94 protein-coding genes (2 of these 94 running past the window's edge) are annotated in these 115,343 nt (G+C 64.9%); 32 read left to right on the top strand and 62 right to left on the bottom strand.

Going from position 1 to position 115,343, the window contains the following annotated elements; all coding sequences use genetic code 11:
• From KGR00_RS12925 to KGR00_RS12905, 5 genes are all read right to left on the bottom strand, one after another.
• A protein-coding gene (locus KGR00_RS12925; RefSeq protein WP_224418356.1) for an FAD-binding protein crosses the window boundary here: on the bottom strand, positions 1 to 398 show its 5' end (the start). Its footprint begins 538 nt before the window's first position; 398 of the gene's 936 nt are visible here — the first part of the coding sequence; the start codon lies at positions 396 to 398; its stop codon lies off the left edge, out of view.
• Positions 398 to 1,156 carry an electron transfer flavoprotein subunit beta/FixA family protein gene (locus KGR00_RS12920; protein ID WP_224418357.1) on the bottom strand — a complete coding sequence of 253 codons (759 nt, stop codon included), beginning with the start codon at positions 1,154 to 1,156 and terminating at the stop codon, positions 398 to 400. The genes KGR00_RS12925 and KGR00_RS12920 overlap by 1 nt, the downstream gene beginning before the upstream one ends.
• Positions 1,157 to 1,634: 478 nt before the next feature.
• Positions 1,635 to 2,942 carry a TRAP transporter large permease subunit gene (locus tag KGR00_RS12915; protein WP_224418358.1) on the bottom strand — a complete coding sequence of 436 codons (1,308 nt, stop codon included), beginning with the start codon at positions 2,940 to 2,942 and terminating at the stop codon, positions 1,635 to 1,637.
• A gap of 62 nt (positions 2,943 to 3,004) precedes the next feature.
• Complete coding sequence (locus KGR00_RS12910; RefSeq protein WP_224418359.1) at positions 3,005 to 3,511, bottom strand: TRAP transporter small permease; 507 nt, start codon at positions 3,509 to 3,511, stop codon at positions 3,005 to 3,007.
• 42 nt (positions 3,512 to 3,553) lie between these two features.
• Complete coding sequence (locus tag KGR00_RS12905) at positions 3,554 to 4,621, bottom strand: TRAP transporter substrate-binding protein (RefSeq protein WP_224424442.1); 1,068 nt, start codon at positions 4,619 to 4,621, stop codon at positions 3,554 to 3,556.
• Positions 4,622 to 5,396: 775 nt separating this feature from the next.
• On the opposite strand from KGR00_RS12905, the gene KGR00_RS12900 reads away from it, so the two are divergent.
• Positions 5,397 to 6,080 (top strand): GntR family transcriptional regulator, encoded by a 684-nt coding sequence (locus KGR00_RS12900; RefSeq protein ID WP_224418361.1) that lies wholly within the window; start codon positions 5,397 to 5,399, stop codon positions 6,078 to 6,080.
• Between the two features lie 55 nt (positions 6,081 to 6,135).
• On the opposite strand, the gene KGR00_RS12895 is transcribed toward KGR00_RS12900, so the two are convergent.
• From KGR00_RS12895 to KGR00_RS12885, 3 genes are all read right to left on the bottom strand, one after another.
• Entirely contained in the window at positions 6,136 to 7,677 is a 1,542-nt protein-coding gene (locus KGR00_RS12895) for a tripartite tricarboxylate transporter permease (protein WP_224418362.1), read from the bottom strand.
• Positions 7,678 to 7,680: 3 nt separating this feature from the next.
• The gene (locus tag KGR00_RS12890; protein ID WP_224418363.1) at positions 7,681 to 8,142 is read right to left on the bottom strand and encodes a tripartite tricarboxylate transporter TctB family protein; all 462 of its coding nucleotides are present in this window, start codon (positions 8,140 to 8,142) and stop codon (positions 7,681 to 7,683) included.
• A 93-nt stretch (positions 8,143 to 8,235) separates the two neighbouring features.
• Positions 8,236 to 9,195, bottom strand: coding sequence for a tripartite tricarboxylate transporter substrate binding protein (locus tag KGR00_RS12885; protein ID WP_224418364.1), 960 nt, complete (start codon positions 9,193 to 9,195; stop codon positions 8,236 to 8,238).
• A 390-nt stretch (positions 9,196 to 9,585) separates the two neighbouring features.
• Between KGR00_RS12885 and KGR00_RS12880 the strand changes: the two genes are divergently transcribed.
• From KGR00_RS12880 to KGR00_RS12870, 3 genes are read left to right on the top strand one after another with little or no spacing between them, the layout of a single operon-like run.
• Positions 9,586 to 10,224, top strand: a complete 639-nt coding sequence (locus tag KGR00_RS12880) for a 4-carboxy-4-hydroxy-2-oxoadipate aldolase/oxaloacetate decarboxylase (protein WP_224418365.1) — start codon at positions 9,586 to 9,588, stop codon at positions 10,222 to 10,224.
• Positions 10,225 to 10,259: 35 nt separating this feature from the next.
• Positions 10,260 to 11,555: an alpha-hydroxy acid oxidase gene (locus tag KGR00_RS12875; RefSeq protein WP_224418366.1), complete on the top strand. Its 1,296-nt coding sequence runs from the start codon at positions 10,260 to 10,262 to the stop codon at positions 11,553 to 11,555.
• On the top strand, positions 11,552 to 12,634 hold the full coding sequence (locus tag KGR00_RS12870) for a hydroxyacid dehydrogenase (RefSeq protein ID WP_224424441.1): 1,083 nt from the start codon (positions 11,552 to 11,554) through the stop codon (positions 12,632 to 12,634). The genes KGR00_RS12875 and KGR00_RS12870 overlap by 4 nt, the downstream gene beginning before the upstream one ends.
• A 474-nt stretch (positions 12,635 to 13,108) precedes the next feature.
• On the opposite strand, the gene KGR00_RS12865 is transcribed toward KGR00_RS12870, so the two are convergent.
• From KGR00_RS12865 to KGR00_RS12840, 6 genes are all read right to left on the bottom strand, one after another.
• Positions 13,109 to 16,651 carry an AAA domain-containing protein gene (locus KGR00_RS12865; protein WP_224418368.1) on the bottom strand — a complete coding sequence of 1,181 codons (3,543 nt, stop codon included), beginning with the start codon at positions 16,649 to 16,651 and terminating at the stop codon, positions 13,109 to 13,111.
• Entirely contained in the window at positions 16,648 to 18,021 is a 1,374-nt protein-coding gene (locus KGR00_RS12860) for a restriction endonuclease subunit S (RefSeq protein WP_224418369.1), read from the bottom strand. Before KGR00_RS12860 ends, KGR00_RS12865 begins: the two co-directional genes overlap by 4 nt.
• A complete protein-coding gene (locus KGR00_RS12855; protein WP_224418370.1) occupies positions 18,018 to 19,658 on the bottom strand; it encodes an N-6 DNA methylase in 1,641 nt (546 codons plus the stop codon). The genes KGR00_RS12860 and KGR00_RS12855 overlap by 4 nt, the downstream gene beginning before the upstream one ends.
• Positions 19,659 to 19,675: 17 nt before the next feature.
• Entirely contained in the window at positions 19,676 to 20,746 is a 1,071-nt protein-coding gene (locus KGR00_RS12850; RefSeq protein WP_224418371.1) for a Fic family protein, read from the bottom strand.
• Between the two features lie 296 nt (positions 20,747 to 21,042).
• Positions 21,043 to 24,558 carry a type I restriction-modification system endonuclease gene (hsdR, locus tag KGR00_RS12845; protein WP_224418372.1) on the bottom strand — a complete coding sequence of 1,172 codons (3,516 nt, stop codon included), beginning with the start codon at positions 24,556 to 24,558 and terminating at the stop codon, positions 21,043 to 21,045.
• A 182-nt stretch (positions 24,559 to 24,740) separates the two neighbouring features.
• Positions 24,741 to 25,637 (bottom strand): LysR family transcriptional regulator, encoded by an 897-nt coding sequence (locus tag KGR00_RS12840; protein WP_224418373.1) that lies wholly within the window; start codon positions 25,635 to 25,637, stop codon positions 24,741 to 24,743.
• Between the two features lie 110 nt (positions 25,638 to 25,747).
• Between KGR00_RS12840 and KGR00_RS12835 the strand changes: the two genes are divergently transcribed.
• Entirely contained in the window at positions 25,748 to 26,191 is a 444-nt protein-coding gene (locus tag KGR00_RS12835) for a cupin domain-containing protein (RefSeq protein ID WP_224418374.1), read from the top strand.
• A gap of 198 nt (positions 26,192 to 26,389) precedes the next feature.
• Here KGR00_RS12835 and KGR00_RS12830 read toward each other — a convergent pair whose 3' ends face one another.
• Positions 26,390 to 27,421, bottom strand: coding sequence for a methyltransferase (locus KGR00_RS12830; RefSeq protein ID WP_224418375.1), 1,032 nt, complete (start codon positions 27,419 to 27,421; stop codon positions 26,390 to 26,392).
• Between the two features lie 239 nt (positions 27,422 to 27,660).
• Here KGR00_RS12830 and KGR00_RS12825 point away from each other — a divergent pair, with 239 nt between their 5' ends.
• Genes KGR00_RS12825 through KGR00_RS12810 form a run of 4 tightly spaced genes read left to right on the top strand, consistent with a single transcriptional unit; the run spans position 27,661 to position 31,523 of the window.
• Complete coding sequence (locus KGR00_RS12825; protein WP_224418376.1) at positions 27,661 to 28,434, top strand: ABC transporter ATP-binding protein; 774 nt, start codon at positions 27,661 to 27,663, stop codon at positions 28,432 to 28,434.
• A gap of 8 nt (positions 28,435 to 28,442) precedes the next feature.
• The gene (locus KGR00_RS12820; RefSeq protein WP_224418377.1) at positions 28,443 to 29,459 is read left to right on the top strand and encodes an iron ABC transporter permease; all 1,017 of its coding nucleotides are present in this window, start codon (positions 28,443 to 28,445) and stop codon (positions 29,457 to 29,459) included.
• On the top strand, positions 29,456 to 30,523 hold the full coding sequence (locus KGR00_RS12815) for an iron ABC transporter permease (RefSeq protein ID WP_224418378.1): 1,068 nt from the start codon (positions 29,456 to 29,458) through the stop codon (positions 30,521 to 30,523). The genes KGR00_RS12820 and KGR00_RS12815 overlap by 4 nt, the downstream gene beginning before the upstream one ends.
• A gap of 10 nt (positions 30,524 to 30,533) precedes the next feature.
• Positions 30,534 to 31,523: an ABC transporter substrate-binding protein gene (locus KGR00_RS12810; protein ID WP_224418379.1), complete on the top strand. Its 990-nt coding sequence runs from the start codon at positions 30,534 to 30,536 to the stop codon at positions 31,521 to 31,523.
• 153 nt (positions 31,524 to 31,676) lie between these two features.
• Here the strand turns inward: KGR00_RS12810 and KGR00_RS12805 are convergent, their stop codons facing one another.
• From KGR00_RS12805 to KGR00_RS12770, 8 genes are all read right to left on the bottom strand, one after another.
• Positions 31,677 to 33,719, bottom strand: coding sequence for a TonB-dependent receptor (locus KGR00_RS12805; protein WP_224418380.1), 2,043 nt, complete (start codon positions 33,717 to 33,719; stop codon positions 31,677 to 31,679).
• Positions 33,720 to 33,932: 213 nt separating this feature from the next.
• Positions 33,933 to 35,750 carry an ABC transporter ATP-binding protein gene (locus KGR00_RS12800; RefSeq protein ID WP_224418381.1) on the bottom strand — a complete coding sequence of 606 codons (1,818 nt, stop codon included), beginning with the start codon at positions 35,748 to 35,750 and terminating at the stop codon, positions 33,933 to 33,935.
• A 2-nt stretch (positions 35,751 to 35,752) separates the two neighbouring features.
• Positions 35,753 to 37,588 carry an ABC transporter ATP-binding protein gene (locus tag KGR00_RS12795; RefSeq protein WP_224418382.1) on the bottom strand — a complete coding sequence of 612 codons (1,836 nt, stop codon included), beginning with the start codon at positions 37,586 to 37,588 and terminating at the stop codon, positions 35,753 to 35,755.
• A gap of 70 nt (positions 37,589 to 37,658) precedes the next feature.
• Complete coding sequence (locus KGR00_RS12790) at positions 37,659 to 38,447, bottom strand: 4'-phosphopantetheinyl transferase superfamily protein (RefSeq protein WP_224419835.1); 789 nt, start codon at positions 38,445 to 38,447, stop codon at positions 37,659 to 37,661.
• Positions 38,448 to 38,454: 7 nt separating this feature from the next.
• Positions 38,455 to 39,225, bottom strand: a complete 771-nt coding sequence (dhbA, locus tag KGR00_RS12785; protein WP_224418383.1) for a 2,3-dihydro-2,3-dihydroxybenzoate dehydrogenase — start codon at positions 39,223 to 39,225, stop codon at positions 38,455 to 38,457.
• Positions 39,222 to 40,076, bottom strand: coding sequence for an isochorismatase family protein (locus tag KGR00_RS12780; protein WP_275423169.1), 855 nt, complete (start codon positions 40,074 to 40,076; stop codon positions 39,222 to 39,224). The genes dhbA and KGR00_RS12780 overlap by 4 nt, the downstream gene beginning before the upstream one ends.
• Before the next feature lie 26 nt (positions 40,077 to 40,102).
• Positions 40,103 to 41,752: a (2,3-dihydroxybenzoyl)adenylate synthase gene (locus KGR00_RS12775; protein WP_224418385.1), complete on the bottom strand. Its 1,650-nt coding sequence runs from the start codon at positions 41,750 to 41,752 to the stop codon at positions 40,103 to 40,105.
• Complete coding sequence (locus tag KGR00_RS12770; RefSeq protein WP_224418386.1) at positions 41,749 to 42,975, bottom strand: isochorismate synthase; 1,227 nt, start codon at positions 42,973 to 42,975, stop codon at positions 41,749 to 41,751. Before KGR00_RS12770 ends, KGR00_RS12775 begins: the two co-directional genes overlap by 4 nt.
• 92 nt (positions 42,976 to 43,067) lie before the next feature.
• On the opposite strand from KGR00_RS12770, the gene KGR00_RS12765 reads away from it, so the two are divergent.
• The 3 genes from KGR00_RS12765 (at position 43,068) to KGR00_RS12755 (ending at position 51,199) form a co-directional block, all read left to right on the top strand.
• On the top strand, positions 43,068 to 47,561 hold the full coding sequence (locus KGR00_RS12765) for an amino acid adenylation domain-containing protein (RefSeq protein ID WP_224418387.1): 4,494 nt from the start codon (positions 43,068 to 43,070) through the stop codon (positions 47,559 to 47,561).
• Between the two features lie 11 nt (positions 47,562 to 47,572).
• A complete protein-coding gene (locus KGR00_RS12760; protein ID WP_224418388.1) occupies positions 47,573 to 48,907 on the top strand; it encodes a condensation domain-containing protein in 1,335 nt (444 codons plus the stop codon).
• 84 nt (positions 48,908 to 48,991) lie between these two features.
• On the top strand, positions 48,992 to 51,199 hold the full coding sequence (locus KGR00_RS12755) for a condensation domain-containing protein (protein WP_224418389.1): 2,208 nt from the start codon (positions 48,992 to 48,994) through the stop codon (positions 51,197 to 51,199).
• A gap of 68 nt (positions 51,200 to 51,267) precedes the next feature.
• On the opposite strand, the gene KGR00_RS12750 is transcribed toward KGR00_RS12755, so the two are convergent.
• The 21 genes from KGR00_RS12750 to KGR00_RS12650 all read right to left on the bottom strand — a co-directional run bounded on the left by KGR00_RS12750 (position 51,268) and on the right by KGR00_RS12650 (position 70,840).
• Positions 51,268 to 51,348 carry a hypothetical protein gene (locus KGR00_RS12750; protein WP_239031504.1) on the bottom strand — a complete coding sequence of 27 codons (81 nt, stop codon included), beginning with the start codon at positions 51,346 to 51,348 and terminating at the stop codon, positions 51,268 to 51,270.
• Positions 51,349 to 51,682: 334 nt separating this feature from the next.
• The gene (locus KGR00_RS12745; RefSeq protein WP_129139665.1) at positions 51,683 to 52,159 is read right to left on the bottom strand and encodes a MarR family transcriptional regulator; all 477 of its coding nucleotides are present in this window, start codon (positions 52,157 to 52,159) and stop codon (positions 51,683 to 51,685) included.
• A 137-nt stretch (positions 52,160 to 52,296) separates the two neighbouring features.
• A complete protein-coding gene (locus KGR00_RS12740) occupies positions 52,297 to 53,229 on the bottom strand; it encodes a helix-turn-helix domain-containing protein (RefSeq protein WP_224418390.1) in 933 nt (310 codons plus the stop codon).
• Between the two features lie 84 nt (positions 53,230 to 53,313).
• Positions 53,314 to 54,651 carry an alginate export family protein gene (locus tag KGR00_RS12735; protein ID WP_224418391.1) on the bottom strand — a complete coding sequence of 446 codons (1,338 nt, stop codon included), beginning with the start codon at positions 54,649 to 54,651 and terminating at the stop codon, positions 53,314 to 53,316.
• A gap of 93 nt (positions 54,652 to 54,744) precedes the next feature.
• Complete coding sequence (locus KGR00_RS12730; protein WP_224418392.1) at positions 54,745 to 56,166, bottom strand: aldehyde dehydrogenase family protein; 1,422 nt, start codon at positions 56,164 to 56,166, stop codon at positions 54,745 to 54,747.
• A 39-nt stretch (positions 56,167 to 56,205) separates the two neighbouring features.
• Positions 56,206 to 57,657 (bottom strand): APC family permease, encoded by a 1,452-nt coding sequence (locus KGR00_RS12725; RefSeq protein ID WP_129139669.1) that lies wholly within the window; start codon positions 57,655 to 57,657, stop codon positions 56,206 to 56,208.
• Positions 57,658 to 57,885: 228 nt separating this feature from the next.
• On the bottom strand, positions 57,886 to 58,740 hold the full coding sequence (locus KGR00_RS12720) for an intradiol ring-cleavage dioxygenase (RefSeq protein WP_224418393.1): 855 nt from the start codon (positions 58,738 to 58,740) through the stop codon (positions 57,886 to 57,888).
• A 53-nt stretch (positions 58,741 to 58,793) separates the two neighbouring features.
• A complete protein-coding gene (locus KGR00_RS12715) occupies positions 58,794 to 59,852 on the bottom strand; it encodes a maleylacetate reductase (protein ID WP_224418394.1) in 1,059 nt (352 codons plus the stop codon).
• A gap of 9 nt (positions 59,853 to 59,861) precedes the next feature.
• Positions 59,862 to 60,428 (bottom strand): nuclear transport factor 2 family protein, encoded by a 567-nt coding sequence (locus KGR00_RS12710; protein WP_224418395.1) that lies wholly within the window; start codon positions 60,426 to 60,428, stop codon positions 59,862 to 59,864.
• 66 nt (positions 60,429 to 60,494) lie between these two features.
• Positions 60,495 to 61,421, bottom strand: a complete 927-nt coding sequence (locus KGR00_RS12705) for a flavin reductase (protein ID WP_224418396.1) — start codon at positions 61,419 to 61,421, stop codon at positions 60,495 to 60,497.
• A gap of 33 nt (positions 61,422 to 61,454) precedes the next feature.
• On the bottom strand, positions 61,455 to 61,646 hold the full coding sequence (locus KGR00_RS12700) for a 2-hydroxymuconate tautomerase (RefSeq protein ID WP_129139674.1): 192 nt from the start codon (positions 61,644 to 61,646) through the stop codon (positions 61,455 to 61,457).
• Positions 61,647 to 61,666: 20 nt separating this feature from the next.
• Complete coding sequence (locus tag KGR00_RS12695; RefSeq protein WP_224418397.1) at positions 61,667 to 62,638, bottom strand: PDR/VanB family oxidoreductase; 972 nt, start codon at positions 62,636 to 62,638, stop codon at positions 61,667 to 61,669.
• Between the two features lie 5 nt (positions 62,639 to 62,643).
• Positions 62,644 to 63,402 carry an SDR family oxidoreductase gene (locus KGR00_RS12690; RefSeq protein WP_224418398.1) on the bottom strand — a complete coding sequence of 253 codons (759 nt, stop codon included), beginning with the start codon at positions 63,400 to 63,402 and terminating at the stop codon, positions 62,644 to 62,646.
• Positions 63,402 to 63,896: an aromatic-ring-hydroxylating dioxygenase subunit beta gene (locus KGR00_RS12685; protein ID WP_224418399.1), complete on the bottom strand. Its 495-nt coding sequence runs from the start codon at positions 63,894 to 63,896 to the stop codon at positions 63,402 to 63,404. The genes KGR00_RS12690 and KGR00_RS12685 overlap by 1 nt, the downstream gene beginning before the upstream one ends.
• A complete protein-coding gene (locus tag KGR00_RS12680) occupies positions 63,893 to 65,167 on the bottom strand; it encodes an aromatic ring-hydroxylating dioxygenase subunit alpha (RefSeq protein WP_224418400.1) in 1,275 nt (424 codons plus the stop codon). Before KGR00_RS12680 ends, KGR00_RS12685 begins: the two co-directional genes overlap by 4 nt.
• A gap of 85 nt (positions 65,168 to 65,252) precedes the next feature.
• A complete protein-coding gene (locus KGR00_RS12675) occupies positions 65,253 to 65,600 on the bottom strand; it encodes an IacB protein (protein WP_224418401.1) in 348 nt (115 codons plus the stop codon).
• Positions 65,601 to 65,635: 35 nt separating this feature from the next.
• Complete coding sequence (locus KGR00_RS12670; protein WP_224418402.1) at positions 65,636 to 66,781, bottom strand: acyl-CoA dehydrogenase family protein; 1,146 nt, start codon at positions 66,779 to 66,781, stop codon at positions 65,636 to 65,638.
• The gene (locus KGR00_RS12665; protein WP_224424440.1) at positions 66,762 to 67,934 is read right to left on the bottom strand and encodes an amidase; all 1,173 of its coding nucleotides are present in this window, start codon (positions 67,932 to 67,934) and stop codon (positions 66,762 to 66,764) included. The genes KGR00_RS12670 and KGR00_RS12665 overlap by 20 nt, the downstream gene beginning before the upstream one ends.
• 56 nt (positions 67,935 to 67,990) lie before the next feature.
• Positions 67,991 to 69,280 (bottom strand): TRAP transporter large permease, encoded by a 1,290-nt coding sequence (locus KGR00_RS12660; protein WP_224418404.1) that lies wholly within the window; start codon positions 69,278 to 69,280, stop codon positions 67,991 to 67,993.
• Complete coding sequence (locus KGR00_RS12655) at positions 69,277 to 69,753, bottom strand: TRAP transporter small permease (RefSeq protein WP_129139812.1); 477 nt, start codon at positions 69,751 to 69,753, stop codon at positions 69,277 to 69,279. Before KGR00_RS12655 ends, KGR00_RS12660 begins: the two co-directional genes overlap by 4 nt.
• A gap of 34 nt (positions 69,754 to 69,787) precedes the next feature.
• Positions 69,788 to 70,840 carry a TRAP transporter substrate-binding protein gene (locus tag KGR00_RS12650; protein WP_129139683.1) on the bottom strand — a complete coding sequence of 351 codons (1,053 nt, stop codon included), beginning with the start codon at positions 70,838 to 70,840 and terminating at the stop codon, positions 69,788 to 69,790.
• Positions 70,841 to 71,036: 196 nt separating this feature from the next.
• Between KGR00_RS12650 and chrA the strand changes: the two genes are divergently transcribed.
• Positions 71,037 to 72,233, top strand: a complete 1,197-nt coding sequence (gene chrA, locus KGR00_RS12645; protein WP_224418405.1) for a chromate efflux transporter — start codon at positions 71,037 to 71,039, stop codon at positions 72,231 to 72,233.
• Between the two features lie 70 nt (positions 72,234 to 72,303).
• On the opposite strand, the gene KGR00_RS12640 is transcribed toward chrA, so the two are convergent.
• Positions 72,304 to 73,191: a GNAT family N-acetyltransferase gene (locus tag KGR00_RS12640; protein ID WP_224418406.1), complete on the bottom strand. Its 888-nt coding sequence runs from the start codon at positions 73,189 to 73,191 to the stop codon at positions 72,304 to 72,306.
• Between the two features lie 318 nt (positions 73,192 to 73,509).
• Here KGR00_RS12640 and KGR00_RS12635 point away from each other — a divergent pair, with 318 nt between their 5' ends.
• On the top strand, positions 73,510 to 74,436 hold the full coding sequence (locus tag KGR00_RS12635) for a glyoxylate/hydroxypyruvate reductase A (protein WP_224418407.1): 927 nt from the start codon (positions 73,510 to 73,512) through the stop codon (positions 74,434 to 74,436).
• Between the two features lie 25 nt (positions 74,437 to 74,461).
• Here KGR00_RS12635 and KGR00_RS12630 read toward each other — a convergent pair whose 3' ends face one another.
• The 7 genes from KGR00_RS12630 to KGR00_RS12600 all read right to left on the bottom strand — a co-directional run bounded on the left by KGR00_RS12630 (position 74,462) and on the right by KGR00_RS12600 (position 83,284).
• On the bottom strand, positions 74,462 to 76,111 hold the full coding sequence (locus KGR00_RS12630; RefSeq protein WP_224418408.1) for an ABC transporter ATP-binding protein: 1,650 nt from the start codon (positions 76,109 to 76,111) through the stop codon (positions 74,462 to 74,464).
• 3 nt (positions 76,112 to 76,114) lie between these two features.
• Positions 76,115 to 77,023, bottom strand: a complete 909-nt coding sequence (locus KGR00_RS12625) for an ABC transporter permease (protein ID WP_224418409.1) — start codon at positions 77,021 to 77,023, stop codon at positions 76,115 to 76,117.
• Positions 77,020 to 77,976 carry an ABC transporter permease gene (locus KGR00_RS12620; protein WP_224418410.1) on the bottom strand — a complete coding sequence of 319 codons (957 nt, stop codon included), beginning with the start codon at positions 77,974 to 77,976 and terminating at the stop codon, positions 77,020 to 77,022. The genes KGR00_RS12625 and KGR00_RS12620 overlap by 4 nt, the downstream gene beginning before the upstream one ends.
• Before the next feature lie 78 nt (positions 77,977 to 78,054).
• Positions 78,055 to 79,689 (bottom strand): ABC transporter substrate-binding protein, encoded by a 1,635-nt coding sequence (locus KGR00_RS12615; RefSeq protein WP_224418411.1) that lies wholly within the window; start codon positions 79,687 to 79,689, stop codon positions 78,055 to 78,057.
• 86 nt (positions 79,690 to 79,775) lie between these two features.
• Positions 79,776 to 81,050: an FAD-binding oxidoreductase gene (locus KGR00_RS12610; RefSeq protein ID WP_224418412.1), complete on the bottom strand. Its 1,275-nt coding sequence runs from the start codon at positions 81,048 to 81,050 to the stop codon at positions 79,776 to 79,778.
• 48 nt (positions 81,051 to 81,098) lie between these two features.
• Complete coding sequence (locus KGR00_RS12605; protein WP_035472881.1) at positions 81,099 to 81,773, bottom strand: haloacid dehalogenase type II; 675 nt, start codon at positions 81,771 to 81,773, stop codon at positions 81,099 to 81,101.
• A gap of 179 nt (positions 81,774 to 81,952) precedes the next feature.
• Positions 81,953 to 83,284 (bottom strand): FAD-binding oxidoreductase, encoded by a 1,332-nt coding sequence (locus tag KGR00_RS12600; RefSeq protein ID WP_224418413.1) that lies wholly within the window; start codon positions 83,282 to 83,284, stop codon positions 81,953 to 81,955.
• 317 nt (positions 83,285 to 83,601) lie between these two features.
• Here KGR00_RS12600 and KGR00_RS12595 point away from each other — a divergent pair, with 317 nt between their 5' ends.
• The 7 genes from KGR00_RS12595 to KGR00_RS12565 all read left to right on the top strand — a co-directional run bounded on the left by KGR00_RS12595 (position 83,602) and on the right by KGR00_RS12565 (position 92,176).
• On the top strand, positions 83,602 to 84,459 hold the full coding sequence (locus tag KGR00_RS12595; RefSeq protein WP_224418414.1) for a GNAT family N-acetyltransferase: 858 nt from the start codon (positions 83,602 to 83,604) through the stop codon (positions 84,457 to 84,459).
• Between the two features lie 291 nt (positions 84,460 to 84,750).
• A complete protein-coding gene (locus tag KGR00_RS12590) occupies positions 84,751 to 85,587 on the top strand; it encodes a GNAT family N-acetyltransferase (protein ID WP_224418415.1) in 837 nt (278 codons plus the stop codon).
• A gap of 76 nt (positions 85,588 to 85,663) precedes the next feature.
• A complete protein-coding gene (locus KGR00_RS12585) occupies positions 85,664 to 86,989 on the top strand; it encodes an FAD-binding oxidoreductase (protein ID WP_224418416.1) in 1,326 nt (441 codons plus the stop codon).
• Between the two features lie 72 nt (positions 86,990 to 87,061).
• Positions 87,062 to 88,189, top strand: coding sequence for an acetylornithine deacetylase (gene argE, locus KGR00_RS12580; protein ID WP_224424439.1), 1,128 nt, complete (start codon positions 87,062 to 87,064; stop codon positions 88,187 to 88,189).
• Between the two features lie 548 nt (positions 88,190 to 88,737).
• Positions 88,738 to 89,223 carry an Lrp/AsnC family transcriptional regulator gene (locus KGR00_RS12575; protein WP_224418417.1) on the top strand — a complete coding sequence of 162 codons (486 nt, stop codon included), beginning with the start codon at positions 88,738 to 88,740 and terminating at the stop codon, positions 89,221 to 89,223.
• Between the two features lie 204 nt (positions 89,224 to 89,427).
• Positions 89,428 to 90,855, top strand: a complete 1,428-nt coding sequence (locus tag KGR00_RS12570; RefSeq protein WP_224418418.1) for an aldehyde dehydrogenase family protein — start codon at positions 89,428 to 89,430, stop codon at positions 90,853 to 90,855.
• 118 nt (positions 90,856 to 90,973) lie between these two features.
• Positions 90,974 to 92,176, top strand: a complete 1,203-nt coding sequence (locus KGR00_RS12565; protein WP_224418419.1) for an MFS transporter — start codon at positions 90,974 to 90,976, stop codon at positions 92,174 to 92,176.
• 22 nt (positions 92,177 to 92,198) lie between these two features.
• On the opposite strand, the gene KGR00_RS12560 is transcribed toward KGR00_RS12565, so the two are convergent.
• Positions 92,199 to 93,407, bottom strand: a complete 1,209-nt coding sequence (locus tag KGR00_RS12560) for an MFS transporter (RefSeq protein ID WP_224418420.1) — start codon at positions 93,405 to 93,407, stop codon at positions 92,199 to 92,201.
• 260 nt (positions 93,408 to 93,667) lie between these two features.
• On the opposite strand from KGR00_RS12560, the gene KGR00_RS12555 reads away from it, so the two are divergent.
• From KGR00_RS12555 to KGR00_RS12545, 3 genes are all read left to right on the top strand, one after another.
• Positions 93,668 to 94,237, top strand: a complete 570-nt coding sequence (locus KGR00_RS12555; protein ID WP_224418421.1) for a histidine phosphatase family protein — start codon at positions 93,668 to 93,670, stop codon at positions 94,235 to 94,237.
• A 122-nt stretch (positions 94,238 to 94,359) separates the two neighbouring features.
• Positions 94,360 to 94,785, top strand: coding sequence for a hypothetical protein (locus tag KGR00_RS12550; RefSeq protein WP_224418422.1), 426 nt, complete (start codon positions 94,360 to 94,362; stop codon positions 94,783 to 94,785).
• Positions 94,786 to 94,879: 94 nt separating this feature from the next.
• Positions 94,880 to 97,009, top strand: coding sequence for a TonB-dependent siderophore receptor (locus tag KGR00_RS12545; protein WP_224418423.1), 2,130 nt, complete (start codon positions 94,880 to 94,882; stop codon positions 97,007 to 97,009).
• Positions 97,010 to 97,198: 189 nt separating this feature from the next.
• Here the strand turns inward: KGR00_RS12545 and KGR00_RS12540 are convergent, their stop codons facing one another.
• The 4 genes from KGR00_RS12540 to KGR00_RS12525 form a co-directional block, all read right to left on the bottom strand.
• Entirely contained in the window at positions 97,199 to 98,761 is a 1,563-nt protein-coding gene (locus KGR00_RS12540; protein ID WP_224418424.1) for a DHA2 family efflux MFS transporter permease subunit, read from the bottom strand.
• Positions 98,754 to 99,854, bottom strand: coding sequence for an HlyD family secretion protein (locus KGR00_RS12535; protein ID WP_224418425.1), 1,101 nt, complete (start codon positions 99,852 to 99,854; stop codon positions 98,754 to 98,756). The genes KGR00_RS12540 and KGR00_RS12535 overlap by 8 nt, the downstream gene beginning before the upstream one ends.
• A complete protein-coding gene (locus tag KGR00_RS12530; protein WP_224418426.1) occupies positions 99,851 to 100,318 on the bottom strand; it encodes a MarR family transcriptional regulator in 468 nt (155 codons plus the stop codon). Before KGR00_RS12530 ends, KGR00_RS12535 begins: the two co-directional genes overlap by 4 nt.
• An 83-nt stretch (positions 100,319 to 100,401) precedes the next feature.
• On the bottom strand, positions 100,402 to 100,857 hold the full coding sequence (locus tag KGR00_RS12525) for an Lrp/AsnC family transcriptional regulator (protein WP_224418427.1): 456 nt from the start codon (positions 100,855 to 100,857) through the stop codon (positions 100,402 to 100,404).
• Positions 100,858 to 100,988: 131 nt separating this feature from the next.
• On the opposite strand from KGR00_RS12525, the gene KGR00_RS12520 reads away from it, so the two are divergent.
• Positions 100,989 to 102,431, top strand: coding sequence for an aminotransferase class V-fold PLP-dependent enzyme (locus KGR00_RS12520; protein ID WP_224418428.1), 1,443 nt, complete (start codon positions 100,989 to 100,991; stop codon positions 102,429 to 102,431).
• A 236-nt stretch (positions 102,432 to 102,667) separates the two neighbouring features.
• Positions 102,668 to 103,507: a hypothetical protein gene (locus tag KGR00_RS12515; protein ID WP_224418429.1), complete on the top strand. Its 840-nt coding sequence runs from the start codon at positions 102,668 to 102,670 to the stop codon at positions 103,505 to 103,507.
• Between the two features lie 93 nt (positions 103,508 to 103,600).
• On the opposite strand, the gene KGR00_RS12510 is transcribed toward KGR00_RS12515, so the two are convergent.
• The 4 genes from KGR00_RS12510 to KGR00_RS12495 form a co-directional block, all read right to left on the bottom strand.
• A complete protein-coding gene (locus KGR00_RS12510; protein WP_224418430.1) occupies positions 103,601 to 104,395 on the bottom strand; it encodes a carbon-nitrogen hydrolase family protein in 795 nt (264 codons plus the stop codon).
• Complete coding sequence (gene pyrC / locus KGR00_RS12505) at positions 104,388 to 105,440, bottom strand: dihydroorotase (protein WP_224418431.1); 1,053 nt, start codon at positions 105,438 to 105,440, stop codon at positions 104,388 to 104,390. The genes KGR00_RS12510 and pyrC overlap by 8 nt, the downstream gene beginning before the upstream one ends.
• A gap of 168 nt (positions 105,441 to 105,608) precedes the next feature.
• Entirely contained in the window at positions 105,609 to 106,004 is a 396-nt protein-coding gene (locus KGR00_RS12500) for a VOC family protein (protein WP_224418432.1), read from the bottom strand.
• 249 nt (positions 106,005 to 106,253) lie between these two features.
• The gene (locus KGR00_RS12495; RefSeq protein WP_224424438.1) at positions 106,254 to 107,447 is read right to left on the bottom strand and encodes an MFS transporter; all 1,194 of its coding nucleotides are present in this window, start codon (positions 107,445 to 107,447) and stop codon (positions 106,254 to 106,256) included.
• A 130-nt stretch (positions 107,448 to 107,577) separates the two neighbouring features.
• On the opposite strand from KGR00_RS12495, the gene gmk reads away from it, so the two are divergent.
• From gmk to KGR00_RS12475, 4 genes are all read left to right on the top strand, one after another.
• The gene (gene gmk, locus KGR00_RS12490) at positions 107,578 to 108,210 is read left to right on the top strand and encodes a guanylate kinase (protein ID WP_129139697.1); all 633 of its coding nucleotides are present in this window, start codon (positions 107,578 to 107,580) and stop codon (positions 108,208 to 108,210) included.
• A 75-nt stretch (positions 108,211 to 108,285) separates the two neighbouring features.
• Positions 108,286 to 108,540: a DNA-directed RNA polymerase subunit omega gene (gene rpoZ, locus KGR00_RS12485; protein WP_129139698.1), complete on the top strand. Its 255-nt coding sequence runs from the start codon at positions 108,286 to 108,288 to the stop codon at positions 108,538 to 108,540.
• Between the two features lie 95 nt (positions 108,541 to 108,635).
• Complete coding sequence (gene spoT, locus KGR00_RS12480) at positions 108,636 to 110,777, top strand: bifunctional GTP diphosphokinase/guanosine-3',5'-bis pyrophosphate 3'-pyrophosphohydrolase (protein ID WP_224418434.1); 2,142 nt, start codon at positions 108,636 to 108,638, stop codon at positions 110,775 to 110,777.
• Between the two features lie 103 nt (positions 110,778 to 110,880).
• Entirely contained in the window at positions 110,881 to 111,270 is a 390-nt protein-coding gene (locus KGR00_RS12475; RefSeq protein WP_129139700.1) for a RidA family protein, read from the top strand.
• Between the two features lie 35 nt (positions 111,271 to 111,305).
• Here KGR00_RS12475 and KGR00_RS12470 read toward each other — a convergent pair whose 3' ends face one another.
• Positions 111,306 to 112,232 carry an AraC family transcriptional regulator gene (locus KGR00_RS12470; protein ID WP_224418435.1) on the bottom strand — a complete coding sequence of 309 codons (927 nt, stop codon included), beginning with the start codon at positions 112,230 to 112,232 and terminating at the stop codon, positions 111,306 to 111,308.
• 423 nt (positions 112,233 to 112,655) lie between these two features.
• Here KGR00_RS12470 and KGR00_RS12465 point away from each other — a divergent pair, with 423 nt between their 5' ends.
• Both KGR00_RS12465 and KGR00_RS12460 read left to right on the top strand, forming a co-directional pair.
• On the top strand, positions 112,656 to 113,855 hold the full coding sequence (locus tag KGR00_RS12465; RefSeq protein WP_224418436.1) for an efflux RND transporter periplasmic adaptor subunit: 1,200 nt from the start codon (positions 112,656 to 112,658) through the stop codon (positions 113,853 to 113,855).
• Between the two features lie 97 nt (positions 113,856 to 113,952).
• Positions 113,953 to 115,343, top strand: the start of a protein-coding gene (locus tag KGR00_RS12460) for a multidrug efflux RND transporter permease subunit (RefSeq protein ID WP_224418437.1). Its footprint extends 1,795 nt past the window's final position; 1,391 of the gene's 3,186 nt are visible here — the first part of the coding sequence; its start codon is at positions 113,953 to 113,955; its stop codon lies off the right edge, out of view.

Below are 115,343 nucleotides of genomic sequence, written 5' to 3'. Positions count from 1 at the left end.
GCATTACCGGCATAGACCGGGCGCACGAAGGTATCGGCGCAGACCACGTCAGTGATATCGGAGACCACCATCACATCGAGCAGCGCCGCTACGCGGGGCAGCACGTTCTTGCCAGCCGTCGTCGCCGGCGCGACCACATGAGAAACACCGTCTGCCATGGCCACGAGCAGTTCGCTCAGCGGCTCGGCCAGCCCATGGGCGTAACGGGCATCATCGACCTGAACGACGCGGGCAACACCTTCGAGGCGTGCCGCCTGCTCCGTCGCCTCTGCCACGTTCTCGCCGGCCACCAGCACGGTAACATCGTCTCCCATCCGACTCGCGGCCGTCACCGCGCGCGCTGTCGCGTCTTTATGCAGCTCGCCGTTGACGATTTCGGCAACCAGTAGAACCGTCATTACACCACCCCCACGCCTTTCAGCTTCTGCACCAGCTCATCGACTGAGGCCATCTTCTCACCCCCAGCACGCTCGCTCGGCTCGCGCGTCTCGATGACACGCAGCCGGGGACTGACCTCAATACCGTAATCGGCAGCCGTCTTTTCCTCGATGGGCTTTTTCTTCGCTTTCATGATATTTGGCAACGATGCATAGCGAGGCTCATTGAGGCGCAGATCGGTCGTCACGATCGTGGGTAGAGGCACGGAGATGGTCTGCAGGCCGCCATCGACCTCACGGGTTACTTCGGCAACCCCCTCCGTCACGGAAACCCGGGAAGCGAATGTTGCCTGTCCCCAGCCCAATATGGCGGCCAGCATCTGGCCGGTCGCATTCATGTCGTTATCTATCGCCTGCTTACCGGCGATGATCATCTGCGGCTTTTCTTCCTCGGCGACCCTGGCCAGGATCTTGGCCACCGTCAGCGGCTCAAGATCCTGTTCCGGGTCTTGGGAAGTCTCTACGAGCACTGCACGATCAGCCCCCATTGCCAACGCCGTGCGCAACGTTTCCTGAGACGCTTTCACACCGATGGAGACCGCCACGATCTCTTCGACGACCCCCTGCTCTTTCAACCGAACAGCTTCTTCAACGGCAATCTCATCGAAGGGATTCATCGCCATCTTGGTATTGGCGAGATCGACCCCGGAGCCGTCTGCTTTCACTTTCACCTTGACGTTATAATCAATCACACGTTTAACAGGAACCATTACCTTCATTGTTGTTAACCTCCCTGATAGAGCGCCCAACATCTGATCGATGCTAGACACTAGCCCTGTCGGCCTCTAACAAGTTTCCTGCGCGAACAAAAAGTATTGCTTGCCTAAGTGATGCCCCGATATCTAGTAGGCTTGCTACCTAAAGCCCAGTGGACGGCTGCAACGTGAAACTCCCAAGACCATGCGCTAACCAGGAGCTCGCATGTCACGAGAAGCCTCACGGTATGGCGACCAGCGCCGAATTCGTGGGTGGCCTTTGGGCGTTGCAGTAACGGGAAGCGACATAAGTCCGGTTTTCCCACTGAGAGATGACAAGCCTCTCAACGGCAGCTAATAATCATAACCGCAAGACTCGACGCCCTGTCCCGGGTCGACCAGCGCTATCTGACGTTTCTCGACGCCCAAGTAGGTAGCGGCATAGCGATGCGTGCCTATCCGAGCAAGTAGGCACGCGCGCTCTACAGCCCTGACTCAAATATCAGCGACCGTGGCTCATTGAAGGCAGCCATGTAACGATGCCCGGGAACAGAGCGATGATGAACGCCACCAGGCACAGCAGCAGGAAGAAGGGAATGGCCGCACGCGTCACCTGCCAGATGTCGCGACCGGTGATCGACTGCAGCACGAACAGATTGAAGCCAACCGGCGGGGTGATCTGCGCCATCTCGATGATGATCACCACATAGATGCCGAACCACAGAAGATCGATGCCGGCGTTCTGTAGCATTGGCAGGACCACCGCGCTGCTGAGCACCAGGATCGAGACGCCCTCCAGGAAGCAGCCCAGTACGATGAAGATCAGCGTCAGCACCAGTAGCAACCACCCCGGCGAGAGCTGCCACTGCTCGACCAGCGAAGCCAGATACTGCGGGATGCCGATAAAGGCGACCGCGGTGGAGAGCACGGCGGCCGTGACGATGATGAAGGCGATCATGCAGGAGATCCGCATGGCGGCCATCAGACTCTCGCAAAAGCTCGCCCAGCTCAGCGCGCGTGTACAGGCTGCGATCAGCAACGCGCCGAGGATACCGAATGTGGCCGATTCGGTCGGTGTGGCAATACCGGAGTAGATCGAGCCGATGACGGCGGCGATCAGCGCCACGATGGGAAACAGGCGCGACGAGCGGCGCAGCTTCTCGCCCAGCGTCAAACGAGGGTCCTTGGGTGGCATGCGGTCACGATGGAGCAGCGACCAGATCATGACGTACCCCATGAACAAGGCGACCAGCAGCAAACCCGGCAGCAGGCCGGCCACGAACAAGCGGGCGACCGATTGCTGGGAGAGCACGCCATAGACGATGAGAACCACCGAGGGTGGGATGATCAGGCCCAGGGTGCCGGACCCGGCCAAGGTGCCGATCATGGCACTTTCGCTGTAACCGCGCTTCTGCAGCTCCGGCAGACTCATGCGGCCAACGGTGGTGGCGGTGACCGCCGAGGAACCAGCCACCGCCGCCATGATCCCGCAGCCCAGCACGTTGACGTGCAGCAGGCGCCCGGGGAGCCACTCCACCCAGGGGCCGAGCCCGTTGAACATATCCTGGGACAGGCGAGTCCGGAACAGGATCTCTCCCATCCAGATGAACAGCGGCAGTGCCGTCAGCGGCCACTGCCAGCTTGCCTCCCACAAGGCAGAGGCGGCGAGGTTGGCCACCGGCACCTGAGTGAACAGTGCCATGGCACCGCCGGCGACCGCCGCCAGCGCGATGGCGACCCAGACGCCGGCCCCGAGCAGGGCCAGGAGTCCGCCGACAATGGCAAGCAAGGCGATGAGTGTCTGATCCATACTGCTCTTCCACGTAGTGACTCGGTAGCGACGGGGTAGCGACTGGAGGAGCGAGACGAGACTTACTCGAGCGCGCCCTGATCATTGGCGATATAGCTGGCCGTGGCGCCGCGAAGGTGCTGCCAGGCATCGTCGAGCAGGGCAACCGCCATGATCGCCAATCCCAGCGTCATCCCGGTTTGGGGGATCCACAGCGGCGCGGCAATGAGCCCCGGGCTGATGTCACAGAAATCGTAGGTCTGGCGCGTGTATAGTGCGGCGCACCAGCACAGCCAACCGACCACGCCAGCGGCGATCAGACAGACCACGAGTTCGACGATCCGGCGAGCTCGCTCACCCAACGCCTGAACGAGAAGCCCGACGCGAACGTGGGTGCCATGACGCAGTGCGTTGGCGAGTCCCAGGAAGGTAGAGGCCGCCAGACAGAAGCCCGAGAACTCGGTGGCATCGACAACGAAGCCCAGGGCACGCCCCCCTATCTGAACCAGAATCGACACGCCGATCAGCGCCAGAAAGAGGGCGGCGAACACCCCGCTCGCCAGGTAGAGGCCATTCAATAGTGCACGCATCGCACGCTCCCGTGAGGAGTGCCAGCGCTCATGGTAGTGCGCTCAATCCGCCTTACCGTGCGCGTCCCCGGCATCCCGCACTTTCAGGTATTCATCGAGCACGGCGTTCTCTTCCGGCGAGGCGGATCGACGCCATTCCGCGATCATCTCGTCGCCGATCTTGGCGATCGCTGCCTGGATATCATCGCTGGCTTGGCTGACCTCGACACCATGCGAAGAGACGATCTCCTCATTGTTCCGGGAGGCTTCCTTGCTCATCTCCCAGCCACGCGTCGTCGCGTGCTTTCCCGCCTCGATGACGATCTTCCGGAGGTCATCGTCCAGCGACTTCAAGGCCCGACGGTTGACGATGATCGCGTTCTTGGTGTGGGTGGTCCCGGTATAGGTGTAATACCTTGCATAGTCCCATATCTGGACATCGATACCGGTCTGCAGACTGGTGAACAGCGAATCGATCATCCCCGTGGAGTAGGCCTGGGCGATTTCCGAGAACGGCAGAATGGTCGCCTTGAAGCCCAGCTTCTCCGCCAGTTCCTGCGTCGGCTGGGAGTAGACGCGAATCTTCCTTCCCTGCATGTCATCAACGGAGTTCAGCGGCGTCTGGGTGAAAAACCCCTGGCCCGGCCAAGCGACATAGGCGAGCGGCTCGATGTTCTGACGTTCGAACAGCTTCTTCAAGTAAGGTGCCTGGACTTCCATCAATTGACGGGCCTGCTCGTAGGTCCCCGCCACGCCCGGCGTATTGTCGAGGATATACATCGGGTCCTCGTTGCCGTAAACGCTGATACGCACCTCGCCAGCCTGCACCTGGCCAGCCTGCACGGCACGCTTGATGTTGTCGTGCTTGATCAGCGTGCCATTGGTACGCAGGTCGATGGTCAGCTCACCCTGGCTTTTCTGTTCGATCTCGTCGACGAACTGCTGGATGTTCTGGGTGAAGAAACTGTCGTCGGGGTAACCGGTCGCCATGATCCAGTGCGTCGAGGCCTGCACCGTGGCAGACATGGCCAGCATGCCGGTCGAGAGGCCGAGCAGCGTCTTGCGGAGGAGAGACATTGTTAACTCCTTGGAGTGTCGGGGGCTGGGGCACGACAGATCCTCATCCGGCAACCTCTGTTTGTCCGGGCGCCGGTGGCAGCAAGACGAGCGCAGGGATGCTCACCAGACGACCATTCGATGGGCGTCTCAGGGCTTGGCAGAGTGGCACCCGCTTCATGTCGAGCGCTGAACCGTGAGGATAGCCTCATTACTGTCGCTCCAGGACCTGTTGTATTTATGAGGTCAGGCAGTCAGCTCCCATGATTCGCATCGCCGGGACGATCTCACAACAAAGATTTGCTTTTTATAGACAAGCGGAGATTGTTTTATCCGAAGCTAACAGTAGCTGGAACCTGGTCAGACGAGCGCCAGCCCGCGCTACAGACTCGCCGATTTATCAGTCGATCCGACAACGGTGTCTTGATGCCTTGAAACACCGTTTCCGGCACGACGGCGGGTCGAAGCGCCAATGTCATGTCCTGACAGGGCCGCAGCATGCTGGTCGTCGGACCGCGCCTCGGATGGGCCCAGGAGCCGATAACGCGTACTGAACGTTCTGGATGACGCTCAACCGCGAAGCCGCCTCGGCCAACTGGTTAGCAAATTGGGTAGGAATCCCGGAAAAGGCTCGCCATGGAAACATTATGCCACTGTTTTATAATGTAAAAATCCACCGCATCTCTTTCAAGACTCGGGGTCTGGCGTGAAGGCGCCCTCGATCCCGCGCCGGCCGGCGGTTTCTGCGGCATGACACCGCCGGCCCCCGGTGCGATGCTGATACGATGATCGACATCAGCTCGGAGGTTACGGACGACCGTCATGACGGTCTTGCGCGATCGCACTCACCATGACCAAGCTCACAGACCGGGTCTACACGACCCTCAGACGACAAATCATGTCCGGAGAGCTGTCTTCGGACATGCAGATCAAGGAAGCCCACCTCGCCGACATGCTCTCGGTGAGCCGCACGCCGGTGCGGGCGGCCATCCAGCGGCTCGCCGACGACGGTCTGATCTATCACGAGAAGGGCCGCGGCTCGTTCGTCTCGCCCTGGCAGCAGGATGACATCGTCGACATCTACGAGCTGCGCATCCTGCTGGAGTCACGCGCCGCCAAGCTGGCCGCCACCCGCGCGACGCCGGAGCAGATCGCTCAGTTGCGCCATCACGCCAGCGTCATCGAAGGGCTATACCGGGAACAGCCGGACAAGTACCTGTTCAGCATTCAGGCGGAGAACCAACTGTTCCACCAGGTCATCCTGACCGCGGCGGGCTCGGTTCAGCTCAGCCGGATGGTCAGGATGCTGGTCGATTCGCCGATTACGGTGGGCTCCTACTATCTCTACTCCGAGACCGAGATGCAGCGCTCGATGCAGCAGCACCGCGACATCATCGATGCGATCGAGCGTCGCGAGGCACGCTACGCCGAGGACCTGATGCGCGTGCACCTGCGCATGGCCTACTGCGCCTTCATGGCCCGGCAGTCGGCGCGGGAGAAAGGGGAGCCCTGGAACGCCGCGGAGGAGGCGTAACGCGCCGCCGGCTACCCGACGGCGCGCCCCTGGCCGTGTCTTGGACCGGCCGCACTCAGGGCTCCATGTGGCGACGCGCCCGCTCCGGGTCGGCCGCCAGGGCCAGCTTCGACGGCCGCCCGCGGTAGTGGGTCAGAACGCGCCGAACCAGCGGCACGAGTATCGTCAGCACGATGATCGCGACCATGACGATGGCGATGGTGCTGGAGAACAGATACCCCACCTGATGATGCCCGATCAGCATCGCCCGGCGCAGGCTGGATTCCGCCACCGGCCCGAGAATGACCGCCAGCACCGCCGGCGCCAGCGGAATCCCGAGACGCTCCATGCCCCACCCCATGACGCCGAACGCCAGCATCAGCCAGACGTCGAACAGGCTGTTGTTGATGGCATAGACGCCGATGGTGGTCAGGGCGATGATGATCGGCGCCAGCAGCAGCGGCGGCATGTACATCACGTTGATGAACAGCCGCGCGCCGAGTCGGCCGATCACGAACAGCATGATCGACGTCACCAGCATGGCCAGGATGAAACCGTAGGTCACCGGCGCCGAGCGGGTGAACAGCTCCGGCCCCGGCAACATGCCATGCACCAGCAGCCCACCCAGGATGATCGCCGACACGCTGCTGCCGGGAATCCCCAGGGTCAGGGCGGGAATCAGCGACGCGGCGTTGTCGGCGTTGTTGGCACACTCCGCCGCCGCCACGCCTTCCGGCGCCCCCTTGCCGAAACGCGACTTGTCCTTGGCCACGCGCCGGGTCTCGTTCCACGACAGCATGGCGGCGATATTGCCGCCGGTACCGGGAATGATCCCGACGATCACGCCGATGATCGAGGCACGGCCCCAGGTCGGCAGCAGGCGTCGCCAACCGATGCCGCTGTGCGCTCTGCCGGCACGGCCGAGGCCGCTGCGGCTCAGCAGCAGCGCCTCCTGCGCCAGGGTCAGCGCCGGGGGAATGGCATAGAGCCCGGTCAGCAGTACCAGGATGTCGATGCCGCCCATCAGTTCCATGACATCGAAGGTGAAGCGCTCGTTGCCGGTCATCGAATCGATACCCACCATGCCGATCACCAGGCCGACACAGGCACTGATCAGCCCCTTGATGGGAGCGTCGCTCAGCAGCACGGCGATCGCCGCCAGCCCGAAGATCGCCAGCCAGAAGATTTCGACGGGCCCGAACTTGAGCGCCATGGCCGCCAGCGGCGGGCTGAGAAAGAGCAGGGCCAGCGCGCTGACCGAACCGCCGATCGCCGACGACGCCAGGGCGACCTTCATCGCCTCGAGTCCCTGCCCCTTCTGCGCCATGGGATGGCCATCGAACACCGTGGCGATACCCGCGGGCGTGCCGGGAATGCGCAGCAGAATGGCGGGGATCGCCCCGCCGTACATCGCCCCGTTGTAGATCCCGGCCATCATTCCCAACGCCACCAGCGGTTCCATGGTGAAGGTCAGTGGAATCAGCACGGCGATCCCCATGGTGGCGGAAAGCCCGGGTAGCGCACCGATCAGCACGCCGATGGTGGTACCGCCGGCCATCGCCAGCAGTACGGCCGGCGAGAACAGCAGTGGCAAGGCGGCAAGAATCGAGTCCCACATGGCTTAGCTCCCGGTCACCAGACGCAGCGCCATCTCCGGCGGCAGCGGTCTGTCGAGCACGATCTGAAAGATCAAGTAGATGAGCAGTGCAAAGAGGATCGCGGTCGTCACCAGCCACTTGCCCTGGCGATAGCCGAGCAGCCACCCGCTCAACGGCACGAACAACAAGAAAGTCGTGGCGAACCCCAACCGGGGGGCGATGGCGATCATGGCGACGGAGGTCGCCAGCAGGGTGAGAAACCGCCGGACATGACCCGGTGCAAAGCGCAGCGTGTCGCTGCCTGCCTGGCGCAGCGACCACGCCGAGCGAATCCCCCACACCAGCAGCAGCAAGGTCAGCAGGCTCATGACCGCCGTGGGCAGATAGGCCGAGTCCCGGGTGAAACTCAGCGCGTGCCAGAGCCCGAAGCCGCTGAGCACCACCCCGACCAGGGCGACACTCGTCTCCAGCGTGGCTTGACGCATGGTGGGTACTCCTTTCGAAGATGGCGACTCCCGACCCAGGGCCGAGCCCGGGCCGGGAGGCAGGGGGCGGGGCGACTACCCCCGCCGGTGGCGTCAATCACTCCAGGGCGACTCATTCCACAATGTCTGGAAGCGCACCTGCAGATCCTCGAGCGTCTGCTGATAGGTGGCCGGATCCTGATAGTCGAGCGGCAGCGACTGCTGAATGGCCGCCTTGCGGAAGTCCTCGTCCTGCATGGCCGTCGCGATGGCACTGGAGAGTTTCTCGACGATCGGCTCTGGCACGCCGGCGGGCACGGCGATACCGCGATTGGAACCGATGGTCAGCGGGTAACCCGCCTCGGCGGTCGTCGGCACGTCGGGCAGCTCCTTCGAGCGTTGCGCGGCGGCCTGGGCGAGCATCCTGACCCGTCCGGCCTTCACGTCGGACGCCGCCTCTCCGATGTTGAAGATGCCCAGGTCGATATGCCCGCCCATCAGCGCCTGACGCACATCGGCCGCGCCGGGGAAGGGTACGTGGGTCATCTCGATGCCCGCCTGACGTTCCAGCGCCAGCGCCGCCAGATGATCGTCCGAACCGACCCCGGTGGTGCCGTAGGTGATATCACCGGGATGCTGCTTGGCGTAGTCGACCAGGTCCTCGAGCGAGCCGAACTGGCTGTCCGGCGCCACATTGAAGCCGTCGGGATCGTCGACGACGCTCGCCACCGGCTGGAAGTCGGCCAGCGTATAGCGCGTTTCGCGCTCGATCGGGATGGTCAGCACGTTGGGCGTGTTGATGAAGCCGATGGTGTAACCGTCGGGCTTGGCGTTGGCCAGTGCCGTGAAACCGACCTCGCCACCGGCCCCGGGTCGGTTGATCACGGTGATGTCGGCGCCCAGGGCTTTCTCGACATAGGGCACCAGAGTGCGGGCGGCGATATCGGTACCGCCCCCCGCGGAATAGGCGACGATCATCTGTACCGCACGCTCGGGATAGTCCGCCATGGCCGACAGCGGTGTCAGCATGAGGGCGGCGATGGCGAGTGTTCTTGTCTTCGTGCCGGGCTTCATTGGCTTCTCCTGTTTGACCGCCATCACCGACGAAGTCGGCATGGCTTGGCGACCGGGCTCCGTGGGTATGAACGCGAGGGACTCAACATTCGCACCCGGGTTATTGTTCTTTCATAGATACAAAATCATCGAACCATAGCTATCACCGCGGCTCAAGCGCCGATTTCTTCGATTCGCCACCGCCCCTCAAAATCTAAAGTAAATTTTTGTTTTAATTGAATAATTACTGAAATTAGACTTTTGTCTCGTGTTCAGAAAAGCGATTCTCGATAGACAGACAGGAAATATTGTTTTTTTATTGTTCTAAACCGAATGAGCACACCCCATCGGCAATCGAGCCGCGACGACTGGCGCGCCAGTCGCTTTTCATCAGGACAACGGGAAGACGATATGACCTCGCAAGCCACGCTGGAGACGCTGAAAACCCTGGGCAGCGCGACGCTTCATGAAGCCCAGGGTCAACGCGGTGCCATGGATTGCGGCATCAAGCCGCTCGACCCCACCTTGAGACTGGCCGGCAGGGCACTGACCGTGGACTGCTCACCCGGCGACAACCTGCTGATCCACTACGCCATCTCCAAGGCGCGACCGGGCGACGTGCTGGTGGTCGATGCCAAGGGCTTCACCGAGGGCGGCCCCTGGGGCGACATCCTGACGCTTGCCGCCAGCCTGGCGGGCATCCGCGGCCTGATCATCGACGGCATGGTGCGTGACGCCGATACCATCATCGAATCCCGGTTTCCGGTGTTCTGTCGCGGTCTGTCGATCAAGGGCACCCACAAGCACCAGTCGGGCAAGGTCAACGACACCATCGTCTGCGGTGGCGTCTCGATTCACCCCGGCGACTTCGTGGTCGGTGATCGTGACGGCGTGGTGGTGGTCGCGGCCGAGGAGCTCGATGAGGTCATCATCGCCGCCCAGACTCGGGAAGAGAAGGAGGAAGCGTTCCGTCGCGAGCTGGAGCAGGGCGCCAGCACCCTCGATCTGCTCAACCTGCGCGACACGCTCGACCGCCTGGGTTTGCGGTGAGACCGGCCGCGATGGGCGGATCGAAGGAGCACGCGATGCCGATGTCGATCCCAGCGCGTGCCCGTCACGCTTGGGTAAAGAGGCGGCTGGCGCGGCTAAACAACCTGCATGACTTCGAGGCGGCCGCGCGTCGCCACCTGCCGCGCGCGATCTTCGCCTATATCGCCAACGCCGCCGAAGACGGGCATTCGCTCGAGGCCAACCGTGACGCCTTCGACGACTACGCCTTCGTGCCACGTGTCCTGGTGGACGTCTCCCGGGTTACCCAGCAGACAACGCTACTGGGCCTGCCGATGGCCTCACCCTTCGGTATCGCGCCAATGGGACTCGGCGCCTTGTGGGCCTATCGGGCCGATGTGGTGCTGGCCGACGCGGCACGCGCCGCGGGCATTCCCATGATCATGAGCGGCTCGTCGCTGATCCGCATGGAAACCCTCGGCGGCCAGGGCGAGTCGACCTGGTTCCAGGCCTATCTCCCCGCCGGCCGGGAGGCCATCGAGGCGCTGATAGCACGTGTCCAGGCCGCGGGCTTCACCACCTTGGTGATCACCCTGGATACGCCGGTCGCCACCAACCCCGACAACAACCGCCGGGCAGGCTTCTCCTCGCCCCTGAAGCCCTCGCCCAGGCTCGCCTGGGACGGCCTCTCGCATCCCGGCTGGCTGTTCGGCACCTTCCTGCGCACGCTGACGCGACACGGCATGCCCCACTTCGAGAACAACTACGCCTCGCGCGGCGCGCCGATCTTCTCGCCCCATGTCAATCGCGACATCTCCGACCGCGGCCACCTGAACTGGGACGACCTGGCGTTCATTCGCGAACGCTGGCCGGGTCGCCTGGTGCTCAAGAGCGTGCTGCATCCGGCGGACGCCGCCCGCGCCAGGGCGCTCGGCGTGGATGCGCTGATCGTCTCCAACCACGGCGGCCGCCAACTGGACGGCGCCCTCTCGCCGCTGCGCGCGCTGCCGGACATCCTCGCCGCCGCCGGTGACCTGCCGGTCATGATCGACAGCGGCTTTCGGCGCGGCACCGACGTACTCAAGGCCCTGGCGCTGGGCGCCGCCTTCGTGTTCATCGGCCGCCCCTTCGCCTACGCCGCCGCCGTGGGGGGCGAGGCGGGCGTGGCCCACGCCATCGACCTCCTGACGGCCGAAATCCGCCGCGACATGGCGCTGCTGGGCATCACCCGGCTGGATCAGCTAGGCCGGGACCATCTGGTCGCGCTGACCGCGCTGGGCGAGCGCGGCCTGGCCCAGCCCGCCGCAACGTCCGCCCGCGAGCCCCACACCGATCACCCACTTCATGATCAACCACAGAGGACCCAGCCTTGACCCAGCACCCCGAACTCACCCCACTCTCGTCATCGGCTGGGCAACGCTCTGGCCACCGGTCGGTGTTCCGACTCGACGTGTGGTACGACGTCTCGATGCAGCAGCGCTATGCCGACCGCCCGGACATCGCCCTGACCACGCTGCCCGTGGCCAGCGCCCCCGAGGATCACGCCGACACCCTGCGCCAGGCCCATGCCTATCAGGTCTCCTCGGCCAAGGATGAAACTCCCGCCCGCTGGTTCGCCGACGCGACGCTCCTGGCCCACACGCCCAACCTGCTGTGCGTCTCGACCTCCGGCTCCGGTTACGACACCGTGGACGTCGAGGCCTGCACCCGGGCCGGCGTGCTGGTCATGAACCAGGCGGGCGCCAACGCCCGATCGGTCGCCGAACACACCCTCGGGTTGATGCTCGGCATTAACAAACGCCTCGCCGAGAGCGACCATCGCCTGCGGCGCGGCGGCGTGTTCTCGCGCGAGGACCTGATGGGCCGCGAACTCCACGGCAAGACCCTGGGGCTGGTGGGGATCGGCCATATCGGACGTCGCGTCGCCGAGCTGGCGCGCGCCTTCGGCCTGCACGTCATCGCCCACGACCCACTGCTCGACGACGAGACGATTCACCAGCGCGGCGCCCTGCCGGTGACGCTGCCGGTACTGCTGGCCGAATCGGACATCGTCTCGCTGCACTGCCCGCGCCAGGCCGACACCCTCGATCTCTTCGACGCGCACGCCTTCGCGGCCATGAAGCCGGGCGCGCTGTTCATCACCACGGCACGCGGCGGCATCCACTCGGAAGCGGCGCTGACGGCAGCCCTCGAGAGCGGGCATCTGGCCGGCGCCGGCATCGACGTCTGGGACGTCGAGCCACCGCCGCGGGATCATCCGCTGCTACGAATGCCCAACGTCATGGCGACCTACCACACCGCCGGCGTGACGCACGAAGCGCGGCGCAACATCGCCACCTGGGCGGCGGAGCAGTTGATCGCGACCCTTGATGGCCAGGTGCCGCCACGCCTGCTCAACCCCGAAGCCTGGCCCCGCTATGCCGAGCGCTACCGGCGGATACTGGGGCTATGAGCGGGCGTCTTTGGGCGGCCGGTTAATACCCGGCGGCACCCAGGCGGCGCGCCCTGACGTCGATCACGGCGCTCGACCCTCGCCGCGACCGGAGAAAACCGTCGTCAACGTCGATGCTGATCGGCGAATCAAGACGTTGGGTCGCTGCGAGCGACCGGAACATCACTTGGCCGACACGTTTCATCAGAATAAACATGGGGCCGGGAGGGTGCCCACATCCCGCCTACGGGTGATCCTTGGCAGGCCTATCCAGCATGGAAAGCGCAGCAGCGCCTGCCTGGCCTTGTTCAAGAGGCCTCCAGTCCACCGGCAGTGGCTTTCCGTGAACAATCTAGTGGATTTATCCAGCTATAAAGCGAGTGCAGAGCTGATTCGATCGGCCAGCCCAGCCGTTTCTGATCCATGACGACGAAAGCAACGAACCCAAAGGATCGACGGGTTCGACCATGTTCTGAAACCTAGGCGCAATCCGGCCTACTCGGGATATCGCTTCCGCACACGCGCATTGAGCGCGTCACGTTGAAGGGTGATTTCCGCTTTCAAATCACCGCTATACAGCATGGACGTCTCCATGTTCTTGTACTTGCCCTCTCGCGCGGCGCTTGCCCAGTTGTAGGAGCCGACACACAGAAAGTCACTGTCGGCCATGATCAGTTTGCTATGAACCTGATTGACGACCTTCACGGTCATGCCGCGCTCGGCGAGCGCTTCACAGCATCGTTCGAAAAGCGACGCTTTATGGGCATCCGGCTGATTGGCGCTGGTAGTGTTGAAGTGATGATCGGTGTAGATCGTGATATCGACACCTCGCGCAGCCGTTTTCTCTAGTGCTGCCAGTAACCCGGCCTCTTCCAGGCGACTCAGCGAAATCCAGGGGGACACCATCGCCATCTCGGCACGCACACGCTCGAGCACGTCTTGGATGCATTGATCATGCGCTTCGGCATCGTTGATCAGCCGCGGCGTCTGACACAGCGCCAACAGATCGGGACGCGCAACGCTTGCCGTGAACGCAAGCTCATTGTTTTCATGGCTGAAGAGATAACGTCCCAGCAGGTGCCGCGGCGTACCGCGAGCCGCCGTGCCGATCACATCCATATCGCCAAAGACGAGAAAGCTGTCCTTCGCCCGTGAGACCGCCACGTTCAGAAGCGAGGGATCCTTGTCGATGAAGCTGCCATCGTCATGGCGCGAATAGACCGCGGAAAACAGCACGATCGGGCGCTCCGCCCCCTGAAGGGCGTGCACCGTGCCCACTGTCATCTCCGCATTGCCTCCGCCGACCTTGATATCCCGCGCCAGGCACTCCCGCTCGATCAGGTTGGCCTGGGCCTTGAAAGGCGTGACGACGCCGACGATCTGCTCCAGCGGCTTGCCGTGCACGGCCTCAAGGCGCTCGCGCTGATCGACCAGCCATTCGGCTATCGTGATAGCTTCCAGCCGGTTGATGCGACTTCCCGACGGCGGGGTCTCGGCCCGGCCATCGACGTGGACATAGCCAAAGGGCGGCAGTTCGGCATCGATGGCAGGTCTGTCACGCAGCGGCTGCAACAGCCCGCGATAACAGAGGTCGTTGCAGTAAGCGATAATCTCGTTCAAGCAGCGCCGATGCTCGCGCAGGAACATGCCCGGCTCGGCCTGTTCGAGATAGTGGTAACGGCTGGCCGCTTGGGCGATGCGCATCACGCTGCCATCCACCACAGAGCGTCCACTTTCACGCAGCGACTCGTACTTCTCGACGGTGGTGAGCAGGCCCTGATGCGCCAGATTACCCACATCGACCGTCTGCGACTGCGTCGCGACCGGTTTGATCTGATGCACATCACCGATCGCCAGCACCCGCTTTGTCAGCGCCATGGAGGCGCCGGCAACGTCCGGTGCAACCTGACCGGCTTCGTCGATGATCAATAGATCGATCTCGTTGATCAGGTACTCGTCACGAAACTGCCCTTCGCCTTCGAAAACGCTGTGCGTCATGTGAGACGGCAGCGAGTGCAATGTCGAGACAATGCAGGGCGTCAGCATCATGCGCCGGCGCCAGCGCGGGCGCACCTTGGAAAGCCCCGGCTTCTCCCTGCCCTTGGCCGTCTGCTCGGCCAACTCGTCGACACGTTCGGCGCACGCCTCCAGCCAGCGCGCCTCCCAGTAATGCACCGCCAGTTGAAAGAGCTGGAAGCGAAGCGTGGTATCCAGTGCCTGGTCGAAGGCGTCGAATGTTTCTGGCAGCGTCTCGAAGCCCAAAGCCCGGTACGTAGCATCGAGTCTCGAGGTGAGCTGCTCGATCTCGTGCACGCTCTGCTGGCACTCGGCAATAAAGGCCTGTTTCTTGTCCAGCACCTCACGCTGCTGACCCAACCAGGTCTTCAACGCGACCTCGGGGGCATCTGCCGATGGCGATTCCTCGATCAGTCGGCGCCCCTCGGCGCTCAGGTGCTCGCTGATGAACAGTTCACGCCGTATGCGGCGCTTTTTGGCCACCGGTGGCAGTACGGCAAGCAATGAAAGCCACATCGGCTCATCGGCGCAAAAGCGCTGCCACTGTTTGAGATCGGCATCCATCGCATCGTGCGCGGCCTGCAGCGCGGCTGCCGTCGCCTGCTCGCTCGCCAATGTTTCCTCAGGGGCGTCACCCAGTTTCTCCGCGAGTCGGGCCTTAAGCGTTGCCCGTTTCGTCCAGTGCTGGTGCAGGTCTCGAAGCTGCGACTGCCGCGCGATCAGCCGCTGACGAAGCCGCTCGCGAACGGTATCCACACGGGTGAGCGTGTCATCGTCTAACGCCTGCCTGGCACGCTGGAGAAAGGCCATCTCGGCGCGCTCGTGGTATTCCGGCGATTCGACCTCGCGATAGAACGACGGCGTCTGGTAGTGCTTCGACGCCTCGCCTTCCCGACTACGTGCGCAGTAATAACCGCCGTAGCTGGTGATGTCGGGCAGCCAGCGCCCGCCGAAGGCGTCCGACGTCTCTTCAAACTCCTTGGCGAAGGCTTCGAGCACGTTGGTTACGGCCTGGTTGTTGGTGGAGGCCGCGACGACCAGCGGCGGTTCAGCGTCATCGAGCGCGGCCTTCACCCAAAGCGACGCGACCGCCGAGAGCACGAAGGTGGTCTTGCCCGTACCCGGCGGGCCGTTGACCGCCAGCACCTCGCCGTCCTCCATCGCCATGACCTGCGCCAGCGCGTCACGCTGGGCAATGGCCAGCGGGTACTGGGTATTGGCATGGCCCAATCGATGCATCATGCCGGATAGTGGCTCGATGCAGGGCTGGTACGACTCCATGGTCGACAGGGCGTAATTTTCCAGCAGTGGCAACGTTTGCTCGGTGGTGGAAAGCCAGTCGTAGAGCTTGATGATGTGAGTCGCCGCGCCCAATTGATCGTCGACCTTACTGATGCGCGCCTCGTTGGCGCTCACGAATACCTCTTTCAACAGATCTTTGGGGCACAGGGTGTCGAACAGCTTTTGCGACAGCTCGTAGTACGGCTGCCAGCATTCGCCGTGCGCCTCGAGTGCCGAATCCTCGAGCAGTGCCAGAGCCTCGCTTTCCGACCAGACGCGTGGCTCGCTTTTGCTCAAAAAACGATCCTGCTCGGCGACATCATTCAGCGTGAAGCGGTCATCGGCCTGCGGCGCCAGCAAGTCACGCGGAATCACCGGCGGCTCGGCGGGAATCAAGCGGCCATCGCGCGCGACCCACAAACCGCAGATCAGCGGGGTGATGACATCCGGGTAGAGCGCGCGTTTTTCCGCGCCATGCTCCTGCAAGACCTTGTACACCGCCGGGCGCAGCGCGACTCGCACTATTTGAGTCGAGGCGCCTTCTTCGGCGAAAAGCTGCTGGAGCAACGGGTGATCCGACGGCAGGCGGCCATCGCGGTAGACCGTTCTTTTGAGGTAGTCGGTCTGCCCCAACGCCTTTTTGGTCAAGGCTCCGCGGCCGCTCTCGGCATCCGCCAGTGAGTTGCGCCAGTAGCGGAGCCACTGCCGGGACGTGGGCCGGGTCGCGTCTGCTTGGGTCATGCCTTGGCCTTTTTCCTTGTGCGTTTCTTCGGCGCCTGCGCGGCGCGCTCCTCTTTGATGCGCTCAAGCAGCGCCTCGGCGCTGTTTTCGCCACTGATCAGCTCGGGGTTGTCCGCCCGCCACTGGGCGGTCAGCTCGCCGCGAAACGCCTTGGCCAGGATGGATTGGGTGAGCTGGTTGACCCGCTCCAGGGCGCTATTGACCTGGCGCTCGACGGTGTCGGCGTAGGCGAAGAGCTGGTCGACCCGACGGACGATCTCGGTTTGTTCAGCTACTGATGGAAGTGGTACGACAGCTCTTTTTATCACATCTAAAGTTATGCGCTGATGCCCAGCTGAGGATTTCAACGATCTAGCGATATGCTCTCTAAAATCCTGCGACGCAAAAAAATATTCTAAGAAAGGTCCTTGCTGAGGGTCTTTCAATCGAGCACAGAATAAACGGTCGGGATATTGACACTCTCGTTCGATATCTCTAACCATTGCACAGTTTCCCACGTACTCAGCGGAACCACTCAACCGTGTAAACAAGAGATCTTTTTCTTTCAGATAATTATTATCTTTTAGAGATTTCGGATCAGACAAGTACTTAATGTCTGAGAAATCGATTTCCCTAGGTCGAACAGCGCTTGACCGGAGTATAGGAACCCCTTCAATATCATCATTGGGCTTTTCTGCTGAACCACTTCGCAACTGACAAGTTAGTGCTGAAAAGTCTATTTTTTGCCATGAATCATGGACTTGATTGGAAATTCGCCAATCCTCCGTCAAACGCCCACTCACCGCTGCCGCGAGCACGGATTGCCGAAAACGCTTGAGAATCTCGGGAATCCGTTCGAGGCGGGCTTTGGTGCTGTCCACCTGCGCCAGCAAGGTGTCAAGCTTATCGGCGATAACCTTTTGTTCGGCGAGAGGGGGAAGTGCAAACTCAAGTGCCTTCAAGACTTCAAGCCTTATTCCTTTGACGGTCGTTCCCGTCCCAAGCTGCTCTATTTTATGAGCAATAGAGCGATACCAATAAACTAAATAATCGCGGTGCATACCGGATGATAGAAAGAGGGCTTTAAGGTCTTGATTAATTGCCGAATCGAAGTGCGCCACAACAATTTTTCCCAGACTCATCCTTGTCGCGATGATGGGAGTCCCCGCGGGAATAATGTTAGTACTGCTATTTTTAACCGCTTCAGACGAGATGTGGTCGATAGTATCGTCAAGGACATGCTTGTTCATGTCCTTGACACTCATCCACGGAATATCACCACGGTAATATTCAGGCTTGGATTTACTCGGCGTCCCGCCGCCAGTGATCTGCAAAATAACATTTTCTAGCGGCGTGCTAAGCCATTGCTGAGGAAGCGTTTGGTCTGTCATTGGGTTGCTTCCCCACCCATCATTTCCTGCACCAACACCCGCTGCCCATCAGCCTCGTCCTCGGCGCCCAGCGCACGCATCAGCCCATCCAGTTCGCCCAGCGCCTGCACCAGTTCGCTCATCGCCTCGCCGGCCAGCACTTCGGGGGCGGGGAGGTCGGCGGCGTCGACGCTGTCCTTGTCCTTGAGCCAGCTGATATCCAGCGAGTCCCCCTTGATGTCGCGAATCCACTCGCGGGAGAAACAGCGCCAGCGGGATTTGGCGAGGCGGTCGTTACTCACGCCCTGGTTCTCTTCGGTGGCCTCGGCATCGACGGCGATCTCTTCGGCATTGAACGACCACTCCCCTTCCTGGCGTGGGCTCTGGCCGTTGGGGTCATCGCCGTAGACAGCTTCGAAGGGTTTGAGGTGCTGCTCACCGAAGGGCGTGCGCTTGCCGAAGCTCGGCATATTGGTGCGCAGGTCATAGACCCAGACGTCGTCGGTACAGCCGGTGTACTGATATTTGTCCGCTGCACTGCCTTTGGTGAAGAACAGCACGTTGGTCTTCACGCCCTGAGCGTAGAAGATGCCGGTGGGCAGGCGCAGGAGGGTATGCAGGTTGCACTTTTCCATCAGGTCGCGGCGCACCTCGGTGCCGACGCCGGACTCGAACAGCACGTTGTCCGGCAGCACCACGGCGGCGCGGCCGCCGGGCTTGAGATTGCGGTAGATGTGCTGGAGAAAGGCGAGCTGCTTGTTGCTGGTCTTGTAGGTCAGGTCATCGCGGGTAATGCTCGCCTCGCCGCCCTTGGCGGTGCCGAACGGCGGGTTGGCGAGAATCACATCCGCCTTGGCCAGGGATTTGCCGGCGTCGCCGAGCGCGTTACCCAGATGCACCACACCTTCGTTATCGCCTTCCATGCCGTGCAGCAGGCAGTTCATCAGCGCCAGGCGACGAGTGCCGGGCACCAGCTCGATACCGACGAAGGCCTCGTAACGTTGAAAGGCCTGATCGCGGGCATCGAGCAGGAACAACTCATCGGTCTGATCCTTGATGTAGCGGTCCGCAGCGATCAGAAAGCCCGCTGTACCGGCGGCCGGGTCCTGCACGCTCTCTCCGGGCTGAGGCTTCACACAGCGCACCATGGAATCGATCAGCCGGCGCGGCGTGAAGTACTGCCCGGCACCGGACTTGGTCTCGTTGGCGTTCTTTTCCAGCAGGCCCTCGTAGAGATCGCCCAAGCCATCCTGCTGAGCGCTGAACCAGTCGATCTGATCCAGTGCCTTGATCATCTGCTCCAGATGGCGCGGCTCGCGTAGGCGGGTCTGGGCGTCGGTATAGATCGCGCTGATCAGCGGGTCCGCATGCACCAGGTGGCCGTCACTGTCGCGGCCCGTGGAGAGGCTCAGCAGGATGCGCTTGTAGTCGTCCAGCAGATTGAGGCCGGACTTGCCGTTGAGATCCGTCCAGCGGCAGCCTACCGGCAGCGGATGGCGCTCCAGCGTGCCGGCTTCGGTATTTTCATGAACCTCATGCACCATCTTGATGAACAGCAGCAGCACCAGCTCGGTGACGTAATCCGAGTAGTTGATGCCGTCGTCACGCAGAACGTCGCAGAGATTCCAGAGCTTTTGAACGATGTCGTTGTTGGACACGATGAATTCCCGTCGGGTTATCCGCGCTCGAGGAAGAGCGCCATGAGCGCGGCATTGATATAAAAGTTGCTGCGGCCCACTTTGATCTTTTCCAGCAAGCCGATGGAGACCAGTTCATCCAGATACTTGGTCGCAGTAATGCGGCTCACGCCCAGGTCGTCCATGACGAACTCGATCTTGGTGTAGGGGTGGTTGAACAGGTTGTTGAGCAGCTCCTGGCGATAGATCTTGGGGCACTCTTCACGCATCCGGTGTTTGGTGTGCTGCATCAGATCGCGAATCTGGCCAATCAGCTCGATGGTCTGCTGCGCGGTCTGGCTGATGCCCTCCAGCATGTAGAGCAGCCAGGGTTCCCAGTCGCCGCTGTCACGAACCGCCTGGAGCTCCTGGTAATAGCGCGCCTTGGTGTGAATCAGATAGCGGCTGAGATAGAGCACCGGCAGATCGAGTAGCTCTTTGGAAACGAGGTAGAGCATGTTGATGATGCGGCCGGTCCGCCCGTTGCCGTCGTAGAACGGGTGGATACTCTCGAACTGGTGATGAATGATCGCCATCTTCACCAGCGGGTCGGCGTCGCAGCGCTGATCGTCGTTGATATAGTCCACCAGGTTACTCATCAAGCGCTCGATCTCCGGCGCAGCCTGAGGTGGCTCGTAGACGACCTCGCCGGTTGCTTGGTTTTTCAACGCCGTGCCCGGTAGCTTGCGCAGCCCCGCCCGGTTCCGTTCGAGCGTTTGCTGAATCACGAGAATGTCATCCAGGCGTAGCAGCCGACTTTGCCGAACGCTCCGGAAACCGGCTCGCAGTGCCGTGGCGTAATCCTGCACTTCCTTGGTTTGCGGATCGATCTGGGCTTCCTCCGCCACCACGGCGCGGTAGAGATCGTCCTGTGTCGTGATGATGTTCTCGATCTCGGAGCTGTGCCGCGCTTCCTGCAGCGTCAGCGTGTTGATCAGGATCTCTTCATTGGGAATGGTGGCCGCGACACCCTTGAGCTCGGCCAGGTAGCGATGCGCCCGTGCCGCCTGCTTGAGCACGGCACGCGTTTCCCACTGATCAATCTCGGGCAGCGGCAAGGAGGGAAGCACGACGACACCTCATGTCATGTATAGAAAAATCGAAAATCTATATACAAACTGCACGACATGCAAAGAAAACTGCAATTTCTTGGCACTAGCGTCACGCTAATGCCAAGAAACGGGCTCCTGCTATACACCTCGTGTGGCTCCCTGGACATCGCCGACAGCAGGTCTGGCGATCGGTGCGCTCAGTCGCTGCCATGCCGACGCTTCGCGTAGCGCGGAGACCCGGCAACCGCATGAGCCGCTGGCCATGTCGATGGCATCGACATGAGCACCACCACCCACACAGAAAATCCGCTTTTCTATACTCGCCGCTCCGGCCAGAGTGCGTCGTTCATGCTCTCCAGTACCGTATCCAGTTGATCGTCGAGCACCTTATCCAGTTGCCTGGCGCCGCCGACAAACGCTGGGAGGCGATTGATGGCCTCGCGATCGAGCACGACTTCGTGCTCGAGCTGCCTGGCCAGCCGCTCCAGCCACTTGCGCTGGCTGGGCGTCCAGCCGTGCTGGCTGTAGATGCCCGCCAGCGCCCTTTGCACGCGCTGCTCGAACGGTACCAGCGCCTCGCCCAGGGCGGCGCGCCGGATATGCCCGATGATGCTCGCGGCGATGTCCTGGTTGGTCTGGTTGCGCACCGCCGTCTGCAGATTCGCTTCCGAATAGCCGTGCTGAGACAACAGCAGCCGGATCTGGCGCAGATCGTCGCGAGTCAGGTCGCGCGGACGATTGACCACGGTGGCGAGTGCCGCCGATTCGTTGAGGTTGTCACGAATGAACGCCTCGAAGCTCTCCAGGTAATCTTCCGGGCGCTTGTGTACGCCGTAGCTCTGGGTACGCTCGCGGATCTCGTCTTCGTGCTCGGAGATAATCGGCATGCGCTCGCTGCCCGTCAGCGACTTCACTTCCTCGAGTTGATGGATCAGACCCGCGTGCTGCTGGATGAACTCGGCGGCCTTGACGGGGCCGAGTTCGATTAGCTGCTTGTGCAGCGACTTGGGCGGCACCTCCCAGAGGGTTTCCAGCTCATCGAGCTTGTGGCGTAGCGCTGGCGTCTTCTCGGCGGCTTTCTCCGCCTTGCGCAGCACGCGCATCAACTTCTGGCTGAGTTGGCGCAGCACCACATGGGCCTGGCTCTCGTCCGGCCGGTCGCCCGGCGAGCTCAGCGCGCGTTCGCGCTGCTCCGGGTCGGTGAGTTCCCGAGTCAACTGTTCGAGCGTGACATTGGGATCCTTCACCAGCGGCTGCATGGTGCTGACCGCCGCCAGCGCGGCGTAGATATCCACCGGGTCGTAGATACGAAAGACGGTCTTGCCGATCTCGTCGCAACGCCGCGTGGCCCGCCCGATCATCTGCTCATAGAGAATCCGAGACTTCACCCGACGCAGGAACACCAGATGGCAAATCGCCGGGACGTCGATACCCGTGGTGAGCAGGTCGACGGTGATGGCAATGTTGGGGTAACGCTCGTTCTTGTACTGGCGGATCAACTGGTTGGCCCGGTCGCTCTTGCCAGTGATCTTCTCCACCGCGGCCTGCGGGTAGGTCTCGCCGTAGATCGCCTTGAAGGCGGTATCCAGCTTATTCTTGACCTCATCGGCATGCCGGTCGGAGGCGCAGAAGATCAGCGTCTTCTCGTCGCCGAAGGGGTCGAGTTCCTTGGCCAGCTCCTCGCAGATGACGCGATTGAAGTTCGGGTTGAGCACGCCCTTGTTGAAGGCATCGACGTCGAAGCTGAGTTCGTCTTCCAGCTCGGCGGTTTCCACGTCGCCGGTCTGCGTATTGATGGCGTGAACGGTCTCGCCCTTGTCGAAGGTGATGCCCTGCTGTGTCAGCAGTGTCTCGTAGCGCACCGGGGGCTCGTGATCGATCAGCCAGTCATCAGCCACGGCCTCGCGGTAGGAGTAGGTGTAGACCGGTCGGCCGAAGATCTCACTGGTATGGCGCGCGGGCGTGGCTGTCAGGGCGATCTGCACCGCATCGAAGTAATCGAGGACACGGCGGTAGCTGGAAAGATACTGGCGCACATCACGGGTCGCCATCTCCCCTTCGGTCATCTCCTGATCCAGCGTGTAACCACGGTGGGCTTCATCGACGATCACACAGTCGAACTGATCCACCGGCGGCGGCGCGTCACTGGCGAAGATCCGTTTGACCATCGCCTGCACTGTCGCGACCTGGACCCGCGTTTCGGCTTCCGCCGCCATGTCGCCGAGTTCGGCCACGTTATAGATCGTCGATAGCGACTGGTTCTGCTCCAGTCGCGCTTCCGCGAACGCGCCCAGCGCCTGGTCACCGAGCGCGGTACGGTCCACCAGAAAGAGAATGCGATGAAAGCGCTCGGCCTTGAGGAACCGATACATCAAACCGATGATCGTGCGCGTCTTGCCGGTGCCGGTCGCCATGGCCAGCAGCGCCCGACGCGTACCCTGCGCTAGCGCGGTCTCCGTGGCGATGATGGCCTTCTGCTGATAATCACGCAGCCCTAGATAGCCGAAGGGTTCATTGGCCAAGTGGGCTTCGGCGTTTTCTTTGCTACGGCGAAGCTGGTCCAGCAGACCGGCCGGCGTGTGAAAGGCCTGCAGGGCACGCTTCAGATTGCTCGGCTCGCGAACGTCGCGGAACCAGGTGCCGGAGAGTTCGGGCTGTTGCGGCACATAGGGGCGCCCATTGCAGGAGTAGACGAACGGCACCTTGTAGTGCCCCTCCTGCTCGTCCGCCCAGGCGATGGTGCGTCCGGCCAGCTCCCAGGCGCCAATGAGCGGCGACTCGATCTTCATGCCGCGACTGTAGCGCTCCGCCTGGCCGATCTTGCCGGCGATATTGACGTTCTCCTTCTTGGCTTCCACCACGGCCAGGGGTGTCAGCCCGTGAAAGAGCACGTAGTCGGCTTTCTCATGGCCGACCGTCGGCCATTCCGCGATGGCACGATTGCAGCCTTTCTCGGGCCGCGCGCCGTTCTTGAAGCTCAGTGCCTGCGTGTCCGCTTCCCAACCGGCCTCGATAAGTTGCTGATCGATCAAGATTCGCGTCAGCGCCTCATCCAGCACGATCTGCTGGCTGGCATTCTGCATTTGCTGAGTGACCTGCCGGCGCGTCGATGTCACCGCCTGCTGGCTGCCCTCGGCGAGCTGGCGCTGTAGTGCCACGACCTTCTGCTCGTAGGCCTGCTGCTGATCGACCAGGGCCTGCTCGTGAGAGGCCGCTTCCCGGGCTTTCGCGCGGGACTCTTCGTCCATCGCCAGCGCCAATGCCTCGTACTCCGATCGCTCCTGTTCGATCAACTCGTTGAGCTGCTGACTGGAGTCCAGGGCTTCGTTGGCACGCAATAGCTCGTGCTTGAGAGTTTCGATATCGATTTGGAGCTGGCGCTGCTGCGCGCTCGGATCGGCAGGCGGAACGAAAGGCCCCGGCTTGAAGGCCGAGCTGTGCTGACCGAAGGCACGGTGAAACCAGATTGCCAGCTCGCGCGCGACCTTCAGCCCCTCCATGGCCTCGCGGTGCTGCGTCCTGAACTGATGGTTGGCCCGGTTACCCTCGATCCGCAGAGTATGAAACAACTCACGCACCACCGAGTCGAACTGCAACTCCCGGTTCAGGCGATACAGCAGATCGCTTTGCGGCGTTTTGCTATCGAACTCGATACCCGAGAGCGCCGCTATATGCTGCGCAATCGCTTCGCCCAACTGACGAAGCTTGATCAGGGTCGTGTTCGGATCGCTGGAGAAGGCCTGTTCTGCGGCGCCGGCAAGCTGCACGAACAGCGGGTCGTGCTCGGCCAAGAAACCGAAGTTCTGCGATTGCGAGTGAGGCGTCGGCATCGTGTCTCCAGCGTGCTATCGGTGAGGATTCGACATGACACGCTGGCACGATCCGCTGGGCCTGACGCAATCCCCTTTATTAGCCACTGTATCGCAGCGTAATGGCCCATCGCACCCCATATCTGGGCATTGCGCGGTTCGGTGGTCATATCGCCATGAACGCTGAATATTGCAATGTCACGTCACCCAGAACGCCCCCGCAACGCCTCCACCACGACCCTAAAGGCCGCGGTCTGCTGACGGCGATTCGGGTAGTAGAGATGATAGCCCGTGAAGGGCTCGGACCAGTCGGCGAGGACCTCCTGCAGGTCGCCGCGCTCCAGGTGCGCCTGAACCAGCCCGTCGGGCAGTTGCGCCAGGCCCACCCCGGCAAGACAGGCATCGAGGATCTGTTCCACGCTGTTCATGATCAACGGACCGCTGACGCGGACCCGAAATTCGCGGCCGCCGTTGCCGAACTCCCAGGCATAGAGCCCGCCGTGGGTGGGCAGACGCAGGTTGATGCAACGATGGCTCGTCAACGCTTCCGGCGTCCGGGGCATGCCATGCCGCGCCAGATAGTCGGGTGAGGCCACGGTGACCAGCCGCATGCGCGGGCCGATCGGCACGGCGATCATGTCGGCGGCGACGGTGCCACCCAGGCGCACCCCGGCGTCGAAGCGTTCGGCGACGATGTCCGTCAGCCCGTAGTCGGTGGTCAGTTCGATGGTGAGTTCGGGGTAGGCTTCCAGCAGGGGGAGCAGCTTCGGCCACAGGACGTGACGCGCCGCGTATTCGTCCGCGGTGATGCGTACCGTGCCCGCCGGGCGCGCCCGCAGTTCGGTCACGGCGGTTACCTGCGCCTCGATCGCCTCCAGCAGCGGGGCGATCTCGCGCAGCAGCTTCTCGCCTGCCTCGGTACGCGTGACGCGACGCGTCGTGCGCGTCAGCAGGCGCACCCCGAGGCGCTCTTCCAGCCCCCGCAACGTCTGGCTCACCGCCGAGGGCGATACGCCGAGATGCGCCGCCGCGCGGGTGAAGTTGCCCTCGCGCCCCACCGTCACGAAGACGGCCAGATCGTCCAGCCGATACGCCGCCATTATGAAGCTCCCCTTCATGCTGCATTCAGGATTTTACATATACTCGGCTCAATCGCGGCCTGCTACCGTTTAACGGACACCACGACACGCAGCAATCGCAGGAGGTTGCCATGAATGAGACCCACGCCTCGTCAGAAGACATGCTGGTGCAGCGCGCCGGTTCCAGCGACGCCATCCAGGGGCCGAGTGAGTATTTCACCGGCCAGGTCCGCATCGACCGGGTCTTCAGTGCGCCGGCGCCTTCGCGGGTGGGCGTTGCCGTGGTCAATTTCGAGCCGGGTGCGCGTACCAACTGGCACACGCATCCGGTCGGGCAGATCCTGCTGGTGACCGACGGCGTGGGCTGGACCCAGTGCGAGGGCGGGCCGAAGACCGAGATTCGCCCGGGCGACCTGATCTGGTGCCACTGCGGTCGTCGCCATTGGCATGGCGCCACCGACACCACGGCGATGCAGCACGTCGCCATTCAGGAGTCGCAGGACGGCTCGCCGGTCGAGTGGATGGAGCCCGTCCCGGACTCGGTCTACCTCGCCGGCCCGGTCAAGACGGACTGAGTGGTATCGATCGACAGGGGGGCTCTCTCGGGCGACGTGCCCACCGGCGTAAGCCGGCGCGTCTCTCGAGAGCGGACCCTTACGCCAGGGCCGCTCGCCTCAGATGGCGGGCAGAGCCACAAGAAGCCGATGGAAGACGTCGAGGAGTGAAAGGAGTTCTGGTCGTCGACGGTTAAATCAGATGACAAAGTAGGAATCTCAGGTGGCTGGTGCCCCATTGATGTCTCCGTTGCGAAACTCGAGAATCCTGAGCGGCGTGTTGGTGGGTATGGTGCTGATGCACTCGAAACCTTCTTTGGCGAGCATCTGACAGAATTCTTCCTGGGTTCGTTCTCTCCCTCCAAGCAACAGCATCATGACCATGTCCTGCGAGGATTTGCCAGGATTCTCCCGGGTTTGCTCCAGTATCATGTCTATAATGAACAGTCGGGCTTGTGTCCGCATGGTGGCGCGTGCCTTCTCCAATACCTGACTGATTGCTGCATCATCGAAGTCATGGAATACCCTGCTGAAAATATAGGCATCGCCACCTGGCGGAAGGAATTCGAAGAAAGAACCGTACTCGACTATCGCGCGCCGGTTTCGAATCATGTCGGTCATGTCGGGGTGGAATTCATCATCCGTGCGCGGCAGTTCGAACAATATGCCCTTCGTGCCAGGGTTTCTCTTCAATACCTGCGCAAGGAAGGAGCCATCTCCTCCTCCTACGTCCACGACCGTCGTGCCTTCAGGGAAGTCCAGCTGTTGAGCGACGAAGTGCCCCATTCCCAAGGAGGCCGCACGCATTTCAGCGTCAAACCTCTTGCGAGCCATCTTATCCTGACTCAGATAGTCGAAGAAGGTCCGCCCGTGGGCCAGCTCAAAGGCAGGAGTACCGCTACGTAGCTGCTCGGTCAGGTGTGTCCACGCTAGCCAGTACAGTGGGTGAAGCTCACACTCCACCCAAGGGTGGAGGGAGTTCGTGGACTCAGGCAAGAGAAACCGGGATGCCTCGGTGAGTCCGTAACGGCCGGACTCGTCGCGTGCGAAAATATCCTCATTGACCAGGTGATCCATAAGTCGGGATAGCAACCCTTCTTCAATGGCGGCGGCACGTGCGAGTTCGCTGGCGGTCTGCGGTCCCTGACTGAGATGAGCGGGTATGTCGAGCTCGACCGCCGTGTGAATGCACTGTGAGGTCCGATAGGCCGATATCTGCTGCATGAGCTTCAGGGGCGGTCGGTCATCCATGTCGCGATTCTCCTCGTTGCCCGAATGGGGCAAGTCGTGTGCCTCGCATATCCCGCGGTTCCATCGTTTTCATCCCCCTATGCCCGGTGCTGCCTTGCTCAGGAAAGCCTGTAGGCGGACGTTCTTCCCAAGCAGGAGTGATACTATATATCATTCGTTATTGATATGTATTTGCATCTAATGCTACAGTCGGAACCGGATGCAATCAAGTGCGCAGGCGAGGCTGTAAGGAACGAGTCATGCTAGTCGTTGAGAATTTGGCGGCATCCTATGGTAAAGACATGGTTTTAAAGCAGTTTTCTGCCCGATTCCGGCAAGGGCGACTGACGGCTCTGGTTGGAGCGAACGGCTGTGGCAAGTCCACGCTGCTGAAAGCCATCATGGGCTTCCTGCCTGTTACGCGTGGCAGCATACGCATCGGCGACCATGCAGTGTCGGCGCTGGGTCGGCGGGCACTAGCCCGTCGCATCGCCTATCTGCCCCAGGAAAACCACTGTCCAGACTATTTTACCCTTGGGGAGTTGGTCCGGCTGGGTGGTTATGCGCGCTACCCGCTCCTGGGCGGGCCGAGTGACAAAGACCGACAGTTGTTCCATGCAGCATTGGAGACGGTTGGGCTGGTTGACATGGCACACCGCCCGGTCAATTCGCTGTCAGGAGGTCAGCGGCAGCGCGCCTGGCTTGCCATGGTATTGGCTCAGGATGCCGAGGTCGTACTGATGGATGAGCCGGTAAATCATCTGGATATCAAGTATCAGTATGCCGTGCTGGAGCTGGTGCGTACTCTGACCCTGCAGCACGGCAAGACCATCATCGCAGTCTTGCACGATCTGAACCTGGCTGCCGCTTTTGCCGATGAGGTGGTGATGCTCCGTGACGGACGGGTCGCGGCTGCAGGGAGCGTGGCGGAGACGATCACTGCCTCGACGGTGGCACATGTCTTCGACCTTCAGGCGGAGGTGTTCAGGCGCAATGGAAGACTGGTTTGCTTGCCTCAGGTTGCCGCCCAGTGAATGCCCGCGTGAGTCGTCGGAACGCCTGGTCCTTTGCCGGTGCACTCACGGTTTTCTGTACCGCGCTGATGGCTGAGCTCTGTTTCGGTGCAACCACGATTCCAGTATCGGTAGTGGCTGAGGCATTTCTGCGCTTCGACCCGGAGAACTATGATCATTACATCGTGCTGTATCAGCGCCTGCCACGCGTACTCATCGCGCTGCATGCCGGTGCGCTGATGGCGTGTAGTGGGCTGGTTCTGCAAGGACTGACGCGGAATCCACTGGCTTCACCCACGACGCTAGGCATCAATGCCGGGGCGATGCTCTTCGTTCTAGCCGGTGCATACTTTCTGAATCTCGGCATCGATGGGCGTGGCGCTGCCGCAGTGTTGGGGGGATTGTTCGGGTTTGCTACCTGCCTCGCCGTGGCACGGCTCGCGGGTCTGGTACAGGACCAGAGCGGGTTGGCATTGATCTTGTCGGGGGCGCTGACCTCCATGCTGCTCTTCGGCATCGCCAATGCCGTACTGCTGACCGACCCGACACGAAGGACGGACTTCCTCGGCTGGGTATCGGGCAATATCAACCACGTCTATGCTGACCAGCTGTTTCGCTTCTGGTGGATAGGCCTGGCTGCGCTGGCTCTGCTGTATCTTCTGGCTCGTCCGTTGACACTGATCATGCTCGGCACCGACAAGGCGGCCTCGGCTGGGGTTAACGTGCGTTGGGTCAGGGCCCTGGCGTTGCTGGCGGTCGTACTGGCAGCGAGCTCTTCCGTAGCAGTGTGCGGGCCTCTCGGCTTCGTGGGGCTGGTCGTGCCACACATCGTGCGTCCTTGCGCCGGAGCCGATCTCGCTCGCAGCCTGCCCGGCGCAGCGCTGGTGGGAGCGACCGCCTGCCTGCTGGCCGATCTCATTGCTCGTCATGCCTTCCTGCCCGCCGTCGTGCACACCGGGTTGGTGCTGGATCTGGTTGGCGGGGTGGTCTTTGTACTGATCGTGCGCCGCTACTACTTGACTGCGGGTAGATGGGCCAAGGGATGAAATACGAACGTGCCATCGACGGACGTCCCGTTCTGCGCTTTACGGGCGGGCTCGAAATCGGGGTGGGCAACCTTGCCACCATGGCGGTTCTGACGGTGGCCGTAGTGGTGATGACGACGCTGTCGCTGAGTATCGGCTTCGAGGACACTCAGGTGACCGATCTGGCTGCCGCCTGGCACGGTGAGCTGAACGACGATCTGTATTTCGCATTGATGAACGTGCGGCTGCCCCGCATCGTGCTGGGGTTCATGGCCGGGTGGTGCCTGGCGTTGACGGGGGCGTTGTTGCAATCGCTCTCGCGGAATCCACTGGCCGATCCCGGCCTCTTGGGGCTGAGTCAGGGATCGATGGTCACGATCCTGCTGCTGCTGCTGTTCATACCCTCGGCGCCGCTGGGGCTGATACCGATGGCGGCCGTCCTGGGCGGGCTGGCGGTGGCGGCATTGCTGATGTGGCTGATGAGGGGAAGTTCGGGTGGCAACACCGGACTGACAATCCTGCTGATGGGGATTGCCGTCGATACCGTGCTTTCTTCGGTTTCGTCGATTCTGATTCTCTATGCGCCGCCGGAGATTTCATTCGCCGTTTCCGCTTGGCTGGCCGGATCACTGTTCCAGGCTAGCTGGGGCAGCATTGTCGCACTGCTGCCGTGGTTCACGTTGAGTCTGCCTGCGATCATCGTGCTGGGCCGGTCAATGCGCTGCCATGACCTGGGCGATGAAACGGCCATGGCGCTGGGCGTGCCGGTGAACTGGTCCAAGCCACTGATTCTTTTCGTGGCAGTGCTGCTGACCTCAGCGGCAGTCGCAGCCGTGGGGCCGCTGGTCTTTCTAGGGGTGATGGCCCCGCACTTGGCGGGCTTCCTGTCGCGCTCAGCGGGACGGGCGCGGCTGATCCTCTCCGCACTGACTGGCGGGCTGCTGGTCGTGGCTGCCGATACGCTGGTCCGTTTCGCCACGAGTGATCTCGCCCTGCCACTCGGGCTGAGTCTAACGCTGATCGGCGTCCCCCTATTCATACTGACTCTGCGCCTGCGGGCGCTGGCGAACCTGCGTTCCGAATGAGAGGCTGACAATGCGACAGCGAGTTCTATTTGCTTTGCAATTCGTGGTGCTGGCCGCAGCGGTTACCGTCCCGGTGGCCTTCGCGGATGAGCGCGTCGTCATTGATGATGCCAAACGCAAAGTGACTGTGCCGGAAAGCCCCGAGCGTATCGTGGTGTTGCACGAGCCGCTGCTGGGCGTGCCGATGGCGGACCTGGGCGTCGTACCGGTAGGCAGCTACGGGCGCGCCGATGACGGCAGCAGTCTGATGGCCGTCGATTTCTACCGCACGGTACTCGGTGAGGGGGCACCATCGCCGAAGGGGATTGGCCCAGTCGGTGGCATCGACATCGAGAAGATACGTGCGTTGCGCCCCGATCTCATCGTCTGCACCGAATACGATCTGGACAAGGCCAAGCGATTCTCCAATATTGCGCCCGTCTATGTTCAGAACAGCAGTACAGGCCGGGTTCACGGATTCGAGGCCCAGGCCTCACTGGCTCGACTGCTGGACCGTGAAGAGGTATTCAACAAGCGCAAGGCGGAATATCAGCAGCGCCTGGCACAGGTCCGTGCCAGCCTGCCCGAGGACCCGCAAGGCAAGACTTACCTGGCGATTCTGTTGACCGATCAGCTTAACGCCGTCGGGGAAATGTCCGGAGTCGTGCAGGCGGTCGAGGATCTGGGCTATACGCGTCTGGAGTTAAAAAACCAAGGGCTGGTCGGGCTGGGGTCGACGCTGCTGGTGCCTCTCAGTACCGAACTGGTAGGAAGGCTTGATCCCGATTTGCTCATCGTGATGAACAGTTACGCAGGAGAGAGGCGAGGCGAGGCAGGCATACGCAACGACCTGGACCGTCTCGTACCTGCGTGGGAACGTTTTCTGAAACCCGCACGTGAAGATCGAATCCTGTTTATGGACTCCGTTGCCGTCACGACTCCTTCAATAGCGAGTGCCGAACATGCGCTGAATGCGATCGCCGAATGGATGGCATCTCGTGAGAGCGATACGGAAGAATGAGTCCAGATAGTGATGTGCTGCGCCATTCCAGTGAATGGGAAATGAATGTCGTGATCATCCGGTGAGGCTTGGCAATGTCTTTTACCGTGAGTTCGGCAGTGATGCGAGAGTAAGGGGGAGGTGTGCCTCCCCCAGGTCAGGATACCCCATAGGTTAGTAGGTCATCTTTACACCGATGCCCATCTCACGCGGTTCCAGCATGTTGGCAACTTTCCCGCCGACAGAGCGATCATCATAGAGATAAGTCGGAGTGCGCTCATCGAAGATGTTGTGCGCGAAAGCGAAGAGTTTGAGGTGCCCGAAGGGGGCATAGGTGAGTCGAGCGTTGGTTACCGTGTAGCCATCGACTTCGTAGCCGGGGGCATTTTCATCTGTTGAGTGGTAGCCGTCCGTATAGCGAAGATCTCCGCTGAGTCGAATCTTGGGTGTGATGTCCCAGTCTGCACCGAGGTTGAACGTGTATCCCGGGGCACGCCCGAATTCGTTGCCTTCATAGGTGTCACCGCCAAGACTGGAAAGCTCCTCGAGCTTCGTTTCCAGCAGGCCGACCCCAGCATTGATCTTCAATCGCTCCTGCACCTGATAGTTCGCCGACAGCTCCAGTCCATAGGCCTTGGCCTGTTCGGTATTCACAGCAACGCTACCGAATTGACGGCCATTCAAGTAGTCTGGAATCTGGCGTTGTGAGTCCTTGTAGTCACTGTAGAAAAGGTTGCCGGACACGACCAATCGGTTGTCAAGAAGACGGGCACGGCTGAATAGCTCATAATTCCAGACGGACTCTTCGTCGAAGGCTACGTAATCCTGTCGAGCGAAGCTTAGGTTGATGCCGCCCGGGTTGTATCCCTTGTTGACCAGCGCGCCGAGCGTGACGTTCTGGGTGGCTTCATAGGCAAGAGACACCTTGGGAAGCCAGGCATCGAACGTTTCGTCGAAATCGAGCGGTACGCTGGCGTAGGAGGACGTCCCGGTTCGGGTGACATCGTCGCGTTGGTAGCGCAACCCACCGGTCAATGTCCAGCGATCCGCGAATCTATAAGCGACCTCACCATAGAGACCAAGGTTGGTCTTTTCGTCTTCGAACTGCGAAAGCCCATTGACATGGAGAACGTCATCCGAATCCGTTTTAGCCACGTAATTCCCTATGAATCCGCTGACACGGTCATCGGGACTACCGAACTGCAGCCGCACTTCGTTCGACAGGTTTTTTTGGTCGATGGATCCGGAGCCATTCGAGGCCGGCTCGGCCACGCGGTTGACGTGCATGTTCGTATGCTGCAGTTGCTCGATGAGCTGCAGGCCATTACCGAAGTCATAGCTGACATCGGCTATGAGCGTGTTTCCCCGTTGCTTCCAGCTGGGCATAGAGGTCGTCATGTTGTCGAGTTCCTCATACGGGGCTGAGGCTGATTCCCAGGTGGGAGAGTTGTTCTGCGTATGAGAGAAAGTGAGCTTCGCCTCAAGCCCCCCCAGATTAGAAGGCCACCATAGCAGTTTCATCCGGGCGTTCTTGTATTCGAAATCCGGGTCAGTCTTACCTTGGGAATAATTCGGATTGGTATAATCGATAAAGGTATCGCGCCCCGAGTAATCCAAGGAAAGTCGTGCAGCGACTTCGTCGGAGAGCGGGCCGGAGGCAGCCAGCGAGGCTCGTCGCTTGTTCCGGTTTCCATACTGCAGTTGGGCGGCCCCTTCTTTCTCGAAAGTTGGATCCTTGGTGTTTACGACGATGGCCCCAGCGATGCTGTTGGCACCCTGGGAAACCGTCTGCGGCCCTCGGAAGACCTCGATACTTTCGACGTCCCAGATCGAGGTCGCACCGTAGACTAATTCGTAGTACGAGAGGTAATGTCCGTCCACATTGAAGGTGGCACGAGGCAAGGTACCACCAAAGAATGCAGTCGAACCGAAATTCGGCCCCTGGGCATCCTGTCCTCGAATTACTGGAGCACCTGGCGAGTCGGTGATGATCACATTCGGGATATTACCGATGACATCCGAAACCGTCGCTGCGCCCTCTTTCTTTTCCAGATTTTCGCTACTCAGTACCGTGACCGAAGTCGCCGTATCTTGAAGTTGGCGATTCATTTTTTCGCCAGAAACCAGAACCGTCGGCAGTTCGCTTATCTGATCGGATTCGTTGGCCGTATCCTGTGCAACTGCCGGTGCTGCCACAGTCATGAAGACGGTGAGCATACTTATACCTGACGATGGATTAGCGGATGACTTACTCATTCCCTTGCCTCCCTTTATTTGACTAATCGATCAGCGACTCACGGCCGATTTCATTAGTTAATCGCGGGGTTGACCGATCGCCAAGAGCGGTCAACAAACTCCACGATAATTTATTTTCTATAGCGACTTTTCATTCCAAAAGGCGGATAGTGTTGTTACCGAACCTCTGGATGGTTATTTGTGGTGAGCCGCACTATTTTCGCGAACCTCTGCCACGTGCCAGTTCTTGACTCTCTGCTGCGCTTCCCACATGCGCCGATAGCACCCTGACGATTCCATGAGTTCGGCGTGACACCCCCTTTCCACCAGTTGACCATCTTCGAGAACCAGGATTTGGTCCGCCCCGACGATGGTCGTGAGCCGGTGTGCGATGACGATGACGGTCCTGTCCCTGACCAAGGCATCGATCGCGCACTGCACTGCCACTTCGCTCTCGCTGTCGAGGGCAGCGGTCGGCTCGTCCAGAATGACGATGGGCGCGTCTTTCAATAAAGCGCGTGCGATGGAAATCCGTTGTCGCTCACCACCGGACAGGCAGCCACCGATCTCGCCGATTCGTGTCTCCCAGCCATGCGGCAGTTTCTCGATGAAGTCCAGGCATTGAGCGGCCCGGGCGGCTCTGAGAACCTCTTCATCGGTGGCGGCAGGCTTACCCATTCGGATGTTGGACATGATCGTGTCGTCGAAGAGGTAGACGTCCTGGAAAACGACCGATATTAAGTCATGAAGTCGGCTAATTGGGATCTGCCGGATGCCCACTCCTCCGATGCGAATGCTTCCGGATTGTGGATCTGCATGGCGCAGCAAAAGCTTCGTCAGGGTCGTCTTTCCCGAGCCGGAAGGACCTACCAGCGCTGTCAGGCTCTGGGGAGGCAAGTCCGCATTGAAATCACGCACGGCCGGTGAACTTCCTTGCTCGTATTGAAAGCTCACGTCGTCGAATCGAACGTCGAAGGACTCTGGTAGTTTCTCGGGCTGGTGTTGTTCCAGAGGCGGAATTGCCAGCAGTGAGCGGATGCGCTCCAAGGCGGATTCGATCAACTCGAGGATGGCCGTGTAGAGGATGAAGGTCGATAAGGGCTCGGACAGTCGAGCGACGATAACGAAGAGGGCCGCGAGCACGGCCACATCCAGCGAGGAGTCGAGCACCCACCTCACGCCCAGCCCCAGCACGATGAGCAAACCGATTTCGACGACGCTGGCCACGAGAATATTAGGCTTTGTGCCCTTGCGGTGTCCGATCGTCTGAATGGTTTCAAGGTGCTTGAATGTAGAGGCCAGGCGTTCGGCCTTGGCACCTGTCTGGCAGGCTGCTCGCAGCACTGGCAGTCCCTGCGTATATTCCAAGACATCGGCATTGGCTTGCTGATGGGCTTCGCCGAGGATGCGTTTGCCGCGACCTAGTGCTGGTCGGCGCCAGCGGTATAACGGGATGATGGCGGGGAATAGGAGAAGCAATGCCAATGCCATGCGCCAATCCACGGCTAACAGGGCTAGTGCGGTACACAGGGGGGTTATCAGCGCAATGAAGATCAGGTTGAGAATGGTCAGAGTGTGAGCCAAGTTCTCATCTACATTATTAAGCACCATGGAATTCAGCTCGCCGGTACGCCGGCTCAGTAAAGTTTCCAATGGTATGTGCCGTAACTGCTCGCCGAGTTGGATGCGAAGTCGATGGGTGGACTTGGCCATTTTTCCATCGAAATCGAAGTTTTGTGAACGCCAGCGTAGGGTCAGGCTCAGTACGACCAGGGCCGTGCATAGGCTCAGCCAGTACAGTGCTTCTATGGTGTCACTCCTCGTGAGAAGCGCAGACAGCAAAGGTGCAATGCAGGCGAGTGCCAAGCCTTGTGTCGCAGCGGCGGCCAACAATCCGATGATACTGCGGCGCAGATTCGGCGCCTCTGGCCCGACGCTCTCCAGAAGTTGGTGATAGGTGGTGAGCCAAGACGTCGGTTGTTGTCGGCTTGAGGTGTGGGATCGGGTGCTCATGCTTACGCCTCATGGGTCTTGATGGTGTGCTGACCGGCCTGCCCGAGGGACCAGTGCTGGGCCATTTCGTAGCTGTGCCACAGGCGTGCGTAGGTGCCGCCACGTTCCACCAGAACTTGGTGGCGTCCACTTTCGATGAGATGCCCCTCGTCGAGGACGAGAATCAGATCGGCATCCCGAATGGTGGCCAGGCGGTGAGCCACCATGATCACCGTCTTGCCCTGCATCAGTTGTGAGAGAGCAGAGACCAGCGCGGCTTCGTTTTCCGGGTCGGCGAAAGCCGTTGCCTCGTCGAGAACGAGAATCGGGCGATTCTGCAGAATGGCTCGAGCGATGGTGATACGTTGTCGTTGCCCACCCGAGAGGAATATGCCGCGTTCGCCGACGCGAGTGTCGTATCCGTCGGGAAGCTCCATGATGAAATCGTGTGCTTGTGCGGCCTTCGCCGCCGCGATCACGCTATCCATATCGGTGCCGTACATGCCCAGACGGATGTTATCCGCGATGCTATCGGAGAACAGGAAGGTGTCCTGGAAGACGAAGGAGACCTGATGCATCAAGGTGTTGGATGTCATGTCGCGGACATCGACGCCTCCCACCAGAACGCGCCCCTCGGAGACGTCCCAGAACCGCAGGATTAGCTTGGCCACGCTGCTCTTGCCGGCCCCAGAAGGTCCGACGAGAGCGGTGACGGTGCCGGGGGCGGCAGTGAAGCTGATATCGTTGAGCGCTTCATTACTCGTGGAGGTGTAGCGAAAGCTCACGTTCTCGAAACGCACACTGGCATCTCGAGGTCGCTGCTCGACATCGGGGCTGGGAGTGGGCAGGCAAGGTGCCGCCATCACATCATGGATGCGGGCGATGCTGAGCTTCACCTTATCGACCATGTGACGGAGCATCATCATCGGCATCACGGCTTCGGCCATACCGGTGCATAAAAGCAGTACCGCCAGCCAGCGTACGGGGTCGAGGTCTCCTTGCTGGGTCAGTACGGTGCCGAGCCAAAGCACGACGATCAGCGTCAGCATCGGGCTGAGCACCACCCAGGAAAATCGCGCGGAAACCCCGGATTCTCGGTACCAGCGGGTCAGGACGTCCAAATATTCTGTCAAGGCTTGTTGATAGCGTCCGAACGTCGAATGGCCGGTGTCGAACGTTCTGACCACGGGCATCGCTTGTACGAACTCGACGATAGCGGAGCTGACTCTTTCGCGGGCATCGTTGTAGAGCCTGACCATCTCGCCTCGTCGGCGTAGCGCTTTTCTCAGAACACCGAAGCCCAGGATCAAGACGCCCAGGGTGCCTAGGGCAAGTCGCCAGTCCAGCCACATGAGTACGCAGAACGTGACCACAGGGGTAACATAAGCGCGGGCATAAAGCGGTGTGCTATCGGCGACGAAGACATGGAGCGCCCTGACATCGTCGTGGATGACCTTGGTCAGGGCTCCAGCGCCTTGGGCTTGTACGTACCCCATGGATACCCTGGCCAAACGGTCGCACAAGCGCATGCGCAGGATGCGTTCCAACCGGAAGGCAGCGAAGTGCGCCTGATTGAAGGCGCCCAGTCGGGTTAAGTAGGCCGTGACGGTGCAGGCCAGCACGCCCAGCATGAGTTCCCATGGCCAGGTTTGAGGGCGTTCGAGCAGCGCCTTGACCGTGAGGGTAAGTAGGCCCATGCACAGCAGTCCCAGCAGAGACGAAGTGACGGAAAGTCCCATGGCATAGCCGATCTGTCTCTTGACCGGATGCATGATGGACCAGGCACTGGAGGCGCGATGGCGCGTGGCACTTCTCTGTATACCTTCTTCCGGTCGTGACGAAGTCGTCGATGCGGTCATCTCGATTCCTTTTGTAGGCGTGTCAGTGCATGTGCTCGAGGTGGCAGGGCGCTCGCCGGCGTGCTGGCTATCATGCGACGCTCCCTCGAACAGAAACTGTCGATGCGGAAATGGCGACCCGCGTCAGCAGGAGGCCCTGGAAGCGGCAATGGCGAACGGGAAAGCGGAGCCCGGGTTGCCATTCGCCCCCCAGGCTGATGCGCAGCCTCAACACGGCGTGTCCCTGCAAGTCCCACTCGATCAGCTCCGCGGCGGCGAAGTCGAAGCGGCGCTGCACTAGCGGAAAGAGCGCCTTGAACAGACTCTCCTTGGCAGAGAAACTCAGGCTGACGAGGAATGGGCGCAGTGCGGCATTCCAGGGAGCGCTTTCGCCTCGGGCAAGCACGATTGGACCGAGGTCCTCGCTCTGCGTGGCGCTGAATGGCTGCTCGAGGTCGATGCCCAGCCCTCGGTAGTATTCCATCGGCCCGGCCAGTGCGATGGCCTGGTCTCGGCAATGGCTGATGGTGCCGACCACCCCGGTCGGCCAGAGCGGCGCACGCTCTGGGCCAATCGCCGGGTAATCGGGACGCCCCGTGAGGCCGAGCAATGCCATACGGGCGCAGCGACGCCCGGCGACGAACTCTGCCCGACGTCGTCGGGTGGCTCGTTCGAGCATGGCCGGCAGGGGGATGTGCGTATCGTCATGGCGACCCGTCCCCGGAGAGAAGTGTGCCGCTGCGAGCCGGCAACCCGAGGGTACGAAATCCTCTGGAAGGCGTTTCTGCGGTTGGTGCCACGAGGAAGCGATGGCTGGGTAGTGCATCACTGGAGTCGCCTGGTGTGGATGGCTTTCGTCGCTGATAGGTCGGTTGACCATGGTCACCTCAGGCTCCAAGCGTGGCGCCGCCATCGATCACCAGGTCCTGCAATGTGATGTGGCCGGCTCGTTCCGAGGCCAGGAAAACGATGGCATCGGCGATATCGTCGGGTGTGGCCAACTTGCCTAAGGGGATGCCCAGCTTGTATCGCTCGGTCTGACCCTGGAGTAAGCGCTGGCGGTCGGCCGGTGTCGGGCACATGTCGTGCAGCATCGGCGTGTCGGTGGAGCCCGGAGAGACGAGATTGCAGCGGACGCCGTACGGTGCCAGCTCCAGACCCACGCAGTGGCTGAGACTTGCCAGGGCCGCCTTGGAAGCGCAGTAGGCTGCCATGCCGATGCGCGGCACGTGGGCAGCATTGGAGGCAACGTGAATCACCGCGCCGCGGCGCTGCCGCTTGAAGAGGGGGAGCCACTGGCGTAGCAGATGGAAGGCGCCGGTAGCGTTGACGTTCAGGCAGGCGTGCCAGTCTTCCAAGGTTAGTTCTTCAGTGCGGCCAAGGCGCAGGATACCGGCTGCATTGACCAACACGTCGAGATGTGGTGACTCGTCTTGAAGATGGGCGCATGCCTCTGCCACCTGCGCATGCTCGCCAATGTCCACGGGCAGCAAACGAAACGTCACCTCCCGCCCGTCCACGTTGCGGTCAAAACCCACTACGTCTGCACCCTGTTCCACGAAGCGCTCGGCCACGCAGCGGCCGATGCCGCTGGCGGCTCCAGCGACCAACACCCGCTTGCCGGCCAGGTCGTCATATGTCAGTGCACGAGCTGTCATTCGACGGCTTCTCGAGTAGCGGTGCATTGCCGTTCGATGAGGGACCACCAAGCATCGACGGTCGGAGTGCCCACCAGCTCTTCGAAGCTCAGAGCGATGCCGCGTTTCTTGAGTTCCGCGGCCAACGTCATGACCTGAATCGAATCGAGGCCGTAATGGATGAGGTTTTCCGCGGGGTCCAGCGCATCGTCATCGTCGATCAGCTGACGTACCCGCGTCTCGAGCCATTGGCGAGTGATGCCCAGGGATTGATTGTCGATCAGGCCGGTCGTACTGGTGACGCTGCCGCAGCGGTTGGCCACATAGCGCAGTGCCATCAGATGCTCGGCCTCGGAGAAATCGGCCGTAGCATCTGCCACGAGAAAGGCCTGGATATCCTGCATGAAGGCCTCCAGCGCCGTGGTCAGACAGCCAATGTGCGTATACACGCCACCGATCAACAGCTGATCGCGGCCAAGTTCGGTCAGCAGGTCGGCCAGCTCTGTGCGCTGGAAGGCGCTGTAGCGCCACTTGGCCAGGACATGGTCGTCTTGTTCGGGTGCCAGTGACTCCACTATCTGCTGGAGCTTTGGATCGGCCTGGGTGAGGCCCGGGCCCCACATGTCATTGAGGAGCCCGCGATCGAAGGATGATTGCTCGTAGGGCTGGGTGGTGTAGATCACCGGAATGCCTTGCGCCTTGCACCAGAGTCGCAGACGCACGAGGTTGTCGATGAGGCGTTTCACCAGCGCGTTATCTTCCCCATAGAAACGCAAGAAATAGCGTTGCATGTCGTGAATCAGCAGAGCGGCTCGTGCAGGGCTGACCTGCCAGGCAACACGATTATCGGGCAAGGCGTCTTGCGACGGCATGGGATACTCGTCGAGAGAAGGAATGCTCATGACAGGGTCTCGCAGGGATTAGTGAATGAAGCAGAGGGTGGTGCCAGCTGGTCGCGCAGCTGTCGCTTGTCGATCTTGCCGACGGCGGTGAGGGGCATGGCGTCGACGAAGCGGAAGCGATCGGGTAGCTTGTAAGCGGCTACGCCGAGCTCTAGCAGGTGTTGTCGCAGGCTGGCAGGGCGAAGGTCACGTTTCCGGGCGACGAGGAAGGCGCAGCTTTTTTCGCCCATCATGGGATCGTCCATGGCGACCAGCGCGGCGTGAGTCACTTCCGGGTGCAGCAGCAGCAGGTTCTCGATCTCCTCGGCGGCGATCTTTTCGCCACCGCGGTTGATCTGGTCCTTGACTCGCCCCACTACTCGGAGATAGCCGTCGGCGCTGCGTTGCACAAGATCGCCGGAATGATAGAAACCCCCTGCGTCGAACACCCGAGCGTTCTGTTCGGGACTCCTGTAGTAGCCGCGGAAGGTATACGGACCGCGTGTGGCCAGCATGCCCGTTTGGCCAGTCGCTACCTCGTGCCCCCGGTCATCGACGACCTTGACTTCGTCATCGGGACTGATCGGACGACCCTGGGTGGCAAAGAGTCGCTCCTCGTCGTCGTCCAAACGGGTGTAGTTCACTAGCCCCTCGGCCATGCCGAAGACCTGCTGGAGCGAACATCCCAGGGTGATCGGAACACGCCTGGCCAGCGATTCAGCAAAGCAGGCGCCTCCCACTTGCAGCAAGCGCAGAGAGCGCAGGGAATCGCCCGGCTGGCGTTCGGCAGCCTGCATCCAGAGCATCACTGCGGGTGGCACCAGCGCCGCCATGGTCACGGCGTGACGCTCGATCAACCGGAAGCACGACTGGGGCTCCGGGGTCGTCGCCATCACCACGCAGCCCCCGGCATGGAAGACGCCCAGTGCCCCGGGCGAGCTCAAGGGAAAGTTGTGCGCCGCCGGCAGGGCGCACAGAAACCGGGTGTGGGGGCCGAGCTGGCAGATATCGGCGCTGGCCCGGACGCTGTAGTCGTAATCGTTGTGCGTTCGAGGGATCAGCTTGGGCACACCGGTACTGCCTCCCGACAGCTGAAAGAAGGCGATCTGATCGGCCGGAGTGGGGGCAAGTTGCACGGAGTGATCGGGCGGTGAGGCGAGCCAGTGCTCCAGGCTGCGCGAGGGGTCGTCTTCGCCGAGGAACAGGACCTGCGACAGCCGGGGCGAGATGTCCGCCAGCTCATCGATGAAACCATCGCCGGCGAAGAGTTCGTGTTGCCTGGTGGCGATCAGCAGGCGAGGTTGAAGCTGATGTGCATAACCCCTCAACTCCAACTGCCGGTGGCTGGGTAGGGCGTTGACCGGTGCCACCCCCAGTTTGAGTAGAGCGAAGAAGACCAGATAGAACTCGGCGACATTGGGCAACTGGACCAGGGCCGTGTCACCGTGCCCCAGGCCACGGGAGGCCAGGCGTGTCGCCAGGTTGGTGGATAGGGCATCGATCTCCGCATAGCTGAACCGGCGGTTGCCGCAGATCAATGCTGTCGCATCGGGGCGTTGCCGCGTCTGATGATCGAGACCGCGGGTCAAGGGTTCATCGAGCCAATGGCCATGGTCTCGGTAGCGTTGGGCCAGTTCGTGGGGCCAGGGCGTATGTTCCAGCGTCATGATGGCATCTCCCTAGCGATACGCGGGCTGCGCTCCTCGGCGGGGATGCCGCATACCCGGAGCATGGTGCCCAACTTGGCCTGAACCTCCGCCCACTCCGCGTCGGGCTGCGACCCTTCGACGATGCCGGCACCGGCAAACAGCCGGACGATGTTCTGTTTCACGGTGCCGCAGCGGATGGTCACCACCCATTCCCCGTTTCCTGCCATGTCGCACCAGCCGACCATGCCGGTGAACAGGCCCCGCTCGAAGGGTTCAATGAGGCCGATCAGGCGGCGAGCGCCCTGGGTGGGGTAGCCGCATACGGCAGGCGTGGGATGGAGGCGGCAGGCCAGCTGGAGCGCCGTGACGTCGGGATCGCGCAGTTGCCCTTCGATCCGCGTGGAGAGATGCCAAAGCGCCGTGGTGGCGAGCAAGGACGGCCGCTCGGGGCCGATCAGCTCGGTGCACTGCGGCTCCAGGGCCCGCAGCACATCATCGACCACCAGGCGGTGCTCGTAGCGATCCTTGGCCGATTGCAGCAATCGTTCGGCCGCTTCCCGGTCGAGGTCCGGATTGGGCACACGCTTGGCCGTCCCGGCCAGTGGGTTCGACACGACCCGCTGGGCTTTCTTTTCCAGCAGCAATTCCGGGCTGACGCCGATCAGGTTGGCACCATCCATCAAAGGAATCCGAAAACGGTAGCCCTCCGGGTTATGCGTACCGAGCCCATCCAGTAGCCGATCGACATCGAGTGGCGCGGAGAAATGCAACTCGTGCATCACCGACAGGACCGCCTTGCGAATGTCGCCGAAACCGAAATTGACGATGGCCTGTTCGACCGCCCTCTTGAAGCCTCGCTCGTCGGGAAGGCTGCGCTGATCCAGCAGTCGAGGCAGGGCCTTTGCCATACCTGCTCGACGTTTGGGTACACCGCGAGCCCGCCACTCGTAACGGTGAGGAACGTACAAGCACGACGGTGCGTATTCATCGAAGGGGATGGCCCCCACGACGATGGGGTTGGCTTGCCCCGCCCGTCTTGCCTCCGCCAGGGCCTCTCGAATTCCAAGCTGAAACGCACTATCCGTCTTGTCGCCTGCGTGGGGCGGCAGTGTGAGTGGTTTCAACGGAGCGAACGCCTTCAGTTCACGATACGTGGACGCGAACAGCAGTTGCCGTTCGTCTTCTTCCGATGTGGGTATCGTTTCAGTCTCCAGCGAATCCTTTGCTTCGGAGCTTCCCATGCCACCCCTCCCGATGAGAATCTAAATGATAATAGTTTACTTTAATGACTAATGGAGTATATTCGGCAGGAGTTGTCAAGAGGTACATCGCGATGGCTGAACTGAACGAGATCCAGGCCGCCTACTGGGTGGGTCGGCAGTCGAGGGTGTGGCTGGGGGGTGTTGCCGCTCATCTGTATGCCGAGTTCGACAGCGATGCGCCGCTGGACATAGGACGACTTCGCCAGGCGGTCAGGCGACTCCATGTGGCTCACCCGATGCTGCGCCTGCAGGTCACCGATGGAGGACATCAGTCGGTGGTGGCGTTGGATGACATGCACGACCTAACGGTCGACGACATGAGGGATATGGATTCGCCGATGCTGGAAGCTTCTCTGGCGGACAAGCGCCAGAGCAAGTCACATCAGCGGTTGTCACTGGACCGAGGACGCGTGATCGACATTAGCGTGAGCGTACTGCCCGCAGGGCGCTGGCGCTTGCACGTGGACGTCGACATGATCGCCGCCGACCCCGCAAGCTTTCTCGTGCTGATGGAGGATCTGGCCCGATGCTACGAAGCGCCCGACGCTCGACTCGTCATGCCGTCCGTTACCTATCTCGACTATCTGGCGTGCTTGCGGAGCGACCGCGAGCTTGCGCGGCAAAGGGAGCGCGACCGGCGATGGTGGCATGGGCGCCTGGCGCACATTCCGCCGGCGCCCCCCCTGCCGTGGCGTGATGCCACCGGTCCGGCGCGCAGCGAGCGGTTTTCGGCGCTGTTGGGAACGGAGGAGCGGCGGTCGCTGGAGGCCACGGCACGGCGTCATAATCTGACGCTATCCACACTCATGCTAGCCCTCTTTGCCGACGTCCTGGGGACGGCCGCCGACGCGAGCCGGTTTCGTCTGAATTTGCCCATGTTCTACCGCTACCCTCTTTGTGAGGGAGTGGAGAAGCTGGTCGGCGATTTTTCCAACCTCCTCGTCCTGGGCGTGGAGCTGACCCCGAAGACGTCGTTGGCAGCGCTCGGCGAGCGTCTCGCCGCCGAGATGGCCCGACTCCTGTCGCACTCCGCCTATTCCGGCGTTAGCGTCATGCGCGACCTGTCGCGCCACCATGGCAGCACGCAGGTCTCACCCGTGGTCTTCACCGCCGGCCTGGATGTTCCTGGCGGCGAACTCTTTTCACAGCGGGTGACCCGCAACATCGGCAAACTGGCGTGGGTCGTGTCGCAAGGCCCCATGGTGGCGTTGGATGCGCAGGTCGCATCGGCGTATGGCGGTTTGCTGATAAACTGGGACGTTCGCCTCGACACCCTCCCCGAGCCCTGGGCGAGGTCAACGTTCGATGCCTATGTGGAACGGGTCAAGCGGCTCGCACGCTCGCCCGAGGCCATGCGCCAGGCCATCGCTTTCAGGGGCGATACAGGGGTTGACCGATCTGGAGCTCATCGCGAGACGCCCACCGGCGGGCGCCCACTGACGCCCCTCCAGCAGGCCTACCTGCTGGGCAGGAGCGAGCGATTGCCACTCGGGGGTGTAGCCATGCAGGAGTTTCGGGAGTATCGAGGGCGTCTCGATCCCGCACTACTTCGCTGGCGATTGGCCCAACTGGTGCGCCACCACGATGCCCTGAGGACCTGGGTCGACGTTGAGTCGCTGACGCAGCACGTCGCGGAAGAGGCCGTGCTCCATCTGGATGAGCTGGACCTGCGCGAGATCCCGCGTGGCGAAGCGTGGGAGCGCATCGCGGCCATGCGCGGCGACTATGCGCATCGCCTATTCGACCCGTCGCGTCCGCCCTGGCATCTGCTGCTGTTTCGTCTGCCCGAGACGGAAGATCCGACGGCAGACAGCTGCGTGATCTTCGTTCGCTTCGATGCCTTGATCGTGGACGGCCGGGCGATCGCCCACCTGATGGCAAGCCTGTTCGAGTCTCAGGAGTCCACTCTCCTCGGCGGGAGCGGCGGGGCCTACCTCACTGCGTCTCCTGCCATGCCGCCGCGCCCGAGGGACGAAGCCGCAGCCTACTGGACGGAGACGCTGCAAAGCGTTACCGGCCCACCACAACTGCCCTGGAAGCGGCCGCTGGATACTCTCGGCGTGTCCCGCTATCGACGCGAGAGCCTGACTCTGTCCCGCGACGACCTGGCCAGCCTCTCCCGGCTGGGGGCGTCATATTCTCTGCTACGCAACAGCGTGCTGACTGCCATCGTGCTCGACGTCCTGGCACGCTGGACGAGCGACGCCGAACCGTGTGTTGCAGTGCCGGTGGCGTTGCCGGCACGTGACGGGCGTCTGGAGAACGATTCGACCTTCATTGCCCTGCGCTACGATGCCAAGACAGGCACGCTGCTCGAGCGCGCACGACAGGTCCAGGCCGACGTGTTGCAGGCGCTCGAGCACCTGGCTTTCTCCGGCGTTGACATCAACCGGCTACTGCTCCGCCGCAATGCAAGCGGCGTGGCCCTGCCGGTGGCCGTCACCAACGGCCTGTCATGGGAGACGCTGGCGCCGGACGCCCTGGTGCGGTGCCATGGCGGTCTGACCCAGACGCCCCAGACGGCGATGGACGTCCGCCTGACGCTGGATGAGCAGCACAACCTCGTGTTGAGCATCGATCACGCGGAACAGGCGCTGGACACCGAGCTGGTGCGCGACGTGCTCGAGGCGATCGAGCGTGCGATCAGGGCCGCCATTCGTCGCGGAGAGCTGGTGTTGACGGAGGGCGACTGTCTCGACCCTGCCCCGTGCCATTGGCATGGCGCAGAAGGGGGCGGCGAGTGCTCGCACTTTCTGGCGCGTACCGCTCAGCGCCTGTTCGGCAGCGATGGCGGCAAGGCGGCACTGATCCACGGCGACCGGCGCATCACCTATAGTGAGCTCGGGGTTGCCGTGTTGCGGGTCATGTCGGGATTGCAGAAGCACGGGCTGGGCGAGGGCGACGTGGTGGCGATCTGTCTGCCACGCGGGCCCGAACACCTGATGTTGACCCTCGCCTGCGCCATGCAGGGCGTGATCTGGGTACCGGTAGAGCCTGGTGCGCCCGATGAGCGCAGACGCTTTCTGCTGGCGAACTGCCGCCCCGACCTGGTGGTGGCCTCGGGGCCAGTCGAGGGCTTCAGGGCGACGACGCCTGAGCAACTGCTCGAGGCGGCTCCGGCCCAGCGACCGGGCTTCGAGATCCTGACCGAACGCAGCAGCGCCGATGCCCCGGCCTATTACCTCTACACGTCCGGCACCACCGGAAAACCGAAGTGCGTGGTGCTTTCGAACCGGGCGACTGCCAACGTCATCGGCCACACTCAGACGGCCTGGCGGGTCGGGGCCGAGGACGTGTTCCTCTCGGCAACGCCGCTGCAGCATGACATGTCCGTGTTCGATGTCTTCGGCTCGCTGAGTGCGGGGGCAACCTTGGTGCTGCCTACCGCCGAAGAGGAGAAGGACGCCATTCACTGGAACCGTCTCGTGCGCGAGCACGGCGTCAGCGTGTGGTGCTCGGTGCCGGCGATCCTCGAGATGCTGCTGGCCTGTCAAAGGAACGATTCGCTGCGCTCGCTGCGACTGATCGCGCAGGGCGGCGACTACATCAAGCCGACTACCATCGCGACGCTGCGCCGGCTGCTACCGAATGTCAGGCTGTACTCGCTGGGCGGGCCCACCGAAACCACCATCTGGAGCATCTGGCACGAGATCGCCCGGGACGACGTGGACGTCATTCCTTACGGCCGACCGCTACCGGGCAATCGCTATTTCGTCTGCAACGAGGCGCAGATGCACTGTCCCCCGTCGGTCGTGGGCAGGATCTACACCGCCGGGATCAATCTGGCGCTCGGCTACCTGAAGGACGGCGAACTCCAGCAGAGCGATTTCGTCACGTTGTCCGACGAGCGCGGCCAGCCGGTCCGGGCGTTCAGAACCGGCGACCTGGGCCGCTATCGCTGGGATGGCACGCTGCTCTTCGCCGGGCGGGTCAGCGGCTACGTGAAGGTGCGCGGGGTTCGCGTGTCGCTGCCGGACATCGAGAGCGAGCTGTCCGAACATCCCGGTGTGCGGCAGGTGCTGGTCGTGGACTACGTGGCGCAATCGGGCGAGACGGCCCTGGGGGCCCTGTACGTCGCCGCAGGCGACGACGAGATTTCCGTGTCCGAGCTGAGGCGCTTTGCGCGGCACCATCTGCCCGAGTCCCACCTTCCGGGCCGCTATTTGCGCGTTGCCGCCTTGCCTTTATCAGGCAACGGCAAGCCGGATCGGCAGGAGGCGAGACGCATCCTGACGACGGCCGTCGACGCGTCCCCACCCGACCGGCGCGCCGCCCTTTCGCCCGCCGGCCGGGTGCTGGCCATCTACCGTGAAATCATCGGCAGGACCGGTCAGGAAAGTTGCCACGAGCGCTCGAATTTCCTGGCCATGGGGCTGTTGCCTTCGCACTTGCAGGCGATCGCATCCCGTCTGGACGAGACGTTCGGTGTGCGTCCGCCGATCGAGGCGCTGATGCGTTGCCGGACGGCGGAAGAGGTCGCTCGATTGTTGCAACGTTTGCTGCCACGTTCGGTTGACGATGCCTCGGCGGCGCCGTCGGCCCAAGGTTTATCCGTCGACGGGTGAGGAGGGAGCCAATGAGCCAGGAAAGGCGCTCATGTGAAAGCCGGGGATGGATGCCGCTCACGCTGGCACAGCTGGATTTCTGGGAGGAGTACGCGTTACACCCGGACCAGTCGTTATCCACGGTCGCGCACTGCCTCGATATCGAGGGTGCGGTCGATCAGCCGGCGCTGGTCGAGGCCATCACTCGGACGGTTCATGAGGCCGACATTCTGTCGGTGCGCTTTCGCGAGCAGCCGGGTGGGAGCGAACCGCTGCAGCGCTTCGACACGGTGCAGGCACCCCTGCTGGAGCTGCGCGACCTCCGCGGACAGCCGGCTCCGCTGCAGGCCGCGCGCCGGCTCATGCGGGAAGATATCGAGTCACGGCTCGACCTGATGCGGCAGCCGTTATCCGTACAGTGGCTGTTGCGTGTGGGCGAGCGCCGCTATCTCTGGTACAGCCGCGGGCATCACATCATCCTCGACGGTTACGGCATGGTGCTGCTCGAGCGACGCTGCGCACAGCTGTACGCCCATCTGCTGGGGGCCGGGGAGGCCGGAGAGCCACTGCGCCCGTTCGCCAATTTACTCGACGAGGAGACGGCCTATCGCCGCAGCCGGCGGTTCGACGAAGACCGGCGCTACTGGCACGCCTATCTCGATGCCAACCCCACGCTTCCGGTGCTGCGCAAGGGGGCCGAAGCCGACACGGTAGAGGAACGGCATGCCGAGGTGGCGCTCCCCGGCGAGTTTGCACAGCGCTTGAGAGAGCTGTCGGACACGACTGGCATCGGCTGGCCGGATCTCCTGGTCATGCTGTCGGGGGCCTACCTCCTGCAGGACTCGATGGCGACGGGCGAGAGGGGCTCGTTGCCGGTGTGGCTCCCCTTCATGAGCCGCTGGGGGAGCGTCGCCGCTCATATTCCCTCGCTGGCGGTGAACATCCTGCCGCTTCACCTGACCGCCGTGAGCGGAGAGCCCCTGGGAGACTTCTTGAAAAGAGTGGCACGCGTCCTGCGTCAGCAGCGTCGCCACGGACGGTATCGCATCGAGCAGATCGCCGCCGACAGAGGGCTGGCCAAGGGCACCCGGTTCCTGTTCTCGCCGCTGATCAACGTGCTGCCTTTCGATTCGCCGACCTTCGAGGGCTGTCGTGTCACGCGGCAGATTCTCGCCAGCGGCCCGGGGGATGGCTTCGATCTTACCTATCGCGGGTGCAGTGACGGTTCGTCGTTGCGCCTCAGCGTCGATGCTGACCCCGCAGCGGTCGCCCCGGAGGCGTTCGACCGTCATCGGCGTGAATTGCCGGCTTTCCTGTCTCGGGCCGTGGCGACAGGCGCCCTGACGACATCGATGGTGCGCCTGTGAACCGGTGCACCGTTTGGTGGTGCGGCCGGCGTGAATGTGGAATCGACCGGCCGTTCGTCGGCCGGAGGACGAGGAGTGGAAGCGATGGACTACGTTGATGAGTCGCTCGATGCGACGGGGTCGCGAGAACGTGGCCGGCCGGCTGGTGAGCACGAGCAGCGCATGTGGCTGCTCCAACAGCAGTATCCGGAGGCGGTACACGCCCATGCCCTGACCTATCGGCTCATGGGGCGGCCCGACGTCGCCCCATTGAACGCTGGCGTACAGGAGGTGCTGAGGGATCCCGAACTCAACGTCCGATATCGTTTCGGCGAAGACGGTGTGTTGCGCCGGCTGAGTATCGAGGGGGAAGCAGACGGGCCGAGCCTGACCTGCATGAGCGTCGAGTCGTCGCGGGAGGCCATGGAGGCGTTGGTGCGCTTGCAGGAGAGCCCCTGGGATCTCGCCGAGGAAGCCCCGCTGCGCTGTTGCCTACTGCTGACGCCGGAGGCGTCGATTCTCGGCCTGATCGTGCATCGGGTCATCGATATGACCGCATCCGCGGCGTGGCTCCAACGGTTGGCCAGTTTCGTGCAGGGGGAAGGCGTGGCACCCGGGGGATTCGGTGAGGCATTCGCGGGGCTGGAGCGACGAGAGACCGAACCGGATGCCGTGGTGGCACGCCAGGAGGCAGAACGAGACACGACAACGAAGGGCAATCAAATTCTCGATCTGCTGCTAGAGGCGTTTCGCCAGGCGTTGGATTCCCCGGAGATGACTGCCGATGACGACTTCTTCGATCACGGGGGGCATTCGCTGATCGCGACGCGCATCATCGGACGGCTGTTGAGCGAGCACGGCATCGAAGTTCACCTCAACGACCTGTTCAGTCACCCCACGGCAGCGGCCTTGGCCGAGCATGCACGGCACTTGTCGCGTACCGAAGAGCAAGAGCAGGGCGGGGAGGCCGTCCGGAGGGAGGTGCATCGGGTGCCGCTCTCACTAGCGCAGCAGTCGCTGTGGAAGGTCTACGAGGCCTTCGGGTTCAACCAGATCTTCAACATACCCTTTGCGCTCCGCTTCCTGGATTGCGTGGACGAAGCGGCCTTCAAGCAGGCGTTTCTCGATCTGCTGGAGCGCCACCCCGGGTTGCGTACCCTGTTTCACCAGCATGGTGGGCAGGTCTGGCAGGAGGTTGTGCCATTCGATGCGGTGTCGCGCTACGAGTGGTTCGGGTATTCCCACGAAACCCGCGGAATGTCACTGAAGGACGAGGCATCGCATCGCTTCGACCTGGCCCGTGAGCTCCCCCTGCGCATTCGTTTCATGATCGATCAAGAAACGGGCGAGCAGATCGTCTCGCTGCTCTTCCATCACATCGTGCTGGACGAGTGGTCGGTCAATCTCATGATGGAAGAACTGGAGCAGGCCTACCGCGATCGGGTGGCGGGCAACCAGCCAGCGTGGAGACATCAGCCCCTGCCGTTCCACGAATTCGCGTTAAGGCAGCACGCTGCCGGGGTAAACCAGGCACATCTCGATTACTGGACGGAGAGGTTGCGCGGCGCCCCGCCGGGCCGGCCGCTGTTGGCGGACACGGCAGCCACAAGGGCGGAGAACGAACCGGCGTCCAGCGCGGGGGGCTGGGTGGAATTCAAGCTGGAACGCGACGTCGCCGCTGGCCTCTACGGTTTGGCCAAGCGCAACGGCGCCTCGCTGTTCAACGTGGTCTATGCGGCGATTGCCGCTTCGATCCAGCGCCTGGGGGCCTTGGACGAGATCGTCATCGGCACCTCGGCGTCGGGCCGGACCGATGCGGACTTCTTCGACACCATCGGCTATTTCACCACGGTGGTGGCGCATCGCATCGGCTTTCCCGACACCATGACCCTGGCTGGCTTGATCGAGCAGGTGAAGTACACCATCAACGAATCCATGCCTCGTGCCGACATCCCCATCGACCTGGTCGAGGAAGCGTTGGCTACCGTGACGGAACGCGGACGGAATCGCATGTTCGAGGTCTTCATCCAGCTGCATGCGAAGAACAAGCTGAACGGCGCCTTCACGCTGCGGGACGGCAAGCGCCTCGAGTTCCGCCAGATCGATCCGGAAAAGGACGAATCCCTGCTGGGGTTGCAGTTCGAGGTGCTGGAAGAGGTGGTCGAGGGCGAGAACGATGTCCGCGTGATGATGAGCTACCGTGCCGATCACTACGGTCCCGAGCAGGTCGAGCGGATCAAGCAGACGGTCGACGAGACGTTCACACGGTTTTCCCGGGTCGTCGATGCCGAGGTGCCGCTGGCTTCTTTGTAGGAGCCAGGCTCCGCGCAGACTCTGGCATAGCGGTGGTATCCGCCATTCCCAACTCCAACTAGAACGGCTCACTCTCGGTCAGAAGCCGCTTCACTCTGGTGACGGATGGCCAGTACCACCACCGTGTCTCCATCAAGACGGTACCGCAAGATGTAACCGCTATTACCAAAATCGATCAGCAGCCGCGGTATTCCTCGGGTAGATCATCGGTCGGACGACCGATATGGGGAAATGTTCCAAGCTCCTGGATGCCTTGGATGATCGGCTTGGCAGCTTTTCGGCTGCAGCTGGATTCTTCGGGCGTAGGACCTCACGCAGTCGCTCCAGATCTTGGACTGCGGCCACGCCGCTAAGTTGGTCTGCTGAGTGAGCAGGTCAGCGCTTCCCGCTGGATATAGCGAGGATCGGTCACTTCTTGATCGATTTCCCGGCTTCAGCCCCCTTACACCGATGGTTTATGCCGTGCCGAGGGCAACACCGGCCTCAGATGGCGTTCAGGTTGCGGAACATCTTGCTCAGGCACTGGTTGACGTAGACGATCTCGTCTTTCTCCAGGCCGTCGAAGGCCTTTTCGACGATGCGCCCGGTGAGACCCCGGGCCTCCGCCAGCTTGGCCTCGCCATCCTCGGTCAACGCCACTTCCGTGACCCGGCCGTCCTGCGGCGAGGGTGCCGTCTCGAGCAGGCCGGTTTCCTGCATCTTGTAGACGATCTTGGTGACCGTGGAGAGCTTGGCCACGACATGGGTGGCGATGTCCGACATGCTCAGGCGGCCCTGCTCGTGGAGGATCATCAGCACGCGCCACTTGGAGGAACTCAGCCCGAGGGGCTTGAGCAGCGCGTCCACCTCGGCGCTGTACTTGGCATTCAGTCGCGCCACCCAGTAGAGCGGAAAATCCCGGGCGCGGTAGTCGTCGGAGAGCGGAAAGAAGGGAGAGGCCAGTTCTTCCTTGTCGACCATGCGTGAGCGCTCCAAGACGATAAAATAGTTGAATAGTCTAGCATATCGCCCTTTTGGAGAAAGCGTCTGGCGCTCGCGCTGCCCTTGCTGGCCGACTCTTCCGCGGTGAGGCCGCGGGGTCGACGCATCGCCCGCCGTCAGTCGCTGCGCGGTGTTTCGGAGGGGTATTCGCCGAACAGCGTGTAATAGCTCGCCGAGAAGTGGCTGAGATGGCGGAAGCCCATCGCGTAGGCCACATCGCCCACCGAACTCTCGTCGGCGGACGACGCCATCAACTGGCGGCGCACGGCATTGAGCCGGATGCTGCGCAGGAACTCCACCGGACGCATGCTCACCACCCGCTGGAAGCTGTTCTGCAACGTCTTGCGGCTGACGTGCAGCTGCTCGCACAGGTCCAGTACGCTGAGCGGTCGTTGCGGATCGGCCAGGGCCAGTTCCTGGCTGCGCTTGACCAGATAGGTGCTCACGGCGAGTTCGTTGCGGCGTTTCTCGCCATTGGCCTGCAGGAAGAGATCGAGCAGTACCGCCATCAGGGTGTCTTCGATACGTTTTTCGAGCACCGGGTCGTCGTGGCTGCCCCGCGCGACCAGGCCGTCGAGATCGCGAAAGAGCCGCACGCTGATCGCTTTCAGCAGCCGCATCGGGACATCCATCCCGGGCATCGCGGCGAACCGGGCGAAGCGCTCGGTCCCCAGCTCGACCTCCGCCAGGCGACTGAAGCGCTCGAGGTCGACGCACAGTGCCAGAAACGCCAGGCCTTCCGGTGCGTGCAGCATGAACTCCTCGCCGTCGCGCAGCAGCAGCACGCTGTTCGAAACGACCTTGCAGCCCTGGATGACCGGGGTCCTGGCAGTGGAGAACGCCATGCAGAAACGCTTGCGGGGCGACTGGCCGTGCTGCACCACCCGCTTGTCGAGCACCTCGTGGAAGACCTGGAAGCGCTCCCCCGAGACCTGCAGGAGTTCACTGGAAGGGCGGCCGGCGCCGAGCTGGTCGTAGACCTGCTGCCAGCCAGCGATCGCCGCCGCATGTCGCTGAGAATCCTGAAAGGAACGCAACTCACATAACATACCCGCCCCCGTGGATGGCACTCGCCGGTTGGCCGCTGCCGCCTGTCGAGCCACGGCTTGGCGGCCTCTCGTCATGCCGATCCCTCAGAAGAACGCCGCCAGCACCAACTGCGCATACACATTGGTATCGTTATCCCCGACCTGGGTGCCCCCATCGGCCGCGCTCTTGTCGGGCTTGTAGAAGCCCACCAGGGGGCTGACGGCAATATGCTCGGTCGCCATCCAGCTCGCGTACAGGTCCAGCTCCCGAGCATCCAGATTACGCGCATCGCGGTGCTCCAGGGTAGTGAAGTCGAAGAACAGCGCTCCCAGGGACAAGCTTTGCGTCGGGCTGAGGCTCAGGCCGACATGATGGATTCCCGTGTTGCGCGCGAAGATGCCCGCATAGTTGGAGGCCACCTCGCCCTGGAACCAGGTGCCCAGATCGGGACTGTTCTGGCCGGTGAACAGCGAGTCCCAATCCGCCGAGTAGCGGGTGTAGCGGTAGGTCAGCGTCGGCGTCCAGGCGAGGTCCGCGAAGGTGTACCGGGCCTGGCCGTACCAGGCGGTCTCGGTGCCGGCATCCTTGTACTGGCGGGCGTACTCGAAGGCGAAGTCGGCATTGGCGATGCCGAGGTCGCTGTCGCCGCGCAGGCTGTAGACGTTCATGCCGTCGCGCTGGCGCAGGAAGTCGTCGGCCCAGGCGTCGTCGACGTCGAGCCCGTGCACCGCGGTCAGGCCGAGGGTACCGGCCTCACCGGTGTAGTCGAGGGTACCGGCGAGCAGCTCGGTGTCCGCCTGGGCGCGGTTGTCCGAGGCGAGCCAGGCGGCCGTGCCGTGCAGGCCGCGGTCACCGCCGATGCGTGCCACCGCGGTGCGGTCGAAGGCGTGCCGCGCCGCCAGGTAGTAAGCGCCGCCGCGATCGAGGGCGCCCCCGGCCGGCCCCTCGCCGAGATTCAGGCCGTCGTCGTTGATGATGAAGCCCTTGCCGAGCTGGACCACCTGCCGGCCGGCGGAGAGATCCAGCCCATCCGTGCCGAGGAAGGGAAAGCGCTCGCCCGATCGCCAGCCCAGATAGGCTTCCTCGAGCGAGGTGCGCCGCTCCGAGCCGACGCTGTTGCCGCCGGCGTCACCATCGCCCCAGGTGGCGGAGCTGACCCAGTCGAGGGCACCGTAGACATCGCCGGTGCCACCCAGTGTGCGATGGCCACTGAAGCCGTACTTGGCGAAGCCCTCGCGCCAGCTCGAGCCACCGCTGCGGCCGTCGTAATTGTCGTAATTCTTGCGGCTGTGCATCCAGCCATGCACGGCCAGCACGTCGAGGTTGAGGGCACCGTCGGGGCTCGACAGCAGTTCGTAGGCCTGTGCGGTGCCGGTCTGCGCGAGCGTGAAGCCCAGCACGGCGAGACCGCCGGCGAACCGGGTCGTCTTGAGAAGTGTCATGAGAGTACCTTGTCGGTGTTGTTGTTGTGACGTGGGAACCGACCACCGGAACAGCCGGTCGCGCCTGCGCGAAGGGCGGCTGGCCCGGCGCGCTCATTTCGTCGGGAACGTCCGGACGTAGTGCAGTTGCGGCGTGGTGAACTCGAGCAGCCCCTGGAGGCCGAACTCGACGCCGAAACCGGACATCTTGCAACCGCCGAAGGGCGTATTGGGCTGGATCTGCGCGTGGCAGTTGACCCACGCCACGCCACTTTCCAGGCGGCTGGCAACGGCCTGGGCACGGACCTCGTCGCTGCCCCAGACCGAGCCGCCCAGCCCCATCGACGAGGCGTTGGCGCGGCGCAGGGCGTCCTCGACGTCGGTATAGGCGATCACCGGCAGTACCGGACCGAACTGCTCCTCGTCCACCAGGCGCTGACCGTCGCTGACGCCGGTGACGATGGTCGGCGGATAGAAGAAACCGGGGCGGTCCAGGCGCTCGCCGCCGCACAGCACCTCGGCGCCCTGGGCGCGGGCGTCGTCGACGAGTTCGCTGACCAGTGCGAGCTGGTCGGCATTCTGCACCGGGCCGAAGGTCGCGCCCGCCTCCAGGCCATCGCCGACCACCTGGCGCCGCGCGATGTCGGCCAACGCCTCGGCGAATTCACGATACTGGGATTCGTGGACGTAGAGCCGCTTCAGCGCCGAGCAGGTCTGGCCCATGTTGAGAAAGGCCGCCTGGAAGATTTCCTCGGCCACCGCCGCTACCGGCGTCTCCGGCAGCACGATGGCGGCGTCGTTGCCGCCCAGTTCCAGGGTCAGGCGCTTGAGATTACCGGCCGAGGCTCGCATGACGCGCTGCCCGGTCTCGGTGGAGCCGGTGAAGACGATCTTGTCGATGCCCGGATGGCCGGTAATCGCGCTACCCAGGCCCTGCTGCCCGGTGACCACGTTGATCACGCCCCGCGGCACGTGGCGGGCGATGATCTCCACCAGCCGGATCGTGCTCAGCGGGGTCAGGCTGGAGGGCTTGCTCACCACGCAGTTGCCCGCCCGCAGCGCCGGCATGATGTGCCACACCGCGATCATGAAGGGCCAGTTCCAGGGCGTGATCGAGGCCACCACCCCCACCGGCCGGTGGTGCAGCTCGATACGCTGGGTGGGCGTCTCCTCGATCCATTCCACCGGGATCTCCTGGCCCGCCGCGTAGCGCGTCCAGGCCACGCCGCCGGCGATTTCCGACTGGGCCAGCACCAGCGGCTTGCCCTGCTCGCGAACGATCAGCCGCGCCAGTTCGTCCGCTTCGCGCTCGATGTCGTCGGCGATGCGGCCGAGCGCCTCGCAGCGTTGTGCGTGGCTCAGGGCCTGCCACTCGCCACAGGCGGCCCGGGCGGCATCGACCGCGCGATCCAACTGCGCGGGGGAACCCGCCGGGCAGCGCGCGAAGGCCTGACCGCTGGCCGGGTCGATCACCGCGAAGTGCCCGTCGTCACCCGGCACGCTGTCGCCACCGATCACTAGTTCATGGTCACGCATGACGCTCGTCCTTTTTCTGCATGTGGTGGAAATCGCCGTCTAGATTCGCTGGGCGCCGATCTGCTCGAACCGCGCCGGAGCCAGCCGACGCAGGCGTATCGCCAGCATCCCGCCCACGCCGAGCGCCACCAGGATGAGCACGCAGAGCCCGTAGGAGAGCAGCTGGCTCGACCCGGTCAGCACGTCGAAGTGGATGACCGCGATCACCATCACGGCGAGCAGCAGCAGACCGGAGATGGCCGGCAGGATTCGTCCGCGCCAGACCCCGACGTTCAGCTCGGGATGGCGTTGGAAGTAGAGCGTCACCGCCAGCGAGGTGATGGCCATCAGCAGGATCAACGACAGCGCCGCCAGACTGGAGAACCAGGCGAACAGCTGCAGGATGGGATCGCTGCCGCAGGCGGCGAAGATCATCACCGCGGTCGCCGCGATCAGGGTCTGCAGGAGCGAACCGACGTGCGGGCTCTGGTGAACGGCGTGCGTCGTCCCCAGGGCGTCGTGCAGCAGGCCGTCGCGACCGATGGCGTAGAAGTAGCGCGCCGCCGAGTTGTGGAAGGCCAGCAGGCCGGCATAGAGGCTGATCAGGAACAGCACGCGGGCGATGTGCGTGAGCCAGCCCCCCACATAGTGGTCAGACAGGGTGTAGATCAGGGTGGTGGGATCCTGGAGTCCCTGCAGGGTCGTCACGATCTTGTCGGACCCCACGCCGATGATCATCGACCAGGTCGACAGGGCATAGAAACAGCCGATCAGCAGGATCGAGGCGTAGGTGGCCAGCGGAATGTCGCGGCGGGGGTTCTTCGCTTCCTCGCCATAGATGGTGGTCGCCTCGAAGCCGATGAACGCCGCGAAGCAGAACAGCATGCCGATCGAGGGGGCGCCACTGAAGATATGCTCGGGCTGGAAAGCGGCAAAGTCGACGCCACTGTCCCCGCCGCTGGAAACAATCGCGATATCCAGGATCAGGATGACCGCGTACTCGGCCATGACGATGAAGCACAGCAACTTGGCCGAAAGATCGATCTGCCGATAGCCGAGCAGGGCAATGCTCGCCATCGCGATCAGCGAATAGATCCACCAGGGCAGGCTCACGTCGAAGACCGCGCTCATGCTCCCCGCGGCGACACCGCCGAACATGCCGTAGATCCCGATCTGCAGGATGTTGTAGGCGAAGACCGCCAGCCCCGCGACCGCCCCGCCGGAGACCGGCCCCAGGCCTTTCGCCGAGAAGGCGTAGAAGCCGCCCGCGTTGGTCACGTAGCGCGACATGGTGGTGTAGCCCACCGAGAACAGCAGCAGAATGAGCAGTACCAGCACGATCAGTGACGGCGTCCCGGCGCCGTTGCCGAGCATGATACCGATGGGAAAGCCGCCCGCGAGCACGCTGAAGGGGCTCGCCGCGGAAACCACGAAGAAGATGATGAAGCCGACACCCAGAGCGCCGCGCCGGAGCTCCGTCGAGGTCATCGCAGGAGAGGAGGTCACACTCATTGTTCTATGCCTTCGTATTATGATTGTTGGAATCGACAACGCGTCAAACTCGATGATAAGCACATCCAGACTGCCGGCGTTATCCCAAATTGGAACCAATAATTCCTTTAAAAACAGTTATTTGAAATAAAACCAGGGCGCGCCGAGCGGCCCGCATCAGCCGCTTGGCGCCACCGTCCGGCAGGCCGACCCCGGCCTCTTTCGAAAGCCGCCGGCCGGACGCTCCCGTCAGTCGTCGCGGGCGCCGACCATGACGAAATCGAAATCCACCTGCCATGTCGTGTCCCCCGCCGTGGCTTTTCGATAATCCACGATCAACGCTTCCTTGACGCCGAAGACGGCATCCGAGGTCAGGTAGTCGTCGCCCGAGACGAAGGTATGGGTGACGATCCGCTCGTGATCCGGGTGGGTGATCAGAAAGTGCATGTGGGCCGGCCGCCAGGGATGACGCCCGAGACGCGCCAGCATGTTGCCCACCGGCCCGTCGTCGGGGATCGGATAGGAGACCGGCTTGATGCCGACGAAGTCGTAGCGGCCGTCGGGGCCGGTGACGAACACGCCGCGGTTGTTCCATTTCGGCTGCCGGCCGGGCTGCTGGACGTCGTAGAAGCCCTCGCTGTTGTCCGACCAGACATCGAGGCGCGCGCCGGCGAGGGGCCGGCCTTCCAGGTCCAGCACGCGGCCCGTGTAGCGGCACGATTCGCCCTTGCCATCCAGCGAGATGCCGCTGCCCATGGGCAGCTCCGGGGCGCCGTCGACGTGGAAGGGGCCGAACACCGTGTTCTCGGTGGCGCCCGCCGGGCGGCGGTGGGCGATGGCGTCCACCAGCATGGAGACGCCGAGGGTATCGGAGAGCAGGATGAACTCCTGGCGCTCGGCATCGCACAACTGGCCGGTGCGGGTCAGAAAGTCGATCGCCGCCTCCCATTCGCGCTGGGTCAGCCCGACCTCCTTGACGAAGTCGTGCAGGTGGCGAACCAGCGCCGCCATGACCTCGCGCAGCCGCGGGTCGGTCGCCTCGCCCATGCGCGCGTTGACCGCCTCGACGGAGTTGGCTTCGGTGAAATAGTCGATCCGGGGCATGCTCTCTCCTCCTTGTCGGCCCGGTGACCGGGCCTCGATACGGGAACGCGGCCTTACACCGGGCGCTCGCCACGCCAGGCGCGGCCCAGCAGCTCGCGGATGGCGTCGCGCTCGATGGGACGCGGGTTCCAGTAGGGGTTCATGACCGCCAGCTCGGCGGCACGGTCCAGATCGGACTCGCGCAGCCCCAGGGCCTCGAGGGTCAGCGGTGCGCCCAGGCCGGCGGCGAAGTCGTGGAGGCCGCCACCCAGCTCGCCACCGAACAGGCGCGCCGCCGGCGCCAGGACATCGGCCGCCGCCTCGGCGTTGTAGGCGGCGGTATGCGGCAGCAGCACGGCGTGGGTCTCGGCGTGGGGCAGATCGAAGCTGCCACCCAGGGTGTGGCACAGCTTGTGGTGCAGCGACATGCCCACGCTGCCCAGCACGCTGCCGCACAGCCAGGCACCGTAGAGCGCGTCGCTGCGCGCCTCGAGATCCCGCGGATGCTCGACGATCGCCGGCAGTGCCCGCTTCAGGCTGTCGAGCCCCTCCACGGCCATCCGCCCGGTCAGCGGGTTGCGGTCGCGGGCGTAGAGCCCCTCCACCGCGTGCGCCATGGCGTTAAGGCCACTGGTCACGCTGATCGCCGGTGGCAGCTCGAGGGTGAGCTCGGCGTCGTAGATCACCACCTCAGGCAGGATGCCGGGGCCCTTGAGCGTGGTCTTCACGCCGTTCTCGGTCTGCCCCAGGATCGGCGTGACCTCGGAGCCGGCGTAGGTGGTCGCCACCACGATCTGCGGGGCGTCGTTGCGGTGGGCGATCGCCTTGGCCAGGCCCACGGTGGAGCCACCGCCCAGCGCGACGACACAGTCGGCATCGGCCTGCGCGAACGCCGCCATGGCCCGCTCGGTCACCGCCACCGGGGTATGCATGGCGGCCTCGCTGAACACCCCCGTGGCCAGCTCGCCGAGCCGGGTCTGGAGCTCGAGCGCCGCGTCGCGGCGGGTGGGCGTGGAGAGCACCAGCGCCCGGCGGCACGCCAGGCGGCGGATCTCGTCGGCGATTCGGGCCCGGCTGCCGGGCCCGAAGAGAATACGCGCCGGGTTGGCCGTGTACACGAATTCGTGTGCCATGATGCCTCCTCAGTCCTTGAGCAGCACCGACTCGCTGGGATAGTCCGTCGCCCAGCCTTCCTGCAGCGGCGCCACGAAGACGTTCTCGGTGCGCGTGCGGGTGATCTTCCACTGCCCGTCGGGCTCCTTGCGGAAGGCATTGTTGAGCCGCGACGAGCGCAGCAGCGCCTTGCCGTTGGAGAAGATCCAGGGCTGGCAGTGGACCCACTGACCTTCGGCGACGTCGCCGCGCACATGGATCTGCTCCGAGGTCAGATAGTGGACGTTGAGCAGCAGCTTGGGGTCCGCGTCCTGCTTCCAGAAACCCTCGAAATGCCGCCGGATCGCCGCCGCGCCCTCGGCCCGCCCGAACTGGTCGTCGTAGTACTCGCCGACGCCTTCCCAGACGGCATCCTCGGTATACAGCGCCATGATCCGGTCGATGCGTTCGGCGTCGTTGGTCACTCCGTACTCGGGGATCGGCGTGTCGCAGAGGAACATGTAGCGCGCCTGCAGGCGGCGGATCTCGGCTTCGGCCTCCAGCGTCTCGATACGCGCCACCAGGGCGTTCACTTCAGCACTCGTTACTTCCGACATGGTCGGTCTCCTTGGTTTGCTTGGCTTTTTTGGCTTGCTTGCACATTGGCCTCTCGCTCGGAGAGGTCACGAAGGGGCGCCGAGACGCTCGATCACACGCCCCAGCCCCGACTTGAGGGCATCGGCCTCGTTAGGCGCCAGGCTCTCGAACAGGCGACGCTCGTAGTCGTCGGCCATCGCCAGCAGACGCAGCGCCAGGCTCTGTCCGTCCTCGGTGAGATGCACGTCCCGGGAGTCGTCCACGCCCAGAAGCCCCCGCTCCCGGAGTATCGCGAGGGTGTCCTCGAGCTCCGCGAGCGGTTGTGCCACGCGCCGCGCCAGCACCTCGGCGGCCAGCGGCCCGCCATCGGCGAGCAGGGTCAGCACCCGCCACTCGTTGTCGTTGACGCCGAGGCAGGCGAGCCGCGGGTAGAAATCCCCCCGGTAGGCGGCCAGTGCCTGGCGCATCAGATAGAGCAGGTGCCGGCCCAGCCGGCCGTCCAGCGCCGTCTGCTCGCCGACGTCGAGCATCAGCGGATGCGGTTCGGGCACGGCGTAGCGGCCGTTGTGGAAGACCAGGGCGCTGCCCTCCTTGCGGTAGGCGTAGCGCAGCACTTCACCGACGATGATCAGGTGATCGCCGCCCTCGTAGACGTTCCAGGTCCGGCACTCGAAATGGGCCGCGGCCCCCGTCACCCGGGCGACGCCACCCAGGCCCTCGTCGATGGCGATACCGGCGAACTTGTCCTCGCCGCGGCGGGCGAAGCGGTTGGAGATGTCGACCTGCTCGTTGCCGAGCACGTTGACCACGAAGTGTTCGGCGTGGCGGTAGACATCGAGGCTGTAGGCCCCCTTGTCGATGCTCCACAGGATCAGCGGCGGATCCATCGACACCGAGTTGAAGCTGCTGGCGGTCACGCCGTGGTGCGTCTCGCCATCGCGGGCGGTGATCACCGTCACCCCGGTGGCGAACTTGCCCAGCGCGCTGCGGAAATCTCTCGTATCGAAGCTCATCGGCAACTCTCCGTTGCGGTCGTCAGACGCTGTTCAGCGGCCCAGGCGCTCGGCGGTCTCGCCGCCGATGCCGTAGTCGCTCTTGGGTATCTCGCTGATGATCACGCGCACGTTGGCCGGCGGTGCATCGAGGGAGTCGGCGACGGCATCGGTCACCTGACGAATCAGGGATTCCTTCTGGGTCGGGGTGCGCCCCGCGATCATGTAGACGTGAACGGTTGGCATTGTTGTGTTCCTTGGTGGATTCAGAGATCGAGAACGAGTCGCTTGCCTCGGGCCCGGGAACAGCAGACACACATCTGGTCGCCCTCCTCGCGCTCGTCGGCGGTGAGAAAGTGGTCGCGATGATCGATCTCGCCGTCGAGGACGTCGGTCACGCAGGTGCCGCACACGCCCTCCTCGCATTTCACCTCGACCATGACCCCGGCCCGCGCCAGCGCCTTGGCGATGGTGTCCTCGGCGCCCACGTGGACGGTGACGCCGGAACGTTCGGCGACCACCTCGAAGGCCTCGCCCGAGACATCGACGTCGGCGGAGAAGAACTCCCGGTGAATGCGGGCATCGTCGATACCGAAGGCACCGGCGCGCCCGATCACCCAGTCCATGAAGCCCGGCGGACCGCACACGTAGACGTTGACCCCGGCATCGGCCTCGGCCAGCGCGGCATCCAGGTCGAGCCGGGTCGCCGGGTCGTCGTCGTGGTGATAGACCACGGCATCGGCCAGGCCGGCGGCCGCCACCGCGTCGCGGAAGGCGGTGGCCTGCCGCGAACGCGTGCAGTAGTGCAGCGTGAAATCCCGCCCCAGCGCGTGCAGCCGCCGGGCCATGGCGATCATCGGCGTCACCCCGATGCCGCCACCGAACAGCAGGCTCTGGGGGGCCGCCTCGTTGAGCGGAAAGTGATTCTTCGGTCCCTCGACCTCGAGGGTGCCGCCGGTTCGCACGATGCGGTGCAGGGTTTTCGAACCACCGCGACTGTTGGGGTCGCGCAGCACGCCGATCTCGTAGAAGGCGGTCTCCGCCGGGTCGGAACACAGCGAGTACTGCCGCCACAGGTCGACACCGGCGTCGCGGATGTGCACGTCCAGGTGGGCACCGGCGGTGAACGGCGGCAGCGGGGCGCCGTCGGCGGCGCGCAGCCGCAGTCTGGCGATATTGCCCGGCTCGTCGATGCGTTCGTCGATGGTCAGCGTCAAGCGCTCTTTTGGCGTCTCCATTGGCATCACCTCATGTAGATTCCGCCGTTGACGTCCCAGCAGGCGCCGTTGACGAAGGCCGCCCTGGGGCCGGCCAGCAGCGCCACCAGCTCGGCGACGAAGGGCGGGTCGCCGAGTCGGCCCACCGGGATATTGGCGAGGGCCTGCTCGAGGTTGTCGCCCAGCACCGAACGCACCATGGGCGTGTCCATCGGTCCGGGGGCAATCGCATTGCAGGTGACGCCGAAGGGCGCCAGGTCACGGGCGAAGATCTTGGTCAGGGTCAGGATGGCGCCCTTGGACGCGGCGTAGTGGGCGCCGGTCGCGGTGCCGCCGTTCTGTCCCGCCAGCGAGGCCAGATTGACGATGCGTCCGTAGCCCCGGGCCTTGAAGTGGCGGCCGAAGATCTGGCTGCCGGCGAAGGTGCCGCCGGCGTTGGTGGCGAGCACGGCGTTGAAGTCCGCGGGGTCGATCTCCAGCACGCCCTGGACCGCAGTGCGTGCGGCGTTGTTGACCAGCACCTCCACCGAGCCCCAGCGCTCGAGGCACTTGTCGAGCACGGCCTGGAAGTCGTCGGGACGGGTCACGTCGAGGGTCGCGGTGATCGCGGTCTCGCCGGAGAGATCCAGCTCGCTGGCCAGCGCCGCGGCCGGCTCGGGGTCGATGTCGGAGATCACCACCCGGAAGCCGGCGCGATGCAGGGCACGCACCGCCTCGGCGCCGAAGCCGCGGGCGCCGCCGGTGACCACGGCGGTGTGGATCTTGTCGGGGGCAGGTAGCGTCATCAGAACAAATAGCTGAACGAATTCAGCATCCCGTCGGAGTTGAGCAGACGTGCCACCTTGTGGCGGATCTGGAAGCCGCCCGGGGTGACGATTAGGGTGTAGGTGAGGTCGGCGGCCCAGACGCGCTGGCGACCGAACTTGTCCTCGATCAGGTGTTCGGCACAGCGCACCCTGACGTCGTCGCCGTCGACCGCCTCGATCACGAAGCGCGACAGCGTGCGCACGGTGCGCGCCGGCGGCGCCGAGGAGATCGAGAAGCCCTGCTGGAAGCGCGTGATGCGCTCGCGCCGCATGTGGGCGTCGTCGTGGCACAGGTTGAGCGCGTCGTCGAAGTCCCGGGTATCGCCGATCGGCAGGGTATAGAAGCCGTCGTCGCTCCACAGGGCGAGCCACGCCTCGTAGTCGCGGCGGTCGAGCATGTCCGCCTCGGCCCAGATGAAGGCCTGGGCGTCCCACAGCAGGGAGTCGTTCCGGGTATCGGCTGGGGTGTTCATGGCTGCATCATCCTTTTCCACATGTCGTACGCCGCGCGCATGCCGGTCTCGGCACTGATATGCCCGCGCGGGCCCGCCTCGCCGGGTTGCTCGTCGTCGAGGCCGCGGTTGATCAGGATGGGCAGCTCCGCCCCGCCCTGGACGCCGCGCTGGATGCGCTCCCACACCTCGGCGTCGTCGGGCGAGCCGAACCCCATGGGGCCCTGGAAGTGCTCGTGCAGCCGCATTCGCACGCGGTTGGCGGCCTCGGGACCGCCGTCCATGCCGATGGCGATGTGGCGGATGTCGGTGCGATCGACGCTCACCGGCGTCAGCACGCGGAAGAAGGCCAGCGAGAACGACACGTTGGGGAACAGGTTGAGGTTGAAGCCGGCGCCGCCCACGGCGCGCACGATGCGCCGCACCTGCGGCTCGTCATGGCCGGTGTCGCGCAGTTCCTGGGCCAGGGCCTGGAAGCGCTCGGGAATCGGCGCGTCGAGGTTGTCCTCGAGATCCACCAGCTCGGGGATCATCACCATCACCGAGTGGCCGTTGCCGAGATCCTCGACGTAGCCCTTGCCCTGGTCGAGGAACGAGAAGACCGCCTCGGTCTCGTCGTCCAGCGACTGCAGGAACGACTTGTGCACCACCGGGAAGTGATAGGCGTCGGTGGTGTTCTCGAGCTGGATCTTCCAGTTCATCGGCACGCTGAACTGATGCTCGCCGAGCACCTTGACCGGGTAGCCCGCGCCCTGCTTCATGAACAGGTCGATCCAGTGGGTCACCGGGCCGAGAAAATCGAGCAGCGGCTCGGCCTGCTCGTCGAAGGTGGCGAAGATCATCCCGGCGTAGGATTCGGTGCGCAGCTTGAGCAGGCCGTGCTGCGCCTTGTCGAAGTCGTCGCCGTACTGCTCGGGATAGGGCAGCGCGCGCAGCGAGCCGTCCAGGGCGTAGCCCCAGCCGTGGTAGGGGCACTGGAACGAGGCGGTCTTGCCCTGCTTGACCTCGCACACCGTGGCCGCCCGGTGGCGGCAGCGGTTGATCATGACGTGGATCTTGCCCTTGCGGTCGCGCACCACGATCACCGGGTCGCGCCCCACCTGGGACAGCTTGAACGAGCCCTTGTCGGGAATTTCGCTCTCGTGAGCGACCCACACCCAGGTCTTCTTGAAGATGCGTTCCATCTCGGCGTCGAACAGCGCCGGGTCGTCGTACATGGGGGTGCGGATGTGGTCCCTGAACACCAGTTCATCCGGTTCAGGGACGAGGTCGATCCTGTTGTCGATCGTCATGATGGCCTCGCGCTAGCGGTTGTCGGGTCGTTGTCGAAACGTCTGTCGTGACACGTCTTTCTGGAAGCGTCGGGGACGCTGTCCGTCACTCGGGGACGACGAGTTCGCGGCCGATGCGCGCCTCGACACGGCAGTATTTCCAGAGCTTGTAGGTACCGTCCCCCACCGGGGTGGTGCGGAAGAAGTTGCAGGCGTCGACGATGGCTTCGTAGGTCTCGACGTCGGCCATGATGTAGAAGGTCCAGGGCGCGGCGAGGGAGGGGCCGACCTGGATGCGGTCGTCGTCCATGATCCCCAGGATGGTGACGCCGGGCAGACCGTCGATGCCCTGCAGCATGGTGCGGGTGGCTTCCCAGACCTGCTTGGCCTCGTCGGCGGTGGCGTTCATGAAGTTCTGGTTGATGCCGCAGCAGAACAGTACGCGATGTTGCATGTGGTGGTTCTCCGTTAGCGAGTGGTTGGCCCGGCTCACAGGTAGCCCGGCAGCGGGTCGTGGTCGAAGAAGATGGCGCCGGCGTTCTTCCAGGTGATCTCGCCCATGAAGGCGTGCTGGGTACACAGCATCGAGTCGCGCAGGATGCGCGACAGCGGATGCCCGTTGTCGGCACCGCTCATGCCGCTGAGCTGGTACACGCCGCGGATCGCCTCGGCACACTCCCGGGTCAGGTGGGTGGTGGACAGGCGCAGCAGGTTGATCTGGTCGCGACTCGGCTCGCCGCCCGCCTCGACGGCATGCCAGGCGGCCTCGGTGCTCTCGTAGAAGAAGGCGCGGGCGGCACGCACCTGGGCCTCGGCCTTGGCCAGGCCGATCTGGGCGTATTCGCGCTCGCCGAGGTTGGGCGCACCGGTGACCGACTTGCGCCCCCCGGCCGAGGCCCGCATCACGTCGAGCGCCTCGCGGGCCAGGCCCAGGGTGGTCACCGCCAGCACCTGGGCGGCGAAGGCCAGCGCCGGGTAACGGAAGAAAGGGGCATCGATGGTCGCCCGGGCGCCGCGCACGAAGGTCCACTCCTCGGCGACGTAGGCGTCGTCCACCACCAGGTCGTGGCTGCCGGTGGCGACCATGCCGACCATGTTCCAGGTGGGATCGATGCGTACCCGGTCGGGGGGGAGCACCGCCATGCGCGGCGCGGCATCGGGCTCGTCGGGCTGGATGCCGACGCCGCACAGGGTCGCGCCCATGCAGCCGCTGGCGAACTTCCAGCGACCCTTGATGCGGTAGCCGCGATCGACCCGCTCGGCGGGATGCGGCGGAAAGATGCCGCCGGCGAACACCACGTCCGGGGAGTCCGCCCAGATCCGGGTGATGGTTGCCTCGGGCAGCGCGGCCAGGTAGGCGGGATTCATGCCGAAACTCGCCACCCAGCCGGCGGCCCCGTCGGCCGCCGAGATCGCCTCGACCATCTTCAGGAACTCGATGGGGGATTTCTCGTCGCCGCCGTAGCGCTTGGGCACCAGGGCGCGGTAGACCCCGATAGCCTTGAACGCGTCGACGATGTCCGCCGAGATATGCCGTTGCGCCTCGAACTCCTCGCGGCGCTGACGAATCTCGTCGAGCAGCGCATCGAAACGCGCCTCGCCGCCCCATTGGGCCTTATCGACCAGGCTGTACATACGCATCTCCTGTGGTTGTGGGGGTTGCCGCCGGGCGTGTGCCGAGCAGGTGGCGCGCAGCCCGGCAGACCCCGGCGTCGTCGCCGCGCCGGCCGACCAGCTGCAGGCTCACCGGGCGGTCGCGATCCGGCGCCAGGGGCAGGCTCAGGGCGGGATGCCCCGACAGGTTGAAGGGCCGCACCAGGGCCGAGATGGTCAGGTCCTGCTGCCCGCCCTCGGCGGCGGCGCGGGTCAGCGGAAAATGCGGCAGCGTCGGCAGCGCCAGCACCGCGTGGGTCTCGAGCAGCCGGTCCACGGCGGCGGCGAAGGCGCGGCGCACCGCCTCGGCCTCGCGCACCTCGGCGTCGGTGGTCTCGGCGGCGGCACGCAGGCGGCGCTCGACATCGGCACCCAGGCGGCCGCTATCCAGCCAGGGCCGGCAGGCGAGATAGGTCTCGCGATTGATCAGCGCCATGCCCGCCGCGTAGGCCTCGTCCATCAGCGGCAAGGATCGCGTGGTAGCGTCCAGCCCGGCGCTTTCCAGACAGGCCGCGACCGCCCCGTGGATTGCCGGATCGGCATCGACGTCCAGCGCTCCCAGCCGGGGCGGCGCACCGCCAGCGGCGGTGGCGTCGAACGTGGGATCGACCGCCGCCATGAACGCGATGAGGGTGTCGAGATCGGCGCTCAGCGGCCCCACGCAGTCGAGACTGCTGTGCGCCGGCATGACGCCCCGGCGGTCGAGCCGGCCGAAGGTGGGCTTGAGCCCGTAGACGCCGCAGCACGCCGCGGGTACCCGGATCGAGCCGCCGGTATCGGTGCCGATGCCGATCTCCGCCAGCCCCGCGGCGACCGCCGCCGCCGAGCCGCTGGACGAGCCGCCCGGGATCAGCGCCGGGAAGCGCGGGTTGTCGGGCGTTCCGGTCCAGGCGTTGAGCCCGCTCATGCCGAACGCCAGCTCGTGCAGGTTGGCCTTGCCGACGATGCGGTAGCCCGCGGCCAGGGTGCGCTCGACGATCGCCGCATGACGCGTCGCCGCCGGGACCTCGGCCAGCGCCTCGCAACCGGCGCGGGTGGGCTGGCCGGCGATGTCGATGCTGTCCTTGACCACGACCCGCGCGGGGCCGGTGCCGAGATCCAGGGATTGAACGAGTACGGACTTGGGCGATTTCATTGACTTATCACATGAATTTTCAAGTTTTTGTGTAAAAAATGGACGGCCACCAGCCCTCAGAGGACGAAGGTCACCAGCCCGGGCACCAGCAGCAGCAAGGCGATACACAACAGATAGGGCATCAGAAAGTAGCCGACGCCACGGAAGATCTCGCCGATGCCAAGCTCGGGATCGAGACGCTTGACGATGAAGGCGTTGACGCCCACCGGCGGCGTGATCGCCCCCATGCTGGTCACGATGCAGACCATGATGCCGAACCATACCGGGTCGTAGCCCAGCGCCAGCGCGACCGGAAAGAAGATCGGGATCGAGATGATCAAGAACCCCATGGCATCCATCAGCGCCCCGCCGATGACATAGATCAGCAGCACGCAGGCCATCACCAGTATTGCCGGCAGGGGTAGCGCGGCCGCCCACTCGCCGACCATGAAGGGCAGCCGGGTCACGGTCAGGAAGCGGCCGAAGACCACCGCGCCGGTCACCAGCATCAGGATCATCGCCGAGGTCGCCAGCGAGTGGCTCAGCGAGCCCCGTAGCACCGCCCAGGACAACCGCCCGCGCAGGCCGACGACGATCATGGCGCCCACGCAGCCCACGGCCGCGGCCTCGGTGGAGGTGAACCAACCGGCGAACAATCCGCCCAGCACCAGCATGAAGAGCGCGGCGATCTCCGTCAGCCCCTGGAGAGATGCCAGGCGGGCGCGCCAGGTGGAGCGCTGACCGGCCGGCGCCAGCGACGGATCGCGCCAGCAGAGATAGGCGATGGTCAGCACGAAGAGCAGCATCAGGATCAGCCCGGGCACGATGCTGGCGACGAACAGATCGCGAATCGCCAGTTGGGCCTGCAGGGCGATCACCACCAGCACCGCACTGGGCGGGATGATCACGCCCAGGGTACCGCCGGTGGCCACGCTCCCGGCGCTCAGCGCCTTCTGGTAGCCGAACTTCTTCATCTCCGGCAGGGCGATGGTGCCCACCGTGGCCGCGGTCGCCGTATTGGACCCGCACACCGCGGCGAAACCGGCGCTGCTCAGGATCGTGGTGGTGGCCATCGAGCCCCGGCGGTGCCCCGTCCAGGCATAGGCGGCGGCGAACAGCTTTTCGGTAATGCCCGAGCGAAACAGCAACTCGCCCATGAACACGAACAGCGGTATCACGCTCAGCGAATACGCCGAGAGCTGTTCCCAGATCCCCGAGCTGACGATGTTGTAGGCCGCCAGTGGACTGGTGATGCCGAGCATGCCGAAGAAGCCGACGATGAACATGGCGAAGCTGATCGGCATCTGCAGGACGATCAGGCCGAACAGCGCCAGCACGCCGACCAGGGCCATCAGGGTCAGGCTCATGTCCGCACCCTCCGGGTCAGGCACGCCATCAGGTCCGTCAGCAGCACCAGGCAGAACGCAGAGAAGCCGAAAGCGACCAGATAGATGATGGGATAGATCGCCAGGCGCAGGGATTGCGATACCGTGTCGCGCTGCATGGCGAGCAGGCCGTAGTGCCACAGCTGGTAAGCCACCATGGCGAAGAACGCGAGGCTCGCCAGCAGCACCAGGGCCTGTACACCGGTCTGCAGCCGCCGCGGCAGGCGGGCGACCACCAGATCCAGCTCGATGTGGGCCTTCTTCGACTGGGCATGGGCCAGCGACAGGGACACCACGGCGGCCGTCAGCCAGCCGACGACCTCGGTGGTGCCGCCGAACGACGCCGACACCTGACGCAGCACGATGTTGGCCACCACCAGCAGCGTCATCGCCAGCAACGCCGCCCCGGCGAGGACGAGCAACGACCGACTGACCACAAGCGAGAAGCGATACATGATCGAGACCTCCTCTAGGCGCATGTCGCCGGGCTCAGTCCCGGACGCCATCGCTCTGCCGATAGTGGTCGAACAGCTCGAGCATGCGCGTCTCGAACGCCTCGGCGGGAAGGCCCATCTCGGCCACGCGGGTCAGGCGCTGCTGGTTGACCGGCGCCAGGCGTTCGTCCCAGCGGGCCGCTTCGGCCTCGCTCAGGGGCAGCACCTCGACCCCTTCCTCCTTGCGCGCCCACGCCAGCGACTCGGCGACGTGGCCATCGAGGTAGTCACCGGCATAGCGGGCCATTTCCGGCCCCAGGTCATCGATGACCGCCTGCACGTCCTTGGGCAGCGACTCCCAGCGCTGGCGGTTCATGACCGCCACCAGCACGGCGTTGGTCAGGGGGTAGTCGGTGACGTACTTGACGGTCCGCGCGTAGCGCAGATCCATCAGCACCTCCCGGGAGCTCACGTAGCCGTCGACGACGCCGGCCTGCAGCGCCTCGCCGGTATCCGACTGCGCCAGGGCGATCGGCACGCCGCCCAATGCCGCCAGGACGTCGGTGGCATCGCCGGGGACCCGGATCTCCTGACCTTGCAGCGCCTCGAGGGACGTCACCGGGTCCTTGGTCTGCAAGTAGCCCGGCTCGGCGGTGAAGGCGGTGATGACCTTGAAATCCTCGAGTCCGAGTTGCTCGGGCGGGAATTCCTGAATCAGCTCGTAGACGGTCTGGCTGGCCACGCTCGAATCGACCTGCAGCCCGGTCAGGCTGCCGGCCAGGTTGAGCAGCGGAAAGCGGTTGGGTTCGTAGGAGGTGATCGACAGGCCGATGTCGGCGACGCCGCTACGCACGCCGTCGTACATGTTGTCGGCGGTCAGCAGCGTGCCACCGGGAAAGGTGTTCACGGTCACGCGGCCATCGGTGCGACGCTCGATTTCCTCGGCCCAGTGCTCCATCTGCACGCCGGGGAAGGTGCTGGTGGGCGAGATGAAGGCATAGCTGAGGGTGATGTCGCCGGCGGCGGCCAGCGGACTCGCCAGCACGCCCGCCAGGCCGATGGCCCCGGCCAGGCACGCGATGCCCGGCACGACTGTCTTCTTCGTCATGGGTCCTACCTCGGTTGTCGTTGTTATTGATGCGTCTCGGCATCCATTACAGGCAATATCACATGAATTTTCAAGTATTGCAAAGAGCGCGCACATGTTCGCACTGCGGCCACCATGGCTTCATGCCACACTGTCACACGGTCGTCACCGCCGCACCGCATCGTCGACGGTTTGGACAGAAGCGGGAGCAGTGCCCATGCCGGAGCAGCGTACCGCCGGGTCGCCCGGCGAGGTCTTCAAGGCCTTCCTGATGCTCGGCCTGACGTCGTTCGGCGGCCCCATCGCCCATCTGGGCTACTTCCGCAGCGAGTTCGTCGAACGTCGCCGCTGGCTGACGGAACGCGATTATGCCGACCTGGTGGCGCTCTGCCAGTTCCTGCCCGGGCCGGCCAGCAGCCAGGTCGGTTTCGCGCTGGGGCTGATGCGCGCCGGGTGCCGGGGGGCGGCCGCCGCCTGGCTGGCCTTCACCCTGCCCTCCGCCGTGCTGATGACGCTCTTCGCCCTGGGCGCGGCACGCCTCGACGCGCCGCTCGGCGAGGGCCTCCTCGAGGGTCTGAAACTCGCCGCGGTGGCCGTCGTGGCACACGCCGTGCTGGGCATGGCCCGGACCCTATGCCCGGATCGACGGCGCAGCGCCATCGCGCTGGCCGCCGTCGCCATGGTCACGCTGGTCGGCGGACCGCTCGGCCAGCTCGCCGCCATCCTGGCCGGCGCGCTCGGCGGCATGCTGCTCTGCCGCACGTCGAGTGCGTCGGCCCCGCCGATCGCCATCATGCCGCTGTCACGACGCGCGGGACACGCCGCCCTGGCATTCGCCCTGGCGCTGTTCGTCGGCCTTCCGCTGCTGGTCTGGCTGGAGCCGGCGCCCTGGACACGGATGCTGGATGCCTTCTACCGGGCCGGGGCGCTGGTCTTCGGTGGGGGGCACGTGGTGCTGCCGCTGCTGGAAAGCGAAGTGGTGCAGCCCGGCTGGGTTCCCCAGGAGGCGTTCCTGGCCGGTTATGGGGCCGCACAGGCGGTCCCCGGCCCGCTGTTCACCTTTGCCGCCTACCTGGGGGCGGTGATCGCCCCGCTGGACAATCCTTTGCTGGGGGCTGGCGTGGCGCTGGGCATGATCTTCTTGCCCGGGCTGTTGCTGCTGCTGGCCGCCCTGCCCCACTGGAATCGCCTGCGTCGGCTGAGCGGCATGCAGGGGTCGATCCGAGGGGCCAACGCCGCCGTGGTGGGCATCCTCGGCGCGGTGCTCTATCAGCCCTTGTGGACCGGCACGGTCCAGGGCTCGGCCGAGTTCCTGCTGGTGCTGACGGGCTTCGTGCTGCTCGGCGTCTGGAAGGCGCCGGCCTGGCTGGTGGTGCTCATCCTCGCCGCCGGCGGCGCGCTGCTTCCTGCCTGACGGCGGCCTTGCCCGCGATGCGGCCGCCCGGGCATACGAGTCACGAGCGCAGCGGCCCGATATCGTCCCCTCAACCGAGGGTATGCGCAGCCAGGCCGAACGTTTGCACGTGCCCGTCGCCGCCTCGTTGCTTGCCCAACCGCATCTGGGTGACGGTGTCGTACTCGTGGAGCCCCGCGGCGGTCAGAAAATCGACGAAGACCCGGCTGTCGCAGGACGTGTCGATGCGCAGGAACCGCCCCGGATGACGCCGGATCAGTGGCGCAATCAGCGCCATCGCCATCGCCTCGTCTTCCGCCACCACCGGCCCGATCACTCGCCCCCGGCCGAAGTCGCGGATCAGGGCGAACCCCGCGGGCGTCCCGTCGCGCACGGCCACCGTGCCCTCGCTGACCGTGAAGAGCGCCTCCAGCACGTCGCGGCGTTCGGCGCCGAAGGCCACGCGGTCGAGCGCTCGCAGCGCCGGCGCATCGTCATCCTGCAGGGCCCGCACGGGATACGCCGTGGGTGTCTCGGGCACCCCTTCCGCACGCACCGGCCCCTGGCGCTGGTGGACCGTGACCACCGGCACGAAACCGACACTCGCATAGAGCCGATAGGCCTGGCGGGTCGCATTCAGGCGCAGATCACGACCGGCACAGTCGGCCAGGATCCGATCCAGCAACCAACGCCCAGCGCCGCGCGTCTGCAGTCGTGGGGCGGTCATCATCATGCCGATCATGGCGAAGTCCGTGCCCATCTCGAAATACATGCCGGACGCCAGGACGCGCTCGATCTCGTCCAGGGCGAGATAGCCCTGCCCCAGCGACATCAGCAGCCTCAGGTCTCGCGCCCGATGGGGCCAGAAGACACTGACGGCAAGCTGATGGAGATGGTGAAGGTCACCACTTTCCAGCGGCCGGGCCTCGGCCAAGTAGGCGTCCACCCGCTGCGACGTAGCGTTTTGGCTAGAGTCCATGCCACCTCCTGGAGATACTCGTCCCCCGGGAGCCATGCCCGGGATGCATTCGGATCCGCTGCACGGGATCGCGTCGTGGCCAACCCCCGCACCGAAAGAGTCCGGCGGCGGCCTAACCCGGCGACCGCCCGTGTCGACACCGGCTGTCGCGCCGGCGAGCGAGTTCGTCGTCATTACCCGGCTGCAGCGGACCGCGACAGCGGAATCTGCGCTACACCCCGAAAATTCGGCAGATCTGCCTCCCCCGACCAGGCACATCGACAGTCACTGCCTCGTCATTACCGTAGCCTGATACCTTTCCCCGCCCAGGAGACGTCCATGGCACTGCTCTACAAGGCCGACCCCCAGCGTGGACAGCGCTGGCAGGCACTCTTCGCGCAGCACGCCCCCGACATCGAGTTCCGTCAGTGGCCCGACATCGGCGACCCCGCCGAGATCCGCTACCTGCTGGCCTGGCAGCCCCCCGACGAGATCGCCACCCGACTGCCGGCGCTGGAAGTGCTGTTTGCCACCTCCGCCGGTGTCGACCAGTTCGACCTCGACCGGCTGCCGGCAACGCTCCCGGTGGTGCGGATGCTCGATCCGGCCATCGAACGCGGCATGATCGAGTACGCCACCTTCGCCACATTGTGGCTGCACCGCCGGATGTACGCCTATGTACACCAGCAACGGGCCCGCCAGTGGCAAGCCCACCCCTTGATCGATACGCCAAGCCGGCGGATCGGCGTGCTGGGCCTGGGCCGGCTGGGCCAGGCCATCGCCACGCACCTGAGCGGTTACGGCTTTACGGTCGGCGGCTGGTCGCGACAGCCCAAACAGCTGCCGGGAATCGACTGCCATGCCGGACCCGAGGGCCTTCGGCGTTTCCTGACATCCAGCGACATCCTGATCTGCGTGCTGCCATTGACCGATGCCACCCGGGGCATACTGAACGGCGAGTTGTTCGCCCAATTGCCCGCCGGCGCCGCCGTGGTCAACATCGGCCGCGGCGAACACCTGGCCGAAGACGATCTCCTCGCGGCGCTGACCTCGGGCCAGCTGTCGGCGGCGGTGATGGATGTGCTGCGCCAGGAACCACCGCCTGATGACCACCCGTTCTGGCATCACGAGCGCATCCTGCTGACACCTCACGTGGCGGCCATGACACAGCCGGAAAGCGCCTTCCCCGTGCTGCTGGACAACATTCGTCGCCATCAGCACAACGAGCCGATGATCGGCCGCATCGATCGCCAGCGCGGCTATTGAGTCGCCGCGACCGCCCCGGCGGCGCTCAGGCCGGGGCCTGCGCCATCGAGACCGCCCGGCTCTCGAGCCAGCCGGGGCGCAGCTCCGGTACCGAGCCGATCAACTGCCGCGTGTACTCGTGGCGCGGGTTGCCCAGCACCTCGTCACAGGCGCCGAACTCCACGCACCGGCCATGATAGAGCACCATGACCTCGTCGCAGAGTGCGCGCACCGTCGAGATGTCATGACTGATGAACAGATAGGCGACGCCCAACTCGCGGCGCAGCTCCGCCAGCAGCTCGAGAATCGCCGCGCCGACCACCGTGTCCAGCGCCGAGGTCACCTCGTCGCAGAGGATGAGGTCCGGCTCGGCTGCCAGGGCCCTGGCGAGATTGACACGCTGCTTCTGCCCTCCCGACAGCTCGCCGGGCTTGCGGTCGAGCAGGTCGACGGGCAGCTTGACCAACGCCATGAGTTCTTCGACCCGTCGGCGGCGGGCGTCACGGTCCAGGCGGAAATAGGTCTCCAGCGGCCGGCTGAGCAGCCGGCGCACCGAATGCGCCGGGTTGAGCGCGTTGTCGGCGCTCTGGAACGCCATCTGGATGCGCCGGAACTGATCCGGCGTGCGACCGCGTAACGTGGGCGGCAACGGCGCACCAGCGAAACGCACGTGCCCGTGACACGGTGCCGTCAGACCGGCGATCGCGCGGGCCAGGGTCGACTTGCCGGACCCCGATTCGCCGATGACGCCGATGGAACGACCCTTCGCCAGGCTGAGATCGATCTCCCGCAGGACGATATTCGCGGGCTCGCCATCGCGATTCACAGGGCCATAGCCGACGCCCAGATTCTCGACCTCCAGCAGCGCTTGCCCCGTCTCGGTCGTCGGCGTCACGCCGGGGAGCGAGCGGGGTCGCGTCGCCGCCAGCAGGCTCCGGGTATAGGCGTGCTGAGGTCGTTCGAGCACCTCTCCGATTCGCCCCTGCTCCTGCTCGCGCCCCTGGTTGAGCACCAGCACCTGGTCGGCCATCTGCGCGACCACGGCCAGGTCGTGGGAGACATAGATCGCCGTCGTGCCTCGCTCACGCATGACACGCTTGAAGGCGCGCAGGACATCGACCTGCGTCGTCACGTCGAGTGCCGTGGTCGGCTCATCGAGGATCACCAGGGCCGGGTCGGTGAGCAGTGCCATCGCCGCCATCACCCGCTGCAACTGCCCGCCCGAGACCTGATGGGGATAGCGCTCGCCGATATGCTCGGGATCGGGCAGTGCCAGGTCGCGGAACAGGCCGATGGCCTTGTCCCGGGCGGCCTGGCGATCCATCACCTTGTGCAGCAGCGCCGCCTCGATCACCTGGTCCATCAGCGAACGCGAGGGATTGAACGCCGCCGCCGCACTCTGCGCGATGTAGGCGACCCGGTGGCCGCGCAGCTCCCGCGTCTCCACGGCGGAGAGCGACAGCACCTCGGTCTGCCCCAGCCGCACGCTGCCACCGGCAATCCGGCATCCGCGCCGGGCATACCCCAGCATGGCCAGGGCGATGGTGGTCTTGCCCGACCCCGATTCTCCAATCAACGCCAGCACTTCGCCGGGGTCGAGCGAGAAGCCGATACGGCTGACGATACGACGTTCTTCCCCGCCGTCGGGGGTCGCGACGATCTCGAGATCGCGCACGGTGAGCGATTCGCCCTGCATGGGTCACTCCTTGTGAGTCGCGCGGCTGGTGGAAAGGCTGTCGATGAGCAGGTTGGCGCCGATGGTCAGCGTGCCGATGGCCAGGGCCGGGGCGATGACCGCGAGCGCCCCCTGGCTCAGCCCGCCGATGTTCTCGCGCACCAGCGAGCCCAGATCCGCCGCTGGCGGCTGGACACCCAGGCCGAGGAAACTCATGCCGCTGAGCAGCAACACGATGAAGACGAAGCGCATCCCCATATCGGTCAACACCGACTGGATCATGTTGGGGAATATCTCGCGGGTGGCGATGTAGAGGCGCCCCTCACCGCGGGTATGGGCGACCTGGACGTACTCCATCGTCGACAGGTTGGCGGCCAGGCTGTGGGCGATGCGGAAGGCCCCGGGGGCATAACTCAGTACCGTGGCCGTGATCAGCAACGGGATCGAGGCACCGAAGGCCGACACCATCACCAGCGCCATCATCTTGCTGGGTATCGAGATCAGGGTATCGAACACCCGCCGCACGGCCTCTTCCAGCCACCTCGGCAAGAGTACCGCCAACATGCCGAATCCGGCCCCGACCAGACTCGAGAGCAGGGCGGCGACCAGCGCCAGGCCGACCGTGTAGCGGGCGCCGGTCAGGATCCGGCTGAGCATGTCGCGACCCATGTAATCGGTGCCCAGCGGATAGGCGGCGCTGGCGCCACCGAAGATCTGGTCGGAGACGAAGGCGCCCATCGGGTGCGGCGCCAGCAGCGGGCCGAACAGCGCCACCAGGATCCAGAAGCCGAACAGGCCGAGCCCGATCCAGCGGGTCAGCTGCAGCCGGCGTCGGTTGCGACGCAGCGGTGCGGCAACGGGAAGGTGGCTACCGTGGCGCAGCCGCCGCGGGGTATTGGCCTTGGGATGCGTCAGCGTCTTGATCGTGTTCATCGGTTACGCAGCCTCGGGTTGGAGAGGATCGCACAGACATCGGCCACCATGACGAGCACCAGATAGGTCCCGCAGAACAGCATGGCGCAGGCCTGTACCAGCGCGAGGTCGCGGTTGGACACCGCATCCACCATCAGGCTGGCGATGCCCGGATAGTTGAAGATCGTCTCGACGATGATCACGCCCCCGAGCAGGTAGGAGAGGCTCAGCGCCACGGCATTGGCGATCGGCCCGACCGCGTTGGGCAGCGCGTGACGCATGACCCGGCGTATCGGTGGCACGCCCTTGAGCTGGGCCATCTCGACGTAGGGGCTATCGAGCTGATCGATCAACGCGGCACGGGTCATGCGTGCCATCTGCGCGATCAGCACACAGCACAGGGTCAGCACCGGCATGGCGTAGATCTTCATGGCATCGCCCAGCGACTCCACCGTGGAGACGTAGGAAAGCGCGGGCAGCCAGCCGAGCTTGACCGCGAAGATCAGCACCGCGAGCGTGGCCACCAGGAACTCCGGCACCGCAACCATCGACAGCGTCACCAGGTTGAGCAGACGGTCGACGAGGCCACCCCGGCACATCGCCGCCACCACGCCCATGGTGATGGCAATGGGCACCGAGACGACGGTGGTGATGCCGGCGAGGATGAGGGAGTTGGGCAGGCGGTCGTTGATCAACTGCGCGACCGCCATGCCGTTGCTCGCCGACTGCCCCAGATCGCCGGTGACGAAGCCGGACAGCCAGTGCCAGTAACGCACCACGGCCGGCTGGTTGAGGCCCAGTTGCTCGCGCAGGGCGGCAACCTGCTCGGGTGTGGCGAACTGGCCCAGAATCTGCTGGGCGGTATCACCGGGCAGCAGCGAGGTGATGGCGAAGATCACCAGCGAGACCATCAGCAGCGTCAGCAGGCTGGCGCCCAGCCGTCTGGCCACGAGGCCCAATAGCGTATTGCGCATAGGTCGTCTCCGACTCGAGCGCCCCGATCGACGCCGCAGGACGACTATCGGGGCCGGCGTTGACAGTAGCAATGGGGCTTACCCCTTCCACCAGACGTATTCGGCGAACATGTAGCCCATGAAGGAGCCCAGTGGCACGGTTCGATCCATGCCGCCGATGCGCGTGTCGTAACCTTCGAGATCGCTGAGAAAGACCGGAATGCCGATGCCGCCGTCCTCGTGAATGATCGTCTGCATGTCGGCGTACATCTGCTTGCGCTTCGCCTCGTCGGGTTCCCCCCGCGCCGCGATGACCAATTGATCGAAATGCTCATTCTTCCAGCCCGACTCGTTCCAGGCGGCGCTCGACAGGAAGAACTGGGAGAGCAGGATGTTCGCCGTCGGGCGTGGATTGATGTTGCCGAAGCCCAGCGGGTGCTTCATCCAGTGATTCGACCAGTAGCCATCCGCCGGCACCCGGTTGATGTTGAGCTTGAGTCCGGCGGCGGCGGCTGACTGCTGCAGCAGAACCGCCATGTCCTCGGAGTAGTTGGCGGCGGGCGAGGCGACGAGCGGCACGGTGGCACCGGCCACGCCGGCCTTCTTGAGCAGCGCCGCGGCGCGTTCGGGATCGTATTCGCGCTGGGGCAGACCCGCGAAATAGTAGGGCGTACCCGGGGCGATGGGTTGGTCGTTGGCGATCTCGCCATAGCCGCGCAGCGCCACACGCTTGATCTGTTCGCGATCGAAGAGGCACTTGATCGCCTCGCGAAACGCCGGGCGACTCGTCGGCTGCTGATCGAAGCGCATCACCAGGTCGGTATAGTTACCGGAGTTGGTCGCCTTGAGCACCCCGCTATCGCTCTGCTTGATGCGCGCCGCGGAATTGCCGCTCAAGTTGTTGATCATCTGCACGTCACCGGACAGCAGCGCGTTGACGCGGGAGGGCTCGTCGCCGATACCGACCATCTCGATGGCATCCAGATACGGATACCCTTCGCGCCAGTAGTTCTCGTTGCGCACGCCCACCGACCTCACGCCAGGGGAGAACTCCTGGCACTTGTAGGCGCCGGTACCGTTGCCCTTGGAGAAGTCCTGGGTGCCATCGGCGACGATGACCAGGTGCGAGACGGCCAGAATCGATGGCAATTCGATGTTGGGCGAGGACAGGTTGAACTCGACACGGCGCTTGTCCAGCGCCCGGACGCTATCGATCTGCTGCACCATCGACAGCACCTTGGAGCCGACCGCCGGGTCCTTGTGGCGCATGATCGAGTAGACCACGTCCTCGGGGGTCAAGGGCTTGCCATCGTGGAAGGTCACGTCGGGGCGCAGCACGAAGACCCAGTGACTCCCGTTGTCGGTGGTCTTGAAGCTCTCGGCCAGGCAGGGTTGCGGGCGCAGGTCCGGGTCGAACTGGGTCAGCCCATTGTAGAACATGAATGCACGGCAGTAGTCGATCGCCGTCGAGCCCAGCGCCGGATCGAGCGAGTCCTTGGTCGAGGCGGAGTGCGCCGCGACGCGGATGCGCCCGCCACGCTTCGGTGCCCCGTCGCCATCTGCCGCAAACGCCCGCCCCACGCCGGGCAGCCCGCCGGCCCCCGCCGCCAGCAGGCCCGCCGCGCCCAGCATCTTCATGGCATCACGTCGTGACAGCCCTCGCTGCATGGCCCGGTAGACCTGCAGACTTTGTTCCGGGGAAACCAGCCGATTGGCGTCGTTGTCGCGCGTCATAAGCCTTCTCCTTCCTGCATTGAATTGTTGTTTGCATCCGGATACAGCGCTTCTTCACCCAAGCGTTGTCGTGTCGGGCAATGCCCTCAGTGCAGGCGATCCTGCAGCCGATACCAGCCGCCGACCAGCGGCAGAAACCAGGGCTTGCCGAAGTGGCCGGGGATCGCCGGCCAGTGCGTCTCCTGCCAGGGATAGGCGTCTCGCTGGCCCAGCATCGTCTCGGCCAGGCGCTGGCCCATGTGAACCGACATCTGCACGCCGTGGCCGCTGTAGCCCATGACGTAGTACATGCCGTCATGGCGACCGGCATGCGGCAAGCGATCCCGGCTCATGTCGACCAGCCCGCCCCAGCAGTAATCGATGCCGATATCCGCCAGCGATGGAAAGGTGTGCGCCAACCCCCGGCGCAGGATCTCACCGCTCTTGCGATCGGACTTGCCGCCCGACATCGCAAAACGGGCCCGACCACCGAACAGCAAGCGCCGATCCGGGGTCAGGCGGAAGTAGTGGCCGACGATACGGCTGGTGACGTAGGCACGGCGCTGCGGCAGCAACGCCGTGCACTGCGCCTCGCTCAGCGGCGCCGTGACCACGATGAAGCTGCCCACCGGCGCCAACCGCCGACGAAACCAGCCGAGCGGGCCCTGCTGGGAGGCGCCGGTCGCCAATAGCACGTCGTCCGCCTGAAGCGTGCCGCCCGGCGTGGTGAGCCGATAGCCTCCCGCCTGCCGCACGACGCCGGTCATCGGCGTGTGTTCGAACACATGCGCTCCGTGGGCCACGGCCGCCTCGGCCAGCCCCACCCCGAAACGTCCCATGTGCATCTGCCCGCCGTTCTTCTGCAGCAGGCCGCCGTGAAAGTGCGGCGAGTCGATCTCCTCACGAATCCGCTCGCGCGGAATCAATTCGACCTCGGGGTCGACGTCACGCGCGATCGCCTCGGCGCTGCGCGCGAGCTTGGCATAGTGTTCGGGCTTGGCGGCCAGCTTGAGCTTGCCGTGATGGCGATAGTCGCAATCGATCCGCTCCTCGGCGATCATCCGGCGCACGCTCGCCACCGCGTCGGCGTAGTGGCGGTAGTGGCTCATCGCCCGTTCGCGTCCGATCTGCGCGACCAGGCCGGCGTAGTCCTGGGCCACCCCGGTGTTGCACTGGCCGCCATTGCGGCCCGAAGCCTCTGCGACGACCCGGCCCGCCTCGAGCAGGGCCACACGGGCGCCGCCGCGGGCCAGCGTTCTCGCCGCCGAGAGGCCGGTGAAGCCACCGCCCACCACGACGACGTCGTAACGCGACTCGGGCGGTGTCTGCCGGGCCCCGTGGAAAACCGGGGCCGTGGCCAGCCAGTAGGAATCGAACTGCATGACAGCCTCCTCAGTCTCGACCGATCGGGTGCGAGGACGCCGCGGCGATCAGAGCCCGACCAGTGCCGGCAGGCCACGGATGTCGGCGATTTCGGTCGCACCATAGCCCTGACAGAAAGGCTCGTGGTTGCGCGCGACGAACGCCTTGTTCTCGATGCCCATCAGGGAGGCCGAGATCAGGTCGTAACGGAAGCTGGAGGAGACGTGCAGCAGCTCGTCGGGCCGGCAGCCGAGCGTGTCGATCATCGCCTCGAAGGCCGCCAGCCGCGGCTTGTACACCTTGAAGGTGTCGGCGGTGAAGACCTTGTGGAAAGGCACTTCCAGCTTCCTGACATTGGCCATGATCTGGCTGTCGTCGGCATTGGAGTAGATGACCAGCGGGATCTTGCCGGCGATTCTCGACAGCCCCTCGATCACGTCCGGATGCGGCCCCCAGGTCGGCACCGCCTCGTAGTAGCGCATCCCTTCGTTGTCGCGATATTCCACGCCCCAGCGCTGGCACGTCCGTTCGAGCGCGGTGCAGAGAACCTCGGCGTAGGGCTTCCACGGCCCCAGTACCTCATCGAAGCGATAGGCGGCAAAAGACTTCACGAATCCGGCCATGCGATCGGCCTCGGGAAGCCGGTCGGCGAAGATCTCGCGGGTCAGACTCGCCATCTGGAAGTTGGTCAAGGTGCCGTAGCAGTCGAAGGTGATGTACTTCGGGCGCATGATGTCACTCATGGTGTCGTCCTGTGTTGTGGTGCCGCAACGCGGTGAATCTTGTCGTGGACGTGGCCCCGCCGGGGCGCAGGACTTCATTACAGCACTCACCAACCAGCCAAGGACGCTGAAACGCCCCGCCCGACAGGCACAAATCGCGCTTTTCGGGTCCGCTGACAGCACATGCTGCCGCAGCGGGGTCACATCATCTCGGGCTGCCGCAGACGGCTGCCATCGAAGAAACGCGCAAGTCGAAAGGGGGCGGGATCCACCACCGGCGTGGCATCGGTGGCGATGTCGGCCGCCAGCCGCCCGGCGGCCGGCCCGATGCCGAAGCCGTGGCCGCTGCAGCCGGTCGCGACCGTGAAGCCCGGGATCGCCTCGACCGGCGAGATCACCGGCACCAGATCCGGTGTGGTATCGATCATGCCGGCCCAGGCACGCGCCAGATGTACCCCCTTGAGTGCCGGATATTCGGCGTGCAATGCAGCCAGGGTGGCCCGGGCCAGCGCCAGGTCCGGCATGGGGTCGAGAATACGCTGGCGTTCGAACGGCGAGATCTCATCGAAGGCCCAGCGTCCGGCCGCTTCCGGCCCGCTAAAGAAAGAGCGGCCCACTCTGATCTGCAGCTTCTTGGCCAGCTTGCTGCGGTAGGCGCTGTAAAATCGGGTGGCATGACGCAACCCCTGAGGGCTGAGCTCGACCCGGCCCAGGCCGGGCATGGCCAGTGTATAGCTGCCATCGAGGCGCCGTCGCAGTGCGATTTTCGGCGTGGTCAGGCAGCCGGGAGTCACTTCGGGCGCCGCCGTGGTTTGAATGGCGGTGCCCATGATGTTGGCCGCGGGCAGATCCACCCCGTGACGCCGACAGAAACGCGAGCTCCAGGCCCCGCCGGCGCAGATCACGCTCGAGGTACGTATCAACCCGTGCTCGGTCCAGACGCCGCTGACCCGGCCCGCGGAGAGCTCCAACCCGCGCACCGCACAGTGCTGGTGGACATGGGCCCCACGCTGCTGCGCGCCCTGAGCGATCGCCGGACACGCCATGGCCGGTTCGGCACGCCCATCGGCAGGCGACCAGACCCCGCCCAGCCAGCGTGACGTCGTCCCCGGCGCGCGTTCGTGCGCCTCCTCGGCGCTCAGCATGTGACAGACAAACCCCTGCTCGCGGGCTTGACGCCCCCAGGCTTCCCATTGCGCCAGGCTCTCCTGGCTGTCGGTGGTATAGACGATGCCGCTGCGGCGAAAGCCGACGTCTCGCCCGAGCTCCTGCGACAGGGCCTCCCAGCGGCTGAGACTGTGCATCGCCAACGGTAGCTCGGGGATGGCCCGATTCTGTTGCCGTACCCAGCCCCAGTTGCGACTCGACTGCTCGCCGCCGATCAGTCCCTTTTCCAGCAATGCCACCGAGATGCCCCGGCCGGCCAGCTCATAGGCGGCGCAAGTGCCCAGGATACCGCCCCCGATCACGACCACATCCACCTGCTCGGGAAACTCGGGGCTGTCAACAACGGGATCCACATTGACGAACATGATCGCGAGCCTCGCGTGTTCTAACGCCTCCGGCCAGGGCGGCGGGGTAAAGGGTCGGCCGGGGGCAATAACCGCCGTCATCGGTTTCCATCGTAGAGCCGAACGCCCGGCACAGCGTGCCGAGTCTTCCCCCTCCCGGCGCAGTTGATGCGCCGAACCACCCCTCTCTCGAAGGATTCTGCCGAATTCCCGCCTGCCGCCGGTCACGCATGGCGGGTGGCGACTCGCGCTGAGTACAGTAATCCGCCCAGGCGCCAGCGATAGCGGTCGTTGCCGGATCACCGCGCCTGCGCCATCGACTACCGGAGAACGTCGACATGCCACCTGACTCGACCGCGGCAATCCATCCGTCATCCCGCGATGCCACGCTCGGCTATCGCCGTTTCACTACCCGGGATCTCGAAGACGCCCTGAGACTGTCGCAGCGGCTCGGCTGGCCGCACCGGCGCGAAGACTGGGCACACATGCTCGAGGTCGGCCAGGGCATCGCCCTGCGCAGCGACAGCGGCCGGCTGGTAGGCACCGGCTTCTGCACCGACCACGCGACGATGGCGACGCTCGGTCTGATCATCGTCGACGATGCCTGGCAGGGGCGTGGCCTGGGGCGCGAGATCATGACGCATCTCATGACGCTTGCCGGAGAGCGACCGATCGCCCTGGTGGCCACAGCGGCAGGCGCACCGCTCTACCGCAAGCTGGGCTTCGAGCCGTGTAATCGGGTCTGTCAGTACCAGGGCATCGTCGAGCCGACACCGGCCCCGTCGATGCCGCATCTACGCCCGGTACGCCCCTCGGACAGTGCCGCCCTGCTGGCGCTGGTACCCGGCAATCCGGTCCATGCGCTGGCCGTGCGCGAGGCGACGCGCGGGATGGTTCTCGACGTGGAAGGGCGTATCGGCGGATGTGCGCTATGGCGGGATTTCGGCCGCGGCCAATATATCGGGCCGATCCTCGCCGAGTCGGCAACGGTGGCCCGTGCGCTCGTCCAGGCCCTGCTCACCGGCCAGGAAGGGCATTTCGTGAGGCTCGATCTGGTCGATCCGGAACCGGACGATGGCTGGCTGCAGTCAGCGGGTCTGCGCTGTGTCGAGCGCCTTGAGCGCATGCGGCTCGGCTCGCTACCGGACACCCCGGGTCTGACTCGCCTCGGACTGACGACCCAGACGATGGGCTGACGACCCAGCGATGAAATAGCCTCATGCCCCCGATCGATCGAAACATGTGCATCGCGACTCACCGCCCACCGAGCGCGATGCTCTGGTAGCCGATGCTCTGCTACCGAAAGGACCCGAATCTTCGCCCGGTAGAGAGGCAGTCGGGAAGCGGTAGAGAGGCGTCCCCAGCAGATACTGCGTTTTGTGGCGCCGGTCACACCCAGAATATTCTGTCAGGTGGCGCGCCTCGCAATCCTGTTCTTCGGGGCCGGGCGTAGTATGAACGCTACGCAAAGGCGAACGGGGCCCGTTATGCAAGACACCTTACTCGAACCGTCGATCGTGTCGTTCGAACGGCAACATATTCCCGGTGGCGTGGTGCTGTCGCGGGCCGAGGGCTGGCCGCATCGACCCGAGGACTGGGAGATGCTCCACACCCTCTCGGAGGGCATGGTGGCCCTGCAGGACGGCGACGTCGTCGCCACCGCTTTCTGCACCCCCTTCGGCGACAGGCTCGTCACCTTCAACATGATCATCGTCGCCGACAGCCATCGCGGCCGAGGACTCGGCGCCCGGTTGATGGAGGCGCTGATCGCGCTGGCCGGCCCACGCGCGATTCAACTGGTGGCCACCGCATCGGGCTACCCGCTCTATCGCAAGATGGGCTTCGTCGAGACCGGGCGTAACCTGCAGCATCAGGGAGTCGTCAGCCACATCCCGTCACCTTCGGGAATCGCCTCGGCCACCCCGGCGGACGCGGCTGCCATCAAGGCACTCGATGCGGCGAATACCGGGCTGGATCGCGCGGCCATGTGGGACGCCCTCCTCGCGGTCAGTTGCGTGAAAGTGATCCGTGCCGGCACGGCGCTGCGTGGCGTCGCGGCCTGCCGCGACTTCGGCCGTGGCAAGGTCGTGGGGCCGGTGATCGCGCCCAGCGCCGACGACGCCAAGCGTCTGATCTCGGCCCACCTTGCCGAGCATCCGCAGACCTTCGTGCGTCTCGACGTCCCGGCATCGAGCGGACTGGGTGAGTGGCTCGAGACATGCGGATTGGCCAATGTCGGCGGCGGCCACGCCATGCTGCGCGGTGACGCGCCGATCGCGGCCTCCGCCGGCGTCTACGCCCTGGCCTCCCAGGCGCTTGGCTGAACGCTGCCCGTGCCGCCTCCCCCCCGACGCATGGGCGGGCGCCGACCTATTCCTTAGCTATTGAGAAGGACGCCTCATGCCAGCCCCATTGATGACAATCCCTTCGTCTCCCGCCTTGCCCGCCGAAGCCGATGCCGTGGTCATCGGGGGCGGTGTCATCGGTACCTGTACCGCCCACTTCCTGGCCCGGCGCGGCCTCAAGGTGGCGCTCATCGAAAAGGGGCGCATCGCCGGTGAACAGTCCAGCCGCAACTGGGGCTGGTGCCGGCAGCAAAACCGCGATGCCCGAGAGCTGGACATGGCCACCCGGAGCCTCGACCTCTGGGAGACGATCGCCCGGGACCTGGATGTCGATCTGGGCTTTCGCCGCTGCGGGCTTCTGTATCTGTCCGACGACGAGGCCGAGCTGGAGGGCTGGGCGTCCTGGGGTCGCTTTGCCCGCGGCGAAGGCATCGACACGCGCATGTTGAATGCCGCGGAAGCTGCTCAGCGAGGCACCGCAACCGGCAAGCCCTGGAAGGGCGGGGTCTGGTCGCCGACGGACGGCACTGCCGATACCGCGCGCGCGGTACCGCTGATCGCCGCCGGCCTGGCCGCGCAGGGCAGCAGCGTGCACCAGTTCTGCGCGGCGCGGGGCGTCGAGACGGCCGGTGGCCGCGTGACGGGTGTCGTCACCGAACTCGGCACCATCCGCACCTCGCGGGTCGTCATGGCCGGGGGCGTGTGGGCCTCGACCTTCGTCAAGCAACTGGGTATCGGTTTCCCGCAGACCGCGGCCCGCTCATCGCTGCTCTCGGTGCTGCCGCCCGATTCACGCCTGCCGGCGGCGTTGCACACCAGCCGGGTGACCGCGACCCGGCGCGCGGATGGCGCCTACACCCTGGCGGTATCCGGCCTGGCCAAGCTAGATCCGACCCCCCAGGGGCTGCGCTACGCCCGGCAGTTCCTGCCGCTGTTCGCCCGCCGCTGGCAACTGCTGTCGCTGGGCGACCTGCGCGGCTGGCTGGCCGGGCACGAGGGCCGTCAGTCATGGCGACTCGACCGGCCGACGCCGATGGAGCGCAACCGTGTCCTAGACCCGCTGCCCGACGCGGCGGTCATCGACACCACCCTGCATCGGGCCCGTCAGTTGCTGCCGGCGCTCGGAACCTCGCCGGTCCAGGCGAGCTGGGGCGGCTATATCGACTCGACGCCCGATGGCGTGCCGGTCATCGATGGCACGGTGGGGCCGGAGGGCTTCATGCTGGCATCGGGCTTTTCGGGCCACGGCTTCGGCATCGGCCCCGGGGCCGGCCAGCTGATCGCCGAACTGGTCTGCGGCGATCCGCCCTCGCTGCCCCACGCGCAATACGCGCTGTCGCGGCTGACCCGCAATGCGCGTGGCAAGGTGGCGGACTTCTAGGTTCCGCACGAAACGTCAGCGAGCAAAGGCCAGAGCGATACGTGATAGCGCGATCCATTCGACGAGGACACGATGATGACGACCGTAGAGATTCTGGCGCGCCTGGTCTCCTTCAAGGCGGTGGCCGGAAAGCCGAACGGCCCGATCGCTGAATGGGCGGCAGAGCAACTGCAACAGGCCGGGGCGACGGTCACGAAGGTACCCGGCCCCGATGCGGGCCGCTGGAACGTGTTTGCCAGTTTCGGCCCCTGCGACACGCCCGGCATCGTGCTCTCGGGGCATCTGGACGTGGTGCCCGCCTGGGAACCGACGTGGACCAGCGACCCCTTCACGCTCATCGAGCGGGACGGCAGGCTGTACGGTCGAGGCACCGCGGACATGCAGGGTTATATTGCCTGCGTGCTGGGGCTGGCACCCAGACTGGCAGCACTGGCGAAGACGCGGCCGATTCATGTCGCGCTCTCCTGCGACGAAGAGCTGGGCTGTCGCGGGGTACCGACCCTGCTGGCGCGACTCCCCGAGCTCTGTGCGCTGCCCTCGGGCGCCGTCATCGGCGAGCCGACCAACCTGACCCCGGTGCGCGGTCACAAGGGCAAGGCGGCCTATCGGCTGGAAGTGACGGGCCAGCCGGGCCACTCCTCACGCCCCGAGTTGGGGCTGAACGCGATCCATGCGCTCTCGGACGTACTGACACAGGTCGTCCAGCAAGCCAGGGCCCTGGAGAACGGCCCCAGGGCGGCGGACTTCGCACCGCCCTATTCGACGATGCAAGCCGGTGTCATCGCCGGCGGTCAGGCGCTCAATGTCATCCCCGACCTCGCCAGCCTGCAGGTCGAGGCGCGGGCCATTCCGGGCGTCGAGCCGCAGGCGCTTCTCACACCGATCCTCGACGCACTCGACAGGCTGCAGGCGCAGGGCTTCGGCACCCATCACGAGCCACTTTCCAGCTATCCCGCCTTGCGCATCGACCGGCAAGACCCGCTGGTCGCGCTCGTCGAGGCCAGCTGTGGCCAGGCGTCCGTCGACGCCGTGAGCTTCGGCACCGAAGCCGGTCTTTTCCAACAGGCCGGCATCCCCGCCATCGTCTGCGGTCCCGGCGACATTGCCCGCGCCCACAAGCCCGACGAATATATCACCCGCGACGAACTGGCACGCTGCAGTGCCTTCTTGGAGAGGCTTCTCACCGCCTCGGCGAACTGAAGCCCTGTCGCCGGGTAGGTGAGCGACTCCCGGTTGCGGTGCATGGCGATACGCCGCTGCCTCGGGAAAGGGCACACCGGCGCCTTTAGCGCTCATGTCCAAACCCGCTGACGATGGGCGCCGGAGGGGTAGGGCAAAGCGAGGGGCCTTTGCCATGGCCGGAAAATGTTCCTTTCCATTCCGGCATTCCCGCCATCCATGGCGGTCAGATAGCAAAGGTAGCGCTCAGGGAGCGGGGCCACAGCGCCCTCGTAACGGTCCGACGCTTCGGGCCCTGCCCCTGGATAGGCCCACGTCGTCTAGCGGCTGCGGAAGACGTTCTCAGCGTTGACCGACCGTCAGTGCAGCGTTGCTGGGCGTGGCTATCCATTCAGGTATCTGGACAACCACCCTATGGCACAATAAATGCAGGATGGCCGCGTTCCCCTTATGTAAAGATAGGCTGTCGGTTACGCCTTCTCATGCGCCCGCAGCGCGACATGGCAGGAAGTGCCACCGATACCGTCATCTGCCGGGTAGCGTGGCCGAGGGCCGACAAGGATAAGCACATGCTGAAACTGGATCGAACCGACATTCGGATTCTGCACGAGTTGCAGCAGCACGGCCGCATCACCAATTCCAAACTGGCCGACATCGTCCATCTGTCGCCCAGCCCCTGCCTGATGCGCGTCAAGAAACTCCAGGAAGCCGGCTACATCACCGGTTATTCCGCCACCATCGACGTCGCCAAGCTGGGCCCGACGATCACCGTGTTCACCGAAATCACGCTCAAGAGTCACCGCCAGAACGATTTCGACCGCTTTCAGCGCTATCTGGCGGAAGTGGAATCCTGCATCGAATGTCACCTCATGTCGGGCGGCTACGATTATCTGTTGAAGTTCGTGTGCAGCGACGTCAGCGCTTATCAATCGATCATGGAAGACCTGAGCGACAGCGATGTCGGTATCGACAAGTACTTCAGCTTCGTGGTCATGAAGTCCCCCTTCGTCAAACAGTACCTGCCGCTGCACCAGCTTTTTCCCCTCCAGAACTAGCCATTGTCTGAACAGTACTGCGCTCGTCGACTGTTCAGACAGCACCTGACCGGCACAACGACAACGCCGTGCCGTCGCCGGCCGTCGATACGGCCGAATGTGCTTTTTGCCCCCGGGTTTAACGCTGCATCGTTGTCGCCGAAGGCGTTATCGTCGATCGCAGGTCGTTTGCGTTCAAAGCCTCGTGCCATTCGGAGACACAACATGCCTACCCAGGCTGGTCAGGACTTCTATATCGACGGCGCATGGCAGCGTGCCGATACCGCCCAGCGGCTCCCGGTGTTCGACCCCGCTCGGGAGACGCCGATCGATGACGTCGCCGCCGGGGGTCGCCACGACGTCGATGCCGCCGTCGCCGCCGCGCGCAAGGCGTTCGCGTCCTGGTCGCAGGTCTCGGTCGACGCGCGAATTGCCCTGCTGGAGCGCATCGCCGAGGGCATCGAGGCGCGCGGCGAGCAATTCATCGAGGCGATGATTGCCGAAATGGGCACGAGCCGGCGTTTCGCCCGCGCGGCCCAGTTGCCCTTCGGGCTCGCCCACGTGCGGGTGCAGGCCGAGATACTGCGCGATTATCGCTTTCGGATCATGCAGGACTCCACGGCCATCTGCCGGGAACCCATCGGGGTCTGCGGCCTGATAACCCCCTGGAACTGGCCGCTCTATCAGATCACCGCCAAGGTCGCGCCGGCGCTGGCCGCCGGCTGTACCCTGGTGCTCAAGCCCAGCGAGCTTTCCCCGCTGAGCGCCCGGCTCTTTGCCCAGGTCCTGCATGACGCGGGAGTCCCTCCGGGAGTCTTCAACATGGTGACGGGAACCGGCGAGACGGTGGGCGGCGCGCTGGCGGCCCACCCCGACATCGACATGATCTCCATCACCGGCTCGACGCGCGCCGGCGTGGAGGTCGCCAGAGCCGCCGCCCCGACGGTCAAGCGCGTGGTGCAGGAACTCGGCGGCAAATCGCCCAACGTCTTTCTCGACGACGCCGATTTCGCCAACGGCGTGGCCAAGGGAGTCATGGCCGGGTTTCGCAACTGCGGTCAGTCCTGCAGCGCCCCGACCCGAATGATCGTGCCGCGTGCGCGGCTGGAGGAGGTCGAGGCCCTGGCGCTGGCGGCAGTGGCGGAGATCGTCGTCGGCGATCCCCGCCATGAGGCCACCGTGCTCGGCCCGATCGCCAACGGCGCCCAATACGCCCGGGTCCAGGAACTGATCCAGGCCGGTATCGACGAAGGTGCGCGACTGCTGTGCGGCGGCCCGGGCCGGCCGGAGGGGCTGAGCACCGGCTACTTTGCCCGACCCACGATCTTCTCGGACGTCACCATGGACATGCGTATCGCCAAGGAGGAGATCTTCGGCCCGGTACTGTCGATCCTGACCTACGAGACCGAGGAAGAGGCGATCCGCATCGCCAACGACACGCGCTATGGTCTGGGCGCGCACGTACAGTCCGCCAATCAGGAAAGCGCCCGACGCGTGGCCCGGCAAATCCGCGCCGGCCAGGTTCATATCAACTACCCCGCCTGGGATGGCAAGGCGGCCTTCGGGGGGTACGGGCAGTCGGGCAACGGACGGGAATTCGGCGTTTTCGGCCTCGAGGAGTATCTCGAGGTCAAGTCGATTCTCGGCTATTGATCGCCACCGGCCAGACCGGGGGTCGCTCGTGCCACGACACCGGGTTTGCACCCCGCCGCGTCTCTTGCCATCTTGAGAGGCCTTGTCGCTTCGCCGGGGAGGTCTTGCACGACGCCACATGAACTACAGGGACGTGATCCGGCAGTACCCGGCGGTACTGGCGTTCGGCTTCATCGCGATCTTCTCGGGCAACCTGGGCCAGACGTTTCTGGTCGGCTATCTCCAGCCGGCGATTTCCGCGGCCTTCTCGCTGAGCAGCGCCACGTTCGGCATCCTCTATTCGTCGCTCACGCTGGCCTCGGGATTTCTGATCTTCTTCATCGGCCCCATGCTCGACTGGATACCGCCGCGCCGCTTCGGGCTCTTCGTGGTGCTGGGCATGAGCCTGGGCATCCTGCTGCTGACCCTGTCGCCATGGCTGTGGCTGGCGATACCGGGGCTGGGGCTGATCCGCTTCTGCGGTCAGGGGCTGTTCACCCACCTCGGCACCACCACCGTCGCCAAGCAGGTCAGCGAGGCACGCGGCAGCGCACTGGCCCTGGTCACGCTGGCCATGCCCATCGGCGAGGCTGTGCTGCCGTCGATTACCACCGCCGCCCTGCAGGTCGTCGAGTGGCGGCAATACCTCTGGGCGTTGCTGGGCGTTCTGATCATTGTATGGCTGCCGCTGCTGCTCCGGGCACCCGACGGCGGCACGCCACCCGCCGCGCGATCGCCCGAGCGGCCGGGAGCATCCGCGAACCCGGTTCAGCCCCTGAAGGACGGCCGGTTCTGGCGGCTGAGCCTGATGATGATGTCGATCGCCATCGTCAACACCGGGATCTTCGTCTTCCAGGCCGACCTGACCGCCGAGTTCGCCACCACGCCCGCCGTGTTCGCGCTGGGCTTCGCCCTGGCCGCCTCGGGGCGGGTGATCGGCTCGCTCGTCGCCGGGCGGCTCGTCGACCGGCTCGGGGCCTCGCTGATGGGGCGCCTCTACCTGCTGCCGCTCGTCGCCGGGCTGGTCGTCGCCATCGTCCTCGAGAACGGCTACGGCATCCTCGCCTACATGCTGCTCTCCGGGCTGGTCACCGGCATGCAGGAACCCATCGTCACCAGCCTGCTCATCCAGCTCTGGGGCAGCGACAACCTGGCCCGACTGCGCTCGGTCTTCACCGCCGGCATGGTGTTTTCCTCGGGGCTGGCGCCGGCCTTCTTCGGCGTGCTGCTGGATGCGGGCGTCGCCTTCGTCACCATCCTCGCGCTGATGGCGGCCATGGTCGCCGCCGGCTGGCTGCTGGCCCTGAAGCCGCTGCAGGAGGCCGCCCGCCGGCCGGCATGAGAGCCGCTCCCGGCGAGCGGCCTCAGGATCGGCAGGGGGTGGGTGTCCGGCGGCGCTCCACCCACAGCCCCACGGCGAAGATCACCAGCCCCGCGGCGGCCAGGGCGGCACCGACCAGCCCGGTCGACGACCAGGGGAAGCCCAGCTTGACGGTCACCCCGGCGAGCCAGGCACCCAGCGCGTTGGCACCGTTGAAGGCGGCGTGGTTGAGCGAGGCGGCCATGGTCTGGGCGTCCTCGGCGACGTCCATCAGCCGGGTCTGCAGGGTCGGCCCCAGCGCCATGCTGGTACCCACCAGGCCGACGAACAGCAGGCCCCAGGCCACGCTGTTGGCGGCCACGTAGAACAGCCCCTGGACGACCAGGCACCAGACCAGGATGCCGGGGATCGCCCGCATCAGGTTCTTGTCGGCGGCCCGCGCCCCGACCAGGTTGCCGAGGATGGTGCCAAGGCCGAACACCACCAGCACCAGCGGCCCCCAGGCCTCGGCCATGCCGGCCTGGCGGGTGAGGGTGGGCATCACGTAGCTGAATACCGCGAACATGCCGCCGAAACCGATGCTGGCGATGCCCAATGTGAACAGCACGCGCTGCTTGACCAGGGCGCCCAGCTCGCGCTTCGGGCTGGCATGCGGGTCGGCGGGCTGCGCCGGCACCCACAGCCGGATCAGCAGCGCGGTGACCAGGGCGATCGCCCCCACGCCGGAGAAGGCGATCTGCCAGCCCAGCAGATTGCCGGCCCAGGTGGCGAGCGGCGCGCCGACCAGAATCGCCGTGGTCAGCCCCAGCATCACCCGGCTCACCGCGCGGGCGCGCTCGTCGATGGGCACCGCCGCCGCGGCGACCAGGGCGGCGACACCGAAGTAGGCGCCATGCGGCAGCCCGGCGAGAAAGCGCAGCAGCACGAAGCTGCCGAAGCCGGGGGCGAAGGCACTGGCGATGTTGCCGAGCGCGAAGACCAGCATCAGGCCGATCAGCAGCAGACGCCGGGGCAAGCGCGCGGCCAGCGAGGAGATCACCGGCGCCCCCACCACCACGCCCAGCGCATAGCTGCTGATGGCGTAGCCGACGTCGGGCACCGCGACCTGAAGATCGTCGGCCACCCGGCTCATCAGCCCCATGATCACGAATTCGCCGGTGCCGATACCGAAGCCGCCCAGGGCCAGGGCGAACTCGGCCAGACGCGGATGGGCCACGCCTGGGTTGTCTGTCGCACGCTCGACAGCCGTCATAGGTACCTCCCTGTACGGGGTAGCGAACAAACGGGACCGGTGTCACCCGACGCGAGTACCGGCAGACCACGACGAACGACGCCGCGCGGCCGGTGAACAGCGCGGTCGTCGCCGTCAGTAAAGCGCGCCATTCTTGCAGAATTGCGACTTAAGTATAAGACCGGGAACGCCTATCGATGAGATCGCCCTTGACGATGCGGGCGCATCGCGCGTTACCGAGCTGATAGCATCAGGGGATTGCCAAGGATTGGAGAACGCCCATGAACGCCTTGATCCGCCGTCCCTTCGTCTTCCTGCGCCACGGTCAGAGCGTCAGCAACGCCGCCCGGGAGATGGCCGGCAGCCGCGACGTGGCACTGACCGCCCGCGGCGAGGCCGAGGCCCGTGCCGCAAGCGCCCTGCTCGGCGAGGTGGCCTGGCCGCTGGTCGCCGCCAGCCCGCTGCAACGCGCCCGGCGCACCGCGGAACTGGCCGTGGGGCGCGCGCCCGACCGCCTCGTCGAGGGGCTGATGGAGCGCGACTGGGGCGAGCTGCAGGGGCGGCCGATCCCCGCGCGGCTCGACCAGCTCGGCACGCCCGAGGGCGGCGAGCCCTGGCGGGACTTCGTCGCGCGCATCGTCGCCGCGCTCAACGGCCTGCTCGAACAGGTCGACATCCCGCTGGTGGTGGGCCATGCCGGGCTGCCGCGGGCGATCCGCTATCTGGCCACCGGCCGGCCCGAGGGGCCGCGCACCGCCAACGCCACGCCGTTGTGGATCGCCCCTGCCGCCGGCGACCAGTGGGAGATCCGCGACTTCACCGCCGCCGATCGCGCTCGGCTCGGAGGCTAGCAAAACACGCGGACAACCTATCTCTTCTCCCCGGGTCGGCAGCGCCTCCAGGCCCCTCGCGTTGACTAAAATACGAATAAAAATGATAATAATTCTATTAACAGACTAGAAAACTATTGCCAATGCTTGCCTGCCGCGGCCACCCCGCCTCTTTTCTGCGCGACTGGCGCCGATCGTTTCCCCATCTGATCCTCTACGCCTGCCTGCTGTCGGGACTCTTGCTTCTCGCGGGTGTGGCCAACGCCGCAGCCAAATACGACACCGACGCCCATACGCGCGCCGATGCACCCGCCGCGACCCACTATCCGCTGCAGATGACCGATCTCGCCAGGCGCGTGGTGACCCTCGACCACGCGCCGCAGCTTATCTTCCTCGACGCCCCCCGGCATCTGCTGGCACTGGCAGCCCTGCTGCCCGACCCGGTGAGGCGACTGAGCGGCTGGCACGGCTCGCTCGCCGACTTCGACCCCGAAGCGCAGGCGCGCTCCACCAACGCCTTCCCCGCCCTGGCCCGACTGCCGGTGGCGACAGCATCGCCGCCGGCATGAACCCGGGCAGCGAGAACGTACTCAATCCACGACGATCATCAACGACAACGTATCGGCACCGAACGCCGCTCGGCGCCATCAGGGAACATGACACATGACTGCACTACCCTTTGCCCCTAGGCGCGCCCTGCAGCGCTGGCAGCCACTCGCCGCCATGCTGGCCCTGTTGCCATTCTCATCGGCACACGCCGAAGACACCAATGAGGTCGCGCTCGACCCGGTGGTGGTCAGCGCCCGCGCAACGGGTGACATCAGCGAAGGCTATCGCCCCGGCACCTCGGACCTCATCACCGGCCACCGCACCGATTTTCTCGCCCAGGCGCGTACCGTCGACGCGCTCACCTCGCAGTTGCTCGCGGACATGGGCGCCGAATCTCTGACCGATGCCATGGCGTTCGTCGCCGGCATCACCCAGGGCAATACCATGGGCGGCACCGAAGCAAGCTTCATCAAGCGCGGGTTCGGCAGCAACAGGGACGGCTCGATCCTGCGCGACGGCATCCGCCAGCCGCGCAATACCTTTCCCCTGTTCACCACCGAGCGCATCGAAGTGCTCAAGGGGCCGAGCTCGTTTCGCTACGGCATCCAGGAGCCCGGCGGGGTGGTCAACATCATCAGCAAGAAGCCGCAATACGCGTGGCAGCGCACCATCAGCGGCAAGGGCACCTCTTTCGGCGGCGGCGATGCCAGCATCGACGTCACCGGTCCGCTGGGCGACAGCGGCGCGGCGTTTCGCATCATCGTCGGCCAGCAGGATGAGGATTACTGGCGCGACTTCGGCAACAATCGCCAGACCGTGGTGGCGCCCTCGCTGAGCTGGGAGGACGAGGACACCCGGCTGTGGTTCGCCTATGAGTATCGCGATTACGACCTGACCCTGGACCGCGGCACCGCCTTCGTCGACGGCGATCCCGTCGACGTGCCTCGCAAGCGCCGATTCGACGAGGACTGGTCGCGGGTCACCGGCCACGATCAGTCGTTCACCGCACGCTGGGAGCAGGATCTGAGCAGCGCCTGGACCAGCCGCCTGAGCTACGGCTGGAACCGACGTCAATACGACGATGGCCAACTCCGGGTGCTGAGCGTTGACGAGAATGGCACTGCCAGGCGGCGCGCCGATGCCAATCACGGCTTCGAGCGCCGGGTGATCTATACCGCCGCCGAGTTGCTCGGCGATGTCGAACTGGCCGGCGTTCGCCACGAGATGACCGTCGGCATCGATCACGAGCGCCGCCGCGACTACCTGGCCGACCGTTATCGCGGCGCCACCGACACTATCTCGATCTATCATCCGCATCACGGCGATCTGACGCTGGACGGCGCCACCTATCTCGACGATAGCAGCAACCGCCTCCACGAAATCAACACCACCGGCATCTACCTCGACGACAACCTCCATCTGGGCGAACGCTGGATTCTCGGTCTGGGCGGGCGTTTTCAGCATACCGAACTGTATGGCGGCCGGAGCCGCCCGTTCGTGGTCGAGACCGACACCCAGAACAACATCTTCCTGCCCCACACCAGCCTGCTCTACAGGCTGACGCCACAGACCTCGCTCTACGCCAGCTATAGCGAATCGTTCGTGCCCAACGAACCCGATGCCGAATCCGGCCGACGCTTCGACCCGGAGGAGGGTCGTGGATGGGAAACGGGGATCAAGCGTCGTTTCCTAGCCGATCGCTTGCAGGCTTCGCTGGCCTACTTCGAGATCACCAAGGAGAACGTCGTCGTCAGCGACAATGACGTCTCGCGGGCCATCGGCAAGAGCCGTTCGAAAGGGATCGAGCTCTCCGCCCAGGGAGAACTGAGCGACCGGCTATCGATTCTCGCCAACTACGCCTATACCGATGCCGAGGTACTCGAGGACGCTGACGGTGGCACGGCCGGCAACGAGCTGCCCAACGTGGCTCGACACACCGCTTCGCTGCTGCTGGCACGAGAGTTGGGGCTCGATCCCGCCTACGGTCGCTGGCGAGTCGGCGCCGGGGTGCGCTACGTCGGCAGTCGCGAGGGCGACAGCGACAACAGCTTCAGCCTCGACGACTACACCGTCGCCGACGCCTTTATCGCCTGGGACAACGGCTGGCTGAGCGATAACACCCATCTGCAGTTGAACGTGAAGAACCTGTTCGATACCACTTACTACCCCTCCAGCATCGGCGACACCCGGGTGGCGGTCGGCGAACCGCTGGAGGTCACGCTGCAGGCCAGCGTGACGTTCTAGTGCGTTGCCGAGTCCACGGCGGACAAGCGAACGGCCCCGCTGACCTCGAGCCAGCGGGGCCGTACCATGACTGCTTTCGTGACGCGCGGCTCGACCATCTCGGCACGCCCGAGGGCGACACCGGCTGGACGCTGCGCAATCTCGAACCGGCGGATATCGTCCGGCTACCGCGACGCACCCCGGCCTGACTCACGCCCGGCGCCGTTCGAACATCAACCACGCCGGCAGCAACGCCACCAGGAACACCAGCGCCACCGCCAGGAAACTCTCGCGAAAGCCCATCATCTGGCTCTGCAGCGCGATCACCTGATCGAGATAGCCGCTGGCCGCGGCCTGGCGGGCCGGTTCGGCCACCCCACCGCCGGCCAGCAGCGAGTTGGCGGCATCGAGAAAGGCGCCGGTGGTGCTGTTGCGGCCGTCCTGGGTCGCCGTGAAGGCCTGGGCATAGAGCTGGCTGCGGTGGGTAAGCAGGATCGACAATAGATTGACGCCGAACGCCCCGCCCAGTTGGCGAACGAAGTTGATCGCCCCGCTGCCCTGGCCGAGCAGCTTCCGCGGCAGCGCCGACAGCGCCCCGGCATTGAGACTGGGCAGCACCAGGCCCAGACCGATGCGCCCCACCATGATCCAGATGGCGAACGTCCAGAAGCCGGTATCGGTGTCCGCGTCGGTCATCAGATAGCAGGACAGCGCGAACACCGCCAGGCCGACACTGATGATCATCGGCGGCGGGGCCCTGTCGGTAATGCGCCCGGCGATCGGGAAGACCACCGCCAGGATGAGCCCCGCCGGCATCAGCAACAGCCCCGAGCGGGTCGGCGTATAGCCCTGGATGGTCTGCACGAACAGCGGGATCAGGTAGGTCGAGCCATAGATGCCGGCCCCGAAGATGAACGCCACCAGTGCCGCCCCCGAGAATACCCGGCGCGAGAACAGCGTCAGGTTGAGCAACGGCGTCGCCGTCCACAGCTCCCAGGCGATGAAGGCGACACAAGACAGCGCGGCGAGGCAGAAGTCACCGAGAATGGCATCCGACAGCCAGCCGTCACGCTGGCCGTTGGACAGCCCATCGAGCAGTGTCACCAGAAACAGCGTGAGCAGGCCGAAGCCCGGCCAGTCGAAGCGCGAGGCCGGGCCTTCGCCCTCGCGCCCGGGCAGGAACAGCATGGCCAGAAAGGGCCCCAGCAGGCTGAACGGTAGGGCGATGAAGAACACATAGCGCCAGCTGAAGCTGTCGACCATGATCCCGCCCAGGGTCGGGCCCAGTGCCGGCGCCAGCACCACGCCGATGCCGTAGATGCCCATCGCAGAGCCGCGCCGCTCCGGCGGGAAGACCTGGAAGATGACCTGCATCGCCAGCGGCTGGAGAATCCCCGCGGCGCAGCCCTGGAGAATCCGTCCGCCGATCAGCAGCGTCTCGCTGGTGGCCAGCCCACCCATCACCGAGGCGGCGCTGAACACGCCCATGGCGATCAGGTAGGTGATGCGCTGGCCCACCGCCTCGACCAGCCAGGCGTTGAGCAGCATGGTCCCGGTCATCGCCGCCAGGAAGCCGGTGGAGAGCAGTTGCGCCTTGTCCTGGCCCATGCCGAAGGCGCCCATGATATCGGGCAGGGCGACATTGATGATGGTCGCGGTGAGCACCGTCGAGATGGTGCCCATCATCGCCGTCACCGTCGCCAGATAACGGTAGGCGGACCCGTAGCGCGCGAACAGGCCTTCGATGCTGTCGGCGCGGATGGCGTCAGCCACCGCTGGTGGTCTCCAGCTCGACCATCATGCCCGGCTTGAGCAGGCCGTCGGTCTGCTCGACGGCGATGCGCACCGGCAGGCGCTGGGTGATCTTGGTGAAGTTGCCGCTGGGGTTGGGACTGGGCAGCAGCGCGAACTCGCTGGTCGCCGCCTGGCCGACCCGCTCCACGGTGCCCTCGAAATGCCGGTCGGGCAGGGCGTCGACATGCACGTCGACCGACTTGCCGGGCGTGAAGTGGCGAAAGTCGGTTTCCTTGACGTTGGCCTCGACGCGCACCGCCCGCGGATCATGAACCATCACCAGCCGCTGGCCGGCGGTGACGTACTCGCCGTCGTCGATGAAGACCCGGTCGATGACGCCGTCGAAGGGCATGCTCAGGGTACGGTCGTGCAGGTCCAGGCGCGCCTGCTCGCGTTGCGCGCGCAGTTGCTTGGCCTGGGCCTCGAGTCCCGCCAGCTGCTTGTGCAGCACACCGAGCTGCCCGCGGTCGGCGCGCGCCTCGGTGAGTTCGGCCTTGGCATTGTGGAGCTGGGCTTCGGCGCTGCCCACGGCCTCCCTGGCGGTGGCCAGTACGGTGCGAGTCTTGTCGAGTCGCGACCGATTGATCGCCCCCTGATCGGCCAGCTTGGCGATCCGCCGATTGTCGAGACGCGCCAGATCGCGCTCGGCCTCGGCCGAGCTCAATGCCGCGCGGGCGACATCGATCGCCGCCTGCCTGGCCTCGATGGCGCTGCGGGTCTGTCGATCGACCATGGCGAGGCGCGCCCGGGTCTCCTCGCGGCTGTCCTCGAGCGCCTCGATCCTGGCGTCGAGTTCGTCGAGGCGCAGGCGGTTCCGGCGGTCATCGATGGTCACCAGCACCCGCCCCCGGGCCGCCACGTCGCCCTCGATCACCTCGACCCCGGTCACCCAGCCGGGCACCCGGCTGCTGAGCACGATCATGTCGGCGGCGACGCGGGCATCGATGACATTGACGTGGGTGAACTGCCGATACACCCAACTACCCCCCACGGCGACCGCCACCACGACCACGCCCAGAACTACCGCCAGCCGCCAGCGGCGTGGACGCGCCTCGCGCGAATCGTCGCTCACGTCGCCTGCTCCGGCGCATCCGGATTACCGCCGAGCCGACCGGCGATCCGCGCCAGCACGTCCAGGCACAGCGCCAGCTCACTCTCGTCGACGGAGCCCAGGATCTCGGCGCGCACGCTGGTTACCACCGTCTGGATACGTTCGAGGATGGGCGTCGCCCGGGCCGTCAGGTGAACCACCTTGACCCGCCGGTCGCCAACCACCGCTCGCCGCTCGATCAGCCCCTCGCTCTCCAGGCTGTCCAGCGAGCGCACCAGGGTCGGGCCCTGGACGTTGACCGCCGCGGCCAGGGCTTTCTGGGTCAGCGGCTCGCTGGCCTGCGACAACTGCCAGAGGATGCGCCAGCGCGACTCGGTCAGCCCATAGGGCGCCAGGCGGCGATCGATCTCGGCGCGCCACAGCCGGGCGACCTGGCCCAGTTGCGCGCCGAAGCGATCGCGCGGGGAAACGGAATGATCGGCCATCGTGTTCTCGAGCAACAAAATAGATAGCTAACTATCATAATACCTGAACGCGATATCGCCAACCCGCCCGCACCACGCTCGTGTCACACCGGCAGCGGGCGGCTCTCGGCCAGCGCCTCCATGGCGAAATAGGAGGTCACAGTGTCGATCTCGAAGCCGTCGATCAGGCGCTGATAGATCCGATCGAAGGCGGCGATGTCGCGGGCCACGATCTTGAGCATGTAGTCGTAATCGCCGCCGATACGGTAGAAGTCGATCACCTCGGGGATGCCCAGCACGTGCTCGCGGAAGGCCGCCAGCCAGGCGCGTGAATGGCTGCGGGTGCGGATCATCGAGAACACCACCAGCCCGAAGCCGAGCGCCTGACGGCTCAGCACCAGCCGCCGCGCCTCGATCACGCCGGCCTCTTCGAGCTGTTTGACCCGCCGCCAGCAGGCGTTCTGGGAGAGATTGACGCGCTCGGCCAGCTCGCGCTGGGCGCAGCCGGGGTGCTGCTGCAGCTCGCGCAGGATGGCGAGGTTGAAATGATCCAATTTCACGCCGCTCATGGGGTCAAATCACTCAATTTCTGGATCAATACCGGATCATAACGAGAAATCTACCCGTCCGAGACGGGATATCATAGCCTCGTTCGTTGCGCTTGCACGTCCTCCTCTGTGACGAGGCCTCCATGACCACACTCGCCGACTTCCAACACGTTCTCTCCGGCTCCGACCTGCTGGCGCGCCTGCGCCAGGGCCTGATCGGCGACGATATGCCGATCACCACGCCCTTCGGTCAGCGCCGCCTGCTCTACGCCGATTATGTCGCCTCCGGGCGCGCGCTGCGCCAGGTCGAGCGCTTCGTCAGTGAAGAGGTGCTGCCGTTCTATGCCAACTCGCACACCGAGGCGTCGCACTGCGGGCAGACCATGACCCGGCTGCGCCAGGAGGCACGGGCGCTGATCGCGCGGGAGCTCAACGCCGAGGATTGCCATGTGGTGTTCAGCGGCAGTGGCGCCACCGCCGGTATCAACCGGATCGTGGCACTGCTCGATATTGCCGCCGGGGTGCGCCGCGGCGAGCGCATCCGCGTGCTGATCGGCCCCTACGAGCACCACTCCAACCTGCTCGCCTGGCGCGAGAGTGGCGCCGAGGTGGTCGAGATCCCCGAAGGCGAGGCCGGCGGGCCGGACCCGGCGGCGCTGGAACGGGCGCTGGTAGCGGCCGCCGGCAGTGACCTGATCGTCGGCGCCTTCTCGGCCGCCTCCAACGTCACCGGCATCATCAGCGACGTCGACGACATCACCCGCCGGCTCAAGCGCCACGGAGCCCTGGCGATATGGGATTACGCCGGTGCCGGCCCCTATCTGGCGATGGACATGGCGCCCGCGCCGGACTGCCGCAAGGATGCCATCGTCTTCTCGCCGCACAAGTTCGTCGGCGGCCCCGGCGCCTCCGGGGTCATGGTGGTGCGCGACAGCGTGGCGCGGCGGCACACGCCTTCGCTGCCCGGCGGCGGCACGGTCAGCTTCGTTTCGCCCTGGGCGCACCGCTACAGCGCCAACCTGGCGGCGCGCGAGGAGGGCGGCACACCGAACGTGATCGGTGACATCCGCGCCGCGCTGGCGCTGATGGTCAAGGCAGCGATCGGGCTGCCCGAGATCGCTCAGCGCGATGCCGAGCTGCGCCGCCGCGCCCTCGCCCACTGGGCCGACGAACCGCGACTGGAACTACTGGGGCGCCAGGACGTGGCGGCGCTGCCGATCTTCTCCTTCCGCGTACACGACGCCGACGGCGGCCTGATCCACCATCAGCTGTTCACCCGCATGCTCTCGGATCTCTATGGCATCCAGGCCCGCGGTGGCTGCGCCTGCGCCGGGCCCTACGCCCATCGCCTGCTGGGGATCGACGCCCCCGCCTCGGCGGCACTGATCGAACGTCTCGACCAGGGGCACGAACTGGAAAAGCCCGGCTGGGTACGGCTGAGCCTGCATCTGCTCCACAGCGAAGAGCAGGTGGCGCGCCTTCTCGATGGCGTGCTCACCCTGGCCCGGGAAGCGCCGACCTTGGCCCCCCACTACCGCGCCGACCCGGCCACCGCGCGCTTTCGGGTCGAGACCGCCGAGGGATGACAGCCGCGCCGAGGCGGGTAAGATGATTCTCTTGGCTGGTCTTGCCGCGCATGAAGGCGTCACGCTCTAGCGCGATGCCTTCAGTGATCGTTAACAGATAGGTCAGGTGCAAAGGCAACGCCTAGTGCCTGGCTATCGCTTCTCTTTGGGCTCGCCATCCTTCATGCTTAACGCTATCAGGCGTTGGCAAAAAGCCCCTCGCAGCCATCCATGTCGTTGCTTACCGACCCACATTCATGAATATTTCACTGTCTAAAAATGAAACCTCCACTTCGCCGTCACTGCTCGACCTGGCAAATCGTACGGTGTTGCGCGAAGACGCGGAGAGTAATGACTATGTGACTTTCTACGAGGCGTTCAAAGGGCGAAAATTCCACATCCTCGTGAAAGAGGTGGGTGAGGGGCAGGTTGGTGTCGCCTTCCGCGACGGCGAAGGCCTACAGAGTCTCGTCACCTCGGAGAGCCAACAGCTGCTCCACGAACAGCTCGAGACCTCAGGCCTGGCGCTGCGTGAAGTGACCGGCTTTGCCATCTTGCGCATGACGGAAAGCGTTGAATTCGTGCTCGGCATCATGGAAGGCGCAGAGGAGAAAGATTGGTTTTTCTTGACGCATGATCAGCTAGTACTGCTGTACCGTATAGCCAACATCCAAGCGGCCCCGGCCGATGCAAGAGCGCTGGATGACCATCAGGTTTACAAGATGTACCCCAAGGCCTTCCTCGACTGGCTCTATCGCTACTGTCGCGAAAACCCGGATATCGAGCGATGCTGGTTCGTCATCGTGGCCATTGGTTCAGCCAACAACCTCGATGTCGTCGTCGTTCTCGACAGTCAAAGCGATACCCCCCATTTGGCACGGATTCGCGAACGTGCCAAGCCGGAATTCGCGGCAAATGTCAGTGTTCTCGACGAACAGGGCCTGGTGAACATTGCAGCGCAGGACGTGTCGACCACCATTCGGGCCAACAAGCCCCTTTTCGACCGTCGCCACAAGCAGCACCCCTTGGCGCGACTGGCTCGTGCGCTGCGCCGCCACCCCTTTACCTTTCTGACGGTCAACCTGACACAGGAGTAAGGCGTTAAATGAAGGGGGCGAGGGAGGCCATCGAAACACCGATCTCATCTCCTCCCCGAGCCCCTCGCTCACGATGCGCGGAGAAGCCACCGCTCAGCCGTTACTACCCTCATGCTTGGCCACGAGATCCAACCCGACCACCCGCCCGTGCCAGCTGTCGTTCCGGCGGGTGGCAATAACGAGCGCGTCATGGTCATCGGCCACGGCCAATGGGCCTGAATCGGTCCAGAAGCCGCTGCCCCCGATCGCCGTCATGCCGCCGCCGACGCCGTTGTGGTTGGCCATACCGACCAGCATGGCATAGCGCTCGGCGATCTCGGCCAGACGCCGGGTATCGGCGTCATAGCCGCCCGGGGTGATCAAGGCGCCGGCGAGATAGACGGTCGCGCCCAGCGATGCACACTCGTCCGCATGCGCAGGGGCGTTGGTATCGGCACAGATGGCGAAGGCCACACGCTCACCGCCGATTTCGCAAACGATCTGCGTCCCGCCGACCTCGAAAGCGGCCTCTTCTCCGGGATGCAGATAGCGCTTGGCATAGCTCAGAGGCTCACCGCCCGCCGGGTCGAAGATCACCACCCCGACCCGGGGCCGGGTTTCACCGTTCAGCGGCAGCCCCGTCACCACGTGCATGCCGCAGCGCTCGGCCGCTGCACGCAACGGCGCCAGACGCTCGCTGCACGGCGACAAGGCCAACGCAGCGGCCAGACCGGGCTCGTAGCCGGTCAACGAGAGTTCGGGAAACACCAGCAGCGAGACACCGTGACCCGCGGCCGCCTCGACCGCCGCCACGTGCCTCGCCAGGTTGGCGTCGAGATCGCCGGCCTGCGCCGCCAGCTGTGCCAGGCCGATCACCAGCTCGGATCGCGCCGACGTCGCCTCAGTCATTCAGCGTCGTCTTCCAGGTCAGCGATTCACCGGCCTTGTAGGGTATGAAGGTGTTCTCGCCCTCGCCCACGCTGGCCGCCACCGGCGTCGGCTGGCGCGTCAGGGTGACCGTGCCTTCGTTGAGCGGCAGGCGGTAGAAGCGCGGGCCGTTCTCGGAGCAGAAGGCTTCGAAGTGATCGAGCGCTCCCTCCTGCTCGAAGACATCGGCATAGACCGACAGCGCGGCCTCGGCGTTGAACACTCCGGCGCAGCCGCAGGCGGTCTCCTTGGCGGCACACACGTGCGGTGCGGAGTCGGTGCCGAGAAAGAAGCGCGGATGACCGCTGGCCACCGCGCGACGCAGCGCCGCCTGGTGCTCCTGACGCTTGAGAATCGGCAGGCAGTAGAGGTGCGGGCGGATACCGCCGACCAGCATGTCGTTGCGATTCTGGGCCAGGTGCTGCGGGGTCAGGGTGGCGCCCAGGTACTCGTCGCCCTCGAGCACGAACTGGGCCGCATCCTTGGTGGTGATGTGCTCGAACACCACGCGCAGTTCGGGGAACTGACGGCGGATATCGCTCATCACCTCGTCGATGAAGACCTTCTCGCGGTCGAAGATATCGATCTCGCCCCGCGTCACCTCACCGTGCACCAGCAGCGGCATGCCGATGCGCTGCATCGTCTCCAGCAACGGGTAGACGTCGCTGATGCGCTTGACCCCGTGCTGGGAGTTGGTGGTGGCGTTGGCCGGATAGAGCTTGGCCGCAGTGAAGACACCATCGGCGTGTCCACGGGTCAGCGTCTCGGCGCTCACGCTCTCGTTGAGATAGCAGGTCATCAGCGGCGTGAAGTCGTGACCGACGGGCAGCGCGGCGAGAATACGCTCACGATAGGCCGCGGCGGCCTCGACCGTGGTCACCGGCGGCGCCAGGTTGGGCATGACGATGGCGCGGGCGAAGGTCGCGCTGGTGTAGGGCAGCACGGTGCGGGTGATCGCGTCGTCGCGCAGGTGCAGGTGCCAGTCGTCGGGGCGGCGGAGGGTGAGCGTGTCGGGCGCGGCGGTCATCGGAGACTCCTGGCAGGGGGTGAACGAGGGGCTCGTAGCATATCAGAGCGCGGTGCCGTGGGCGCGGCGGCTCTCCAAGGCGGCCCCGTCGCGCCGCCGCTTGGGCGCACGGCCGCTAGTCGTGGCGCCCGATATCAGCGTAAGACCTTGGCCCGCCCCACCGGGCCATCACTCCGGGGCATGGCAAACGGCCTCCACGTTGTTGCCATCCGGATCGATCAAAAAAGCGCCGTAGTAGTTCTCGTGATACAGCGGGCGCAGGCCGGGCTTGCCGTTGTCGCTGCCACCGTTGGCCATGCCCTGGCGATGGAACTCGTCCACCTCTGCCCGGGACGGTGCCGAGAACGCCACGTGCCGGGGCGTGAAGCGCTCCTTGCTTTCGATGACCCAATAGGAAGGCTTGCCGTCGCGGCCGAAGGCACACATTTTCTGGGTTGGGAAATCCTGATTCCACTCCGCCACGAACTCCGTTTGCACGGAATACCCCAGCGGCGCAAACACCGCCTCGTAGAATGATTTTGTCGCGCCGTAATCCGTGGCATAGGTACTGATATGGTCAAACATGGTCTCTCCCCAAGCTCTGTCTGAAAAATCGACGAGCGATGGCCAGACAAGGCAAAAATTGACGAAAAAGCGGAGTTTACAAACCGTAAATGAGCATTTTGAGTCAAATTTTAACGCCGTATGTGCGAGCGCAGACATTTTTCAGACACAGCGTAAGGGATTATGACACTGCACGAGAGCTTACTTTAGGCTTTGTGCGAAAAACTGCCTTCGTTCGTCGACTTTTCATACAAACCCATGCCATACGACTTACCCTTTCACCCCGCCTTGACCGCCGGTACGCCACAGCAACACCAGCGCCACGCAGCAGAGCAGCGCCACCGCGCCGGAAAACCCCACTCCGGTGGCCGCCAGGCCGATCGTCCGTGACACCAGGCCGATGCCCACCACCGGGATCGACAGCGCCACGTAGGCGACGACGAAGAAGGTCGAGGTCACCGCGCCGCGATGCGCGGCGGGGCTCGCCGCGGCGAGCGCCCCCAGTCCGGCGCGAAAGGCCACCCCCTGGCCGAGTCCGGCGATGAGCGCTCCGCACAGGAAGGTCGCCAGCGAGGCCAGGGCGATGCCCGCGCCGATCGTCAGCGCGCCGACGAGCATCACCGCACAGCCCAGCGGCAGGCGCCACGCGGCATCGACACGCCCCTGCAGCCACTGCCCCAGGGTCGAGGCGAAGAACACCACCCCGGCGACCAGCCCGATCAGCGCCAGATTGGTCTGGCCCAGCACCTGCTTCATGAATGCCGGCACGGTGGCGGTGAAGAAGCCCAGCACCGCGAAGCCGGCGAACCCGGCGATCGCCGCCGGCACGAAGACGCCGCGCACCGACTCGGGGACGCTCAGCCGCTGGAACTCGAGGCGCGGACGCGGCGGCCGCTCGACCGTTTCCGGGGCGCGCCACACCGCCAGCACGCCGAGCACGGCCAGCGCCAGATGCAGCGCATAGGGCAGGTGCAGCGGCCAGGGCGCGTATTCGCCGAGCAACCCGGCGCATACCGGCCCCAGCCCCAGGCCGCCCATGTTGACCGCGGTGGCGACGAAGGTGGCGCGACGCTTCCAGGCCTCGGGGGCCAGCTCGATCACCGCCACCGTGGCCGTGCCGGTGAAGATGCCCGCCGAGACACCCGAGATCACCCGCGCGATCAGCAGCAGCGGTAGCGAACCGCCGAGCAGGAACACCGCGTCGCTGAGCACGCTCGCGGCGAGCCCGGCGAGCAGCAGCGGCCGGCGGCCGAGCTGATCCGACCAGCGCCCGGTGACCAGCAGCGCGCCGATCACGCCCACGGCATAGGCGGCGAAGATCACCGTGATGGTCAGTTGCGAGAAGCCGAAGGCGTCCCGGTAGATCGGGTACAGGGGCGTCGGCAGGGTGGTGCCGAGCATGGTCAGCAGGAAGGCGGCGGCACCGCCGACGAAGGCGAAGGGCGAGACTTGGCGTTGGCTCATGGGCGTCCTTGCAGGGCAGCGCCGTACGGCGCGGGTGGGCGACGAGTCGACCCGCAACAGTGTAGTGGTCACGACCAATGTGCGATAATGCGCGATTCCCTTTCGCATCGGCTCAAACGGACTCGTCCACATGTCCCACGGCACGCTCTACATCGTTTCGGCCCCGTCGGGCGCGGGCAAGACCAGCCTGGTCCGCGGCCTGATCGATCGCCTCGACGACATCCAGGTTTCGGTATCGCACACCACGCGGGCAATGCGCCCCGGCGAGGTCGACGGGGTCAACTACCACTTCGTCGACGTCGGCACCTTCGAACGCATGATCGCGCGCGGCGACTTCTTCGAGCACGCCCGGGTCTTCGACAATCACTACGGCACCTCGCGGCCGGCGGTCCAGGCACTGCTCGCCGCGGGTACCGACGTGATTCTCGAGATCGACTGGCAGGGTGCGCGCCAGGTGCGCGAACAGATGCCCGAGGCCGTGTCAGTGTTCATCCTGCCACCCTCGCGCGAGGCGCTCCGTCAGCGCCTCTCGGCGCGCGGCACCGACGGCCCCGAGGTGATCGCCCGGCGCATGCGCGACGCGGTCAGCGAGATGTCGCACTTCGACGAATACCAGCACGTGATCATCAACGACGACTTCGACGATGCCCTGGCCCAGTTGAGTGGCCTGGTGCTCGGCGAGCGCTCGCGGCTGGCGCGGGTCCGCGAGCGCCATGGCGCCCTGCTGGAAGCGCTCTTGTCACGCATCGAAGGGGTCGAGTAGACTCATCTGTCCTACCGCGCGATCATCGATCGCGCCCGCGAATCACGCTCTCAAGCTCAAGCAGGAATACCGTTCATGGCGCGAGTTACCGTAGAAGACTGTCTCGACCACGTCGAAAATCGTTTCAAGCTGGTGATGATCTCCACCCAGCGCGCGCGCCAGCTGGCTCGCGGCACCCGCGACGCCCAGCTGCCGTGGGAAAACGACAAGCCCACCGTGATGGCGCTGCGCGAGATCGCCGCCGGCAAGATCGACGAAAACGTGCTCGACGAGCCGGTCGAGGCACCGGTGCGGCCGCGGCCCGAACCGAGCATCGATCCCGAGGCCTGACCGCGGGCTCACGGCGTCACGTCCGACGACCACACCGCACGCCCGTGATCCGGGCCGGTGCCCGACCACGAGGTTGCTGATCATAGGCGCGCTGCATGTTTACCATCGATGACCTGGCCGACCGCCTCGGCGGATATCTCCCGCAGGACGAGATCCAGCAGGTCAAGCGTGCCTTCTACTACGCCGAGCAGGCCCACGACGGCCAGCGGCGGCGTTCCGGCGAGCCCTACGTCACCCACCCGCTGGCGGTCTCCAACATCCTCGCCAACATGCACATGGACCATCAGAGCCTGATGGCCGCAATGCTGCACGACGTGATCGAGGATACCGGGGTGACCAAGGAGGCCCTGGCCGCGCAGTTCGGCGAGGCGGTGGCGGAACTGGTCGACGGCGTCTCCAAGCTCACCCAGATCACCTTCGAGGACAAGGCGGTCGCCCAGGCCGAGAATTTCCAGAAGATGGTGATGGCGATGTCCCAGGACATCCGGGTGATCATCGTCAAGCTCGCCGACCGCCTGCACAACATGCGCACCCTGGGGGCGCTGCGCCCCGACAAGAAGCGGCGCATCGCCCGCGAGACGCTGGAGATCTACGCCCGCATCGCCGGCCGGCTGGGCATCAACACCATCCGCGTCGAGCTCGAGGATCTCTCCTTCCAGGCGCTGTATCCGATGCGTGCCGAGCGCATCAAGCGCGCCGTGTCGAAGGCCCGCGGCAACCGCCGTACGATGATCCGCCAGGTCCAGAACAGCCTGCAGAACTGTCTCGACGACGACGGCCTGCCGGGCACCGTGGTGGGCCGCCAGAAGCACCTGCTGTCGATCTATCGCAAGATGCGCGACCAGCGCAAGTCGTTCGCCGAGATCATGGACGTGTTCGGCTTTCGCATCATCACCGACGACGTCGATACCTGCTATCGCATCCTCGGCGCGGTGCACAACCTCTACAAGCCGGTGCCCGGGCGCTTCAAGGATTACATCGCGATCCCCAAGGCCAACGGCTACCAGAGCCTGCACACCACGCTGTTCGGCGCCAACGGCATGCCCATCGAGGTGCAGATCCGCACCCGCGAGATGGAGGCGATGGCCAACAACGGCATCGCCGCGCACTGGCTGTACAAGGCCGGTCAGACCGAACGGCCGATCGCCGCCGGCAGCCATGCCCGGGCGCGGGAGTGGGTGCGCGGCCTGCTCGAGATGCAGCGCCACGCCGGCAACCCGCTGGAGTTCATCGAGCACGTCAAGAACGACCTGTTCCCCGACGACATCTACGTGTTCACGCCCAAGGGCGACATCATGGAGCTGCCCCAGGGGGCCACGGCGGTGGACTTCGCCTACATGGTCCACACCGACATCGGCAACAGTTGCATCGCGTGTCGCATCGACCGCCACCTGGCGCCGCTGTCGAGCCGCCTGGAGAGCGGCCAGACCCTGGAGATCATCACCGCCCCGGGGGCGCGGCCCAATCTCGCCTGGCTGAATTTCGTGGTCACCGCCAAGGCGCGTTCGGCGATCCGTCACGCGCTCAAGAACCAGCAACGCACCGAGTCGATCCAGCTCGGCCGGCGACTGCTCAACAAGGCGCTGGCCGATTTCGAGACCAGCCTCGAGGAGCTGCCCGAGATGCGCCTGCCGGCGGTCCTCGACGACCTCGAGATCCGCAGCGTCGACGACCTGCTCGAGTCGATCGGCATGGGCACGCGCATGGCCTACGCCATCGCCCGGCAACTGGCGGAGGCGCCGGCCGGCCTGGAAGCCTCCCGGCCGTCCGCCGGCGACGGCTCATCGGCCGCGCCGGTGCTGATCAGCGGCACCGAGGGCATGGTGCTGAGCTTCGCGCGCTGCTGTCATCCGCTGCCCGGCGATGCGATCATCGGCCATCTCTCGGTGGGCAAGGGGATCGTCGTCCACCGGGTGGATTGCCGCAATCTCGACGATTTCAAGCGCGACGACCCCGACAAGCTGTTCACCCTGGAGTGGGCCCAGGAGATCAGCGGCGACTTCCCGGTGGGCCTGCGCATCGAGATGGAGACGCGCCGCGGCCTGGTCGCCGAACTGGCCGGCCTGGTCACCGATGCCGATGCCAACATCGAGCGCATCGGCATCGAGGAGCGCGACGCCCGGCTGTCGATCGTCAACCTGACGCTGGCGGTGCGCGACCGGGTGCACCTGGCCAGTATCATCAAGCGGATTCGCCACCAGCCGCACGTCGGCCGGATCAGCCGCATCCGCAACTGACACTTCGCGCCCGTCCCGTCAGGCATGGCCTGGCGGGACGGGCGCCGTGTTTTCGGACGCCGCCCGGCAAAGACCGGGCACGACGCACTGAAGGAGTCTCGTCATGAGCAACAAGGCCGTCATCCAGACCGCCAAGGCGCCCGCCGCCATCGGTCCCTACTCCCAGGCCATCAAGGCCGGCAACACCGTCTACCTCTCCGGGCAGATCCCGCTCGACCCCGAGCGCATGGAGATCGTCGCCGGCGACGTCAAGGCCCAGGCCCGCCAGGTGTTCACCAACCTCGCCGCCGTCTGCGAGGAGGCCGCCGGCTCGCTGCAGGACATCGTCAAGCTCAACCTCTACCTGGTGGATCTGGACAACTTCGCGCTGGTCAACGAAGTGATGGAGGAGTTCTTCCAGCCGCCCTACCCGGCGCGCGCTGCGGTGGGCGTGAAGGCGCTGCCGAAGGGCAGTCAGGTCGAGGCGGAAGGCGTTATGGTCATCGGCGACTGAGCGCCGTCGAACCGCTCGCTGCCGGACGCCGCTCCTCAGGCCAGCGTCCGGCTGGACATGACCGGCTGCTGCGCGGCTTCCGGTAGCTCGCCGCGCAGCTGGGTCACGTCCGCCCGCGGCGGCACCCCGAACATGCGGCTGTATTCGCGGCTGAAATGGGAGGGGCTGCTGTAGCCGACCCGGAAACTGGCCGTGGCCGCCTCCATCCCCTCGGCCAGCATCAGCCGACGCGCCTCGTGCAGGCGCAGGCGCTTCTGGAACTGCAGCGGCGACATCCGCGTCACCTGCTTGAAGCTGTGGAACAGCGACGACTCGCTCATGTTGACCAGCTCGGCGAGATCGCGCACCCGCAGCGGCTCCATGAAGCGCTCCTTGAGTACCGCAATCACCCGGGACATGCGCTGGGTCTGGCCGTCGGCCAGCGCGAACTTGCGCATGTAGGGCGCCAGCTCGCCGACCAGCGCCCGGTAGAGAATCTCGCGCCGTACCAGCGGCGCCAGGATGGCGATGTCCCATGGCGTGTCGAGTAATCCGACCAGTCTGGCCATCGCCTCCAGCATTCCCGCATCCGCCCTCGCCAGGCCGAGCCCGCAGACCCCATCCGGACACTCGTCCTCCGACGCCCGCGCCACCGGCGCGCCCATCGCCAGCATCAGGTCGGCGACCTCCTGGGCGTCGACCGTGAGCTTGATGCCCAGGTAAGGCTTCTGCGGCGAGGCGTCGGTCACCTTGCCGAGAATCGGCAGCGGCACCGCCGACACCATGCAACTCAGCGGACCATAGTCGATCTGGCGATCCCCCAGCCACACCGTCTTGGCGCCCTGGGCGATCAGGCACAGCGCCGGCTCGTAGACCCGCGAGCCCATGCAGCCGGTGGGCGAATCGGCGCGCACCAGCTCGAGGCCGGGGACGGCGCTGGCGATGAACCCCTCACCATGGGCGTGATCGAGAATTCGACCCACGAGAGTATTCATCAATTCATCGAACGACGGCTCGGCTTGCCTGGAGATGGGCTGTGCGGCGGTCACGGATTCTCTCCCGAACTGGCAGATGGCTAAGCGACAGAGGGTGATCGGGAGTATAAGCCCGATTTCACGGCACTTGGCGGCAAAACGCCGAGCTTTGCAGGATTGGGCAAGCACGCCGAAGGATTCGACAATCCTCGCCGAGAATCGCGTCAGGCAAGACTCGACAGACGACATCGGCACGGTGGCCGCTTCCTCGACCTCGTAGAATCGGGCAAGTAATCGGGAGAAAACCGATAACGTCGTTCGCCGCGCCCCCGCTACAGTTCCCTTCCTGACTCCCGCCCCTCGTTCGACGACGGCGCTCCCCGGAGCGCGCACGGTCGCCGACGCCACCCTGACGAAAATGCGGAGCGAAGCATGAACGCGAGGATCCTTCAGGACACCGGCGGCAGCCGGAGGCCGGCGGCCCTGCTGCCGATATCGTTGTTGCTGGCGGCGCTGCTACTGGCCGGCTGCGATGCCCACGGCGAGCCCCAGGCCGCTGCCCCGCCACCGCCCGAGGTCGATGTCGCCACCGTCGCGGCCGAGCCGATCACGCTCACCGAGACCTTCACCGGACGCACCGAGGCGCCCGAGACCGTGGCACTACGCCCGCGGGTGAGCGGCTATGTCGATGAGATCGCCTTCACCGAGGGCCAGCTGGTCAAGGCCGGCGACCTGCTGTTTCAGATCGACCCGCGCCCCTATGCAGCGCGTGTCGATGCCGCCAAGGCGGCCCTGGCCCAGGCGCGTAGCCAGCGTCAGCTCGCCGATGTCGAAGCCAGCCGCTCGCGCCGGCTGATCGGCCGCCACATGATCTCCCAGGAGCAGCACGACCAGCGCCAGGCAGCGGCCCAGGACGCCCGCGCGCGTGAAGCGCAGGCCCGCGCCGCGCTCACCAGCGCCGAACTCGACCTCGCGTACACCCGCGTCACCGCGCCGATCTCCGGGCGCATCGGACGGGCGCTGGTCACCCGCGGCAACCTGGCCAGCGCCGACCAGACGCTGTTGACCACGCTGGTTTCGGTCGACCCACTCTATGTCTATTTCGACAGCAACGAGAGCGGCACCGGGAACACGCTGGCGAGCGTCGACCCCGACCACCCCGTGGCAGTGCGGGTCAGTCTCACCGGCGAGAGCGGCTTTCCCCATCGCGGTCGGCTCGACTTCGTCGACAACCGTATCGATCCCACCACCGGCACCCTGACCTACCGCGCCGTGCTCGACAATCCAGACGGGCGCATCCGCCCCGGCCAGTTCGCCCGCGTCGAGATGCCCGTCGCCGCGCTCACCGCGGCGCTGCTGATCGACCGCCAGGCGGTGCTGACCAACCAGGATCGGCGCTTCGTCTATCGGGTGGCCGATGACAACAGCGTCACGCCGCAACCGGTGGTGACCGGCGCCGCGGTGGGCGACCGAGTGGTGATCCGCGACGGCCTCGCCCCGGGAGACCGCATCGTGGTCAACGGCACCCAGAAGATCTACGCCCCCGGCATGACCATCTCACCGCATCCGGTCGATCCACGATCGGCCGACCCGCAGCCGGCGGCCCAGGGCGCGCTCGCAACGCGCTCTTGAGCGGCGGCGGCGCTCACCACGCGCCGCCTGCGCCAACCATTCCCGGGAACGACGACAAGCGGCGGGCATCGCATCCGCCGCACAGGAGCCCCAAGGCATGAATGTTTCGCGTTTCTTCGTCGACCGCCCGATCTTCGCCGCGGTGCTGTCGATCGTCATGCTCGCGCTCGGCGCGATCTCGATCCCCAACCTGCCGATCGGCGAGTATCCGGAGGTGGTGCCGCCCTCGGTGCTGGTGCGCACGGTCTACCCCGGCGCCAACCCCAAGGAGATCGCCGACACCGTCGCCGCGCCGCTCGAGGAGGCGATCACCGGCGTCGAAGGGATGATGTACTACAAATCCGTCGCCGGTTCCGACGGGGTGCTGCAGATGACCGTCACCTTCCGCCCTGGCACCGACGCCGAGCAGGCTACGGTGCGGGTGCAGAATCGGGTCAGCCAGGCCTTGGCACGCCTGCCCGAGGCGGTGCGTCGCCAGGGCGTGACCACCCAGAAGCAGTCGCCGACCTTTCTGATGGTGGTGCACCTGGTCTCGCCGGACGACCGCTACGACACTCTCTACCTGCGCAACTACGCCCGCCTGCACGTGCGCGACCAGCTGGCCCGCATCCCCGGCGTGGGCGAGGCGCAGCTGTTCGGCGGCGGCGACTACGCCATGCGCGTGTGGCTCGACCCGGACCGGGTCGCCGCCCACGGCCTCACCGCCGGCGACGTGGTGGCGGCGATCCGCGACCAGAACGTGCAGGTCTCCGCCGGGCAGATCGGCGGCGAACCGATGCCCGACAGCGACTTCCTGACCCTGATCAACGCCAAGGGACGCCTGACCAGCGAGGCGGAGTTCGGCGACATCGTGCTCAAGACCGGCGCCGACGGCGACATTCTCAGGCTCAAGGATGTCGCCCGGCTGCAGCTCGGCGCCGGCGACTACACCCTGCGCGCCCGCCTGGATGGCAAGGACGCGGTGGCGATCGGCATCTTCCAGTCACCCGGGGCCAACGCGCTGGAGATTCGCGATCAGGTGATCCACACCATGGACGAGCTGGCGACCCAGTTCCCCGCCGGGCTCGAGTATCGCAGCGTCTACGACACCACGCTGTTCGTCACCGATTCGATCCACTCGGTGATCCAGACCCTGCTGGAAGCGGTGCTGCTGGTGGTGCTGGTAGTGACGCTGTTCCTGCAGACCTGGCGCGCCTCGCTGATCCCGCTGCTGGCGGTGCCGGTCTCGGTGGTGGGCACCTTCGCGGTGCTGCTGCTGCTCGGCTACTCGATCAACACCCTGACCCTGTTCGGGCTGGTGCTGGCGATCGGTATCGTCGTCGACGACGCCATCGTGGTGGTGGAGAACGTGGAGCGCAACATCGAGCAGGGGCTGGCGCCACGCGCCGCGGCGCATCAGGCAATGCGCGAGGTCTCGGGGCCGATCGTGGCCATCGGCCTGGTCCTGTGCGCGGTGTTCGTACCGATGGCCTTTCTCTCCGGGGTGAC

The organism is Modicisalibacter sp. MOD 31.J (assembly GCF_020147985.1).
GTDB classification, from domain to species: Bacteria; Pseudomonadota; Gammaproteobacteria; order Pseudomonadales; family Halomonadaceae; genus Modicisalibacter; species Modicisalibacter coralii.
Note: the sequence above shows the minus strand (reverse complement) of the source record. Positions and strands in the feature narration are given on the sequence as shown.

What these genes read in the sequence shown, in the direction of transcription:
- KGR00_RS12605 (WP_035472881.1), bottom strand. Translation starts at nt 81,773, where the DNA reads ATGAGTGACATCATGCGCCCGAAGTACATCACCTTCGACTGCTACGGC.
- KGR00_RS12665 (WP_224424440.1), bottom strand. Translation starts at nt 67,934, where the DNA reads ATGAAATCGCCCAAGTCCGTACTCGTTCAATCCCTGGATCTCGGCACC.
- KGR00_RS12530 (WP_224418426.1), bottom strand. Translation starts at nt 100,318, where the DNA reads ATGGCCGATCATTCCGTTTCCCCGCGCGATCGCTTCGGCGCGCAACTG.
- KGR00_RS12520 (WP_224418428.1), top strand. Translation starts at nt 100,989, where the DNA reads ATGACCACACTCGCCGACTTCCAACACGTTCTCTCCGGCTCCGACCTG.
- KGR00_RS12680 (WP_224418400.1), bottom strand. Translation starts at nt 65,167, where the DNA reads ATGACGATCGACAACAGGATCGACCTCGTCCCTGAACCGGATGAACTG.
- KGR00_RS12630 (WP_224418408.1), bottom strand. Translation starts at nt 76,111, where the DNA reads ATGCAGGGCGAATCGCTCACCGTGCGCGATCTCGAGATCGTCGCGACC.
- KGR00_RS12705 (WP_224418396.1), bottom strand. Translation starts at nt 61,421, where the DNA reads ATGAGCTTCGATACGAGAGATTTCCGCAGCGCGCTGGGCAAGTTCGCC.
- hsdR (WP_224418372.1), bottom strand. Translation starts at nt 24,558, where the DNA reads ATGCCGACGCCTCACTCGCAATCGCAGAACTTCGGTTTCTTGGCCGAG.
- dhbA (WP_224418383.1), bottom strand. Translation starts at nt 39,225, where the DNA reads ATGACAGCTCGTGCACTGACATATGACGACCTGGCCGGCAAGCGGGTG.
- KGR00_RS12670 (WP_224418402.1), bottom strand. Translation starts at nt 66,781, where the DNA reads ATGTACAGCCTGGTCGATAAGGCCCAATGGGGCGGCGAGGCGCGTTTC.
- KGR00_RS12900 (WP_224418361.1), top strand. Translation starts at nt 5,397, where the DNA reads ATGACCAAGCTCACAGACCGGGTCTACACGACCCTCAGACGACAAATC.
- KGR00_RS12600 (WP_224418413.1), bottom strand. Translation starts at nt 83,284, where the DNA reads ATGTTCGTCAATGTGGATCCCGTTGTTGACAGCCCCGAGTTTCCCGAG.
- KGR00_RS12745 (WP_129139665.1), bottom strand. Translation starts at nt 52,159, where the DNA reads ATGGTCGACAAGGAAGAACTGGCCTCTCCCTTCTTTCCGCTCTCCGAC.
- KGR00_RS12835 (WP_224418374.1), top strand. Translation starts at nt 25,748, where the DNA reads ATGAATGAGACCCACGCCTCGTCAGAAGACATGCTGGTGCAGCGCGCC.
- KGR00_RS12880 (WP_224418365.1), top strand. Translation starts at nt 9,586, where the DNA reads ATGACCTCGCAAGCCACGCTGGAGACGCTGAAAACCCTGGGCAGCGCG.
- KGR00_RS12685 (WP_224418399.1), bottom strand. Translation starts at nt 63,896, where the DNA reads ATGAACACCCCAGCCGATACCCGGAACGACTCCCTGCTGTGGGACGCC.
- KGR00_RS12795 (WP_224418382.1), bottom strand. Translation starts at nt 37,588, where the DNA reads ATGACCGCATCGACGACTTCGTCACGACCGGAAGAAGGTATACAGAGA.
- KGR00_RS12585 (WP_224418416.1), top strand. Translation starts at nt 85,664, where the DNA reads ATGCCAGCCCCATTGATGACAATCCCTTCGTCTCCCGCCTTGCCCGCC.
- KGR00_RS12650 (WP_129139683.1), bottom strand. Translation starts at nt 70,840, where the DNA reads ATGACGAAGAAGACAGTCGTGCCGGGCATCGCGTGCCTGGCCGGGGCC.
- KGR00_RS12575 (WP_224418417.1), top strand. Translation starts at nt 88,738, where the DNA reads ATGCTGAAACTGGATCGAACCGACATTCGGATTCTGCACGAGTTGCAG.
- KGR00_RS12660 (WP_224418404.1), bottom strand. Translation starts at nt 69,280, where the DNA reads ATGAGCCTGACCCTGATGGCCCTGGTCGGCGTGCTGGCGCTGTTCGGC.
- KGR00_RS12610 (WP_224418412.1), bottom strand. Translation starts at nt 81,050, where the DNA reads ATGCAGTTCGATTCCTACTGGCTGGCCACGGCCCCGGTTTTCCACGGG.
- KGR00_RS12615 (WP_224418411.1), bottom strand. Translation starts at nt 79,689, where the DNA reads ATGACGCGCGACAACGACGCCAATCGGCTGGTTTCCCCGGAACAAAGT.
- KGR00_RS12825 (WP_224418376.1), top strand. Translation starts at nt 27,661, where the DNA reads ATGCTAGTCGTTGAGAATTTGGCGGCATCCTATGGTAAAGACATGGTT.
- KGR00_RS12810 (WP_224418379.1), top strand. Translation starts at nt 30,534, where the DNA reads ATGCGACAGCGAGTTCTATTTGCTTTGCAATTCGTGGTGCTGGCCGCA.
- KGR00_RS12555 (WP_224418421.1), top strand. Translation starts at nt 93,668, where the DNA reads ATGAACGCCTTGATCCGCCGTCCCTTCGTCTTCCTGCGCCACGGTCAG.
- KGR00_RS12765 (WP_224418387.1), top strand. Translation starts at nt 43,068, where the DNA reads ATGGCTGAACTGAACGAGATCCAGGCCGCCTACTGGGTGGGTCGGCAG.
- KGR00_RS12740 (WP_224418390.1), bottom strand. Translation starts at nt 53,229, where the DNA reads ATGTTATGTGAGTTGCGTTCCTTTCAGGATTCTCAGCGACATGCGGCG.
- KGR00_RS12815 (WP_224418378.1), top strand. Translation starts at nt 29,456, where the DNA reads ATGAAATACGAACGTGCCATCGACGGACGTCCCGTTCTGCGCTTTACG.
- KGR00_RS12475 (WP_129139700.1), top strand. Translation starts at nt 110,881, where the DNA reads ATGAGCAACAAGGCCGTCATCCAGACCGCCAAGGCGCCCGCCGCCATC.
- KGR00_RS12510 (WP_224418430.1), bottom strand. Translation starts at nt 104,395, where the DNA reads ATGACTGAGGCGACGTCGGCGCGATCCGAGCTGGTGATCGGCCTGGCA.
- spoT (WP_224418434.1), top strand. Translation starts at nt 108,636, where the DNA reads ATGTTTACCATCGATGACCTGGCCGACCGCCTCGGCGGATATCTCCCG.
- KGR00_RS12805 (WP_224418380.1), bottom strand. Translation starts at nt 33,719, where the DNA reads ATGCTCACCGTCTTCATGACTGTGGCAGCACCGGCAGTTGCACAGGAT.
- KGR00_RS12465 (WP_224418436.1), top strand. Translation starts at nt 112,656, where the DNA reads ATGAACGCGAGGATCCTTCAGGACACCGGCGGCAGCCGGAGGCCGGCG.
- KGR00_RS12865 (WP_224418368.1), bottom strand. Translation starts at nt 16,651, where the DNA reads ATGACCCAAGCAGACGCGACCCGGCCCACGTCCCGGCAGTGGCTCCGC.
- KGR00_RS12640 (WP_224418406.1), bottom strand. Translation starts at nt 73,191, where the DNA reads ATGGACTCTAGCCAAAACGCTACGTCGCAGCGGGTGGACGCCTACTTG.
- KGR00_RS12675 (WP_224418401.1), bottom strand. Translation starts at nt 65,600, where the DNA reads ATGCAACATCGCGTACTGTTCTGCTGCGGCATCAACCAGAACTTCATG.
- gmk (WP_129139697.1), top strand. Translation starts at nt 107,578, where the DNA reads ATGTCCCACGGCACGCTCTACATCGTTTCGGCCCCGTCGGGCGCGGGC.
- KGR00_RS12895 (WP_224418362.1), bottom strand. Translation starts at nt 7,677, where the DNA reads ATGTGGGACTCGATTCTTGCCGCCTTGCCACTGCTGTTCTCGCCGGCC.
- KGR00_RS12690 (WP_224418398.1), bottom strand. Translation starts at nt 63,402, where the DNA reads ATGACGCTACCTGCCCCCGACAAGATCCACACCGCCGTGGTCACCGGC.
- KGR00_RS12495 (WP_224424438.1), bottom strand. Translation starts at nt 107,447, where the DNA reads ATGAGCCAACGCCAAGTCTCGCCCTTCGCCTTCGTCGGCGGTGCCGCC.
- KGR00_RS12560 (WP_224418420.1), bottom strand. Translation starts at nt 93,407, where the DNA reads ATGACGGCTGTCGAGCGTGCGACAGACAACCCAGGCGTGGCCCATCCG.
- KGR00_RS12735 (WP_224418391.1), bottom strand. Translation starts at nt 54,651, where the DNA reads ATGACACTTCTCAAGACGACCCGGTTCGCCGGCGGTCTCGCCGTGCTG.
- KGR00_RS12720 (WP_224418393.1), bottom strand. Translation starts at nt 58,740, where the DNA reads ATGCCCCGGATCGACTATTTCACCGAAGCCAACTCCGTCGAGGCGGTC.
- KGR00_RS12830 (WP_224418375.1), bottom strand. Translation starts at nt 27,421, where the DNA reads ATGGATGACCGACCGCCCCTGAAGCTCATGCAGCAGATATCGGCCTAT.
- KGR00_RS12885 (WP_224418364.1), bottom strand. Translation starts at nt 9,195, where the DNA reads ATGAAGCCCGGCACGAAGACAAGAACACTCGCCATCGCCGCCCTCATG.
- KGR00_RS12715 (WP_224418394.1), bottom strand. Translation starts at nt 59,852, where the DNA reads ATGGCACACGAATTCGTGTACACGGCCAACCCGGCGCGTATTCTCTTC.
- KGR00_RS12915 (WP_224418358.1), bottom strand. Translation starts at nt 2,942, where the DNA reads ATGGATCAGACACTCATCGCCTTGCTTGCCATTGTCGGCGGACTCCTG.
- KGR00_RS12790 (WP_224419835.1), bottom strand. Translation starts at nt 38,447, where the DNA reads ATGGTCAACCGACCTATCAGCGACGAAAGCCATCCACACCAGGCGACT.
- KGR00_RS12695 (WP_224418397.1), bottom strand. Translation starts at nt 62,638, where the DNA reads ATGGAGACGCCAAAAGAGCGCTTGACGCTGACCATCGACGAACGCATC.
- KGR00_RS12570 (WP_224418418.1), top strand. Translation starts at nt 89,428, where the DNA reads ATGCCTACCCAGGCTGGTCAGGACTTCTATATCGACGGCGCATGGCAG.
- KGR00_RS12840 (WP_224418373.1), bottom strand. Translation starts at nt 25,637, where the DNA reads ATGGCGGCGTATCGGCTGGACGATCTGGCCGTCTTCGTGACGGTGGGG.
- KGR00_RS12755 (WP_224418389.1), top strand. Translation starts at nt 48,992, where the DNA reads ATGGACTACGTTGATGAGTCGCTCGATGCGACGGGGTCGCGAGAACGT.
- KGR00_RS12655 (WP_129139812.1), bottom strand. Translation starts at nt 69,753, where the DNA reads ATGTATCGCTTCTCGCTTGTGGTCAGTCGGTCGTTGCTCGTCCTCGCC.
- KGR00_RS12515 (WP_224418429.1), top strand. Translation starts at nt 102,668, where the DNA reads ATGAATATTTCACTGTCTAAAAATGAAACCTCCACTTCGCCGTCACTG.
- KGR00_RS12710 (WP_224418395.1), bottom strand. Translation starts at nt 60,428, where the DNA reads ATGTCGGAAGTAACGAGTGCTGAAGTGAACGCCCTGGTGGCGCGTATC.
- KGR00_RS12635 (WP_224418407.1), top strand. Translation starts at nt 73,510, where the DNA reads ATGGCACTGCTCTACAAGGCCGACCCCCAGCGTGGACAGCGCTGGCAG.
- KGR00_RS12910 (WP_224418359.1), bottom strand. Translation starts at nt 3,511, where the DNA reads ATGCGTGCACTATTGAATGGCCTCTACCTGGCGAGCGGGGTGTTCGCC.
- KGR00_RS12500 (WP_224418432.1), bottom strand. Translation starts at nt 106,004, where the DNA reads ATGTTTGACCATATCAGTACCTATGCCACGGATTACGGCGCGACAAAA.
- KGR00_RS12780 (WP_275423169.1), bottom strand. Translation starts at nt 40,076, where the DNA reads ATGCCGTCGCAAGACGCCTTGCCCGATAATCGTGTTGCCTGGCAGGTC.
- KGR00_RS12550 (WP_224418422.1), top strand. Translation starts at nt 94,360, where the DNA reads ATGCTTGCCTGCCGCGGCCACCCCGCCTCTTTTCTGCGCGACTGGCGC.
- KGR00_RS12590 (WP_224418415.1), top strand. Translation starts at nt 84,751, where the DNA reads ATGCAAGACACCTTACTCGAACCGTCGATCGTGTCGTTCGAACGGCAA.
- KGR00_RS12760 (WP_224418388.1), top strand. Translation starts at nt 47,573, where the DNA reads ATGAGCCAGGAAAGGCGCTCATGTGAAAGCCGGGGATGGATGCCGCTC.
- KGR00_RS12775 (WP_224418385.1), bottom strand. Translation starts at nt 41,752, where the DNA reads ATGACGCTGGAACATACGCCCTGGCCCCACGAACTGGCCCAACGCTAC.
- rpoZ (WP_129139698.1), top strand. Translation starts at nt 108,286, where the DNA reads ATGGCGCGAGTTACCGTAGAAGACTGTCTCGACCACGTCGAAAATCGT.
- KGR00_RS12890 (WP_224418363.1), bottom strand. Translation starts at nt 8,142, where the DNA reads ATGCGTCAAGCCACGCTGGAGACGAGTGTCGCCCTGGTCGGGGTGGTG.
- argE (WP_224424439.1), top strand. Translation starts at nt 87,062, where the DNA reads ATGATGACGACCGTAGAGATTCTGGCGCGCCTGGTCTCCTTCAAGGCG.
- KGR00_RS12800 (WP_224418381.1), bottom strand. Translation starts at nt 35,750, where the DNA reads ATGAGCACCCGATCCCACACCTCAAGCCGACAACAACCGACGTCTTGG.
- KGR00_RS12860 (WP_224418369.1), bottom strand. Translation starts at nt 18,021, where the DNA reads ATGACAGACCAAACGCTTCCTCAGCAATGGCTTAGCACGCCGCTAGAA.
- KGR00_RS12700 (WP_129139674.1), bottom strand. Translation starts at nt 61,646, where the DNA reads ATGCCAACCGTTCACGTCTACATGATCGCGGGGCGCACCCCGACCCAG.
- KGR00_RS12920 (WP_224418357.1), bottom strand. Translation starts at nt 1,156, where the DNA reads ATGAAGGTAATGGTTCCTGTTAAACGTGTGATTGATTATAACGTCAAG.
- KGR00_RS12565 (WP_224418419.1), top strand. Translation starts at nt 90,974, where the DNA reads ATGAACTACAGGGACGTGATCCGGCAGTACCCGGCGGTACTGGCGTTC.
- KGR00_RS12625 (WP_224418409.1), bottom strand. Translation starts at nt 77,023, where the DNA reads ATGAACACGATCAAGACGCTGACGCATCCCAAGGCCAATACCCCGCGG.
- chrA (WP_224418405.1), top strand. Translation starts at nt 71,037, where the DNA reads ATGCCGGAGCAGCGTACCGCCGGGTCGCCCGGCGAGGTCTTCAAGGCC.
- KGR00_RS12770 (WP_224418386.1), bottom strand. Translation starts at nt 42,975, where the DNA reads ATGGGAAGCTCCGAAGCAAAGGATTCGCTGGAGACTGAAACGATACCC.
- KGR00_RS12730 (WP_224418392.1), bottom strand. Translation starts at nt 56,166, where the DNA reads ATGCGTGACCATGAACTAGTGATCGGTGGCGACAGCGTGCCGGGTGAC.
- KGR00_RS12875 (WP_224418366.1), top strand. Translation starts at nt 10,260, where the DNA reads ATGCCGATGTCGATCCCAGCGCGTGCCCGTCACGCTTGGGTAAAGAGG.
- KGR00_RS12620 (WP_224418410.1), bottom strand. Translation starts at nt 77,976, where the DNA reads ATGCGCAATACGCTATTGGGCCTCGTGGCCAGACGGCTGGGCGCCAGC.
- pyrC (WP_224418431.1), bottom strand. Translation starts at nt 105,440, where the DNA reads ATGACCGCCGCGCCCGACACGCTCACCCTCCGCCGCCCCGACGACTGG.
- KGR00_RS12725 (WP_129139669.1), bottom strand. Translation starts at nt 57,657, where the DNA reads ATGAGTGTGACCTCCTCTCCTGCGATGACCTCGACGGAGCTCCGGCGC.
- KGR00_RS12545 (WP_224418423.1), top strand. Translation starts at nt 94,880, where the DNA reads ATGACTGCACTACCCTTTGCCCCTAGGCGCGCCCTGCAGCGCTGGCAG.
- KGR00_RS12595 (WP_224418414.1), top strand. Translation starts at nt 83,602, where the DNA reads ATGCCACCTGACTCGACCGCGGCAATCCATCCGTCATCCCGCGATGCC.